127 protein-coding genes, 1 tRNA gene and 1 other RNA gene (2 of these 129 cut by a window edge) are annotated in these 110,731 nt (G+C 54.9%); 74 read left to right on the top strand and 55 right to left on the bottom strand.

What is annotated here, in order from left to right; genetic code table 11:
* A protein-coding gene (grpE, locus tag ACUVOF_RS16605; protein WP_447045400.1) for a nucleotide exchange factor GrpE crosses the window boundary here: on the bottom strand, positions 1-117 show its 5' end (the start). It extends 525 nt beyond the left edge of the window; only the first 117 of its 642 coding nucleotides appear in the window; its start codon is at positions 115-117; the stop codon falls past the left edge of the window.
* Positions 118-331: 214 nt separating this feature from the next.
* Here grpE and recN point away from each other — a divergent pair, with 214 nt between their 5' ends.
* Positions 332-2,005, top strand: a complete 1,674-nt coding sequence (gene recN / locus ACUVOF_RS16600; protein ID WP_447045399.1) for a DNA repair protein RecN — start codon at positions 332-334, stop codon at positions 2,003-2,005.
* A gap of 189 nt (positions 2,006-2,194) precedes the next feature.
* Here recN and fur read toward each other — a convergent pair whose 3' ends face one another.
* Complete coding sequence (gene fur / locus ACUVOF_RS16595; RefSeq protein WP_096276274.1) at positions 2,195-2,647, bottom strand: ferric iron uptake transcriptional regulator; 453 nt, start codon at positions 2,645-2,647, stop codon at positions 2,195-2,197.
* Positions 2,648-2,719: 72 nt separating this feature from the next.
* On the opposite strand from fur, the gene ACUVOF_RS16590 reads away from it, so the two are divergent.
* Positions 2,720-3,178, top strand: a complete 459-nt coding sequence (locus tag ACUVOF_RS16590; protein ID WP_447045398.1) for an outer membrane protein assembly factor BamE — start codon at positions 2,720-2,722, stop codon at positions 3,176-3,178.
* A gap of 7 nt (positions 3,179-3,185) precedes the next feature.
* Here the strand turns inward: ACUVOF_RS16590 and ACUVOF_RS16585 are convergent, their stop codons facing one another.
* Complete coding sequence (locus tag ACUVOF_RS16585; RefSeq protein WP_447045397.1) at positions 3,186-3,503, bottom strand: RnfH family protein; 318 nt, start codon at positions 3,501-3,503, stop codon at positions 3,186-3,188.
* Complete coding sequence (locus ACUVOF_RS16580; protein ID WP_447045396.1) at positions 3,493-3,927, bottom strand: type II toxin-antitoxin system RatA family toxin; 435 nt, start codon at positions 3,925-3,927, stop codon at positions 3,493-3,495. Before ACUVOF_RS16580 ends, ACUVOF_RS16585 begins: the two co-directional genes overlap by 11 nt.
* A 126-nt stretch (positions 3,928-4,053) precedes the next feature.
* Here ACUVOF_RS16580 and smpB point away from each other — a divergent pair, with 126 nt between their 5' ends.
* The 3 genes from smpB to ACUVOF_RS16565 all read left to right on the top strand — a co-directional run bounded on the left by smpB (position 4,054) and on the right by ACUVOF_RS16565 (position 6,113).
* Positions 4,054-4,545, top strand: coding sequence for an SsrA-binding protein SmpB (gene smpB, locus ACUVOF_RS16575; protein ID WP_447045395.1), 492 nt, complete (start codon positions 4,054-4,056; stop codon positions 4,543-4,545).
* 45 nt (positions 4,546-4,590) lie between these two features.
* Positions 4,591-4,970, top strand: a transfer-messenger RNA (tmRNA) gene (gene ssrA / locus ACUVOF_RS16570).
* A gap of 411 nt (positions 4,971-5,381) precedes the next feature.
* On the top strand, positions 5,382-6,113 hold the full coding sequence (locus tag ACUVOF_RS16565) for a hypothetical protein (RefSeq protein ID WP_447045394.1): 732 nt from the start codon (positions 5,382-5,384) through the stop codon (positions 6,111-6,113).
* A gap of 182 nt (positions 6,114-6,295) precedes the next feature.
* Here ACUVOF_RS16565 and ACUVOF_RS16560 read toward each other — a convergent pair whose 3' ends face one another.
* The gene (locus tag ACUVOF_RS16560; RefSeq protein WP_447045393.1) at positions 6,296-7,183 is read right to left on the bottom strand and encodes a carbon-nitrogen hydrolase family protein; all 888 of its coding nucleotides are present in this window, start codon (positions 7,181-7,183) and stop codon (positions 6,296-6,298) included.
* A 13-nt stretch (positions 7,184-7,196) separates the two neighbouring features.
* On the bottom strand, positions 7,197-8,573 hold the full coding sequence (locus ACUVOF_RS16555; RefSeq protein WP_447045392.1) for an APC family permease: 1,377 nt from the start codon (positions 8,571-8,573) through the stop codon (positions 7,197-7,199).
* 260 nt (positions 8,574-8,833) lie between these two features.
* On the opposite strand from ACUVOF_RS16555, the gene ACUVOF_RS16550 reads away from it, so the two are divergent.
* Complete coding sequence (locus ACUVOF_RS16550) at positions 8,834-9,640, top strand: helix-turn-helix domain-containing protein (protein WP_447045391.1); 807 nt, start codon at positions 8,834-8,836, stop codon at positions 9,638-9,640.
* Positions 9,641-9,747: 107 nt separating this feature from the next.
* Here the strand turns inward: ACUVOF_RS16550 and ACUVOF_RS16545 are convergent, their stop codons facing one another.
* The 3 genes from ACUVOF_RS16545 to ACUVOF_RS16535 all read right to left on the bottom strand — a co-directional run bounded on the left by ACUVOF_RS16545 (position 9,748) and on the right by ACUVOF_RS16535 (position 11,489).
* A complete protein-coding gene (locus ACUVOF_RS16545; RefSeq protein WP_447045389.1) occupies positions 9,748-10,146 on the bottom strand; it encodes a lysozyme inhibitor LprI family protein in 399 nt (132 codons plus the stop codon).
* A 152-nt stretch (positions 10,147-10,298) separates the two neighbouring features.
* Positions 10,299-11,018, bottom strand: a complete 720-nt coding sequence (locus ACUVOF_RS16540; RefSeq protein ID WP_447045388.1) for a metal-binding protein ZinT — start codon at positions 11,016-11,018, stop codon at positions 10,299-10,301.
* Between the two features lie 264 nt (positions 11,019-11,282).
* Positions 11,283-11,489 carry a cold-shock protein gene (locus ACUVOF_RS16535; RefSeq protein WP_007111857.1) on the bottom strand — a complete coding sequence of 69 codons (207 nt, stop codon included), beginning with the start codon at positions 11,487-11,489 and terminating at the stop codon, positions 11,283-11,285.
* Between the two features lie 369 nt (positions 11,490-11,858).
* Between ACUVOF_RS16535 and ACUVOF_RS16530 the strand changes: the two genes are divergently transcribed.
* Both ACUVOF_RS16530 and ACUVOF_RS16525 read left to right on the top strand, forming a co-directional pair.
* Positions 11,859-12,815 carry a calcium/sodium antiporter gene (locus ACUVOF_RS16530; RefSeq protein WP_447045387.1) on the top strand — a complete coding sequence of 319 codons (957 nt, stop codon included), beginning with the start codon at positions 11,859-11,861 and terminating at the stop codon, positions 12,813-12,815.
* Positions 12,816-12,899: 84 nt separating this feature from the next.
* Positions 12,900-13,469, top strand: a complete 570-nt coding sequence (locus tag ACUVOF_RS16525; RefSeq protein ID WP_447045385.1) for a hypothetical protein — start codon at positions 12,900-12,902, stop codon at positions 13,467-13,469.
* On the opposite strand, the gene ACUVOF_RS16520 is transcribed toward ACUVOF_RS16525, so the two are convergent.
* Both ACUVOF_RS16520 and ACUVOF_RS16515 read right to left on the bottom strand, forming a co-directional pair.
* Complete coding sequence (locus tag ACUVOF_RS16520; RefSeq protein WP_447045384.1) at positions 13,466-15,265, bottom strand: TRAP transporter permease; 1,800 nt, start codon at positions 15,263-15,265, stop codon at positions 13,466-13,468. The two genes, ACUVOF_RS16525 and ACUVOF_RS16520, sit on opposite strands and share 4 nt — an antisense overlap.
* A gap of 94 nt (positions 15,266-15,359) precedes the next feature.
* Positions 15,360-16,337, bottom strand: coding sequence for a TAXI family TRAP transporter solute-binding subunit (locus ACUVOF_RS16515; protein ID WP_447045382.1), 978 nt, complete (start codon positions 16,335-16,337; stop codon positions 15,360-15,362).
* Positions 16,338-16,781: 444 nt separating this feature from the next.
* On the opposite strand from ACUVOF_RS16515, the gene nhaD reads away from it, so the two are divergent.
* Positions 16,782-18,260, top strand: coding sequence for a sodium:proton antiporter NhaD (gene nhaD / locus ACUVOF_RS16510; RefSeq protein WP_447045381.1), 1,479 nt, complete (start codon positions 16,782-16,784; stop codon positions 18,258-18,260).
* Positions 18,261-18,332: 72 nt separating this feature from the next.
* On the opposite strand, the gene ACUVOF_RS16505 is transcribed toward nhaD, so the two are convergent.
* From ACUVOF_RS16505 to ACUVOF_RS16485, 5 genes are all read right to left on the bottom strand, one after another.
* Complete coding sequence (locus tag ACUVOF_RS16505; RefSeq protein WP_447045380.1) at positions 18,333-20,276, bottom strand: putative bifunctional diguanylate cyclase/phosphodiesterase; 1,944 nt, start codon at positions 20,274-20,276, stop codon at positions 18,333-18,335.
* Positions 20,277-20,387: 111 nt separating this feature from the next.
* Positions 20,388-21,059 (bottom strand): glutathione S-transferase, encoded by a 672-nt coding sequence (locus ACUVOF_RS16500; RefSeq protein WP_447045379.1) that lies wholly within the window; start codon positions 21,057-21,059, stop codon positions 20,388-20,390.
* 169 nt (positions 21,060-21,228) lie between these two features.
* Positions 21,229-21,810, bottom strand: a complete 582-nt coding sequence (locus ACUVOF_RS16495) for an antibiotic biosynthesis monooxygenase (protein WP_447045378.1) — start codon at positions 21,808-21,810, stop codon at positions 21,229-21,231.
* A gap of 151 nt (positions 21,811-21,961) precedes the next feature.
* Entirely contained in the window at positions 21,962-22,345 is a 384-nt protein-coding gene (locus ACUVOF_RS16490) for a hypothetical protein (protein ID WP_447045377.1), read from the bottom strand.
* Between the two features lie 7 nt (positions 22,346-22,352).
* Positions 22,353-22,580, bottom strand: coding sequence for a DUF2835 family protein (locus tag ACUVOF_RS16485; protein WP_447045376.1), 228 nt, complete (start codon positions 22,578-22,580; stop codon positions 22,353-22,355).
* 135 nt (positions 22,581-22,715) lie between these two features.
* Here ACUVOF_RS16485 and ACUVOF_RS16480 point away from each other — a divergent pair, with 135 nt between their 5' ends.
* The gene (locus tag ACUVOF_RS16480; RefSeq protein WP_447045375.1) at positions 22,716-23,372 is read left to right on the top strand and encodes a putative metalloprotease CJM1_0395 family protein; all 657 of its coding nucleotides are present in this window, start codon (positions 22,716-22,718) and stop codon (positions 23,370-23,372) included.
* On the opposite strand, the gene ACUVOF_RS16475 is transcribed toward ACUVOF_RS16480, so the two are convergent.
* From ACUVOF_RS16475 to ACUVOF_RS16425, 11 genes are all read right to left on the bottom strand, one after another.
* Positions 23,369-25,174 carry a putative bifunctional diguanylate cyclase/phosphodiesterase gene (locus ACUVOF_RS16475; protein ID WP_447045374.1) on the bottom strand — a complete coding sequence of 602 codons (1,806 nt, stop codon included), beginning with the start codon at positions 25,172-25,174 and terminating at the stop codon, positions 23,369-23,371. The genes ACUVOF_RS16480 and ACUVOF_RS16475 overlap by 4 nt on opposite strands.
* Positions 25,175-25,409: 235 nt before the next feature.
* Positions 25,410-26,039 (bottom strand): histidine phosphatase family protein, encoded by a 630-nt coding sequence (locus ACUVOF_RS16470; protein ID WP_447045373.1) that lies wholly within the window; start codon positions 26,037-26,039, stop codon positions 25,410-25,412.
* 26 nt (positions 26,040-26,065) lie between these two features.
* Positions 26,066-26,881: a phosphonate ABC transporter, permease protein PhnE gene (gene phnE / locus ACUVOF_RS16465; protein WP_447045372.1), complete on the bottom strand. Its 816-nt coding sequence runs from the start codon at positions 26,879-26,881 to the stop codon at positions 26,066-26,068.
* A 61-nt stretch (positions 26,882-26,942) separates the two neighbouring features.
* Complete coding sequence (gene phnE, locus ACUVOF_RS16460; protein WP_447045371.1) at positions 26,943-27,803, bottom strand: phosphonate ABC transporter, permease protein PhnE; 861 nt, start codon at positions 27,801-27,803, stop codon at positions 26,943-26,945.
* Positions 27,800-28,645, bottom strand: coding sequence for a phosphonate ABC transporter ATP-binding protein (gene phnC / locus ACUVOF_RS16455; protein WP_447045370.1), 846 nt, complete (start codon positions 28,643-28,645; stop codon positions 27,800-27,802). The genes phnE (ACUVOF_RS16460) and phnC (ACUVOF_RS16455) overlap by 4 nt, the downstream gene beginning before the upstream one ends.
* A 77-nt stretch (positions 28,646-28,722) precedes the next feature.
* The gene (phnD, locus tag ACUVOF_RS16450; RefSeq protein WP_447045369.1) at positions 28,723-29,688 is read right to left on the bottom strand and encodes a phosphate/phosphite/phosphonate ABC transporter substrate-binding protein; all 966 of its coding nucleotides are present in this window, start codon (positions 29,686-29,688) and stop codon (positions 28,723-28,725) included.
* Positions 29,689-29,780: 92 nt separating this feature from the next.
* A complete protein-coding gene (locus ACUVOF_RS16445) occupies positions 29,781-31,592 on the bottom strand; it encodes a bifunctional diguanylate cyclase/phosphodiesterase (protein WP_447045368.1) in 1,812 nt (603 codons plus the stop codon).
* A 192-nt stretch (positions 31,593-31,784) separates the two neighbouring features.
* Complete coding sequence (locus tag ACUVOF_RS16440) at positions 31,785-33,704, bottom strand: alkaline phosphatase D family protein (protein WP_447045367.1); 1,920 nt, start codon at positions 33,702-33,704, stop codon at positions 31,785-31,787.
* Between the two features lie 15 nt (positions 33,705-33,719).
* Entirely contained in the window at positions 33,720-35,099 is a 1,380-nt protein-coding gene (locus ACUVOF_RS16435) for a sensor histidine kinase (RefSeq protein WP_447045366.1), read from the bottom strand.
* Positions 35,096-35,770 (bottom strand): response regulator transcription factor, encoded by a 675-nt coding sequence (locus tag ACUVOF_RS16430; protein ID WP_447045365.1) that lies wholly within the window; start codon positions 35,768-35,770, stop codon positions 35,096-35,098. Before ACUVOF_RS16430 ends, ACUVOF_RS16435 begins: the two co-directional genes overlap by 4 nt.
* A gap of 84 nt (positions 35,771-35,854) precedes the next feature.
* Complete coding sequence (locus ACUVOF_RS16425) at positions 35,855-36,265, bottom strand: PepSY domain-containing protein (RefSeq protein ID WP_447045364.1); 411 nt, start codon at positions 36,263-36,265, stop codon at positions 35,855-35,857.
* Between the two features lie 146 nt (positions 36,266-36,411).
* On the opposite strand from ACUVOF_RS16425, the gene ACUVOF_RS16420 reads away from it, so the two are divergent.
* Positions 36,412-36,888 carry a PepSY domain-containing protein gene (locus ACUVOF_RS16420; protein ID WP_447045363.1) on the top strand — a complete coding sequence of 159 codons (477 nt, stop codon included), beginning with the start codon at positions 36,412-36,414 and terminating at the stop codon, positions 36,886-36,888.
* A gap of 57 nt (positions 36,889-36,945) precedes the next feature.
* Here ACUVOF_RS16420 and ACUVOF_RS16415 read toward each other — a convergent pair whose 3' ends face one another.
* Positions 36,946-38,316: a Glu/Leu/Phe/Val family dehydrogenase gene (locus tag ACUVOF_RS16415; protein WP_447045362.1), complete on the bottom strand. Its 1,371-nt coding sequence runs from the start codon at positions 38,314-38,316 to the stop codon at positions 36,946-36,948.
* A 124-nt stretch (positions 38,317-38,440) separates the two neighbouring features.
* On the opposite strand from ACUVOF_RS16415, the gene ACUVOF_RS16410 reads away from it, so the two are divergent.
* Positions 38,441-39,448, top strand: a complete 1,008-nt coding sequence (locus tag ACUVOF_RS16410) for a DUF1853 family protein (protein WP_447045361.1) — start codon at positions 38,441-38,443, stop codon at positions 39,446-39,448.
* A 26-nt stretch (positions 39,449-39,474) separates the two neighbouring features.
* Here ACUVOF_RS16410 and proB read toward each other — a convergent pair whose 3' ends face one another.
* The 4 genes from proB to rplU all read right to left on the bottom strand — a co-directional run bounded on the left by proB (position 39,475) and on the right by rplU (position 42,636).
* Complete coding sequence (gene proB, locus ACUVOF_RS16405) at positions 39,475-40,614, bottom strand: glutamate 5-kinase (protein ID WP_447045360.1); 1,140 nt, start codon at positions 40,612-40,614, stop codon at positions 39,475-39,477.
* Between the two features lie 28 nt (positions 40,615-40,642).
* Positions 40,643-41,830 (bottom strand): Obg family GTPase CgtA, encoded by a 1,188-nt coding sequence (cgtA, locus tag ACUVOF_RS16400; protein ID WP_447045359.1) that lies wholly within the window; start codon positions 41,828-41,830, stop codon positions 40,643-40,645.
* Positions 41,831-42,037: 207 nt separating this feature from the next.
* On the bottom strand, positions 42,038-42,295 hold the full coding sequence (gene rpmA, locus ACUVOF_RS16395) for a 50S ribosomal protein L27 (RefSeq protein ID WP_008957069.1): 258 nt from the start codon (positions 42,293-42,295) through the stop codon (positions 42,038-42,040).
* 29 nt (positions 42,296-42,324) lie between these two features.
* Positions 42,325-42,636 (bottom strand): 50S ribosomal protein L21, encoded by a 312-nt coding sequence (rplU, locus tag ACUVOF_RS16390; RefSeq protein WP_113269788.1) that lies wholly within the window; start codon positions 42,634-42,636, stop codon positions 42,325-42,327.
* Between the two features lie 328 nt (positions 42,637-42,964).
* Between rplU and ispB the strand changes: the two genes are divergently transcribed.
* The 3 genes from ispB to ACUVOF_RS16375 all read left to right on the top strand — a co-directional run bounded on the left by ispB (position 42,965) and on the right by ACUVOF_RS16375 (position 44,527).
* A complete protein-coding gene (ispB, locus tag ACUVOF_RS16385; RefSeq protein WP_447045358.1) occupies positions 42,965-43,969 on the top strand; it encodes an octaprenyl diphosphate synthase in 1,005 nt (334 codons plus the stop codon).
* Positions 43,970-44,069: 100 nt separating this feature from the next.
* Positions 44,070-44,146, top strand: a tRNA-Pro gene (locus tag ACUVOF_RS16380).
* A gap of 114 nt (positions 44,147-44,260) precedes the next feature.
* Positions 44,261-44,527: a hypothetical protein gene (locus ACUVOF_RS16375; RefSeq protein WP_447045357.1), complete on the top strand. Its 267-nt coding sequence runs from the start codon at positions 44,261-44,263 to the stop codon at positions 44,525-44,527.
* Positions 44,528-44,908: 381 nt separating this feature from the next.
* Here ACUVOF_RS16375 and ACUVOF_RS16370 read toward each other — a convergent pair whose 3' ends face one another.
* Together ACUVOF_RS16370 and ACUVOF_RS16365 are read right to left on the bottom strand one after the other, a co-directional pair.
* Positions 44,909-45,973: a phage portal protein gene (locus ACUVOF_RS16370; RefSeq protein ID WP_447045356.1), complete on the bottom strand. Its 1,065-nt coding sequence runs from the start codon at positions 45,971-45,973 to the stop codon at positions 44,909-44,911.
* Positions 45,970-47,754: a terminase large subunit domain-containing protein gene (locus tag ACUVOF_RS16365; RefSeq protein WP_447045355.1), complete on the bottom strand. Its 1,785-nt coding sequence runs from the start codon at positions 47,752-47,754 to the stop codon at positions 45,970-45,972. The genes ACUVOF_RS16370 and ACUVOF_RS16365 overlap by 4 nt, the downstream gene beginning before the upstream one ends.
* Positions 47,755-47,908: 154 nt before the next feature.
* Between ACUVOF_RS16365 and ACUVOF_RS16360 the strand changes: the two genes are divergently transcribed.
* The 32 genes from ACUVOF_RS16360 to ACUVOF_RS16205 all read left to right on the top strand — a co-directional run bounded on the left by ACUVOF_RS16360 (position 47,909) and on the right by ACUVOF_RS16205 (position 68,245).
* Positions 47,909-48,718, top strand: coding sequence for a GPO family capsid scaffolding protein (locus tag ACUVOF_RS16360; RefSeq protein WP_447045353.1), 810 nt, complete (start codon positions 47,909-47,911; stop codon positions 48,716-48,718).
* Between the two features lie 54 nt (positions 48,719-48,772).
* A complete protein-coding gene (locus tag ACUVOF_RS16355) occupies positions 48,773-49,774 on the top strand; it encodes a phage major capsid protein, P2 family (protein ID WP_447045352.1) in 1,002 nt (333 codons plus the stop codon).
* Positions 49,775-49,785: 11 nt separating this feature from the next.
* Entirely contained in the window at positions 49,786-50,466 is a 681-nt protein-coding gene (gene gpM, locus ACUVOF_RS16350) for a phage terminase small subunit (RefSeq protein ID WP_447045351.1), read from the top strand.
* A gap of 98 nt (positions 50,467-50,564) precedes the next feature.
* A complete protein-coding gene (locus tag ACUVOF_RS16345) occupies positions 50,565-51,026 on the top strand; it encodes a head completion/stabilization protein (RefSeq protein ID WP_447045350.1) in 462 nt (153 codons plus the stop codon).
* On the top strand, positions 51,023-51,238 hold the full coding sequence (locus ACUVOF_RS16340; protein WP_447045349.1) for a tail protein X: 216 nt from the start codon (positions 51,023-51,025) through the stop codon (positions 51,236-51,238). Before ACUVOF_RS16345 ends, ACUVOF_RS16340 begins: the two co-directional genes overlap by 4 nt.
* 22 nt (positions 51,239-51,260) lie before the next feature.
* Positions 51,261-51,602, top strand: a complete 342-nt coding sequence (locus ACUVOF_RS16335) for a putative holin (protein ID WP_447045348.1) — start codon at positions 51,261-51,263, stop codon at positions 51,600-51,602.
* Positions 51,584-51,874 carry a phage holin family protein gene (locus tag ACUVOF_RS16330; protein WP_447045347.1) on the top strand — a complete coding sequence of 97 codons (291 nt, stop codon included), beginning with the start codon at positions 51,584-51,586 and terminating at the stop codon, positions 51,872-51,874. Before ACUVOF_RS16335 ends, ACUVOF_RS16330 begins: the two co-directional genes overlap by 19 nt.
* Positions 51,874-52,437 (top strand): N-acetylmuramoyl-L-alanine amidase, encoded by a 564-nt coding sequence (locus ACUVOF_RS16325; RefSeq protein ID WP_447045346.1) that lies wholly within the window; start codon positions 51,874-51,876, stop codon positions 52,435-52,437. Before ACUVOF_RS16330 ends, ACUVOF_RS16325 begins: the two co-directional genes overlap by 1 nt.
* Complete coding sequence (locus ACUVOF_RS16320) at positions 52,434-52,694, top strand: hypothetical protein (protein ID WP_447045345.1); 261 nt, start codon at positions 52,434-52,436, stop codon at positions 52,692-52,694. Before ACUVOF_RS16325 ends, ACUVOF_RS16320 begins: the two co-directional genes overlap by 4 nt.
* Positions 52,691-53,041 (top strand): hypothetical protein, encoded by a 351-nt coding sequence (locus ACUVOF_RS16315; RefSeq protein ID WP_447045344.1) that lies wholly within the window; start codon positions 52,691-52,693, stop codon positions 53,039-53,041. Before ACUVOF_RS16320 ends, ACUVOF_RS16315 begins: the two co-directional genes overlap by 4 nt.
* Positions 53,022-53,171 (top strand): hypothetical protein, encoded by a 150-nt coding sequence (locus ACUVOF_RS16310; RefSeq protein WP_447045343.1) that lies wholly within the window; start codon positions 53,022-53,024, stop codon positions 53,169-53,171. The genes ACUVOF_RS16315 and ACUVOF_RS16310 overlap by 20 nt, the downstream gene beginning before the upstream one ends.
* Positions 53,168-53,479 carry a hypothetical protein gene (locus ACUVOF_RS16305; RefSeq protein ID WP_447045342.1) on the top strand — a complete coding sequence of 104 codons (312 nt, stop codon included), beginning with the start codon at positions 53,168-53,170 and terminating at the stop codon, positions 53,477-53,479. Before ACUVOF_RS16310 ends, ACUVOF_RS16305 begins: the two co-directional genes overlap by 4 nt.
* Positions 53,479-54,318, top strand: a complete 840-nt coding sequence (locus tag ACUVOF_RS16300) for a hypothetical protein (RefSeq protein WP_447045341.1) — start codon at positions 53,479-53,481, stop codon at positions 54,316-54,318. The genes ACUVOF_RS16305 and ACUVOF_RS16300 overlap by 1 nt, the downstream gene beginning before the upstream one ends.
* Complete coding sequence (locus ACUVOF_RS16295) at positions 54,315-54,710, top strand: hypothetical protein (RefSeq protein ID WP_447045340.1); 396 nt, start codon at positions 54,315-54,317, stop codon at positions 54,708-54,710. Before ACUVOF_RS16300 ends, ACUVOF_RS16295 begins: the two co-directional genes overlap by 4 nt.
* Positions 54,710-55,195, top strand: coding sequence for a phage tail protein (locus ACUVOF_RS16290; RefSeq protein WP_447045339.1), 486 nt, complete (start codon positions 54,710-54,712; stop codon positions 55,193-55,195). Before ACUVOF_RS16295 ends, ACUVOF_RS16290 begins: the two co-directional genes overlap by 1 nt.
* Positions 55,192-55,647 (top strand): phage virion morphogenesis protein, encoded by a 456-nt coding sequence (locus ACUVOF_RS16285; protein ID WP_447045338.1) that lies wholly within the window; start codon positions 55,192-55,194, stop codon positions 55,645-55,647. Before ACUVOF_RS16290 ends, ACUVOF_RS16285 begins: the two co-directional genes overlap by 4 nt.
* Positions 55,648-55,725: 78 nt before the next feature.
* On the top strand, positions 55,726-56,280 hold the full coding sequence (locus ACUVOF_RS16280) for a phage baseplate assembly protein V (protein ID WP_447045337.1): 555 nt from the start codon (positions 55,726-55,728) through the stop codon (positions 56,278-56,280).
* Between the two features lie 8 nt (positions 56,281-56,288).
* Positions 56,289-56,618: a GPW/gp25 family protein gene (locus tag ACUVOF_RS16275; RefSeq protein WP_447045336.1), complete on the top strand. Its 330-nt coding sequence runs from the start codon at positions 56,289-56,291 to the stop codon at positions 56,616-56,618.
* A complete protein-coding gene (locus ACUVOF_RS16270; RefSeq protein WP_447045335.1) occupies positions 56,615-57,526 on the top strand; it encodes a baseplate J/gp47 family protein in 912 nt (303 codons plus the stop codon). Before ACUVOF_RS16275 ends, ACUVOF_RS16270 begins: the two co-directional genes overlap by 4 nt.
* Complete coding sequence (locus ACUVOF_RS16265; protein WP_447045334.1) at positions 57,519-58,145, top strand: phage tail protein I; 627 nt, start codon at positions 57,519-57,521, stop codon at positions 58,143-58,145. The genes ACUVOF_RS16270 and ACUVOF_RS16265 overlap by 8 nt, the downstream gene beginning before the upstream one ends.
* A gap of 12 nt (positions 58,146-58,157) precedes the next feature.
* Entirely contained in the window at positions 58,158-59,138 is a 981-nt protein-coding gene (locus ACUVOF_RS16260) for a phage tail protein (protein WP_447045333.1), read from the top strand.
* Positions 59,139-59,283: 145 nt separating this feature from the next.
* On the top strand, positions 59,284-59,712 hold the full coding sequence (locus ACUVOF_RS16255; RefSeq protein WP_447045332.1) for a DUF4376 domain-containing protein: 429 nt from the start codon (positions 59,284-59,286) through the stop codon (positions 59,710-59,712).
* On the top strand, positions 59,709-60,014 hold the full coding sequence (locus ACUVOF_RS16250) for a hypothetical protein (protein ID WP_447045331.1): 306 nt from the start codon (positions 59,709-59,711) through the stop codon (positions 60,012-60,014). Before ACUVOF_RS16255 ends, ACUVOF_RS16250 begins: the two co-directional genes overlap by 4 nt.
* Before the next feature lie 176 nt (positions 60,015-60,190).
* Complete coding sequence (locus ACUVOF_RS16245; protein WP_447045330.1) at positions 60,191-61,696, top strand: phage tail sheath protein; 1,506 nt, start codon at positions 60,191-60,193, stop codon at positions 61,694-61,696.
* Positions 61,697-61,739: 43 nt separating this feature from the next.
* Positions 61,740-62,249 (top strand): phage major tail tube protein, encoded by a 510-nt coding sequence (locus ACUVOF_RS16240; protein WP_447045329.1) that lies wholly within the window; start codon positions 61,740-61,742, stop codon positions 62,247-62,249.
* A gap of 66 nt (positions 62,250-62,315) precedes the next feature.
* Positions 62,316-62,666, top strand: a complete 351-nt coding sequence (locus tag ACUVOF_RS16235) for a phage tail assembly protein (protein WP_447045328.1) — start codon at positions 62,316-62,318, stop codon at positions 62,664-62,666.
* 26 nt (positions 62,667-62,692) lie between these two features.
* Positions 62,693-62,833, top strand: a complete 141-nt coding sequence (locus tag ACUVOF_RS16230) for a GpE family phage tail protein (RefSeq protein ID WP_447045327.1) — start codon at positions 62,693-62,695, stop codon at positions 62,831-62,833.
* 19 nt (positions 62,834-62,852) lie between these two features.
* The gene (locus ACUVOF_RS16225; protein ID WP_447045326.1) at positions 62,853-65,753 is read left to right on the top strand and encodes a phage tail tape measure protein; all 2,901 of its coding nucleotides are present in this window, start codon (positions 62,853-62,855) and stop codon (positions 65,751-65,753) included.
* 11 nt (positions 65,754-65,764) lie between these two features.
* Complete coding sequence (locus ACUVOF_RS16220; RefSeq protein ID WP_447045325.1) at positions 65,765-66,208, top strand: phage tail protein; 444 nt, start codon at positions 65,765-65,767, stop codon at positions 66,206-66,208.
* On the top strand, positions 66,205-67,206 hold the full coding sequence (locus ACUVOF_RS16215; protein ID WP_447045324.1) for a phage late control D family protein: 1,002 nt from the start codon (positions 66,205-66,207) through the stop codon (positions 67,204-67,206). Before ACUVOF_RS16220 ends, ACUVOF_RS16215 begins: the two co-directional genes overlap by 4 nt.
* Positions 67,207-67,348: 142 nt before the next feature.
* Positions 67,349-67,810, top strand: a complete 462-nt coding sequence (locus tag ACUVOF_RS16210; protein ID WP_447045323.1) for a Panacea domain-containing protein — start codon at positions 67,349-67,351, stop codon at positions 67,808-67,810.
* A gap of 30 nt (positions 67,811-67,840) precedes the next feature.
* On the top strand, positions 67,841-68,245 hold the full coding sequence (locus ACUVOF_RS16205; RefSeq protein ID WP_447045322.1) for a hypothetical protein: 405 nt from the start codon (positions 67,841-67,843) through the stop codon (positions 68,243-68,245).
* A gap of 34 nt (positions 68,246-68,279) precedes the next feature.
* Here ACUVOF_RS16205 and ACUVOF_RS16200 read toward each other — a convergent pair whose 3' ends face one another.
* The 4 genes from ACUVOF_RS16200 to ACUVOF_RS16185 all read right to left on the bottom strand — a co-directional run bounded on the left by ACUVOF_RS16200 (position 68,280) and on the right by ACUVOF_RS16185 (position 69,886).
* Positions 68,280-68,405, bottom strand: coding sequence for a hypothetical protein (locus tag ACUVOF_RS16200; protein ID WP_447045321.1), 126 nt, complete (start codon positions 68,403-68,405; stop codon positions 68,280-68,282).
* Positions 68,402-68,761: a hypothetical protein gene (locus tag ACUVOF_RS16195; RefSeq protein WP_447045320.1), complete on the bottom strand. Its 360-nt coding sequence runs from the start codon at positions 68,759-68,761 to the stop codon at positions 68,402-68,404. The genes ACUVOF_RS16200 and ACUVOF_RS16195 overlap by 4 nt, the downstream gene beginning before the upstream one ends.
* A gap of 11 nt (positions 68,762-68,772) precedes the next feature.
* Positions 68,773-69,063, bottom strand: coding sequence for a hypothetical protein (locus ACUVOF_RS16190; RefSeq protein ID WP_447045319.1), 291 nt, complete (start codon positions 69,061-69,063; stop codon positions 68,773-68,775).
* Between the two features lie 118 nt (positions 69,064-69,181).
* Positions 69,182-69,886, bottom strand: a complete 705-nt coding sequence (locus ACUVOF_RS16185; RefSeq protein ID WP_447045318.1) for a LexA family transcriptional regulator — start codon at positions 69,884-69,886, stop codon at positions 69,182-69,184.
* Positions 69,887-69,996: 110 nt separating this feature from the next.
* Between ACUVOF_RS16185 and ACUVOF_RS16180 the strand changes: the two genes are divergently transcribed.
* From ACUVOF_RS16180 to ACUVOF_RS16115, 14 genes are all read left to right on the top strand, one after another.
* Positions 69,997-70,203 carry a hypothetical protein gene (locus tag ACUVOF_RS16180; protein ID WP_447045317.1) on the top strand — a complete coding sequence of 69 codons (207 nt, stop codon included), beginning with the start codon at positions 69,997-69,999 and terminating at the stop codon, positions 70,201-70,203.
* A gap of 33 nt (positions 70,204-70,236) precedes the next feature.
* Positions 70,237-70,437 carry a ribbon-helix-helix protein, CopG family gene (locus tag ACUVOF_RS16175; protein WP_125746381.1) on the top strand — a complete coding sequence of 67 codons (201 nt, stop codon included), beginning with the start codon at positions 70,237-70,239 and terminating at the stop codon, positions 70,435-70,437.
* 272 nt (positions 70,438-70,709) lie between these two features.
* Positions 70,710-71,009 (top strand): ogr/Delta-like zinc finger family protein, encoded by a 300-nt coding sequence (locus ACUVOF_RS16170; protein WP_447045439.1) that lies wholly within the window; start codon positions 70,710-70,712, stop codon positions 71,007-71,009.
* Positions 71,006-71,383: a hypothetical protein gene (locus ACUVOF_RS16165; protein ID WP_447045316.1), complete on the top strand. Its 378-nt coding sequence runs from the start codon at positions 71,006-71,008 to the stop codon at positions 71,381-71,383. Before ACUVOF_RS16170 ends, ACUVOF_RS16165 begins: the two co-directional genes overlap by 4 nt.
* A gap of 23 nt (positions 71,384-71,406) precedes the next feature.
* Complete coding sequence (locus ACUVOF_RS16160) at positions 71,407-71,817, top strand: hypothetical protein (RefSeq protein WP_447045315.1); 411 nt, start codon at positions 71,407-71,409, stop codon at positions 71,815-71,817.
* Positions 71,814-72,089: a hypothetical protein gene (locus ACUVOF_RS16155; protein WP_447045314.1), complete on the top strand. Its 276-nt coding sequence runs from the start codon at positions 71,814-71,816 to the stop codon at positions 72,087-72,089. The genes ACUVOF_RS16160 and ACUVOF_RS16155 overlap by 4 nt, the downstream gene beginning before the upstream one ends.
* Positions 72,089-72,376: a hypothetical protein gene (locus ACUVOF_RS16150; RefSeq protein ID WP_447045313.1), complete on the top strand. Its 288-nt coding sequence runs from the start codon at positions 72,089-72,091 to the stop codon at positions 72,374-72,376. The genes ACUVOF_RS16155 and ACUVOF_RS16150 overlap by 1 nt, the downstream gene beginning before the upstream one ends.
* Positions 72,373-74,640 carry a replication endonuclease gene (locus tag ACUVOF_RS16145; RefSeq protein ID WP_447045312.1) on the top strand — a complete coding sequence of 756 codons (2,268 nt, stop codon included), beginning with the start codon at positions 72,373-72,375 and terminating at the stop codon, positions 74,638-74,640. Before ACUVOF_RS16150 ends, ACUVOF_RS16145 begins: the two co-directional genes overlap by 4 nt.
* Positions 74,641-74,700: 60 nt before the next feature.
* Entirely contained in the window at positions 74,701-75,000 is a 300-nt protein-coding gene (locus ACUVOF_RS16140) for a hypothetical protein (RefSeq protein WP_447045311.1), read from the top strand.
* Positions 74,993-75,118: a hypothetical protein gene (locus ACUVOF_RS16135; RefSeq protein WP_447045310.1), complete on the top strand. Its 126-nt coding sequence runs from the start codon at positions 74,993-74,995 to the stop codon at positions 75,116-75,118. The genes ACUVOF_RS16140 and ACUVOF_RS16135 overlap by 8 nt, the downstream gene beginning before the upstream one ends.
* A complete protein-coding gene (locus tag ACUVOF_RS16130; RefSeq protein ID WP_447045309.1) occupies positions 75,108-75,539 on the top strand; it encodes a hypothetical protein in 432 nt (143 codons plus the stop codon). The genes ACUVOF_RS16135 and ACUVOF_RS16130 overlap by 11 nt, the downstream gene beginning before the upstream one ends.
* Positions 75,539-76,168: a hypothetical protein gene (locus tag ACUVOF_RS16125; protein ID WP_447045308.1), complete on the top strand. Its 630-nt coding sequence runs from the start codon at positions 75,539-75,541 to the stop codon at positions 76,166-76,168. Before ACUVOF_RS16130 ends, ACUVOF_RS16125 begins: the two co-directional genes overlap by 1 nt.
* The gene (locus tag ACUVOF_RS16120) at positions 76,165-76,500 is read left to right on the top strand and encodes a hypothetical protein (RefSeq protein ID WP_447045307.1); all 336 of its coding nucleotides are present in this window, start codon (positions 76,165-76,167) and stop codon (positions 76,498-76,500) included. Before ACUVOF_RS16125 ends, ACUVOF_RS16120 begins: the two co-directional genes overlap by 4 nt.
* Positions 76,497-76,814 (top strand): hypothetical protein, encoded by a 318-nt coding sequence (locus ACUVOF_RS16115; protein WP_447045306.1) that lies wholly within the window; start codon positions 76,497-76,499, stop codon positions 76,812-76,814. The genes ACUVOF_RS16120 and ACUVOF_RS16115 overlap by 4 nt, the downstream gene beginning before the upstream one ends.
* Here the strand turns inward: ACUVOF_RS16115 and ACUVOF_RS16110 are convergent.
* Positions 76,809-78,158, bottom strand: coding sequence for a tyrosine-type recombinase/integrase (locus ACUVOF_RS16110; protein WP_447045305.1), 1,350 nt, complete (start codon positions 78,156-78,158; stop codon positions 76,809-76,811). The genes ACUVOF_RS16115 and ACUVOF_RS16110 overlap by 6 nt on opposite strands.
* Before the next feature lie 369 nt (positions 78,159-78,527).
* Between ACUVOF_RS16110 and ACUVOF_RS16105 the strand changes: the two genes are divergently transcribed.
* Positions 78,528-79,751 carry an MFS transporter gene (locus tag ACUVOF_RS16105; protein ID WP_447045438.1) on the top strand — a complete coding sequence of 408 codons (1,224 nt, stop codon included), beginning with the start codon at positions 78,528-78,530 and terminating at the stop codon, positions 79,749-79,751.
* 10 nt (positions 79,752-79,761) lie between these two features.
* Here the strand turns inward: ACUVOF_RS16105 and ACUVOF_RS16100 are convergent, their stop codons facing one another.
* The 14 genes from ACUVOF_RS16100 to ACUVOF_RS16035 all read right to left on the bottom strand — a co-directional run bounded on the left by ACUVOF_RS16100 (position 79,762) and on the right by ACUVOF_RS16035 (position 98,848).
* The gene (locus ACUVOF_RS16100) at positions 79,762-80,544 is read right to left on the bottom strand and encodes a TSUP family transporter (protein WP_447045304.1); all 783 of its coding nucleotides are present in this window, start codon (positions 80,542-80,544) and stop codon (positions 79,762-79,764) included.
* Positions 80,545-80,563: 19 nt separating this feature from the next.
* The gene (locus ACUVOF_RS16095; protein WP_447045303.1) at positions 80,564-82,858 is read right to left on the bottom strand and encodes an ATP-dependent DNA helicase; all 2,295 of its coding nucleotides are present in this window, start codon (positions 82,856-82,858) and stop codon (positions 80,564-80,566) included.
* Positions 82,855-84,546: a VRR-NUC domain-containing protein gene (locus tag ACUVOF_RS16090; RefSeq protein WP_447045302.1), complete on the bottom strand. Its 1,692-nt coding sequence runs from the start codon at positions 84,544-84,546 to the stop codon at positions 82,855-82,857. Before ACUVOF_RS16090 ends, ACUVOF_RS16095 begins: the two co-directional genes overlap by 4 nt.
* A 41-nt stretch (positions 84,547-84,587) precedes the next feature.
* On the bottom strand, positions 84,588-86,375 hold the full coding sequence (locus ACUVOF_RS16085) for a peptidase M14 (protein WP_447045301.1): 1,788 nt from the start codon (positions 86,373-86,375) through the stop codon (positions 84,588-84,590).
* Complete coding sequence (locus tag ACUVOF_RS16080; protein ID WP_447045300.1) at positions 86,372-87,226, bottom strand: ABC transporter permease; 855 nt, start codon at positions 87,224-87,226, stop codon at positions 86,372-86,374. The genes ACUVOF_RS16085 and ACUVOF_RS16080 overlap by 4 nt, the downstream gene beginning before the upstream one ends.
* 2 nt (positions 87,227-87,228) lie before the next feature.
* Positions 87,229-88,152: an ABC transporter permease gene (locus ACUVOF_RS16075; protein ID WP_009287871.1), complete on the bottom strand. Its 924-nt coding sequence runs from the start codon at positions 88,150-88,152 to the stop codon at positions 87,229-87,231.
* A 94-nt stretch (positions 88,153-88,246) separates the two neighbouring features.
* A complete protein-coding gene (locus ACUVOF_RS16070) occupies positions 88,247-89,776 on the bottom strand; it encodes an ABC transporter substrate-binding protein (protein ID WP_447045299.1) in 1,530 nt (509 codons plus the stop codon).
* A 50-nt stretch (positions 89,777-89,826) separates the two neighbouring features.
* The gene (locus tag ACUVOF_RS16065) at positions 89,827-91,683 is read right to left on the bottom strand and encodes an ABC transporter ATP-binding protein (RefSeq protein WP_447045298.1); all 1,857 of its coding nucleotides are present in this window, start codon (positions 91,681-91,683) and stop codon (positions 89,827-89,829) included.
* 264 nt (positions 91,684-91,947) lie between these two features.
* Positions 91,948-92,298, bottom strand: coding sequence for a hypothetical protein (locus ACUVOF_RS16060; protein WP_447045297.1), 351 nt, complete (start codon positions 92,296-92,298; stop codon positions 91,948-91,950).
* A gap of 63 nt (positions 92,299-92,361) precedes the next feature.
* Entirely contained in the window at positions 92,362-93,435 is a 1,074-nt protein-coding gene (locus tag ACUVOF_RS16055; protein ID WP_447045296.1) for a histone deacetylase family protein, read from the bottom strand.
* 42 nt (positions 93,436-93,477) lie between these two features.
* On the bottom strand, positions 93,478-93,777 hold the full coding sequence (locus ACUVOF_RS16050) for a GIY-YIG nuclease family protein (protein WP_447045295.1): 300 nt from the start codon (positions 93,775-93,777) through the stop codon (positions 93,478-93,480).
* Positions 93,774-97,262 carry an EAL domain-containing protein gene (locus ACUVOF_RS16045; RefSeq protein ID WP_447045294.1) on the bottom strand — a complete coding sequence of 1,163 codons (3,489 nt, stop codon included), beginning with the start codon at positions 97,260-97,262 and terminating at the stop codon, positions 93,774-93,776. Before ACUVOF_RS16045 ends, ACUVOF_RS16050 begins: the two co-directional genes overlap by 4 nt.
* Before the next feature lie 35 nt (positions 97,263-97,297).
* A complete protein-coding gene (locus tag ACUVOF_RS16040; RefSeq protein WP_447045293.1) occupies positions 97,298-98,275 on the bottom strand; it encodes a tripartite tricarboxylate transporter substrate binding protein in 978 nt (325 codons plus the stop codon).
* 99 nt (positions 98,276-98,374) lie between these two features.
* Complete coding sequence (locus ACUVOF_RS16035) at positions 98,375-98,848, bottom strand: YchJ family protein (RefSeq protein ID WP_447045292.1); 474 nt, start codon at positions 98,846-98,848, stop codon at positions 98,375-98,377.
* A gap of 186 nt (positions 98,849-99,034) precedes the next feature.
* Here ACUVOF_RS16035 and ACUVOF_RS16030 point away from each other — a divergent pair, with 186 nt between their 5' ends.
* Positions 99,035-99,346: a hypothetical protein gene (locus ACUVOF_RS16030; RefSeq protein WP_064235036.1), complete on the top strand. Its 312-nt coding sequence runs from the start codon at positions 99,035-99,037 to the stop codon at positions 99,344-99,346.
* Between the two features lie 77 nt (positions 99,347-99,423).
* On the opposite strand, the gene argE is transcribed toward ACUVOF_RS16030, so the two are convergent.
* Positions 99,424-100,587 (bottom strand): acetylornithine deacetylase, encoded by a 1,164-nt coding sequence (gene argE, locus ACUVOF_RS16025; RefSeq protein WP_447045291.1) that lies wholly within the window; start codon positions 100,585-100,587, stop codon positions 99,424-99,426.
* Between the two features lie 204 nt (positions 100,588-100,791).
* On the opposite strand from argE, the gene ugpB reads away from it, so the two are divergent.
* From ugpB to ACUVOF_RS15985, 8 genes are all read left to right on the top strand, one after another.
* On the top strand, positions 100,792-102,117 hold the full coding sequence (gene ugpB, locus ACUVOF_RS16020) for a sn-glycerol-3-phosphate ABC transporter substrate-binding protein UgpB (RefSeq protein ID WP_447045290.1): 1,326 nt from the start codon (positions 100,792-100,794) through the stop codon (positions 102,115-102,117).
* Between the two features lie 91 nt (positions 102,118-102,208).
* On the top strand, positions 102,209-103,093 hold the full coding sequence (gene ugpA / locus ACUVOF_RS16015) for a sn-glycerol-3-phosphate ABC transporter permease UgpA (protein ID WP_447045289.1): 885 nt from the start codon (positions 102,209-102,211) through the stop codon (positions 103,091-103,093).
* A 51-nt stretch (positions 103,094-103,144) separates the two neighbouring features.
* The gene (gene ugpE, locus ACUVOF_RS16010) at positions 103,145-103,987 is read left to right on the top strand and encodes a sn-glycerol-3-phosphate ABC transporter permease UgpE (RefSeq protein WP_447045288.1); all 843 of its coding nucleotides are present in this window, start codon (positions 103,145-103,147) and stop codon (positions 103,985-103,987) included.
* A gap of 1 nt (position 103,988) precedes the next feature.
* On the top strand, positions 103,989-105,044 hold the full coding sequence (locus tag ACUVOF_RS16005; protein WP_447045287.1) for a sn-glycerol-3-phosphate import ATP-binding protein UgpC: 1,056 nt from the start codon (positions 103,989-103,991) through the stop codon (positions 105,042-105,044).
* A 128-nt stretch (positions 105,045-105,172) separates the two neighbouring features.
* Entirely contained in the window at positions 105,173-106,402 is a 1,230-nt protein-coding gene (locus ACUVOF_RS16000) for an RNA polymerase sigma factor (protein WP_447045286.1), read from the top strand.
* An 82-nt stretch (positions 106,403-106,484) separates the two neighbouring features.
* Positions 106,485-107,330 (top strand): YciI family protein, encoded by an 846-nt coding sequence (locus ACUVOF_RS15995; RefSeq protein WP_447045285.1) that lies wholly within the window; start codon positions 106,485-106,487, stop codon positions 107,328-107,330.
* Positions 107,327-107,716, top strand: a complete 390-nt coding sequence (locus ACUVOF_RS15990) for a YciI family protein (RefSeq protein ID WP_447045284.1) — start codon at positions 107,327-107,329, stop codon at positions 107,714-107,716. Before ACUVOF_RS15995 ends, ACUVOF_RS15990 begins: the two co-directional genes overlap by 4 nt.
* Positions 107,713-108,081 carry a DUF1428 domain-containing protein gene (locus ACUVOF_RS15985; RefSeq protein ID WP_447045283.1) on the top strand — a complete coding sequence of 123 codons (369 nt, stop codon included), beginning with the start codon at positions 107,713-107,715 and terminating at the stop codon, positions 108,079-108,081. Before ACUVOF_RS15990 ends, ACUVOF_RS15985 begins: the two co-directional genes overlap by 4 nt.
* Positions 108,082-108,142: 61 nt before the next feature.
* On the opposite strand, the gene ACUVOF_RS15980 is transcribed toward ACUVOF_RS15985, so the two are convergent.
* Positions 108,143-108,592, bottom strand: a complete 450-nt coding sequence (locus tag ACUVOF_RS15980; RefSeq protein WP_447045282.1) for a DUF305 domain-containing protein — start codon at positions 108,590-108,592, stop codon at positions 108,143-108,145.
* A 222-nt stretch (positions 108,593-108,814) separates the two neighbouring features.
* Between ACUVOF_RS15980 and phnD (ACUVOF_RS15975) the strand changes: the two genes are divergently transcribed.
* From phnD (ACUVOF_RS15975) to phnE (ACUVOF_RS15965), 3 genes are all read left to right on the top strand, one after another.
* Positions 108,815-109,723, top strand: coding sequence for a phosphate/phosphite/phosphonate ABC transporter substrate-binding protein (gene phnD / locus ACUVOF_RS15975; RefSeq protein ID WP_447045281.1), 909 nt, complete (start codon positions 108,815-108,817; stop codon positions 109,721-109,723).
* A 112-nt stretch (positions 109,724-109,835) separates the two neighbouring features.
* Positions 109,836-110,639 carry a phosphonate ABC transporter ATP-binding protein gene (gene phnC, locus ACUVOF_RS15970; protein WP_447045280.1) on the top strand — a complete coding sequence of 268 codons (804 nt, stop codon included), beginning with the start codon at positions 109,836-109,838 and terminating at the stop codon, positions 110,637-110,639.
* A gap of 16 nt (positions 110,640-110,655) precedes the next feature.
* A protein-coding gene (phnE, locus tag ACUVOF_RS15965) for a phosphonate ABC transporter, permease protein PhnE (RefSeq protein ID WP_447045279.1) crosses the window boundary here: on the top strand, positions 110,656-110,731 show its 5' end (the start). Its footprint extends 722 nt past the window's final position; only the first 76 of its 798 coding nucleotides appear in the window; the start codon lies at positions 110,656-110,658; its stop codon lies off the right edge, out of view.

Genomic DNA, 110,731 nt, shown 5'->3' with positions numbered 1-110,731 from the left:
CTCGCCTTCCATCAAGCGCTCTTCGGCCACTTTCTCAGCCGCTTGTTCGGCGCCCTCGGCTTCTTGCTCGTGGCGGGCCAACTCATCATCCATTGGTGTTTGCGGTTCTTTCGCCATGTTGTGCTCCTAAATAACAAGTAGTGCGCTACCACGCGGGCTGCGCGCAAAGAAGTAAGCCGTTAGCTACTCGCTTTAATTGATCATGCACGCTATATGGGGGCCATAAATTCCATCTCAAGAGGTGCATTGAAGTGAGTTATTAACTACTGTATAAATCAACAACTATTGGATAAGTACCCAGCTCCTATGCTGTTCCGCCTTGGGAGGCGCCATGCTTACTCAGCTTGCTATTCAAGATTTCGCTATTGTTGATCATTTAGAACTCGATTTATCCGGCGGCATGACGGCCATTACCGGGGAGACCGGAGCAGGCAAATCCATCCTGCTAGGCGCCCTCGGGTTATGCCTGGGTGAGCGCGCCGATGCGGGTAGCGTCCGTCATGGGCGAGAGCGCACGGACCTCTCTGCACGTTTCGACATCCAGCACCTGCCCGCTGCCGTCGAGTGGCTAACATCCCGCGAGCTCCCGTCTGAGGAGTGCTTGCTGCGCCGTGTCGTTACTGCCAATGGTCGCTCCAAAGCATGGATTAATGGCCACCCTGCGACTATCTCGGATCTCAAATCTCTCGGCGAGCAGCTGATTCAAATTCATGGCCAGCATGCCCACCACGCCTTAATGCGCGAAGAGACCCATCTTGCGCTGTTGGATGATTACGCAGGCCTGAACGATGCCACTACCCAACTAGCTGAAACGTTCCGCGAGTGGCGTAATGCCCGTCGTCAGCTGAAGAAGCTAAGCGAAGAAGGCAGCGAAGTTGAGGCCAAACGCCAACTGCTTCGCTACCAGGTTGAAGAGCTGGATCAACTCGGCTTAGCAGAAGGCGAATTAGCCACACTAGAGGAAGAGCAACACACGCTCGCCCATGCGGAAGAGACCTTACGCGAGACTCAGTTTGCCGCTGACTGCTGCGCCAGCGATGAAGGGGGTGCATTGTCATTACTGAATCAGGCCTTCACTCACTTAAGCGCACTGCCGGGCAGTGACAAAGGCACCTTGGCGAATACACTGGCTATGCTGAGCGATGCTCGCATTCAAGTGGAAGAGGCCGCCAGCGAACTCAACCGCCTCGCCAGCACGACCGAATTAGACCCTGAAAGGCTAGCGTGGGTTGAAGAGAGAATGGCCGATGTACATCGAATTGCTCGCAAACATCATATTGCCCCTGAAGAGCTATGCGCCCTACATGCCAATTTGCAACGGGAAGTTGCGCAGTTAGAAGAAGGTGGCAATGATCTGGAGGCTCTCAGTGCACGGGTCGTTGAGCTACGCGAAAGCTACCGCCAAGAGGCGAAAAAGCTTAGCGAGGGCCGCCAAAAAGCCGCGCTTCGCTTGGGCAAAGAGGTACAGCAACAGTTGGGCTTTTTAGCCATGGGTAAAGCGCGCTTTGAAGTGGAGGTCACCGCGAAAGAGGCGCCGAGCCCTGAAGGGCTTGATCGTGTGCAGTTCTTAATTAGCGCCAACCCCGGCCAGCCGGCCCGACCGCTAACCAAAGTCGCTTCCGGCGGCGAGTTGTCGCGGATCAGCCTAGCGATTCAAGTCGTCGCAGCAACCCATTCGACGGTACCCAGCTTGGTATTTGACGAAGTGGATGTGGGTATATCCGGCGCCACTGCCGAAATTGTAGGTCAATTGCTACGTAAGCTAGGTGAAAACGGTCAGGTGATGACCGTGACCCACCTACCCCAAGTAGCAGCACAGGCGCATCAGCACCTGCATATTGAGAAACAGGCCAAACGCGATACAACACTGACCCAAATGGCGCTACTCGACGAACAGGGCCGCATCAGCGAACTGGCACGTATGCTGGGGGGTGTGACGCTGTCTGACCAAACCCTCGCCCACGCACGCGAAATGCTGCACGCTAGCCAACGCCCGCCACATTGATAAGCGAGAACTGCGATATCGCAGTTACAACAGCCCAACTATATCCAGCACAATTATATCCAGCACAATTATATCCAGCACAACAAAACGCCCCTGCCTACTTGGCGAATTCCATTAATAGCGAATTTGCCAAGTAGACTAGGAGCGCTTATACGTCTTATCCACGGCTACTGTGTCGACCCACGAACATTATTTTCTATTCGTCGGCCCGCTGTCTTGGCGTGTCACATCTGATCCACGTGGACGCACATAAAGCACCAGTGCATGATCAACTAATTCATAGCCGTGCTCTTCAGCGATCTCCTGCTGACGACGCTCGATGATTTCATCAACAAACTCAATGATCTCACCGCTTTCAAGGCACACCATGTGATCATGGTGATCCTCTTGGGTCATCTCAAAAACTGCATGGCCACCGTCAAAATTATGACGAATAACCAAACCCGCTGACTCAAACTGAGTCAATACGCGGTATACAGTCGCCAGGCCAACATCTTCGCCCGCATCAATCAGTGTTTTGTACACTTCTTCCGCGCTAAGGTGGTGCTGACCCGAAACATTTTCGAGAATCTGAAGTATCTTGACGCGCGGCAGGGTCACTTTTAGACCGGCTTTGCGCAATTCATGGTTCTGATCGGCCATGGTCGCTCTTCGCAGTAACAGGTTAGGTCGGGTATGATCAACCGAAACCACGATAGTGAAGAATAGGCCCAAATGCAAAAATTGACTCGAATCATCACGCTCTCCCTTGCCCTGACCGTTGTTAGTGGCTGCAGTTACGTTGGCGTGTACAAGCGCGATATTCCCCAAGGCAACCTAGTGACACAGGAGATGGTCAGCCAACTTCAGCCTGGCATGACTCGGGAGCAGGTCACTTATGTGATGGGTAGGCCGCTGCTAGAAGCCCCTTTTGATGCCAACCAGTGGGACTATGTATTTCGTTTAGACAAAGCGTACGGCGGTGTAGAGCAACGCCGCGTCACGCTCACCTTCGACCCTCAGGGCCGTTTGGCAAACATTGAGCAAGAAGGTGATTTATCCGAAGAGTTGCCGCTTGAGGGTGAGAGCAGCATGGGGCCAGCAACGGAAGGCGTTGATCCCATGGATGCACTACCAGAAGAGAGCACCCAGACGCCGATTCCACCAAGTGCGCAGCCCGTGTCACAGCCTTAAATCACGCTTACCGCCCTGGGTCGTTCGCTTGCCGCTTTGCGCGTTCTAAACGAGCGACCTTTGGGTCGATGGCCAGCGGCCGGTAGACTTCTACGCGATCCCCTGCACACAACAGATAAGTGTCAGGGTCGCGTAGTGCTTTACCGAAGACCCCTAGAGGTGCCCGAGAGAATGTAGTATCAGGCAGCTCAGGGAATAGTGCCGGTAGATCGGCTAAGGCAACAGCTTGGCGTGCGGTGGTGCCCTCCGGCACGCGCAGAGCCACTATGCGCTGCTTAAACGGCAAAGCAAAAGCCACTTCAACCGCTAGCGCCTCAGCGGCCATACAGCTCGTTAGCGCGCTTGGTGAAGGCATCGACCAGCTGCCCCGCTATTTGCTGAAAAAGCTTTCCGAAGGCCATGCCGAGCAGCCGATTAGCGAATTCAAACTCCATTTCTAAACTGACCTTGCAGGCACCCTCTCCCATGGGGATAAACAGCCAGCGACCTTTTAGGCGTTTGAACGGTCCTTTTACCAACGAAAGCTCAATACGTTCGGGCGCAAAAAGGTCGTTGCGAGTGGTGATGGTTTGCTCGACGCCGGCGCGACCCAGGGTCATTTCGCCGATCAGGTGCGCTTCGTCATGCTCAATCAAGCGCGCATGACGACAACCAGGCAAAAACTCCGGGTAGCGCTCGAAGTCGTTGACCAAGTCGAACATCTTTTGGGGGGTGTGCCGCACCAAGGCGGAACGATTGACGGTTGGCATTGACCTCTCCGCTGACTTCACAGTGCTCAAAGCGTATCATGGGAAACATTATTTCAGACCTTAAATGGTATCACGCCTCCCCAAATAACGAAGGGGATGCCACTGACAGATTAATTATGAGGTTCCATGGCCACTAAGAAAGGTAATAGTAAGGGCCCCGGTAACAGCGTTATCGCCCAAAACAAGAAGGCACGGTTTGAGTATCATATCGATGAGACCTTCGAGGCAGGATTATCGCTGGCTGGCTGGGAAGTAAAAAGCCTGCGTGCTGGCAAAGCTCAGCTTACCGACACCTATATTTTGGTACGCAATGGCGAGGCTTTTCTGCTAGGTAGCCACATTATGCCGCTCAACACGGCAAGCACCCATGAAATTGCCGACCCTACCCGCACGCGTAAATTGCTGCTGCACCGAAAAGAAATCGCCAAGATCTTTTCGATCACTCAGGACAAAGGCCACACCTGTGTGCCCCTGAAACTTTACTGGAAGCGCAATAAGGTAAAGTGCGAGCTGGCGCTGGTCACCGGTAAGCAGTTGCATGACAAGCGCGCCACCGAAAAAGATCGCGACTGGAGTCGCCAAAAAGGTCGAATTATGCGGGAACATAACAAGGCATAACTGGTCAATTAGCTGTGAGCACGTTAGAATGCTCATCTGTAATCAGGGGGCGACATGGTTTCGACGCCGGTGACAACCCTTGCGGTGCATGCCGAGAGCGTGATGTATCTCGTAAATCCCACATCACGAAAAATAGTCGCAAATGACGAAAACTACGCTCAAGGCGCGCTAGCAGCTTAAACACTGTTAGCTTCTTGTCTGGCCCCAAGGTGATGTGCCTATTCATCACTGCGGGGATATGAGCTAAAGCTGATAGGACTGCGGTTGGTGGTGTCTTCTCGCCAACCGTTAAACTTTAGAAGGCTCGCGTGGCTGAATCCTGATCGTCGGAGTCAGTCGCGTTAAATCAAATGACGAAATCTAAGCATGTAGAGCCAATAGGCGCGTGCTGGCGGACGCGGGTTCAATTCCCGCCGCCTCCACCAGACACCCCTACAAATCAAGCACCTACGGGTGCTTTTTTTGTTTTCTTATCCTAAATACCCACTCATGCTAAAAATCGCTTGATATTGTTATGATGGGCGATGAATGACTGGCTTTTTTCAATACTTAATACTTTTTCAGCATCTTGAGTCCAAAACCATGGTAGAGGAATAACTCAGCATTCCAAAAGCACCCCGTCAGCCCGCTATTCTCAGCACATCAGCAGCCTCTTAACACCAGCCACTCGGACGCACCAACGCACCAGTAGGGTGTCGTTATCCTTATGACATTTTGGGTAGGTGGGCTACTGGGAATAGTCCAGGAAACGCGCTGAAGCCACTGCTTTCTTCAAATTAGGTTCAAAGCGTCTTACGCTTAAAGCCAATGAACCTAGCAACGGGCATTTCAGCACCATGAGTGTAAAAACAACATTAAAAGAATTTGTCAGCATCCTGGACAAAGCCTGGGAAGGTAAGCGAGCTGCTCAAATGGTTCAGTTCGTTCTCTATCTTGATCTGGCAATGATTCTTGCTGGTCTAATGGGTCTAACAGAATGGGATAGTAGGAACACTCCCATCCTCAGTAATTTAAACTTTGTGATCATCGTGCTCGCTTCATTCACGGTCTGGGCAGCGTTCTTAACGCCTATGGCAAGCATAGTTTTTAGAGCTTTCATTCTTGAGATTCCGGGCCTCTTTCGCTTGACCCCCTCTTCAAGCCAAGAGCAGCCAAAGGGTTATGTGCACATTGCTTATTATAGAAAAATTGCCTACAGGCGGAATGACCCGCACATGATTGACTACTACCTAATGCGCCAAAAACGGGCGCGCGATTCAGAGGCAGAGCAAAGACGGTCGGGCAACATCCTGTTCGGTACCGCCTTAATCATTCTGTTCAACTCTTTTCCGAACATTATCGGCATTGAAACGACGTCTACTTTGCTACAGGAAGTAATGGCGTTTATAGGTCTCGAAGTCTATGTAGCATTAAGTCTTCTACTAATTCTATTCTTTTGGCGGGCAACGACGGCAGCATGGTTTGGCGTGCCACTTACGTACATTGAACAGCCAGAACTCTATCGACAGCAACAAGAAGAGGCTCAAGCAGAAAGCAAAGATAAGCCTCCCTATCCACGCGACTATTAACCTTATGCCCAACAGCCGATCCCGACGCAAGCTTGGGAAGAATCAGCTTTTACCGCTGGTTGGATTAGCTGATCAGCTATCGGAACAAGCAACTTATCGCAGGCAATAGCCATCACATGGGTGATGGCATAATTGCACGGAGTGGATATAACTCGGAGTTGGAGAGAATAGAGGGAGACTGCTTAACGCTTTTCCCTCCACTTACGCGGATCAATGCGGCCTTCGTACATCGGTAATTCCAGCACCGGATCGCCCTCTCGGAACTGTGACCACATGCGGTTCAAGCCCGCCGTGCCGAAGGTACGCACCCGCTCGACCTCATCCAGGTTGAGTACATCGGTCAGAATGCCAGATGTAGCGCCAGGCATCCTCGCGCGGATGCGGCCTTCGGGGTCGACGATCAGACTCTGTCCTTCTCCCGCAGGTGCGGCCGAGTTGGCGCTCACCATATACACCTGGTTGAAAATCGCATTGGCCTGCACAAGGATTTGCTCCTGGGCGCGGTCGCAGGTGGTGGTGGCCACTTGGTTGATGATCACTTCCGCCCCCAGCCACGCTAGCTGACGCACCGTCTCGGGAAACCAGATGTCGTAGCAGATGGCCAGGCCGACCCGGCCTATGCCCGGCACCTCGAACACCTCAAAGCGATCACCAGGCTGATAGGGCTCGTAAGGCCGCCAGGGGAAACACTTACGGTAGGCAGCCACCCGCTCACCTTCGGGCGAATACACCGGCGCGGTGTTGTACAGTTGCCCGTCCTCTCCCCGCTCGCATATCGTGCCGGGTAGCAGCCATACCCCCAGGTTGCGGGCGATACGTGACAAATGCTGGTCACGGGGGCCATCGATCGGTTCAGCCGCGGCTTCCAGTTGCTCCCTGCGCTGCTCAGGCGTACCCGTGGCACCGCATAGATGGAGCTCTGGATAAACCACCATCCTTGGCTTTTCAAAATCGGCACCGAAGTCGCTCAGGTGTACCGCCAGCTCGGCCTCAAAGTCCAGCAGTTCGGTGTCAGTGCCGTGCGGCCGTGAAGCTTCCTGCACCGCAAGGACAGGCAAATTTCTGGACATAATAAATCTCCGTTTAAAAGGTCGCTTGTTCCGAGGCGGGCGCTGACTCGGGCTCTGAGTCATCAAAGGCCACTTCCGGCGGCTCGCGGCGGAAGAATCGGGTCAGGTAAGCCAGCTGGGCGAGACCAATGGAGAGCCAGATCAGCCCAAGAATAAAGGCGTTGATATCCAGCTTACTCATCAGCCACAAGTTAATCAGGGCACCGATGAGTGGCACCAACATCCCTCTAATCACACCATACTGGCGCTTTGCATCGGCGTCTTTGCTCACCAGAAAGATCACTGACAGATTAACCATCGTGAAAGCGATAAAGGCACCGAAATTGATGAATGAGGCGGCCGATAATACATCGAGGAACAAGGCGATAATGCCAATGGCGCCCGTTAACACGATATTGAATACCGGCGTATGAAAGCGCGAGTGCAACGCACCGAACAGCTTAGGCGGCAGTACCGCGTCTCTCCCCATGGCAAACAGCAGCCGAGAGGCACTGGCTTGGGCGGCTAGGCCAGATGTGAACTGGGCGAGCACCATACCGGCCAGAAAGATAGCCCCGAAGAGATCCGCACCGATGGTCGTGGCAATCTCGAAGGCAGCGGAATCGGCGTTTACGAAGCTGCCACCTGGGTGAACCAATTGGGTGGTGTAACCTACTAGCACGTAGATACCGCCGCCGATCAGTGCGGTCAGCATGATGGCTTTGGGGATATTGCGCTTTGGGTCGATGGTCTCCTCGGTCAGTGTGGTAACGGCATCAAAGCCAAGGAAAGAGTAAGCGGCCACCGCTGCGCCCGCGGCAATCGCGGTGAAACCGGCATCTTCACCCAAAAACGGCCCCAGGCTAAAAAGCGAATCAGTGACACCGGTCGCAAATACGTGACGAATTGAAAGCAGTACGAAGAAGGCGATCACCAGTATTTGGAAAACCATCAGCAACGAGTTCACTTTGGACGCGAGCTTGATGCCGTAGATATTCAAAAAGGTGGTGATACCGATGAAGCCGAGCAGGAATATCCAACTCGGTACTTCAGGAAAGCGTGCGTTCAAATAAGCAGCGCCGATCAACCAAATCACCATCGGCAGGAAGAAATAATCCAGCAGCACGCTCCATCCCACCATAAAGCCAACGCGCGAGTCGATGGCTCTGCGTGCGTAAGTATAGGCAGATCCGGCTACCGGATAAGTACGCGCCATAATGCCGTAGCTATATGCCGTGAATAGCATGGCAACGGTCGTGATGAGATAAGCAGTGGGTACGGCGCCATTGCTCGTGCTGGCAATTACCCCGAAGGTGCCCAGCACGATCAATGGCGTCATGTAGGCTAGGCCAAACAACACCACGGCTTTTAGGGATAGCGTTCTTTCCAGTTTGATATTGTTATCCGTCATGATCCATCTCCAGGAAACGTTGGAACCGACAGCGGGCAATCACTGAGTCGGCACAAAACGAAGAGGTGGTTGATCAAGCCAGCCGCCGAGGCTAGACCAGCTTGCTACCGTTAAGGACCGGCTAATAACCCTCAGTTGCTGGCGTTACAGCTATCCAGCTAGACTGAGATGCTTAGTAGCCAACCCCTTTAGAACAGTATTGGTAGCTCATCGGATCGTATATAACCCCAGCGTGGTATGGGCCTGCGGATGTGGAATTGGTGACTCATAGCGAAATTGACGAAGTACTGGCCAATACTCTCATGGCGCTGGCGACCCCCGCGTTGCCTCAACATTTTTCCACCTTGGTGAAACGGTTAGCGGCCTTCGATAACCTGATCATCATCGCTTATCACGGCGAACACCGGCCGGCAGTGCTCTATCGGGAATACACCGACCCTGTCGTTTATTTACCCATGGATAGCCAATATCTAGGGGGAGATTACCTGCTGGATCCGTTTTACCGCGAGCATCTGAGAGGCGATGTTCAGGGCATACGTCGATTGAGGGACGTCGCGCCTGACCACTTTCGACGCACACATTACTATAAGAATTACTACCAGCAGACCACACTACTGGACGAGGTAGCGGTTTTCGCCAGCATCACCGAGAGTGATACGATAACCGCTTGTTTTGGCAGGGATCGCTCTAGTGGTAAACCCTTCAATAGGCGCGAGCTTGAGATTCTGCAACAGTACGAACTGACCCTCAGCTCTCTGCTGAAAAAACACTGGCAAGACTACCGCGTTGAAGGTGTGGGCAAATCACCGCCAGCGCCTCTAGAGGAACGCCTAAGAGAGGCCTTGAATCAGCAACACAGCATTCGCCTGAGCCCACGCCAAGCCGAAGTGGCCTTGTTTATTTTAAGAGGCCACTCCTCCCTATCCATCAGTCTCCACCTTGAAGTCAGCCTGCAGACAGTTAAAGTCTTCCGCCGCCAGCTCTATGCCAAGTGCTGCATTTCGTCCCAGGCGGAACTCTTCGCGCTACTTATGCCGCTGTTCGCTCGACTAGCCGAGCACCAATGACGCCTAGCCTTATCAAGATTTAAGAACTAAAAAGCTTGTAAAGTTATATAGTGAGAGATGATTAAATTAATGACTTATCCTGCTTATCGCCAAGCCGACGAACACCATTATCGCGGGCAACTTAGATCACCTTCTTCACAGCTAGCATGCTCACGCAGCGCTTCGGTCCGTGCTTCTGTTAGCCTTTCAAGGCAGCCGTTACGCACCATAGGCTGTGCACTGCCGCCTTCAACAGCGCTACTTTCAAACGCACACTCCGCATCGCGAAAACCGATCCAAGCCCGCTGGGCGGCTCTCAGCTTTTCCAGTGACGCGACGTTGTTACTTAGCTGGTCTACAAGCACTTGGTAGGCTTCATTTAGCGCATCGTCAGCTGTTTGATAGGCCTGCGCCGAGCATTCGGTGAGCTCAGCCTGGGTAGTTGCGTTATCACATCTATCGCCCGCATAGGCAAAGCTACTTGAGACCAACAACCCAATAACAATAAAAAGTGAAGACAAGCGCATAATGAATGGCCTTATGACAATTGGTAAAACAATACGGAAGGTGTGCCGTCGATCTGTCCTGAATCCTATTTTAACAGTGCCAATAACAACAAAGCGCTGGCATGATAGCCAGCACTTTTTCAATCATTAACGTATCGTATGCTTAATATAGCTTAATGGGCCAGCATCTCTTCAACAATCTCTTCGCCACTTAGCTCTGAGGCGTAATAGGTTGGCCAGTTAGTCACTTCCTCTAACAGTGCTTCACGATCATCGCCCCAGTAAAGGTGGTAGTGGTCTGCGTCAGTGGGGTAAATGCTGTGGTCGCTGAACTGAATATACTGGGGAAGATCGTCAGCCCCTTCGCCTTCAAGCTCGAATATAAAGCGAACGCCCCGGTTGCCCGCCTCGTAATTTAAAATCTCGTAGCCATCGTACTGATAGTCACCCGACATCTCTTCGCCGTTCGCAAAGAAGGTGACATTGCTGCCGTCGATAACGATACGATCTACATCCGTTTCATACCCTATCTCGTAATAAGCTTTGTACTCTTCGGCGGTTTTATCGCCACTCTCTGCCTTATTCGCAAACACTTCATCTAGCGTGCCATCTTGTAGGTACGGGTAGACGGATTGCCAATCACCTTCCCAGTCTGAAAGTGAGCGATCTTTAATCTGATCGTCCTCAAAATAGCCTGCATAAATATCGCTATCGTGGTCGTGGTCGTGGTCGTGGTCATGGTCATGGTCATGATGAGCATGATCGTGATCATGGCTGTGGTCATGGCCATGCTCATCAGCACTGGCATAGTGAGCACTCGCCAGTAACAACGTACTGAATGCTAAGACACTCACACCCTTGAATGGCGATACCATCATTTTATTATCTAGCATTTTGCTGACGCCCATCTTGCTTTCTCCCTTGTGAAATAACAGCAGCCAAAAAGATACAATATAACATATCATATAATCAAGCTGGTTTATAAAGGAGTGATAGGGATTGCGTGAAAAGATCTAATAGACAGGTAGTAACGACTGGCAGCAGGTACATCGATGATGACAGTGGTGACTTTTAAAGGCACAAACGCATCGAGCCCCGCTTACGCGGGGCTCGATCATCGAATCTAAACGATCCGAGAACTTAAATAATCGCTGGGATTAAGAAAGCAGCTTGATGTTTGATGCTTGAAGGCCTTTCTGACCTTGGGTAACGTCAAAAGAAACGTTAGCGCCTTCAGGCAGAGTTTTGAAGCCATCAGACTGAATTTCAGAAAAATGAGCAAAAACGTCGTCGCTGCCGTCAGACGGTGCGATGAAGCCAAAACCTTTAGAATCGTTGAACCACTTAACTGTGCCAGTTGCCATGATATAAATCCTTCTCGCTAATCGCGAATTGTAAAATTCCTGGTATTACCCAGATAAATAGTGAGTAGAACAAGGAATACAATTACAGACTACCGAAAGAATTCGAATGTTTCTGGAACCATGCTTGCTTGCTAACTTACTAACTGCGCACACCTTGCCACGTCTGTACAAACAGGTCAAAGCTTTTGTATTTTTTAATTTGCCGACCAGCCTTTTATATACGTTTATAAACAGCGCAAATTACTAAAAAAAGCAGTAATCTTGGCAGTGAGCTGGGCACCATTAATCCGACCGCCTAGCGCGCTCTACTAGCCAAGCAAACCCCGCATTAAAAACGGCTTGGCGAGTACTCTGGATGAGGTTTTGGAAATGCTATATGGACTCAGTTTATTAGCAGGTATCGCGCTGTTAACCCTTGGGGGAGAGTCGCTTATTCGCGGCGCGGTGGCTGGCGCACGAAGAGTGGGGGTTTCGCCACTGCTCACAGGGCTTGTAGTGGTTGGTTTTGGCACCTCAGCCCCCGAACTTGTCGTCTCGGTTGATGCCGCTATTAATCAACAACCGGATATTGCTGTGGGTAATATTGTTGGCAGCAATATTGGCAATATCTTATTGATTTTGGGTATGTGTGCCGTTATTTGCCCCATGGTGGTTCAACCATTAGCGCTGCGCCGGGATGGCCTAGTGGTGGTACTGGCCAGCCTGCTGTTTATTGGCCTCTCATTCGGCGGCGCGTTGGGACGCATTGATGCGGGAATTTTTTTAGCGGGACTCGTCGGTTACCTTGTATGGGCATACATTAGCGAAAGCCATCAACACGTTCCTGCCGCTGAGATGCACGCTTCAGAAGCCGAAGAGATGACCAAGCTCCCCACCACAGGCTGGATGATTGCTATCGCGCTAGTAGTCGGTTTGGGCATGCTAATTGGCGGTTCACAGTTGCTGCTGTTTGGCGCCATTGGTTTGGCCCAAGCCATGGGCATTTCCGAGGCGGTGATCGGCCTGACGATTGTTGCCGTCGGTACATCGCTACCTGAAATGGCCGTATCGGTGATTGCTGCATTGCGCCGTCATGCCGATGTTGCCGTGGGTAATATCCTTGGCAGTAATATTTTCAACCTGCTGGGCATCCTGGGCATTTCAGCATTTTTGCAGCCGCTGCCCCTCGCCCCCCGGGTAGCTCTGTTTGACCAATGGGTGATGTTAGGTGCCGCTGGCATATTGGTGCTGTTCTTGTATACCGGCATGCGCCTATCTCGTTGGGAAGGGGCCGCATTACTCGTCGGTTATGCGGCCTATATAGCACTCAGCTTTACGGTTTTTTGAGCGCCGCGACTATTTAATAACGATGAGCCAAAGGCCCCAGCGCTTTTGGCTCATTAGTTTCACGCTTGAGAGATAGGGATCACCGTGCACATTGCGACTTTAGGACCTAGCGGGAATAACCATGAGCTGATTGCTTGGCGCTACCTAAATAGGCGCTTTTCCGGCACAGGTAGCGTGACGCTCTTCGGTCAGTTTGAAGAAGCCTTTCAGGCACTGGTGGCAGGAAAGATTAGCCATGTTTTGCAATGCACGGCTCACTCGGCGCACAGTGCGTGCGTGGGCCGCTATATGCATCGTGCTTACCCTGTGGATACGTTTATCGCTGGTAGCAAGCCGCTGGCGCTGATTGCGCAACGCGCCATTGCTAAGCCTGCCCACGTGGCACTGCAACCAGCCACGCGCTATTACACTGATTTAACGAGTTATACCGAAATTATCGAGACGCCCACTACGGTGGCAGTGGCCGAAGGGTTGCTGGCGGGTCGTTTTGAGGCGGGCATTTGCGCCGAAGAAGTGCTGGCACAAGCCCCCGACCAGTTGCGTTTAGTAATGTCGCTGGGGCCTGCGCTGGATACCTGGGTGTTATTCGCCACAACGCCCCTGCCGGTGTCTTCACCGCTTAGGCTGGACGCTAGCCCTGACTCACAGGGTTAAACAACGAAGATCAGCACAACACCTGCGACAACAAGGGCGATGCGTAGCCAAAACACTTTGCGGGCAATCACACCAAACGAAATCGCCCCTAAGCCAATCGCCACTTTTACCCCATCAAACAGAGCGTCAAACGGATTAAACGCCAAACGGATTATTTCTGGGTTGGCGACCATCGCCAAGGGAATGATATATAGTCCGATCCCTAACGCCATGGCCTTGAAGGCGACTTTGAGCCAGTTCTCGCCCACCATGCCCGCGGCGATGAACACACCTCCACACACTGGCGGCGTAATCGTTGAGAGCAGCGCATACCAAAAGACGAACAGGTGCGCCAAGAGCGGCTCTAAACCCAGCGATGTTAACGCAGGGCCGGCGACTGAGACACAGATCACATAGGCGGCGGTTGTCGGCACTTCCATGCCTAAAATCAAACAGGCGAGTGCCGTGAGTAGCAGCGCTGGCCATAGCATGTCATTGGAAAGCGATAAAATAGCTGAGGTAATTTTAACGCCCAACCCGGTCAGCGATAACACGCCTACTACCAACGAAGCACAGAGAATGATCGCGCCTATCACGGCAATCTGACGTCCAGCCGTTACCGCTGCTTCTGATAAACGCTTCGTAAAACCCGGTAATGAAAAACGCAGCGTCACGTTGAAGAATAGCAGCGCCATGCCTGCAAAAATCGCAATGCTAGCCGCGTACTGCGGGGTATAACCGCCATTAAAGATGCGCTCTAACAGCAGCACGAACGGGATCGCGAAAAACAGCGAAGTAATGGCCACCTCTTTCGCGCCGGGGCGTTCGCTTTCAGCCACAGGCTGTAAGTCATGCCGGGTCGCATAGGCGTTAATACCGACCCAAACGGTTAAAAAATAGAGCACTGCCGGCAGCATAGCTGCAGCCATAATCTGGGTGTAGGGTGTGCCCGTCAGTTCCACCATCACGAACGCACCTGCACCCATCAGCGGTGGCATGATTTGTCCGCCAGAGGAGGCAACCGCCTCGACAGCGCCAGCGAGTGAGCGTGGGTACCGCAGGCGCACCATGGAAGGAATGGTAATCGCCCCGGTGGACGCCACGTTAGCCGACGCCGAGCCCGAAATAGAGCCCATTAGCGCAGAGGAAATCACCGCCACCTTGGCCGCTCCCCCGGTCAACCGTCCTGCCACTGCGCTTGCTAGGTTCATAAAGCCTTGGCCCGCCTCGCCGGCATTCAGCACTGCGCCAAAAATCACAAAAATGGCGACGACGCTGACACTGACGCCGGTAAGCGATCCCCATAGCCCGCCTTCGGCAATGGTTAACGTGCCCACCATACTGGGCAGCGGCAGTCCAGGGTGGCCAAACGCACCCGGTATATATTGGCCAAAAGCGCCATATATCAAGGCCAACAACGCTACCAGCGGCAATGGCCAGCCGATCGCCCGGCGTGCCGCCTCGAGCGCCAGAGCAATTAAAAACAGTCCAATCGCCATCTGTAAGTGGGTATCAATAAAACCGTACTGGTTGGCTAACGCAGCCTCGTTAATCGCAATATAGCCACATGCGACAATACCCAGCACTGTCAGCAACCAACCACTCATTCGCTGCGCCGGAGTGTTGGCCATATAGACCAGCACCCAGGGTAATAACAGCGCCATGTGTAGCGGGCGACTAACGAGTGCAGGCGTTAAACCATAAAAAATCAACCCAAGATGGAACACCACACTGGCCGCGCCTAGCATCATCCAACCAGGCGCTATTGCGTCATCACCGGCGGGGGCCGCCGTTTGCGACGAGGTAAGAACACGCATGCCAAATTGCCTATCAATACTGCATTAATACAGGACTGCCACAGCGTAAGCGCCGTGGCGGTGGGAAATAAGCATAAAGAGTTACTGCAAAATGCTAACGCAGGGTATCAGGCACATCGAACCCCGCTTCTTCGTAATAACGCAGCGCACCTGAGTGTAACGTGCCGCTCATGTTTTCCAGCATGCCGGGGGTAATACTGCCCCACCAGGCGGCCTCTTCGGCCATGGCATCGCGGCGCTCCCAAAACGTTTTGGTTAGCGTATAAGCGGTGTCATCATCCATCGCCGTCGTAGTATAGGCAATCACCGGCAGCGATGTGGTCTCGACATCTTTATCGATACCGGGGTAGGTGCCGCCGGGGATCGTTTGGCGCGCTGCGCCGGTTTGTTCAATTTGCTCGCCGCTCAGGCTGATCAATGAGACTGGCATGCTGGCGGCCGTCTCAATCACATTAGGAGACGGGAAAGAACTGGCGGTCACAAAGCCGTCAATCTGACCATTTTTGAGCGCATCGGGACCGCTGCCAATGGCAGCATCGGCAATTTGGACACTTTCTTCCAGACCAAACAGTTCCAGATAACGAGACGCTTCGCGGGCGCCAAAAGTGCCTCGGCCTATTAATAAATGCTTGTCTGCCAATGCGGACACATCGGTGACACCTTCGTCACCTGCCAGTACAAAATGCATGGTTATCGAGGGAATCGGAAATAACCCGCGTATCTCTTGAAAGCGGGGATTCTGACGTTCTGCAAACGCCCCTTCCCCAGCCATCGCCTGAGCGACTAATGCAGGCGGGGTAGTGAACACATAGTTACCTTGGCGCGCCATCACTTCCATTACGTTTTGAACCGAGCCTTGACTCTCTTCCAGGGTCAGCACAATAGCGTCATCCGTACCCTGGCGAATTGCCTCTGAAAGCTCTACGCCCATCTGGTAATAGGCAGTGCCAGCAGAAGCCGACTTATAGGTCACGCGGATTTCAGCATGGGCAGAGAAAGCGGCACTCGCCAGCGCGAGCGTAGCAGCCGACACGCTAAGCGTACGGCGAAGGGAGCGAAATGGATTGCGCATCGTTGTTTCCTTAGCGTATTCAGTGTCCGTTTTCTAACGGGCCTCATTTTTATCTTACCAAGCCGCCAGCTTGGCGGTATTCAACATAGCACGATGTGTCTAAGCGAGCACTCTCCCCCATCGTCATCTTCACGAGTACATCGGTGAAAGCCTGAGACTGCTTAAGCAAGGCTGTATTACTGATAATATTTATAAAACTTAAACTTATTCAATAATACTATTCGGCGTTAGTATAATAATCATCAATTTGTTAACTCTTTTGTAAAACTAATACTGCTAAAGTTACCATTACCTAAAAGATTAATTTATTAAAAAAAGATGCCATTACCCTAAGAAGAACTGTTTTCGTTCGTTTTTATAAGGTATTGCATCACAATATAGGCTGATAAACTAATTCCGTTTTCAAACCACTCCTGACAACTTAACCATGAGGAAGAAAGTCACATGCCTACGTTGTGCCAACCCTCTCGCCAGCCTCGATTGTATCGTCGCTGGCTTTTTTTGTTAGCGGCCTTACTATTTTCCGTGAGTCCTTCTGCTTTTGCAGTCACCGGTGAGTTAGATCTAACTGCTTCTTTCGTGGGCTTTTTCGCATTAGCTATTTTCGTTCTGGCATACGCACTTGTCATGGCGGAAGAAAAGATTCATATGCGTAAGTCTAAGCCCGTGTTGGTTGCCGCTGGCATTATCTGGGGGCTCATCGGCTGGGTGTATGTTCAAAATGGTATGTCGGAAGCATCCGAGTACGCCTTTCGCGTAACGCTTTTGGAATTCACCGAGCTGATGTTGTTCCTGCTGGTGGCCATGACGTATATCAACGCCATGGAAGAACGCCGGGTCTTTGACGCCTTGCGTTCCTGGATGCTGCGCAAGGGCTTCAACTATCGCACACTGTTTTGGCTGACCGGCGGTCTCGCCTTTGTGTTATCCCCGATTGCCGATAACCTCACTACCGCGCTGTTGATGTGTGCGGTGGTGACGAAGGTCGCCGAAGGTGATCGGCGGTTTATTAACCTGGCCTGTATCAATATCGTAGTGGCCGCCAACGCGGGGGGGGCGTTTAGTCCGTTTGGCGATATTACCACCCTGATGGTATGGCAAGCAGGCATGGTTGAGTTCCAGGAATTCTTCATTCTGTTCTTCCCCTCCTTGGTCAACTTCCTAATTCCTGCAGCCATCATGAGCTTCTTCATCAAGGATGAGAAACCTGCCAGCGTTTATGAAGATGTGTGGATGAAGCGCGGCGCGCGGCGCATTGTGCTGCTATTTTTATTGACGATCGTGACCGCCGTACTGTGTCACGTTGTGCTCCACCTGCCGCCAGTGTTGGGCATGATGACCGGCTTGGGCTACTTGCAGTTCTTTGGCTACTACCTGCGTCGCAGCCTACCCCGCTCGCTGGAGCGTAAACGCGAACGCTATAGCCGACGTGGTGATGACCGTAAGTTGGCGCAGCTGGGCAGCGTGGTTCCCTTCGATGTGTTTAACCGCGTGGCGCGCGCAGAGTGGGATACCTTGCTGTTTTTCTACGGGGTGGTTATGTGCGTCGGCGGGCTTGGCTTTATGGGCTATCTCGGCTTGCTGTCGGAAGCGCTCTATACCGGCTGGAACGCCACCGCAGCCAATATTACGTTAGGCGTTGTCTCGGCGGTCATCGACAACATTCCAGTGATGTTTGCGGTACTAACGATGGAGCCCGATATGTCCCATGGCCAATGGCTGCTGATTACCTTAACCGCAGGTGTCGGGGGTAGTTTACTGTCGATTGGTTCAGCTGCCGGCGTGGCGGTCATGGGCCAGGCAAGAGGGTCATATACGTTTATGGGCCATTTGCGCTGGTCGCCGGTTATTTTACTCGGTTATGTTGCCAGCATTCTGGTACACATGTGGCTCAACGCTGAGAGCTTTGCGCTTTTTAGCTAAGATGGGCACCTTATACTGAACTGTCCTTTTACCCCCCTTTCAGCTTGTTTGAAAGGGGGGTTATATAACCGCTCAATAGCTCTCAAAAAGGTACTCAATCGGTGTCGGGCGCCCAAATAGGTAACCTTGATAGCGGTAACAGCCATGGCCTCTGAGCCAATCAAGCTGCTCTTTTTTCTCTACCCCTTCCGCAACCACCGTTAAACCTAAGCTCACTGCGAGCAGAATCGTGGTATCAACAATTGCTGCATCCGTTTTATCGGTAAGCAGTTCATGAATAAACGATTGGTCAATCTTCAACTCATCTAACGGCAGTCGCTTGAGATAACTTAGCGACGAATAGCCGGTTCCAAAATCATCAAGCGCAAAGCGGACCCCCTTAGCCCGGAGTCTCAACATCGTATTTCGCACTCGCGTTGGCTCATGCATCAACAGGCTCTCGGTTACTTCTAGCACCAAACGGCTCGGCGGTGCCTGCGTTTCTGCTAGCAACGCCTCAACGTCACGCACGAACTCCGGCTGTTGGAACTGCACTGAACTCACATTGACGGAAATACTTAAGGGCGCATAGGCCGTTTGATGCGACCACTTCGCTAATTGCTCACAAGCTGATCGCAGCACCCAGTAACCGATCGGCAAAATCAGTCGGTTCTCCTCCGCCAAAGGAATAAACGTCGCGGGGGAAACCCAGCCCCGCAGAGGATGATACCAACGCAACAACGCTTCCACACCCGTCGTAACGCCCTGATGGTCGACTTGCACTTGGTAATGCAGCGCCAGCTCGTTGCGCTCAAGCGCCTTATGCAGATCAGCTTCTAAACTGGCCCTTTCCAACACGCTGGTCTGCATGTCAGTGTTAAAAAAGCACAGCGTATTTCCCCCAGCGCGCTTTGCCTGCTGCAAGGCCATATCAGCCTGTTGCAACACGCTATCCATGCTGTGCTCGCCACCAGTAAACAGCGAAATGCCAATGCTGGCACTGATAGGTAACGAGTGGCCGCTTCTTAACTGGGCAATGGTTTCCAACAGTTGGCGCGCCACACGCTCGGCTTTAAGAGCAGCATCCGTCTGCTGCTCGCCTAGGTTATTGACCAGTACTACAAATTCATCGCTACTAAAGCGTGCCAAGGTAGCTTCTTCTCCAAGCCGCTGACGTAGCTGCTCAGCAACATTAATCAGCAACTGATCACCGCTGTTATGGCCCTGAATATCGTTCACCAACCGAAAATTATCCAGGTCTATCACCAGCACTGCGCTATATGACGCGGCCCACTCATCATCATCAATAGCAGCCGTTAGTGAGTCCAGCAGTAACCTGCGGTTGGGCAGCCCTGTGAGCGAGTCATAAAAGGCTAGGTAATGCGTGTGCGACTGCATTTCGAGATAATCGGTGAGTTCGGTCGAAATACCACATAGGGAAGGAGACGCCCCAGGGGACATCGACAGCGGCATTTTAATTGACAAGAAGGTTCTTACCCGGCTCTCGCCTTGCAAGACGTTACTCTCCTCTACCGTCACTTTTTTACCAGAAAGTAATACATTGCGATCAACCTGATCGATTTCGGCGGCGCTGCCAGCATCAAAAAATGCCTCATCACGCTTACCGATAATCTTGTCTGCAGGCAGCCCAAATAGATCGCTAATACGACGATTAACGTACTGATACTCTAACGTTGGAGATTTGATATAAATAAAGGCGTCTACACTGTCCAGTATCGTCGCCAGCATCTCTTTATTGGTTTGTAGCAAAGCCCGGTTATGCTTTATACGGCGCTTCATTAATACATTGCCAATAAGTGCCAACAACAGCAAAACAAGCAGTAACACAATGCCCCAACGCCCCAAATAATCGTCAACTCGGCGCAGCACATCGACTGGAAGTGTCGCAGCAGACGCGAATAAGGCAGCGCTGGCGACAACCTCAGCATTCTCCCCACTCAGCGGTGCTCGCCCAAGAAAATCTGCTGGTTGGGCATTTTTCGCGTAACTCTGTGGCGCGTATAAAAAAGTCCACAAAAGAAATACCGCCCCGGCTCCTCTGAACAGACCAGCCATCCGCTGGATGACGGAATTTATAAACGATTGGCGGCTATTAATAGCAGCTATCGAATAGCGCATGGCAATGATTTACTGGCCAGGAATGGTAAGCGGACCTGCCCGCTCTACCACTCGTTGCCATGCAGCATCTTGCTCGACTTGTGAAACAAAAGCGGCAATGGCAGGGTATTTTTCCAGCGACTGGACGGCGGCCACCGCCTGTAGCGGGAAGCTCATTTGAATATCGGCGCCGCTAGGCCATGGCCCAGCAAAACTGCCGTTTGCTGACAGATGTTGGTTAATAAAAGTGAGATGCTGTTTAAGCTGCGGTGCTAGAAAGCGCTTACTAACCGTATCACTAATGCCTTTTGCCAGTGGCTTTATCAACCAGGGTGACTGTTTGGGAAGTTGGCCAAACACAAGCTGCATCACCAATAGCGGCATCAATGAGCCTTCTGCATAGTGCAGCCAGTAGCGATAATCCACCCAAGCGCGACTATCATCGGAGGAAGGCTGGCATCGCCCCTGCCCATAGCGCTGTAACAAGTAGTCAATGATCGCTCCTGACTCAGCTACAGTGAGATCACCATCGGTAATCACCGGCGATTTACCCAGCGGGTGGATTTTTTTCAGCGAAGCTGGCGCTTGCTGTGTTTTGCCATCGCGTTGGTAAACCACTAGCTCATAATCCAGTTCAAGGACTTCTAAAAGCCATAAGATACGATGCGAACGAGACTTTTCCAGATGGTGAACGTGGATCATAAACACTCCATGGGGCTGGGTTTTACGCCAGCATCAAACTGGCGTCAGTTATCCTTTTCTGCAGGCACATTCAGCTTAGTATCATAAAGACCATCATCAAAGGACCAGTATACTAAGATTAGCACCAACACAGCATCGAACCCATGGAAGCGCAGAACTAAAGACAAACTCACGATGAACGCTGGGTGTGCCGCCAACGCGCGACTAGATCCAAAGGTGACCATTTACCTTGCAACCAGGGAGCTAACAGGCGCATAGAGAGGGGAATAAATACAAACACCATCACCGGTGTCAACATCAGGGTGCTAACCACCACGCGTGGCACCAGTGCCCAATCGGCGAGCACACCACCAAATGTCCACTGAAATAGCAACGAGATAGGAAAGAAGGCCAACCAGACGGCCACTGCTTGCTTCCAGCGCGGCGGAGCACTGCTGCCACTGGTTTGAAACCACGTATCTAGTCCGGTAGCACGGTGCTCATGAGGCGCTTCATACAGCCCTTTGCCGCGCGCCAACCATGCATGGCGCGAGGCCGAGTGTTCCCAGGCGGCTAACGTTTCGCTGCTGCTAAAGCGAAATATGATTTGATATTCATCGTCATCAGCGGGGGGTGCCAATACGCCGGAGCCAAGGTAGCCGGCAAAATCGGCCGCTAGCTCGCGCCCTTCATTAAGCCAACAATTAAAATCAAAGTAGCGGCCGTGCTCAACGCGACGCGCCACCATCAATGTGACAGGTGAGGCAGACATGGTATATCTCCTAATGTGTCGACAGCCAACGCCGGGTAGGCAGGCTGTTTGCTTTCAAGCGGGTAAGCCTGAAAGTCCAATCGCCACATTATACAAGCAATGTTGATGCCATGCTGTGACTGTTTGCGCTATGAAAGTTTGCCTGGGCGATTTAGCGCTCAGGTGCGGGATGAGGACGCTCACCGCGTTGGAAAGCACAGACGTGTTGATAGATATCTATAGCACTGCGTATGGCATCTGCCTCGTGGTGGTCGGCTTCTACTACCGGCCCTTGGTGCTCACCTTCACTGCGTAATATGGCATCTACCTCGGGCCGATAGCTGTTCAGCAGGTGCTCTAAATTAATCCTAATCCGGTGGACTTCCAACCCAAACGCCTGACGCTGTTCAGTGCGTTTAAGTATATCCAAAGGGGTTGTAGCCGCTTCAATTAAACTATCTAGCGTAGAGAAAACTAACTTTTCAGCACTATTTAAATTGGGGATAACGGCATAAATGAGGTCATTCAAGGTAATTGATGTTTCATGGCGGTGCATAAGCGGATCAACGTCTGGTTAAGGGAACAATGCTAATAAATCGGCCCTGCTCAGAAAAACTTAATCGGTAAATACCATGCACGCCGTCACGACTCACTACTCGGCGAATCGCCTCGGCGGGAAATATCACCCAGCGGCCATCCACACTGCGGGTACGCACGTTGGCAATGCGGCCCTCGTAATGAGCCAGGCATTCGTCGTAGTTGAGATGGATGACCACATCAATGGTTTGCATAGCGCGGGGATAGGATTGGCATGGGCTGGCATCGTGTCAGAAAAGGGTTGGCATTGTACCGCGCAAACTTGCGCTGTCGGCTTTGCTCGCTAATACTTCATGATATCCCAACTCTTACTTCGTCGGTAATGACCTATGGCCGTTTCTTCCGTTAGTACCACTTCCATCGCTATCTGGGCATACCCCGCAGCAAATGCTGCGTCACCACGTGTTGAGCAAGTCGCAAAAGGCCGTGCTACTCAAGAGGACGAGGACTCTACAAAAGATACAAGCTTGACTCGTGCCAACAGTAGTGAAGAAAGTAACACTGCTGGCCCCAAAAAGGCTGATGGCACGCCCATGGCACCGGAAGAGATTCAGCAGTTAGAACAGCTTAAACAAACCGACCGCGAAGTACGCCAGCACGAGATGGCCCACCAAATAGCGGGAGGCGCCTATACGGGCGGTGCCAGTTACGACTATGAAGCTGGCCCCGATGGCAAACGCTACGCGGTAGCGGGCGAAGTGCCCATTGATTATGGCCCGGTGCCCAACGACCCTCAGGCTACTATCGAAAAAATGCAGACCGTTATCGCCGCCGCCATGGCACCTGCAGACCCTTCGCCAAAAGATTACCAAGTAGCCGCCCAAGCGCGTCAATATCTATTGGAGGCCAAGCTAGAAGCAGCCATGCTGCGCAGTGAAATGGAGCAAGCTCGTAGTGCAGGCGCGGCGACTAATTCATCAACTGCTGAGTCACCAACTTCTTTACCATCAACCTCGGTGTCATCGACTGACGAGCAGGCCGCTTAATTATTCGACTGCGCCAGTGAATTCCAATCCTTACGTGTAGGCCAGCGCGCCAGCCAAGCAGGCAATTCCTTGGCAGGCATTGGGCGTGCAATGCCATAGCCCTGCGCTAATTCGCAACCAAGCGCCATCAAGGCCTTAGCGTGCTCAAGTGTTTCTACGCCTTCAGCCAGCATCGGCCGCTTAAAGCGATTAGCCATGTAAATAACGCTCTCCACAATCGCCATATCATCTTGATCGCTGAGCATATCGCGCACAAAGCTTTGGTCAATTTTAATCAGGTTAACCGGCAACTGACGCAAATGGGTTAACGACGAAAACCCTGTGCCAAAGTCATCAATGGCGAAGCTCACACCCAATTCTTGACAGCATGACATATTTTGCAACGCGGCTTGGATATCATGCATCGCAGCACTTTCCAGCACTTCGAGCTTTAGCATCGATGGCGGTACATCAGGGTGGCGCGCCAATAGCTCACCCAGCCGTTGGCTAAAATTACTCATTAACAAATGCGTAGGACTAATATTCACATTGATCGGCAGGGTGATGCCTTGGGCATGCCATTCAGTCAACTGACGCAGTGCCTGCTCAATGACCCACTCGCCAAGCTCTGCTTCTAACGGCGTGGTATCGATGATAGGTAAAAACTGCCCAGGCGCAAGCAGGCCCTCATCAGGATGCTGCCAGCGAATCAGGGCTTCAACGCCGACCACATTACCACTGCGCATATCGATCTGAGGTTGATAGTAAAGACACAGCTCATTGTGGTTGAGCGCATCAACGAAACGCTGACGCTGCTCATGGCGAACTTGTAGTAAGCGGTCATGGTGGGGATCAAAAAAATGATAGGTATCACGGCCACGCTGTTTAGCGCGATACATTGCCTGATTGGCATGACGCAGCAGCACATCACCCTGTACATGGTCATTGGGGTAGAGCGTCACCCCTAGGCTTGCCGTTAAATGAATGCTCTGCCCATCTATCATTAGCGGTTGGCGAATGGAGGCTAACAATTTCTCAAAAAAATCGTCGTCGACACCGTGGTGGAGTAACAGCACAAACTCATCGCCACCCACCCGTGCAAGGACATCATCCCCAAATAGCAGATGGCTTATCCGCTGGGAAAATGAAGCAAGCAGCGAATCGCCCACGCATGCGCCTAGTCGGTCATTAATATTCTTGAAGAAATCGATATCCAGTGAGCATACCGCCAACGGCAGCTGTTTGGCTTCTGCATGCTGAATAGATTCTTGGATCAATTGCGTCAGCAACTGCAGGTTGGGCAGCCCCGTCAGGGCGTCAAAGTAGACTTCACGATTGAGGTGACGAGCATGCGCGGGAATCGCCGAAAGGTCCGCAAGCACAATGACATGGTGGTCAATCTCACCGTGCTCATTGCGCACGCGATTAATCGACATCATTCCTGGGTAAAACTGGCCATCGTGGCTGCGATAGCTCACTTGGCTCTTGCTACGATCGCGCAATTGCAGCTCTTCGCGCATTAAGCGCGTGGTGCGGCTATCATCCAGCGGTAAAATACTGAAAGTTTCAGGTGTTTTGCCTTGCACATCGCCCTGCATAATGCCTGTTAACTCACAAAAAGCAGGGTTCACTTGCACCACTCGATTTTCCGCATCGGTAATAATGATCGCTTCATTGGCGAAGCAAAATACGGATTCCGTGGGGGACGTTATATCGCTAACAGAGGCAATTGGCATTACATCCGAGCGGGGCAGTGAAGGAGTTGACTGGGCGGGCAGTGGAGACAAAGACTGTTCCTTCGATAAATTCAAGGATCCATGCATACGTCTTTGCGCTCCTCGTCGTTGTTATAGACCGTTATAGATCGTTATTGATCGTCGCGTTAGGCTCGTGTGATGTAGGTTTTATCGTGGCTGACCGTAGTAAGGCCTGCCCCGTTATTCCTCCCTCGTACACATATCAGTACGTCGGCATATTAGCACTGAATGACGTACAAGGTACTTTGTACTGCAAAGTACCTTATCGACTGTCAAGATAATAAGTTTAATCCAGCGTACGTTAGCGGCCTATCCACTCAATAAACGTGGTCTCACCAAGCGCATGGCGCTCATGGCGTACCCGGCTCATCGCCGCGTAAGGTAAATCCATCGCCATTATCCGCGAGAGTGGCTGCTCGATAACCTGTCGCAGCAGGCTATTACAGACAAACAAATGCGAAACTATCAATACATGCTTACCAGGCGGATTGATTAAAAGCTGCTGCCATACGTCAGCGAGGCGCGCGTCAAAGGCTTGAATGGTTTCACCACCGGGGGGAGAAACTTTAGCCGGATCATGCCAAAACGCCCTCATTCGCTCGGTGCCCTCTTCAGCAAATACCTGCGCATAGGTTTTGCCTTCCCATTGCCCCAGCTGCAGCTCGGCAAGATCGTCCTCCACCTGAACGGGCAGATCAAACTCTTCCCCTAGCCACAGGGCGAATTCACGACAGCGCATTAAGGGCGACGTTACAATCGCATCGTAGGGTAAATGCCCGTTGACCGTATGCTGCATGACTGCATCGGTCACTTGCTGCCAGCCGGCTTCACTCAGCGGATGATCCGTGGAGCCACGCAGCATGCGCCCTCCCACCGGTTCACCATGGCGCAACAAATCAATAGTGATGATTTCCGCATCTGGAAAACGCATACTCCACTCCTGGACGGTTAACGCGTTTAAATAATCGCGTGACGAACCCGCGCGGAGATCCATTCGGATACCAACACAGTAGCGAAAATCATGATAAAAATGACGCTGACTTGATCCCAGGCGAGGCTGTTAATCGAAGCGTTCAACTGCAAACCAATACCCCCTGCGCCCACCAAACCCAACACCGTCGATTCACGGATATTAATGTCCCAACGATAAACGCTAATACCGGCGAAGGCAGGCATCACCTGGGGCAACACGCCATAGTTCATCACCTGCATGCGACTCGCGCCGGTAGCACTGATCGCTTCCACCGGCGTAGGGTGAATCTCTTCAATGGCTTCGTAGAGCAACTTGCCCACAAAGCCGATCGAGCGCAGTGCAATAGCGATAATTCCCGCCAGCACGCCAGGGCCGAGAATGGTCACCAATAGCATCGCCCAAATCAGCGAGTTGATTGATCGTGATGAGACAATCACCATCAGCGCCACACTGCGTACCAGCGGATGAGGCGTGGTGTTACGGGCAGCGAGAAAGGCGACGGGGAACGCCATGACAATACCTAGCGCAGTGCCCAAAGTGGCGATGTTCAGCGTGTCCCACATGGGTTTCCACAGCACATTGGCATAGCGCCACTCTGGCGGCGTCATGCGACTAATCAGGTCGGCCCCTTGACGCCCTGCGTCTTCGACAAACACCCACATGGTGTTATCGGAAATCATCTTCCAGCAGAGCAGAAATAGGCTGATACCCGCCAGCCAGGCTACATATTCTAGCCATTGAGCGCGTGTCGTACGCCGTCGCCATACCGGCAGCCCCTTCGGTGTAAATGAAACAGGCATTTAACTTCTCCACACATTACGGGCGCAGCGGTGGCCGGCCCAAAAAATATTGATCCAGCAATTACTGGGTCCAGCGGCGGACATGGCTTGAGCTGTACTCGCACAGCAACACGATGGCGATGATGATCAGCAAAATGGCTGCGGAGGTGTCGTATTCATAGCGGCTCAGCGAGGTGTTCAAGGTGGCGCCGATACCGCCCGCGCCGACAATGCCAATCACCGAGGATTCGCGGAAGTTAATATCCAGGCGGTACATGGAAAGCCCGATCAAACGTGGCATCACTTGGGGCTGCACTGCTGTATTCATGGTCTGCCACCAGCTGGCTCCGGTGGCACGCACCGCCTCTACCTGGCGCCAATCCAGGTCTTCAATATCTTCCGCCAGCAACTTGGCCATAAAACCAATCGTGGCGAATGCCAAGGTAATCATGCCCGCAAATGGGCCAAAGCCGAACATCACCACAAATAGAATTGCGATGATGATCTCCTGGAACGTACGTGAAACGGCAATAATGGCACGGCAGGCAATGTAAATCGGAAGGGGTGAAATATTACGCGCGGCCCCTAAGCCTACGGGTATCGCCAGCAATACCCCCAACACCGTGGAAGTCAGGGTCATGGTCAAACTTTCCATCAGGCCAGCCACGATGTCGTCGTAGCGACTGACAAAGTCGGGCTGCATAAAGGCACCCAAAAAATTAACCGCCCGACCCGCACCTTCCGCCACCCGCGCCCAGTTCACCTCTACCGATGCGAGCGCCAAGGCTAGATAGACCACTGCGCCAATCACCAGACCCCAGCGCAGTCGCGGGTTATCAATCAGCGGCAGGCGCCGCCAATGGCCCTGTCTGGCAGCTTGTTGGCGCGCCCGCCCTTCTGCCTGCACTTCTGCTGTTAGCGGTGCATCAGCCAGTTTACTCATCGAGCACTCCCCGCCGCCATCGCCGGCATGTTAGCCGGGTAAGAAGACGTTTCTGGTCTATCATCAACAGTTTCATCGTCTATCGGCTCGGGTGTGGTGTCCCAATCCTCTTCACCGTAAATAGTGGTGAGCATCTCGCTGGTAAGTTCGCTGGGCTGACCGTCAAAAACGATTTCTCCTGTGCGCAGGCCGACAATCCGATCCGCAAACTGCTGGGCCAGTGCCACGTCATGAATATTGATAATCGCCGCCAAATCGCGCTCAGCACACAATTCGCGAATCAAGCGCATGATTTGGCGAGAGGTTTTCGGGTCAAGGCTGGCGGTGGGTTCGTCAACCAGCAGTAGCTTGGGGCTCTGTAATAGCGCCCGGGCGATACCGACGCGCTGGCGCTGCCCGCCTGAAAGAGCATCAGCGCGCTTATCTATTGCATGGGAAAGCCCTACCCGCTCCAGTAACCGAAAGGCTTCGGTAACGGCTTCCTGAGGGTAGCGTCGCAAAAAACTGCTCCAAAAGCCGACATAACCAAGCTGGCCCGATAGCACGTTCTCCATCACGGTGAGCCGGTCTACCAACGCATACTCTTGGAAAATCATTCCCATGGAGCGGCGGGCGTGGCGCAGTTTATGCCCAGAGAGCTTGGTAAGCTCCGTGCCTTCCAGGCGAATGCTGCCCTGGGTAGGCTCAACCAGGCGGTTCACACAGCGAATTAGTGTGCTTTTACCCGCGCCAGAAGGCCCAATCAATGCCATTACCTGGCCTTTCGGCAAGGTGAGTTCAATATCCGTCAGCGCTCGGTCCCCGGTGGGGTAGCGCTTGCCTACGCCGCTTAGTGTCAACATTTTTCCCACCTCGTATGTATAGCGAAACGGCCAGAAAGGCGTGCCTTCCTGGCCGAGCAGGGATACCGTATAAACGATCAATCGCAGTCGTAAGTCACACCGTTGGCATCCGCAATGGTGCGAATAACAGACCAATTGTCCTGGTAGGTAATCGGAATAAACTGCGCTTCTCCCGAGTTGGCAAATTCCGACTCAAGCGCAGTGCCTTCCCAGTCGTAGCTGAAGAACGCGTCCTGAATCTTCTCGGCGAGTTCCGGGTTCAGGTTGTTCGCCAGACCGTAAGCGGTGGTGGGGAACGTTTCTGAGGTGTAAATAATGTCGTAATCACCCTCGTTAACCACGCCACGAGAAATCATCCGCTTACCCACTGAGTTAGCAATGGCCGCCGCATCATAGTCTTCGTTAACCACGCCGAGGATGGAGTTGTCGTGGGAGCCAGAGAAAGCGGTTTCAAAATCTTCGCCCGCTTCCATGCCGTACTCGGAGCGTAGCAGTGCAGAAGGCGCGCGGAAGCCGGAGTTAGAGGTCTCGGAGGTAAACGCGAGTTGGCGGCCCTCAAGGTCTTCTACCGATTCAATACCGCTGCCAGGGTAGGTGATGATCTCCATCTCGTAGCCGAAACTACCATCTTCTGCCGCCATCATGGCAAACGGCCTGAAACCACCGCAGTTAACCGCTACCGGTACGCCGCCGGTATTAAAACCAGCAACGTGCAAACGGCCAGCGCGCAGCGCTTCCTGCTGAGCTGCATTGGATTGCACGGGGAAAAATTGAACCTCTTTGCCCGTTGCTTCGCTCAGGTGCTCAAGAAAGTCGGACCACACATCGGCGTAAACAGCAGGATCTTCAACTGGTGTGTAGGCAAATACGAGCGTATCTGGGTCGGCCCACTGAGCTTCATCGCTGGGCGCATCGGCAACCATATCGCCATCGTTATCGACATAACGCGATGAAAGATCCGCGGAGGCATTCACCGCAACCACGGCGAAAGCACTGGCAACAGCAGTGCTGATGAATGTGCGGGATAGAGATAAAGTCTGCATGGGACACCTAAAGCGTTGTTAGAAGATGGCCACAATCCTGACCACTTCACATGACAACGGCAGGTCACTCCCATGACCAGTTGGTGACAACTTTATGAATGCTCAGTGACTGTACCCACCACAGTGCTCACCACTTTGGCCTGAACCGGGTCCTGAACCGGTTCAGAGCAGTGACCACGGCGCTCAACGAACAGGCTGTTACCCGCCATCTTTTTGGCTTGGTGCTTCAGCTCGGAAAGCTCGCCAGCGATAGCTAACGATTGGCAGAGAGAGGTATCAGTAATGGGCTTCACCGCAATAGAGACGCTAACAAAAGGGTAAAATGTCACCATGTTCTGTCGATTTTCAATATGAAGACCGCCCTGAAGGCGATCAGCTTCTTCGTAAAAGCCCGGCGCCATTACTTCGAATGAGCGCAGTATCTGCTGACAAACATTCTCCCAATGACCGAGCGGTAACAGCATCATAAAGTCGTCACCACCAATATGGCCGATAAAGCCGCCGGCGCTCTCCACTTGTGCCTGCAATAGCCGCGATAGCGAAATAATCACATGGTCGCCCCGGGCGTAGCCGTAAGCATCGTTAAACGCTTTAAAATTATCCAAGTCGACATAAGCAGCGGCAAAACCCTGCTCAGCGGCTAAATAGGTAGCCAGGGTTTCGTTAATCAGAATATTACCTGGCAAACCGGTCAGTGGGTTAGCGTGGCGCGCTTGCCGCACTTGTATCGCGGTGATCTCGCGTAGAAGATCCACAATATTGCCCATGCCCAGGTAGTCCCCCTCAGGGCTGACGATCACAAAATCCTCTTGCTCAATATCGCGGCTGTCGGTCAATTCCTGGCTCAACATCTCAAGCGGCGTATCCGCCTCTGCCACTAGCATGCGGGCATCAGCAACATCCAGCACGCAACGCTTGGCATACAGCGCGTGGCTAAAAGGATTGGTAAACAGGGTCAGAAATGCGTTGCGGCGTACCACCGCCACAGGCTTCCTGTCTTCTACCACCGCCAAACAGCGCAAGCTGGGGTGTTGGCGAAACCGCTCGGAGACTAGCGGCACCGAGCAATCAGCCGTGATAGCGTCGATTGTGCGCAAGATAGAGCGTGCGGTGCGGCCCGCGGGGCTTTTTAATTGAGTAGTAGCAGGCAGCAGCAGGCTTAACTGTAAAGGTGGCTGCTGGCTGGGCCGAGCAAAATAGAAGCCTTGCAGCAGCGTTAGCCCGCGGTCGAGTTCCCAAAGGCAGAGATGTTCTGCGGCGGTCTCCACGCCTTCAGCGATCAGTTGGCAATCCAGGCTACGCGCCACATCAAGAATCGAGCGTAAGAATTCTCGCTTGGCAGGCTCTTGATCGATTCCAGAGATAAAGTGACGGTCCAGTTTGACAAAGTCCGGACGTAGTTCCGACCAGTGACGCAAGCTTGAGTGCCCTGCTCCCAAGTCATCGAGTGCAACCTGAAAGCCCATATCGCGATAATGAGCCACCGCTTGGCGCATTAGGTCATAGTCATGAATCGGCACATGCTCAGTGAGTTCAATCACCACACGCTCAGGGGGTAAGCCGCTTTCGTGAATAAAGCCCAGCGTTAATCCTTCGCGAAAATCACGCTCTACAATGGTCAACGGCATGACGTTAAGAAACAGCAAGCCGGGTAGTGCCAACTCTGCAAATCGATGGATGGCCAAACGACGGCAGAGTAGGTCCAACTCCACCAGCAGCCCCGCTTGGGTCGCCACATCAAATAGCCGTAACGGCGAGTGCAGTGGTGATGATTTAGGTCCACGAATCAGGGCTTCGTAGCCATAAATCGCCTGTTGGCTGGCATCCACGATGGGCTGAAATAGCACATGCAACTCTTCTGTCGCAATAATCTGGTTAAGCCACTGCGCTTCTTGTGCGGTCATTTACTTGCTGTCCTCTTCATCAGCCCTATCAAACAGCGACGTGGATACTGATGTGCAACCTTCCCTGGAGGTTATTGAGAAACTGCAAGCGTGCGTCACTTTTGTGACGCTATCATGACAATCAACTATAGATTCAGTCAGTTAACGTAGTAACAGCCTTTCAGTACCGGCTCTGCTTAGGAGTAGAACTCTTTATAAAAGAGGCTTCTCGGGCGGCGGGAAAACGACATCACGGCCATCCGCGTCAAGCTGACGAATATCGCTTGGGTGACCTTTCTCATCCAGCGTCACCAAACCAATGCCGCTAGCGTTCCAGAGCCGTTCGCCAGCGCTGGCGCGGTCAGGATCACGCGGATGAACACTCAGCTTGCGGCGCTTGGTGAACCAGTTCAGCGGCGACCACGGCGCATAAAGCCAGCGGTTCAGGCGATCAAAGGTATTGAGCAGGGTTGTCGGAAAGGTGTTTTTGATTCCACTGGAGGTAATTTGCCACAGCCGGGGCGAGCGTCGTTGCTGGCGAACCACGATGTCGTAGACAAAGGAGTAATGCACATCGCCTGACAAGATCACGTAGTTGCCGGGGGTTTTGGAGTGTTGCCATATTTGCAGCAACGTATTGGCCGCCCCGCGATGAGCCATCCAGTTCTCCGCATCCACGACCAGCGGCTTACCCACGGCGGTGAAAACTTTCTGAATACTCTCAATTAACTTAACGCCAAACATGGGCGCGGGCGAGATAATCACTGCACTTTTGGCGCCCATCAGCGCTTGCTGCATCTCCATCAGCGCCTCCCAATCCATCAAGCCAGAGGGATGATTTAGTTTGCCCTCGCTGCGCCAACGCCGGGTTCGGGTATCCAGCACTATCAATTTAGGCGTACCCGACACCTGAAACTCCCAGCCTTGAAAACGCAGTAGCCGATCGATGAAGCCATCTTGTTCCGCACACACCAGCGGTTGACTGCCGTCATGCAGCAGTGTCGAGGCGTGATGGATGAGTGGGTTGAGCTTATCCGGATCATTACCCCAGGCCTGGCAGAGCAGGTACGCCACTAGGGCGTTACCGATAATGCGCTTCGAGAATGGGTGGCCGTAGGCGGCGAGCTCCCAGTCAGCGGAAAGGTTCCAATCGTCGGTCACATCGTGGTCATCGAAGATCATCAGGCTGGGCAAGTGCGCCATCAGCCGCGCGCAATGAGGCAAACCGGCAACGAAGGTATCGATCACCGCCTGTTCCTGGCGATAGAGCTCGGCGTTTTTTTCATCTAAAGTAGGCGCGTCAAAAGTAATCACTTGCCAGGGCACGGGGGACCATACCAGGCAATACATGGCGAGCATTTCAGCCAGTGTCATTAAATGGTTCTGCGCATTCGCCGATGTAAAGACCGGCTTCTTGACGCCGCTAAAAAAACGTTGGCGTAGCGCCACATTGCTGGTCACATCAGGCAGCAAATCTGCGCGCCGATAGTAACTATCGGGTGAATTATAGAGGGCTTGGCTGTCTTCCACCGTGGCACCTTCCAGCCACTCATCCACCAACCCTAGCCGTTCGATGAGCGCATGCACAGCGCGTAACATGGGACCGGCAACATCGTCAGCGTAAATTTGATCACCGGTCATCAGCAGCCAAGCGGGCCATTCGTTGGGCGCTGCCTGCTGCTCGGCGAGCCAGCTATCGGCGCGCACCAAGCCATCGGCACTATCATGATGAGGTTTACGGCAAGAGCCATGCATGAGCCGATGATGCCGCGATGCAATCACAAAGGCGGGATAAGCGGCGCCGTCATAACATAACCAGGGCGCCCACTCGGGCAATGAGCGCCAATCGCCGTTTAGCGTTTCAACTTGCAGGTCATACTCGATGCGCTCGTCGCAGGGCAGCGGCGAATCCAGCTCAACATCAATAAGATACATAAAGGCGCGCTGACCGATAGCGATACACTGCCGGTGGTGTACCAGATCGATTGATTCGGCCTCGCTCTGCCCTGGTCGCAGCACCAGAGCCATATTCAGTCGCCGAGTGGCGACCATCCAGAATACCAGCCGGGTAGGGCTGATACGCCTTAATAAGGGGCCAACTAAAATATCAGGCAGCGTATCAGTGCTATTCATCCAATGAAGTCTCCGTTATCCATGCGCCACCACGGGCAGTTCGACGACCACCTCTAACCCGCCGGTGCTGGCGCGAGTAAGCTGCATTTGGCCGTTATACAGGGCGACAAGATCAGTGACGATAGCGAGCCCAAGACCACTGCCCGAGCGCTGTTCGTCCAACCGTCTACCACGCTGAACTGCCTGCTGGCATTCCACCTCCGACATGCCAGGGCCATTATCGCTAATGGTGAAGGTCAACTGCTGCTCGTTAACCTTTACGTTGAGCTGTATCTCGCTGTGTGCCCAGCGCAGCGCATTATCCATTAAGTTACCCACCAGCTCTTGGATATCTTGCTCATCCATATGCACTCTGATTTTCTGATCCCAGGCTTGGCGCAACACAATGCCGCGCCGCTGGGCAAGCCTGGCCAGCCCATTAATCAGCGGTGTAAGCGTAGTGTGTAGATCAATAGGTGCAAAACGCACGCCTTCGCCCGCCGCAGAGGCACGCGCCAAATGGTGGCGTACTGCGCCATCCACACGTGCCAACTCAACCTCCCAATCGCGACGATTCGCTTCGGGCAACTGGCGCAATTGAAGACGCATGACACTCAGCGGCGTTTTTAGTGCATGGGCGAGATTGCCCGCGGTATGGCGGCCGCGTTCAATTAAACGCTGATCACGTGCCAGCACTGCATTCATCGAGGCGGCCAGTGTCGCCAGCTCTTCCGGCAAGCGGGTATCCAACTGTTCGGCACGCCCCTGCTCTACGTCATGAAGGTTAGCGTGCATACGGCGTAGCGGTGCTAATCCCCAGCGTACTTGCAGCGCTAATACGCCGAGTAGCACTACGCCCAACCCTGTTAAACCGCCCCACAGCAGATGGCGGAATTTCCGGATATCACGGACTAACGTATCGTCCTGGGCAGCCACGCTAATATGTAGCGGCGCGTCTAATGGCGCCAGAATGATATCGCGCTCCACTACGCGAAGCGATTGACCCCGCGGGCCGTCTAGCGAGCGCGCATTAAGATTTTCATTATCAATCACTGGTAGACGTTGGTCCCACAGCGAGCGCGAAGCCAAGGTATGTTGATCACCATCGGTAATTTGCCAGTACCAGCCGGAGTAGACACTCTCAAAACGCGGGTCGCCCAGCGCTCGATCGTGGACGAGCTGCTGCGTTAAACGATCATACGTAACACTGGCGATGATGACATTAAGTGTGGCTGCCAAACGTTCGTCAAAAGCTTGGGTGGCCGATGCATGGTAGTGATGAGAAAGCAGTGTGCCTGCAAGCGGCAAGGCCACTCCTATCATGGCGAGCGCGGCCAGCAATAGCCGCATACTAATCGAGCGCCTTGCCCAGCGCCTTATCCATTGTTTACGCCACGCCGGCTTGGTTTGACTCATTCGGTGGCGGGCTCTTCTTCTAATAATCGGTAGCCTTGGCCACGCTGGGTGGCAATTCGCCAACTGCCCAACTTGCGACGTAGACGGCTAACCTGAACATCAATCACATTCGAGTCTGGCTCGTGGTCGCGGTCGTAAACGTGCTCTGAAAGCTCGGTACGACTCACCACCCGCGGTGCGGCATGCATCAAGTAACCCAGTAGCCGTGTCTCTTGGGCAGTTAACCCAACCGGACGCCCTGCCAACGTCACGTGCTGGGTATGGGTATCTAAACTCAATTCACCCACTTTCAGTACCGGGTGAGCGTGACCGTGGCTGCGGCGAACAAGCGCACGCAGGCGAAACAGCACTTCCGCTGGCTCGAACGGCTTAGTGACATAGTCATCTGCGCCGGCGGAAAATCCCGCGGCTTTATCGGCCCAGCGCTCGCGAGCGGTAAGGATCAGAACCGGAACATCGATGCCATCTTCCCGCCACGCTGCAAGCCAGCGAGTACCGTCACCATCGGGCAGCCCGACATCCAAAATCAGCGTGTCATAAGCTTCGGTGCGGACTAAAAAATCAGCGTCTTGTCCGGTCGCCGCATGCTCGACCAGCCAGTCACCGTCGCGAAGCGCCTGGCTCAATTCGCGCGCTAGCGCTTGGTCGTCCTCTACCAGCAAACACTTCATTGGCTAACTACCCTTTTCTTAACGATTAACGTCTGGCGCTTCTTGCTACTGGCATATTGGCATCCTGGCGATTGGCGCAGCGCCTTAACGCTGCATGTCGTTAATACGGACACCTTCAATGGACATCAGCTGGCCGTTTTGGCCATCAAACTCGAACTCAACGACTTGCCCCTGGGGGCCGAGCAATTTGATTTCATACTCTACATAGCCTCCTTCACGCTCAACCTCAACCTCCAGCACGTCACCTATATAGTGGGTTTCCAGCCAATCTAAAATAGTCTCGAGTGGGACGACTTCGCCACGGCGAACTTCGCCGTGCAACGACTCCCAAGGCTGGTCACCCACAGCGCTACCCGCCAGCAACATTATTGCCAGCAACATTGTTAGCAACGTTGTCAGCAACCCTACCCGTGCTAATCCCGCCGCGTTGCGGCGCCGCGAACGTCGTAGAGCGCTAAGCAGTGACTTTTTAAAGTAATGAGGGATTTTACGCATAATCTCAGCATGCCAAAGGCAACATGAACATTAGATGAACAGCTTTGTCAGCTTAAGGAAAGTATCACGGTGATATAAATTCCCTGTCGCATTCGCTGAATGCCAGTCACTCATTCACGTTTAAATACGTAAAGAAGGAATTTGCTATGAATGCCATGAAAAAAATGCTGCTGATCCCGACGTCTGCGCTACTGCTGGCCGCGGCGGCGGGCAGTGCCCAAGCCGATTCGCTGCCGATGGACCGCATCGATGACGTATTAACCCACGCCAATGACTACGGCTTCACGCATTACGAAGAACTTAGCATCAAAGGCCGTGGCCGGGCAGAGGTTGAGGGCTGGTTAGACGATGAGTGGTACGCCGATGTAGATTTCTCTTTAGATAACGGTGAAACGCTGGAAGAAAAACGCGAGCGCCTGATTACCGGCGCCTGGGGCATGAGCGAAGACGATATCCGCCAAGCCCTGGACGTTGCCAGTCAAGAAGGTATGACTGAGTTTGAAGACCTGGAAATCGACAAGAGCGGTATTATCGACATTGAAGGCCGCGATGAAAACGGCCGTGAGCTGGAAATTAGCCTGCGCCAAGGCTCCTACGAAGTTACCCAAATCGACCGTGATTAATTTTCTTTAACCTTGCAGCGGGTTCCCTATAGGGAGCCCGCTGCGTTTGCAAGAAAATCAACGACGGTCCTGGCAGTTCCCGCGCGCCATGATAGCATCGGCAATACGCTCAACGCCTTGGCGATAAGCTGCCTGTCGGTAAGTAATGCTCTCCTTTTCTGCTCGGATGATTACCTTCCTGGCCTCTTCACTTAACAGCGCGTCCAAGCGATCATTCACCTGCGCTTCACTCCATATTTCGCCAGCCCGATTTTGCAGCCACTCGAAATAACTGACGATCACACCGCCTGTATTGGCAAGCACATCCGGGAGTATCGGCACATCGCGCTGCGCAAGGGATTGGTCAGCATCGCTGGTCAAAGGTCCGTTGGCGATTTCTAAGATAGCCCCTGCTTTCACCTCATTCACGTTGTCGCAATGAATTTGATTCTCCAATGCCGCCAATGCCAATACATCCACGTCGAGCGCGAGCAGTTCAGCACCCGCCATCGATTTACCCGCTTTACTGTCAGCCACCTTACCGCTTTTCGACTTAGCCTGTTTAACGGCTTCAATATCCAAGCCATCAGCGTTATAGCAGGCACCGCTTGAATCAGATACCGCCACGATGCGGTAACCACGTTCGCTGGCCAAACGGGCAAAATGATAAGCCGCATTGCCGAAACCCTGCACCGCCACAGTGGTCTCTTCGGCCTTGCGTTCTTCGCGCCCGGCCCACAAATCGAGTACTTTTAGTGCGCCTCGCCCTGTGGCGGCCACGCGTCCGGGTGAGCCGCCTAATGGCAATGGTTTTCCGGTAATCGCCGCGGGCACTTTAGCCCTTACAATTTGCTCATACTCATCAATCATCCAGCCCATGACCGTGGCATCGGTATTCACATCGGGCGCAGGAATATCCCGGTCTGGTCCCATAATATCGGCAATGGCGCGAATATAACCACGCGCTAAACGTTCTCGTTCCAGTGATGAGAGCGCTTTGGCATCGACCTGCACGCCGCCTTTCCCACCGCCATAAGGCAAGCCAACAACAGCGCACTTAACAGCCATCCAGAAGCTCAATGTGGTGACTTCGTGCTGATTGACCTTGGGGTGAAAACGCACACCGCCTTTAGCAGGCCCCAGGCTGGTATCGTAGTGTACCCGCCAAGCAGGAAAGGCTTTTAAGCTGCCATCGTCCATACGCACGGGAATGCTCACCTGCAGCGAGAGGCTGGGCTGCATCAGTCGCGCCTGCGCATCAGGGTGAATGTCGAGCACCTTGAATACATCTTCAAGGCGTGAACGGGCATCCTCGAACAGTGCCGCGCCAATTTCTGGGGTTAGCGCTTGAGGAGCCGTTTTTTCGGCTTGTGGTTGGGGCACCTGGCTGGCCGTCGCTTTGGACTTGTGGTTTTTTGACTTCGCCTTTTTCGTCTTAGCATTACCCATTCAATACGCTCCTTTCCATAGCCAGAGTAGGACTTCAAGCGATGATCGTTATAACGTGTCTACAGCGTAGCAGTTGGCGGCCAAGTCATAGCGTCAACCTTATCAATGTGCTGAGGGGTATCGCGTGTTTAATGAAGGCGTTTATGGTGCGTTGGATGCTGAAGAGTTCGACACAACGGGGCGAGGTGATTCAGTATTGCGCGATTTAGCGTGGCTGGCCGCCACGCCGGACCTGGTGGAGCTGCCGCCGCCGATTCCCTGCTCAGGACGCCCTACACTGAAAGAGCTGGGATTAGAGGGAACGCTATTGCCATGGCTGCATCAGCTTGGCCGACCGACATTAGCGGCCTTGAACGGTCAGCGTGTTTCACGTATGGGGCACTATCACGAACGCCTATGGCACATGCTATTAGATCACGCGCCGAATATGCGGCTATTAGCCCGGAATGTGCGCATTACCCGACAACGCACGACCCTGGGCGAACTGGATATGCTTTATCGCACCCGCGATAACCCGGCGCCAGTGCATTTAGAAGTCGCTATTAAATTTTACTTGGGCCTACCGGAAGGGCCTGGAGCGCCTACTAGTCAAAGCCGCTGGATTGGCCCCGGTGGGTTAGACAGCCTTGCGATTAAATGCGCCCATCTACGCCGCCATCAACTACCGCTTTCTACTACCGCGCCAGCGCTGGAAACGCTTGCGCATTGGCTAGCCCCCAGGGACCTTGGCGTTTCTGAGCTTGATTTAACCACCCAGCTAACCCAGCGGCTGGCGATGCCAGGTGTGCTTTACTACCCCTGGCACGCCTCATTGCCCGCACCGGAAGGAGCGACGCCAAATCATCATCGAGGGGTATGGTGTTATTGTCGTGACTGGCCTGCGCTGGCGGCTTGTTTAACCGAAATGCCTAAGATGGCATGGCTGGAAAAACCGCACTGGATGGCGCCACCTCTACTCAGCGCCTTTCGCCCGGCGGGGGTGTTGCTGCCCGCTATTATTGAAAAGATGCACGCCTGGCGCTCCCCCCAACAATTGATGCTGTATTACCCGGAGCAACAGCACTATGAGCGGTTTTTTTTAGTACCCGACGACTGGCCGCGTCAGGTGCCTCTACCGCCAGTGGAGGGCTAACTCATACGCTGATAAATATATAACGTTTATACAACAACTAAGTTATCGCGGTGTATCAGCTCATGGGCTTCTACATAGCCGAGAATCGCTTCAATCTGATGGCTGGGCTGGCCCGCCAACTGTCGCGCTTCATCGGCGCCGTAGTTAACCAGACCTTTGGCCACTGACGCGCCTTGCTCATCTACGCATACCACCATATCGCCACGTTTAAAGCCGCCCTGCACATCACGCACACCGACCGCCAATAAGCTAGAGCCTTTATCACGTAGCACTTTGACAGCCCCCGCATCCAGCACCAGCGTACCGCGCACCTGCAATTGACCCGCCAGCCAGCGTTTGCGCGCCGCCATGGGCACTTGGTCAGGACGCAGCAGCGTGCCCAGCGCCTCACCCGCCATTATCCGGCTGATAACGTCAGGCTGGCGACCACTGGCTATTACCGTGACCGCCCCAGAGCGCGCCGCCAACTGCGCCGCGCGCACCTTGGTGCTCATGCCGCCACGCCCCAACGCTCCTCCACTGCCGGCCACGGCGGCTAACCGCGGGTCGTCGGCGCGTCCTTCAGCAATCATCTGAGCGTTAGGGTTATGGCGGGGATCGGCGTCAAACAGGCCTTCCTGGTCGGTCAACAGCAGTAGCGCATCGGCTTCCAGCAAATTAGCGACCAATGCACCTAGCGTGTCGTTATCGCCAAAGCGAATCTCGTCGGTAACAACAGTGTCGTTTTCATTGATCACCGGCACTACGCGCATCTCTACCAGTGTGCGCAATGCTGAAAGGGCGTTGAGGTAGCGCTTGCGATTGGAAAGGTCGTCGTGGGTGAGCAGAATTTGTGCGGTGAGCATGCCATGGCGGGCAAAGTGCTGCTCATAGCACTGGGTCAGGCCGTTTTGGCCAACGGCAGCGGCGGCTTGAAGTTCATGCACGGCGCTAGGGCGCACCTGCCAGCCAAGGCGCACCATACCGGCAGCAACGGCACCGGATGAGACCAGCACTACTTCAATGCCTTGTTGATGCAAGGCAGCAATTTGGTCGACCCAACCGCCAATGGCGGCTTCGTCCAGGCCGCGGCCATCATTGGTGAGGAGCGCACTGCCGATCTTCACCACGACCCGCCGCGCACAGCTGAGCGCACTGCGCCCTAGTCTTTGCTCGTTACTTTCCATGCCACCCCACCTTCATCAGGCACTGATACTAAGGCGCATACTCGACTTCAACATCGTAATCATCGTCGTCGAAATCTTCATCATCCTCATCGTCACGCTTACGGCGACGACCCAAGCGTGCTTCGGTACGCGCAACCGACTCTTCTTCCATGCGGCGGCGCATCTCTTGCTCACGAGCCAATGCCTCTTCGTCTTCGTTCTCAAGACGACGCTGTTCAGTCAACCAGCGGTAGGCCGCCTGTACCAGCTTATCAGTACCGTCACTGCTGATCGCCGAAATGCGGAACACCGGGCTTTCCCAGTTGAGCGCCTGGATAATTTCTTGAGCACGTGCTTCACGCTCATCTTCTGGCAGCAGATCAAACTTGTTCAACACCAACCAGCGCGGGCGCTCGGAAAGTGCAGGCGAGAACTGCCCCAACTCATGGACAATCGCCTTGGCGGCCTCGACCGGGTCGGACTCATCAAACGGCGCGACATCGACCACATGAAACAGCAGCCGCGTGCGCGTCAGATGCTTCAAGAAACGCAGCCCTAACCCCGCACCATCAGACGCCCCTTCGATCAAGCCCGGCACGTCGGCCATCACGAAGTGCTCATGCATCCCCAGTTTTACGACGCCCAAGTTAGGCACCAACGTAGTGAACGGGTAGTTGGCGACCTTGGGCTTGGCGGCTGACACCGAGCGAATCAGCGTGGATTTACCCGCGTTGGGCATGCCCAGCAGACCCACATCGGCCATGACTTTCATTTCCAGGCGCAGGTTGCGGCGATCGCCTTCAGTGCCCGGCGTCGTGCGGCGCGGTGCACGATTGGTCGAGGACTTGAAGTGGATATTCCCCAGTCCACGTCGGCCGCCTTCGCCTACCAGCACTACCTGACCGATCTCGGTGACATCCGCGATCACTTCAAGGGTGTCTTCATCAATCACGGTGGTTCCCACCGGTACTTTGACGTGTAGGTCTTCCCCTGCCTTGCCGCTCATTTGACGGCCCATGCCACCCTGGCCGTTTTGGGCTTTATAAAAGCGCTGGTATTTAAAATCGATCAGGGTATTAAGGGCATCGTCACCAATTAGGTAGACGCTACCTCCATGACCGCCATCACCCCCATCGGGGCCGCCCCTGGGCACATATTTTTCGCGGCGAAAGCTCAGACAGCCATTGCCGCCTTTGCCCGCCTCAACAATAATCGAGGCTTCATCGACGAACTGCATTGGATTCTCCCGGCCGCTTCCGCCGCCCTAATATGCACAACTTTTTTTCCAACCTTTTTTCCCAACCCTTTGTTCCCACCAGCATGCTGGTCAAGAACCGTGGTCAAGTGTATTGGAAAAGAGATTTAACCGACAAAAAAGCCCCGCCATAGCGGGGCCTTTTTTACTCGCAACTATTTCCACAATTACGAGCGCAACGCGAGCCGTTTAGGCAGAAACGATGCTAACAAACTTACGGTTTTTGGGACCTTTGGTCTCAAACTTCACAAAACCGTCGCTCAGGGCGAACAGTGTGTGGTCACGACCTAGGCCTACGCCTGTGCCCGCGTGGAAACGCGTGCCGCGCTGACGCACGATGATGTTACCCGCAGTTGCCGCTTGGCCACCGAAGAGTTTTACACCTAAGCGTTTGGACTCGGAATCGCGACCGTTACGCGTGGAGCCAGCTGCCTTTTTATGTGCCATTGCAAAATCCTCCTAGGGGAATTGACCGCTTACGCAGAAATTCCGGTAATTTTGACTTCAGTGAACCACTGGCGGTGGCCCTGACGCTTCATGCTGTGCTTACGACGACGGAACTTGATGATCGTCACCTTGTCACCGCGGCCATGAGAAACGATTTCCGCGGACACCTTGGCACCACTGATCATCGGAGCGCCGATGTTGAAGTCGTCGCCGTCTGCGACCATCAGCACTTCGTCAAACTCGATCGTTTCGCCGGTGGCGACTTCGATTTTCTCGAGCTTGAGCGTTTGACCTTCTTGAACGCGGTACTGCTTGCCACCGCTTTTAATAATTGCGTACATGTCGCTCTCCGGACTTGTCGTTAATGCCGCTTTCGGCAGCGCTCATCGCCTTACGCTCTTATCGACCTGCTGCGAGTGGCGCCCCTTTTGGCAGCCATCTGACAGGGAGCATGATGAGTGGGTCGCGGATTATAACGACTATCGATGCATACCACAAGACCACAGGCATTTGCCAATTGTCGCCAACTTCCGCTACCACGCTGTAACCATAGCGCGTATCTTGACGCCCAACAGGCAGCCCCATAGCATGACATCAACACATGACCCCAACTACACCACAAATAGGGGCGGCTCTTACCGCCTCCATCTGCCGCGATGAACGGATCCCATGACTGCCAACGTCTCCTCAGCCCAGCCTGACAGCCCAACGCCTTCACCGCTGCACGCCGTAGTGGCCGATGACTTCGCAGCCGTCAACCGGACGATTGTCAAGCAGCTCAATTCCAAAGTACCGCTGGTAGAAACCATCGGTCAGTACATTACCGAAAGCGGCGGCAAACGGTTGCGCCCTTTACTGGCGCTACTCGCCGCCCGCTCTCTCAACTACACCGGTGATAAACATATACCGCTGGCCACGCTGATTGAGTTCATGCACACCTCCACGCTACTGCATGACGATGTGGTGGATGAATCACATATGCGCCGAGGCAAGAAAACCGCCAATGACGCTTGGGGCAATGCTCCTTCCGTCCTGGTGGGTGACTTCCTGTACGCCCGCTCGTTTCAAATGATGGTCGATGTCGGCTCAATGCGGATCATGGCGATTCTTTCCGGTGCCACCTGCATTATCGCGGAAGGCGAAGTGCTGCAGCTGACCAATATCGGCAACCCCAGCATCTCTGAGGATGATTATTTCGAGACCATTTTGGGCAAAACCGCCATGCTGTTTGAAGCGGCTTCCCATAGCGGTGCGGTGCTGGCGGAAGCAACGCCGGAGCAAGAGCAGGCCCTCCAGTATTATGGCCGCTACCTGGGCCTCGCCTTCCAGCTTATTGATGACCTGCTGGATTACCAAGGCGACGCCGATGCCATGGGCAAAAACGTGGGCGACGACCTCGCCGAAGGCAAACCGACACTACCGCTGATCCACGCCATGGAACAAGGCACGCCGGAGCAAGCCAAGCTAATCCGTCAGGTGATTCGTGATGGTGGGCTTGAGCAGCTCGATGCCGTGCTCGAAATTGTTCACGCCACCGGTGCGCTCGACTACACCCGCCAGCGGGCCGAAGAAATGGCCGACAAAGCCCTGCAACAACTAGACGCCTTGCCGCCCAGCGCCTACCGCGACAGCATGGCCCAGCTGGCTCGTTTAGCGGTCGATCGCCAAGCATAAAAATTGCTAGGTCACACCGCCGAAGACTTGAAAAAACACGTCTGGCTAAGTATGATCCACCTCCGTTGTTGAACGCAGATAAGCACTGCTCAGCAACCTTCGGAATATAGCTCAGCTTGGTAGAGCGCTGCCTTCGGGAGGCAGAGGTCGTAGGTTCGAATCCTGCTATTCCGACCAAGAATTCTATGAAAAACGGCCACTTAGCTAAACCAGCAAGTGGCCGTTTTTTGTTAAAAGCGATTCTAGGTAGCAAATAGGTAGCAACGTAAAATATTGAAGGGGCCGTGGATAGTGACAAGATCACCCCAAAAGCTAACCCGCTTCACCTACTCACTACGTCAACACCCTGGCGATGGATCCTACCTTCAGTTTGATATTCGCCTGCAAAACCAGAGCGCAAAGATCGGCCTAACCCCTGCTGATACCATCGAGCTATGGATTACCTACGCAGAAATGCCCACCGTCGTCGCCGATCTCGTCGACGAACGAACCTGGGAAGGCCACCGCAAAACCATCCTGTCAATGCTTGCCGACCACTACCTCACGCCTTTTCACTGAGCACCGCGAAAACTGCAAATTTGCGCATGAAAACGCATAAAAATAACACCCCTTATAACTGCCCTTCCGCCCAGCAGTGGCGAGGCTTGAGCACCTGCCGCAATGGTGCATAAAAACCACTACATTTAGCGCGCGGGCGGGGCGGGGTGACGATAGCGCGGCGCGGGTCGCCACCGTGGGTGGGTAGGCGGGCCGCACAGCTCGCACAAGGCGCGTTCTAGTCTTGCGAGTGGTCGGGATAGGGACAGAATAAGAGCGCTTAAAACGAATCGTAAGGCTAATAAAAGGACTAATGCGTATCATTTAAAAAATTCCTTCATGTGTGCGCGCACAAAAAAGCCGCCCAGGTGGGCGGCATCGTTAACCGGTCGGGTCGGTCTATTAATCCTCGGCGTCAGGATCTACCAAACGGTAGGGGTCAAACTTCACCACCTCTTCGCCAACGTGCTCGTTGATCTCGCGCATCGTCGCTTGAAGTGGTTCCAGCTCGTTGGCAACGAATACCCGCGCGGCCTTTTCGATGTCACCAAAGCCCCCGGTATTTTGGGGAATGATGCCCATTAGCTGGGGTGGTATCCGATGCCCCGCGAGCTGATCGTCGCGCGTGATGTTCTTAATGGAAGTAAACTCATCCTTTGCTGCCACCTCCGACACCGGAATGATCTGAACGCCATCTTTCTTACCCCTGGGGGAGTAGAGGAACAGGTTTCGGAAGTTTCCCGGCCCCTTGCTGTCTTTAAGCGCTTTGCGCATATCGTCAATGTCTTTCTGATCGTGGGCAGCATCGTTCACGTACATGATAAAACCAGCGTGCGAGCCGTTGAGGTAGTACCGGCGGCGAAACAGAGTCGCGCTCTCGTTTAACCAGGCGCTTTGTAGTGAGCCGATATAGTCCGGCACCCCGTATATGCTTTGATCGATATCGGGCTCCAAGAGGTGAATAATTCGACCCTCGGGCATTTCTACCCGCTCCATATAGTTGGGTATCCACCAATAGCGGTCGTTATCACCCCGGCGCATGTACTTGCTTAAACGGTGCTCCAATTTAAGTCGACGCCCCAGGCGCCCGCGAATCTCCTCAAGGTAGCCATTGCCAAACGTCAGGTAATCCAAAGCCACACCGCTAAAGTCGCGCCGGGATAGCATTGGATGGGGGATAAACGTCTTGAGCAATATATTCCGCTTAACCTGAAGCGCACTGCCATGGTGCGGCGTTGCCCGATAGCTTTTAGACAGCACGCTCAGCGGGATCGGCGGCTCGTACCACTCATCCGGCGTAAGCCAAACCCCCTCATACCAAACGTCACGCATTGAAGTAACCGGCTCGGGGTCACCAAACGTAAACGCTTCCATTCGCCCGCTGTCGGTGGCCACCGCTGGGGCGGCCTTGTCAGTCTCATAGGCATACACGCGGTGGCGCGGCTTTGCCGCAGCGGTCGTTGTCATTCGTACATCTCCATTAGTGATTTACCGGTGCCCTCTTCGACAGGACCGTCGACAGGTTCAAATTTGAGTGCATGCATCGTCGCCCACGCCAAGTCCGCGTGGCCGGTGGTTTTATTGCGGCCGCTCGTATAGGTGAATTGCATTCCGCTCTTGGTGAGTTCTTTTTTGATCGACATAAACGCCGCGGCGAGATCCGACCAGCCCGCATCAAATTCAAGACGCCCTTTGCTGACGATCTGCTGAGCCTGCAACACCATTTGGGTTTTCAGGTCGACGCTATAGCTATATCGGGTAACCGTGGGGAACCACTTCTCGACATACTCAGCCACCGCCCCGCCAATGCTGGTGGTATCTATGCCGATATGCCCAATGTTGTATTTGTGGCGGAAGGATTCGATAAACGCCGCTTGGTCTTCGTAGTCCTGCCCTTTGAGTCGGTGACGCTCCAATACCCGATGCTTTTCCTCCCGGGTGCGCGCGGGCAGAACCACCACAAGCCCCGCACCGTCGCCATCTTCACCGCGGCCGGTTGGGTCGTAGCCAATCCACACTTCCCGATCACCCACCGGGCGCGGGGCGAATGGCCGGTAATCGTCCCAAACCTCCCAGCTATCAACCATGCAAGACTTCATCACGGCGAGCGGGAAGGCGCTTTGGCTATCATCGACAAAGCCACACATCAGCAAGTTGTCGAACTCATCCGCCGAGTACTCGAGTCGCAGTTGGTCCAGGTCGAAAAGGTCACAACCGCCCGCGATAGCATCCATGACCGTGACGATCTGCCGCCAATGGCCATCCGGGCATAGTTTCCCGTCTTTCAGCGCTTCGTGACTGACATCAAACTCGACCCGCTCCGACTTCTTCCGCCGCTTATTGAACAGCTCCCCGTTCCAGAATGGATACCCTTCATGGCCAACACTCGACGGCGTCGAAAAATACGTCTGCCGCCACTTCTTGTGCATGGCCATGCCAGACGTAACTTTGCGGAACTCAGCAAAGCGATGAATCCAGAAATACTCATCGAGATAAACGTCACCGTGATAACCCTGGGCGGTTTTGGAGTTGGTACCCAAGAAATGCAGCTCGGCGCCATTATCCAAAACAATCGGGTCACCTTTCAGCTCGACGTCACACACCTCTTTGACGAACTGAATAATGTAATTGCGGAAGATATGCGCCTGGGCGCGTGATGCAGAAAGGAAAATCTTATTCCGCCCATGCTTGAACGCATCGACGATAGCCTCGCGGGCAAAGTACCACGTCGCCCCGATCTGGCGGCTTTTCAGAATGTTGCGAATGCGGTGCTTTTGCCCCGCCTCATGCCATCCCATCTGATATTCAAACAACGAATCTAAGAACGCCTCTTCCAGCGCCTCGACCCGCTCTTCGTCTAAAAAGTTACGCTTCGCCTTCTTCTTCGGCGCAGCGTTGCGCGCCTCGATGTTCGGGTTTAAATCGGCCTCGTTGCCGGATTCGTCATACTTACGGATTCTGGCCTGACGCTCTAATTGCCGCCCAAGAAGGTCAATTTCTTTCAGGTCGCCAGGTTCTTTTTTGTCCTTGGCGATAAGTTGGACCATACGCGCTTCAAGCGTGTACTCGATCCGGTCTGCTGGGGATTTATCCTCCCAGCGGTCGCGCGCCTTCCAGCTATGCACCGTCGCCGGTTTCTCGCCAATTTCCTCAGCAATGCGCGCAACTCGCCACCCCTGCCAATACAGGTGGCGGGCAGTCATGCGCGGAGATTGGAGCGCGGTAAGAATCGGGTCGGGTGCTGTCATCGTCATGCCGCCAGCGTACCCGTCGCGCGCGATGCTCACGCCTGCCCTGACTTGTCCTAAACCCCCCGCACAACGCGCAACCGTTGAGCCAAACGCCCTACGCGCGGAACCTGAGCGCTATCTTGATCTTCCACAACCCCGACGAGGCTTAACCATGCCCTGGCACCGTATCGCAACCGAAGGCGCGACCACCGATGGCCGCAACATTGACGCCGACTGGCTAACCAAAATGGCCGCTAATTTTAATCCAGCAAAATACGGCTGCCGGATCAGCTTAGAGCACATTAAAGGAATCCTACCGGACAGCCCTTTTAAGGCGTATGGCGATGTCACCGCGCTAAAAACTGAAAAAGGGGATGAAGGAAAGGTCGAGCTATTCGCCGAAATCGACCCCACCGATGAACTCAAGGCTATGGTGAAAAATCGCCAAAAGATTTACACCTCAATGGAAGTTGACCCCGACTTCTCCGACACCGGCGAACCGCGTCTAGTGGGGCTTGCAGTCACCGATACCCCAGCGTCGCTGGGTACCACAATGCTCCAGTTCAGTGCTGGCCAAGGTAAAGAATCCCCGTTCACCAATCGCAAGCAGCGCCCAGAAAACCTATTCACGGCAGCAACGGTCGCTGACCTCGACTTCACCGAAGAAGAAACGCCCAAGCCCGGCATCAGCGACTTCGTAAAAAGCCTATTCAGCCGCCAAGACGCCAAAACCAACAAGGGCTTTGAAGCCTTCGGCGCCGATATCCAAAGCGCGTTCGAAGAGTTCGCCAAGCGTCACGACGCCATGAATACCGAGCTAGAAAGCCGCCCCACTGCCGAGGCATTCAGCCAGCTGAAAAAAGATCACGACGCCCTGAAAAAGAGCTTCGATGAGCTCTACACCCAGCTAGACAAAACGCCCGACACCTCATACCGCGCCCCCGCCACTGGCGGCGACGCAGTTCAAGAAACCGACTGCTAAGCGCTGGCCAGCCAAAACGTCAGCCACCGCCAATAAATTCAAGGGACAAAATCAATGCGCAACGATACGCGATTCGCCTTAAACAAATTCCGCGCCAAACTAGCCAAGCTCAACGGCGTTGAGAACACCAGCGAGCAATTCAACGTCGCGCCCAGTATCCAGCAAACCCTAGAAACCCGCATGCAGGAAAGCTCCGAGTTTCTAAGCCAAATCAACATGGTCGGCGTGGATGAGATTAAAGGGCAGAAAGTAGGCCTCGGCGTCTCCGGGCCGATTGCCAGCCGCACCAATACCGACCAAAACGAGCGCGCGACCCGCGACGTTTCCGAGCTAACCGATAACAACTATGAAGCTGTCAGCACTGAGTTTGACACCCATATCCGATGGTCACAGCTCGATGCATGGTCGCGCTTCCCTGATTTTCAGGCCCGCATCCGCAACGCCATCATCCGTCGCCAAGCGCTCGATCGCATCATGATTGGCTTCAACGGCACCAGTGCAGCGACTGAAACCGACCGCACCGCCAACCCGCTACTGCAGGACGTCAACATCGGCTGGCTGCAAAAATACCGCACCCACGCACCCGCCCGCGTCCTATCCGGCGTCACCGTCGGGGCCGGTGGCACCTACGCAAACCTGGATGCACTGGTGTTTGATGCGGTTAACGAAATGATCGACCCCTGGTACCGCGAAGGCACCGACCTCGTGGCAATCATGGGCCGTAAAATGCTGGCCGATAAATATTTTCCACTGATTCAGCAAAACGCCGAAACGCCCACCGAAGCCCGCGCGCTTGACCTCATCATCAGCCAAAAGCGTGTGGGTGGCCTGCAAGCGGTGCGCGCCCCATTCGTGCCAGATGGCAGCGTACTAATCACCTCACTGGCCAACCTGTCGCTTTACTGGCAGCTAGGCAGCCGCCGCCGCTACGTGCTCGATAACCCCAAGCGCAACCGCATAGAGAACTACGAATCCAGCAACGACGCCTACGTCATTGAAGACTACGGCCTGGGCTGTTTGGTGGAAGGTATCACCGAAGCCGAGCCGGCCGCATAAAAGGGGAAGTCATGAAAAGCCCAGCCCGTAAACACTTCGAGCAAGTATCCGCCGCGAAAGCGGCGGGCACCGCCACCCCAGGCGAGCAGCAACAAGGCGAGCAATACGAACTTCACAACCGCGCGCTTTATGAAGCAACTCGCACCTTAAGAGACATCAAGTCGATTCAGGCCAAGGTCGAGAAAAAGCGCGAGCTATTGCCCGACTTCATGCCCTACGTCAACGGCGTGTTGGCCGAAGGAAAGGGCGCAAAAGACGATGTCTTAATGACGCTCATGATCTGGTGCATTGATATCGGCGATTACGAAAAAGCCCTCGAAATTGGAGCCTATGCAGTGAAGCACAAGCTCGACACGCCAGACCGTTACGCACGCGACACTGTCAGCGTGCTGGCCGAAGAGATCGCCGAAGGCGTCAAGGTGCAGCTAGCAAAAGAAGACGCAGACGCTGACGCCCTCGCCAACGTAATGGCTCGCGCCGTGGCCATCGTCGGTGATGCCGATATGCACGATGAGATCAAAGCCAAAGTGCACAAAAGCTATGGCTATGCACTTCGAGCCGCCGAAGACAACGAAGGCGCCCTCGAACAGCTCAAGCGCGCCTTAGAGATAAACGACAAAATTGGCGTAAAGCAGGATATCCAGCGCCTGGAAAGCCTCATCAAAAAACAGGGCGAACAGGCTCCCGCCTGACGCCACCCGAGTCGCACCCCGACGGCAAGGGGGCACCGCTAAGCAAGGCTTTTAGCCAGCGCGAAGCGGTCCACCCCCTTCTTTAACAGGTCGCCCACATGCTAGGTCACGGCACCAACCCGCCAAGCCCAACGCTGGAACCGATTGCCAACAACGGCTTTTGGCCAGAGATCAACCCCAACGAATTTCGCGAAGAAGAGCGCGTACACAACATCACGCCGCCTCGCCTACGCCAAGCCCTGCGCGCCGCCATCGCCGACATCAACCGGCAATTATCAGGCTACCAAGCCGAGCAACAGGAAAGCGGCCGCGCCACGATAGACGAAGTACCGGTCGAAAACTGGCAAACGCCCGGCGACCTGCACTTGCTCTACAACCGCGCCGTCTACGCCCAGGCCCAAGCAGATCTATTAGAGCGCTACCGCGACGCCTCAGCCACAAACGAAGGCGACGAACGCGGCGAAGCCAAAGACCTAGCAGCGGATGATTACCGCGCCGATGCCCGCTGGGCAATCGCCGAACTCACCGGCCGCAACCACACCACGGTCGAGCTGATATGAAACGGGTAGTGCGCGCCCACCAGGGCGAAACGCTCGACGCCCTGCTCTACCGCGTCTACGGCAAAACCGCCGCGATTACCGAACAAACGCTCACGCTAAACCCGCACCTCGCCGACCAAGGCCCGGTGCTCAAAGAAGGGACACCGGTCACGCTAACGCCGCCACCGGAAACCCGCGAAACCAAAAAACCAAAAATTCAGCTTTGGAGCTGAGCTAGATACAAAAGGGGATCACATGGCAGAACCAAGCACCATGGCAGCAGCCGGAACCGCCAGCATCGCCGCCGTGGTGATTGGCATGCTGCCCGGCATCGACGCAAACGCAGTAGTAGGCGCCTTTTGCGGCGCCACGCTATTCGTCATCAGCGCGAAAGACCTCGGCATCATCGAGCGTCTCGTTTACCTGTTTATTTCATTCTGCATCGGCTACCTCGGCGGCCCCGCTACCCTCGGCGGCATGTTAGAGCACACCGCCGTGGCCGCCTTCATTGCTTCAGCCGTATCAGTAACGGCGGGGCTCCGAGCGATTGAGGGAGTAAAAACGCTCGACCTTAAAAAATGGCTAGGGGGTCGCTAATGAGCATCACCTACATGATCACCATCGCCGCGGCGCTCGTTGTCATTGCCCGGCTGCTCACATTCCGCCGCCGCGCCGGTCGCTACCGCCCCGGCGTCGCATTAACAGCATGGCTAATCATCGTGGCCACAACATGCGCCGTCATTTTTGGCCCACCCGACACCGCCAACGGCAGGCTGATTATCGCCGCCGCCATGGTCGTACTCGCCATCGCCCTCAACCGCACCGGCGGCAACGTCGCCCACCTAATGCGCCCGCTACGGAGGCAATAATGTCAAAGCTAAAATACGCAGCGCTGCAAACCCAAACGCTGTTTATCTCCGCTGGCCACAGCGACAAAGACCCCGGCGCCGTTGCCAATGGCTACACCGAAGCCAACGTTGTGCTGGATTTTCGAGACCGGCTAGCAACCTATCTTAGCGATAAAGTGTTTTTTTCCCAGGATGGCAAGCGCGGACAAAACCTGCCGCTCACCGTCGCCGCGAATGAAGCCTTAATGCATGACATCGCCGTCGAATTCCACTGCAACGCCTTTGCCAAGCCGACGGCCACCGGCGTGGAAACACTCAGCGCAAAACAGCACTACCCGCTGGGCAATGCGCTGTGCATCGCCCTATCAACCGCGCTCGGCATCCCCAATCGTGGCGCCAAAGGAGAAGGTTCCGGCCAGCACAGCCGCCTCGCGTTCATCCGCCGCGGCAACGGTGTCATTGTCGAACTGTTTTTTCTCACCAACCCCAACGACCTGAAACGCTATATCGAAAACATCGATGCCTGCGTCGAAGCCTTCGGCAATGCTCTGGTTGAAGCGGTCTGCCAGAGGATCGCCGCATGATTAAAAAATACCTTTTGTTCCTACTAGATTTTACGATCCCGCGTTTTATCGAAGAGGATGTCGCTTTCTTCGTTGATGAGTGCGGAAACATGGTCCCAATGTTTAAGGCCGATCAAGCTCATGAAAGCGACCATCTTTTTATTGATTACGTCGGTCGTGTTAAGTCGTTTCAAGTGATGGGTGTTGCGTTAAGAGGTCGTTTGGTCGGGGAGTACCAACGGTTTGAAGAATGGGCGCGGCATCGGGGCGAGAAATGAACAAACTCACCCTACTAGCCCGCGCCGCCGCCATAGCCGCCACCTTCGCAGCAGGCTACCAAGTAGCCGATTGGCAAAACGACAGCCACGCCCTCACCGCCGAGCGCGCCGCCCAACAAGCCATCGACGCCGCCATGCAACGCGAATCAAAAATCGCCGCCCACGTCGAAGAGCGCCTCGGCGAGCTAACGGCAAACGAACGGGTAATCGATAGGGGAATCATCCGTGAAATTCAAAAGCCGATTTATCAGCGCGTTTGCCTTGGCCCTGACGCTATCCGCCTGCTCAACCACGCCGCCGCCGGGACCGACCCCAACGCAGCAGAACATGATGAAGCGTTGCCCTGAAACGCTGCCCCCGCTCGGTGACGGCACCGGCGGCGATGTCACCCTAACGATGGGCACCTGGGCCAGCCAGTACCACGACTGCGCAACCAGGCATAACGGACTAATTGAAACCCTGGAAGACCCACAATGAAGCTATTCAGCAACCAACAAACCAACGGCGCGAGCAGCGAATACCGCCACCCCGGCAAAACGCTCAACATCTACGTCGCGGGCAACCTCGGCGGCGGCACGGTCATTGTTGAGGCCCAGCTACCCGACAAAAGCGGCTGGCTACCCATCAGCGGTGGCGTGTTAGAAAGCCCCGGCCTACACGTACTCAACGCCGCCCCGCTCACCGTCCGCGTCAGCCTCAGCGGTGCCGCATCACCAAACCTCAACGTCTGGGCAGAAAGCGACGACACCACCACTTACCGCCGCGTATTCCGTAAGGCCGAATAATGATTACACCCGCCATCACCCAGCCGATCACCCCAGTCATCCGGTCACCGTTCGGTCGCGTGGTGGCCACCATCGCCCCGCCACTGCCGGAATCAGCGGTTGATCCACTGCTCGCGTTTTTCAGCGCGGGAGATAGCGGTTTAATTGCTGATCCATCGATCGACTCGCGGCGATTTATTACGACAGAGGAAATAACGAGAGCAGCCGCGGGAGATCCTGTAGGCCGTGTGGTGGATGCGTTGAGTGGCGGCCCTGGAATATCACAATCAGTAGCGGCTAATCGTCCGATATACAGCGCTGAGCGGGGCATGTTGATTTATGACGGCAATGAAGATTTTATGGATACAGGTGTAGAAAGGATTGGTAAAACAGGCCTTTTTGCATCGCCATCAGAGCAGTTTTGTGTAGCTATTGCCTTTATCGTATCCCCTTCGTATGAAGCCAATGACTCAATTATATCGAGAGCACAAGGCGCGCTTTCAGAACGTGCCTTTTTGCTTTATCTAAGATCAACGGGGCGTGCCCGCGTCATTTGTCGCGGGGCAAGTACAGGCGACGCGGATTTGCCTTTGCTTAACACCGGCGAAGACTTGAACGTTATTGCGATCAACTGGGACGGTTCGACGCTGACATACCGAAATGAGCGGGGAGATGTGAGAACAATTGGAGTAGGCACAGCGCCGGAGCAATCAGGCTCGCGTATTGTTTTTGGAGCCAATCACAACGGCACCGATTTCCACTTCACTGGCCGACAGGGAGCGGGATTTATAATTGATCGTTCAATGAGTGAGGCTGAGCAAGTCAGTCTGATCAGCGAGCTAATGAGTAGGCACATATGACCCAATATACCCACACAATCACCATCGCCGTGCCCGCCGCCCACATCGCTGACGCCAACCAGCTCGCCCTGGTGCTCGGCGAAACCGCCGCCGACGACCAAACCTTCGGCGCACTCAACTACCAAGACGAAGCCGGAAACCGCTACAGCGTTTGCAGCACCGTTGCCAAGCCCATATTTACAGAGAACGCAGGCAAGCCACTGGTCGCGCCAGAGTTCGCCCCGGCCGCCGATCTCGCCGCCGCCACCCGCGCCCAAGCGCTGCTCAGTATTAACGACCAACCCGCCGCGCATGATCGCATCGCCGCCCGCGTCGGCACGCGCCACGAAACCGCCCAACAGCACATCGCCGCCCTAGGCCTAACCCCGCTCCCCAGCGAAGAAGAAGTCTAATGCTAAAACTCCAATCCCTACGCGCCCACCTGCTCGCCTCAGTGCCCGAGCTAGCAAGAAACCCCGAAGCACTCCACACCTTCGTCAACGACGGCAAGGTCAAGTTTTCGCGCGGTACCAACCTGAGCCACCAGTACACGGTCGATGCTCAAATCATCATCACCGACTACACCGGCTCGCTCGATACCGTCATGATTCCCTTGCTGCAATGGCTCAACAGCTACGAACCGGGTTTAGTCGAAGACGAAGCCGTCCAGGTAGAAGCCGAAATTCTCAACAACACCCATTGGGATCTAGCATTAACCGTGCGCCTAACCGAGCGCGTCGTCGCCCTGGTCAACTGCGAAACCGGCGACATCGACACCGAGCACCGCATGCTCGAATACCCAGCCGATGCCTGCCCCGCCAAGTCATGGCAGCTCAACATAAAACACCCCGGCGATGCCGAATATACCCAGGAAGCGGCATGGGATAGCCCAGAATGAGTGACGAGCTCAAGCAGCTAGAAGGCTGGATCACCCCTCTAATCGAAAAGCTCTCACCCAAAGAGCGCCGAGTGCTGGCCCGCGAAGTCGCCCGCGACCTGCGCATCGCCAACCGCGAACGCATCAAAGCCCAGCAAAACCCCGACGGCACACCTTACGAGCCACGCAACCAACTACGTGGCCGAAGCGGAGCCATCCGCCGCAAGGCTATGTTTACCAAACTGCGCACCGCCAAATACCTCAAAATCAAAACCAGCTCTGACGAAGCCGCCGTCGCGTTCCTCGGTCGCGTCGCCCGCATCGCCCGCGAACACCACTACGGTCTCCGCGCCCGCGTCGAAAAAGGCGGCCCAATGCACAAATACGCCCGCCGAGAACTCGTCGGCTTCAACAATGCCGACCGTGAACGCATCCGCGACAGCCTCATCAACCACCTAACCCCGCCCAACTAAACGCCGTCACTTGTCCTAAACGGCTGGCACAACGCACGCCGCTACCCACACGCGCGTAAGCCCCGCAGCATTGGCGGCATGAACAACGTCGCCGAACTACTCCGCCTGATTGAAAACGTCATTCGCCTGGGGGCCATCGCCCAGGTCGATCACGACGCCGCCCGCGTGCGCGTCAAATCCGGCGCGCTATTAACCGCCTGGGTACCGTGGATCACCGCCCGCGCGGGCACTACCCGCGATTGGAACCCGCCCACCGTCGGCGAACAGTGCGTATTGTTCTCACCCGGCGGCGACACCGCCAACGCCTTCGCCATGCCCAGCCTATTTCAGTTATCAGCGCCGCCCCCGAGCAACGACCCCGGCGTCATCAGCCGCCTGTTTCCCGATAGCGCCCTGTTTGAATACGACCACGCCAACAGCGTGCTACGCATCAACCTGCCGGGCTCCATCGAAATCAACGCCCCCGGCGGCACCCAATGGGTCGGCAACATCAACCACCAGGGCGACATGCAGCGCGAAGGCAGCGACATCCAAACCGGCGGTAGCAAATCCCACAACGGCAAAAACGTCGGCAGCACCCATAACCACGGCGGCATTTCACGCGGTGGCAGCAATACGGATGGGCCCAACTAATGACAGGCATGAACGTCAACACCGGAAAACCGCTCGACGGCATCGAGCACATCCGCCAATCCATCGCCGACATCATCACCACCCCGATTGGCTCCCGCGTCATGCGCCGCGAATACGGCAGCCTCGTCCCCGAGCTGCTCGATATGCCCATCAGCGACGCGCTCTTAATGCAGGTCTACGCCGCCACCGTCATCGCCGTCACCCAATGGGAGCCCCGAATCAGCATCACCGGCACTCGCAGCATCGTCAGCACCGCCGCCCCCGGCCAAGTGCTGATTGAGCTCTACGGCAAAACCAACGACGGCGAGACCATCACCGCGGGAGTCCCCATCGCATGAGTACCACCATTGACCTCTCCCAGCTCCCCGCGCCCAACGTCATCGAGCCGCTAGATTTTGAAACCGTCTTCGAAGAGCGCAAAGCCGCGCTACTCGAACTCGTAAGCACCGAGCAGCGCGCCCAGGTCGAGCAAACCCTGCAGCTCGAAAGCGAACCGCTCACCAAGCTGCTACAAGAGAACGCCTACCGCGAACTGGTATGGCGTCAGCGCGTCAACGAAGCCGCCCGCGCCGTCATGCTCCCCTTTGCCAACGATGAAGACCTAGACAACCTCGTCGCTAACTTCGAAGTCGAACGCCTAATGATTAGCCCCGGCGACCCCAACGCCACACCGCCGGTACCGCCCACCTATGAAAACAACACCAACCTACGCCTACGCGCCCAGCGCGCCTGGGAAGGCCTGAGCGTTGCAGGCCCACGCGGCGCCTATAAATTCCACGCCCTCAGCGCCGACGGCCGCGTCGCCGATGCCGCCGCCATTAGCCCAAGCCCGGCAGCTGCAACCGTTACCGTGCTTTCCACCGAAGGCGACGGCGAAGCAAGCCAGGCGCTACTCGACATCGTCGAAACCGCGCTCTCCGCCGAAGACATCCGCCCCGTAGGCGACCGGCTCACCGTGCAATCGGCGGAAATCATCGACTACCTGATCGCCGCCACGCTCTACCTTTACCCAGGGCCGGAACAGGAACCCATTCTCGAAGCCGCCACCCAATCGCTAAACCGCTACATCAGCACCCAACGCCGCATCGGTCGCGATATTCGTATCTCTGCTATTCACGCCGCGCTACACGTCGAAGGCGTCCAGCGGGTAGAACTCAGCGAGCCCCCCGCCGATGTCGTCCTCGACGACACCCAGGCCGCCCACTGCACCCAAACGCAAGTCGAGATAGGCGGTAGCGATGAGTAACCAACGCCGCCCCCTGCTCCCCGGCAACGCCAGCCGCTTAGAGCGCGCCGCCGCCGAAGCCCTCGCCGATATTCAGCGCGTCCCGGTCCCGCTTCGCCAGCTTTGGAACCCCTACACCTGCCCCGAGCGATTACTCCCCTACCTCGCCTGGGCGTTTTCCGTAGACCGCTGGGACCCAGCATGGAGCACCGCCGCCAAGCGCGAGGTAATCGCCACCTCGTTCTACGTGCACCGCAAAAAAGGCACCATCGCCGCGCTGCGTCGCGTCGTGGAGCCATTGGGCTATTTGCTGGAAGTCGACGAATGGTGGCAAACCGCCCCAGAAGGCGAGCCCGGCACGTTTGCCTTGAGAATCGGCGTACTCGAAACCGGCATCACCGATGAAATGTACGACGAACTCACCCGATTAATCGACGACGCCAAGCCGCTCACCCGCCACATCACCGGCCTGGACCTACTCGGCGAAACGCGCGGCGCGATACACCTCGGCTGCACCGTCTACGACGGCCACGAAACCACCGTCTATCCCTATGTCGCTCAGGAAACCCAAACCACCGGGGCCATCTATATCGGCGGCGCGCTCCACAGCATCGACACCACCACCGTCTACCCCCAATAAGAGGCCACGCACATGCCGCAGTTCTACACCGTGCCCACGGCAATCGGCGAAGCGAAAATCGCCAACGCCATCGCCCTGGGCGACACGATCAACATTACCCAGCTCGCCATCGGCGACGGTGGCGGCACCCTGCCCACGCCCGACAGCGACCGAACCGCCCTGGTCAACGAAGTACGCCGCGGGGCCATCAACACGAGCCACGTCGACGACGACAACCCCAATTGGATCGTCGTCGAGCAGGTGCTACCGCCCGACGTCGGCGGCTGGACGATCCGCGAGGTCGGCATTTTTGATGAAGATGACGACCTAATCGCCTACGGCAACTACCCCGAAACCTACAAGCCGGTACTCAGCGAAGGCAGCGGCCGCACGCAAACCATCCGCTTTGTCATGCAAGTCAGCAGCACCGCCGCCATCACTCTAAAGGTCGACCCCTCGGTCGTACTCGCCACCCGCGCCTATGTTGATGATCAACGTGCAGAGCACGAAGAAAGCCGTAATCACCCCGCAGCAAATGAAACCGAGCAGGGAATGGCCCGCCTCGCCAGTCAGCTTGAAACTGATGGGGGTGAAAACGACAGTGCATTCATCTCCCCTTTAAAGCTACAAGGAAAAACAGCATCAGCAGCAGAGGCTCAAGCGCTTGCCAGTTTGTCGAGATTGTTGACACCTGGTCGACTTAACGATGCGTTAAAAGGAGAGAATCAAGCTCTAAGCTTTAAGGGGTATCAAGTGCTGCCGGGTGGGCTTGTGCTGCAATGGGCTACGGAATCCGCTAAAACTGCCGGAGATATAATCTCGTTTCCTATTGAGTTTCCTGCCGCATGTTTAACGGTAGTAACCGGAGGACGAATGGCCGCGACGACGTCAACAAGAACGATTGGCGTTAATCCAAATACAATATCTAAAAATAGCTTTGAAGTTGAAATAAGAGATGAAAACGGAGCACGGAGTGGAAACGGAAACTTTTATTACATAGCCATAGGTTATTGATATGTTATTCAGCCCTTCAAAAAATACATTTTATCCTGAGCAATTGCGGCCTCGTTATGAAAAATCGGGGTCGTGGCCATCTGATGCTATTCAGCTCACTGCTGCTGAATGGAAAACATACGGACAAGGCGAACCACCCGAAGGCATGCAACGCGGCGCAGACGAAAACGGCCGCCTGGCATGGGTGCCTATTCCGTCGCTTGATCTCGAAACCATAGCGGCTCGCAAAAGCCGCGAGATCGAAACCGCCCGCGACGCCGCCATCAACGAAGGGTTTAAGTACACCTTCGGCGAAACAAGCGACGTGGTGCAAACCCGCGAGCGTGACCGCGAAAACCTCACCGGCTTGGCGGTATCGGCTCAACGCCACCCGGATAAAACGTTCCACTTCCGCGCGGAATCAAACAACACCTACGAGCTATCAAGTAGCGAAATCCTCGCCCTGGCCGATGCCGCCCAAGCCCACGTCAGCGAGCAGTACGCCAAAAGCTGGCAACTCAAAGCAATGGTCACCGCTGCGTTTGATGATGAGGATCGCGTTGCTCTGGAAAATATCAGCTGGAATAACCAATGAATAAAAGCCAACTCGAACACGCACTGATTGCATTAGCCATTCAGGCGCTCGCCTCGCTACTGATAGGCCCATGGTGGGCAGGCTCGCTTGCCGTAACACTGTTTATCGGTCGTGAGATTGCACAGAACGAATACCGCATAGCACATCACCGTGGTTGGCAGTGGGGTGAAAAGCTGCCAGTGAAATGGCACGAAGGGATATGGAAAGGCTGGACGCGTGATTCCGTGCTTGATGTACTAGCGCCGTTGGTAGCCTGCTTACTCTTCGCAGCACTGACACGCTCCTGGCCACTGCTGAGCTAACACCACCAACCAAGCCCGCCACTCGGCGGGCTTTTCCCTTCATAACTACCCGCATTCTGTCCAGCCCACCCCGCACAACGCCCGCCGCTACCCTCCCGCGCGCAAGCCCCACACCATGGGCATCACTCAGCAAGTCAAACCAGAACCCCGCTTGAACCTGCGCAGGAGCCAAGCACATGGCAGACCAATACCATCACGGCGCACGTGTTGTCGAAATCAACGAAGGCACGCGCCCCATTCGCACTATCAGCACCGCCGTTATCGGCCTAGCCGCCACGGCACCTAATGCCAGCCCCGGCGAAAAAGCCACCGCCACCATTAACGGTATCGAGCCTGACTCCGGCATCGTGTTCACCGCCGCCAATGTCGGTATTCCCGGTAACAACATCCGTATTACCTTTGAAGACCCCGGCGAACCCTCCGCCGCGATTAACGTCACCGTCGACGAAAAGCGCATCACAGTGTCACTCGCCACCGACGCCGAGGGCGAAATCCTCAGCACCGCCGCCGAAGTCGTCGATGCCGTCAACGCCGAAGCCGCCGCCGTGGTCACCGCTGCAGTGGAAAGCACCGGCCAAGACGTCGTCACCACCGCCGAGCGCGTCGCGTTAACCGGCGGCGTGGATGAACCCTTCCCGCTTAACGAACCGGTACTGATCACCAACATCTACACCGCCATTGGCAACGCAGGCGCGGGCGGCACGCTGCGCCGGGCGCTAACGGCCATCGTCGACGAAACCAAAGCCGTGGTAGTGGTAGTGCGTGTTGAAAAGGGCGAAGACGCAGACGCCACCACCGCCAACGTTATCGGCGGAGTCGATCAAGAAACAGGCAAGAAAACCGGCATCCAAGCCTTCACCGCGGCGGAAACCAAGTTCGGCGTGAAGCCCCGCATCTTCGGCGCACCCGACCTAGACACCCAGGCGGTAACCGCCGCCCTCGCAGGCATCGCCCAGCAATTGCGCGGATTTGTGTATGCGTTCGCTCACGGCTGCGAAACCAAAGAACAAGCCCGCATGTACCGCGAAAATTTTGGCCAGCGCGAAGTCATGATCATCTGGCCAAACTGGCAAGCATTCGACGTCGACGCCGAAGAAACCCTGCCACTCCCCGCCGTCGCCAAGGCGCTAGGCCACCGCGCGCGCCTCGATAACGAAATCGGCTGGCATAAAACCCTGTCCAACATGCCGGTTAACGGCGTCACCGGCATCACCAAAGAGCTGTCCTGGGATCTGCAAGACCCCAATACCGATGCGGGCTACCTCAACGAAGCCGATGTAACAACGCTCATTCGCAAAGAAGGCTTCCGCTTCTGGGGCTCCCGCACCTGTTCGGCAGATCCCCTCTTCGCGTTCGAGTCTTACACACGCACCGCCCAGGTGCTCGCCGACACCATCGCCGAAGCGCACTTTTGGGCCATCGACAAACCGATGCACCCATCACTGGTGCGCGACATCATCGAAGGCGTCAACGCAAAGTTCCGCGAGCTGACCCGCAAGGGGTACATCATCGGCGGGTCCGCGTGGTTCGATGCCGAGCTAAACAGCCCCGAAGTCTTGAAGAGCGGCAAGCTCTACATCGACTACGACTACACCCCGGTGCCGCCTCTGGAAGATTTAACGTTCCAGCAGCGCATCACCGACCGTTATTTGGTCGATTTTGCCGACCGCATCAGCGAATAAGCCGCCGCCCAGCAGCAATAGGCACTAACAGGAGCAAGCCACAATGGCACTACCTCACATTCTCAAAGACTTTAACTTGTTCGGCGACGGCAACAACTGGCAGGGCCAGATTCCAGAATTGACGCTACCCGAACTCGCCCGCCGCATGGTCGAGTACGAAGGCGGCGGCATGGACGGCCCCATCGAAGTCGACCACGGTAACGAACTGCAAACGTTCGAATGGACGGCCGGCGGGATGATCGTCGACATCTTCGACACCTACGGCAGCGCGATTCACGACGCCACAATGCTTCGCTTTACCGGCTCTTACGAATCCGACGAAGACGGCGGCATTATCCCGGTCGAGATCGTCATGCGCGGCCGCCACAAAACCATCGGCATGGGCGACGCCAGTAAGGGCGACAACAACACCAAGAGCATCACCACCACTCTCAGCTACTTCAAACTCACGGTAGACGGCGAAGACATCATCGAGCGCGACGTCCCCGGCTTCGTCTTCATCGTTCGCGGCACCGACCGCCTAGCCGAACGCCGCCGCGCCCTCGGTTTATAAAAGCCAACCCGACTCACTCACCACGGCCGCCCCGGCGGCCACACCCAATCAAAGGAACGCATCACCATGACTGACAAGAACGAAACCCAAGCAGCAGAAACCACCGACACCCAGCCAGCCACCGCTTCAGGCGTACCCACTGAGGTAGTCGAGCTGGAAACCCCGCTGCAGCGTGGCAAAACGCTGGTGAAAGAAATCACCGTGCGCAAGCCCATGTCCGGCGGTATGCGTGGCGTCTCCCTGGTCGACATCATGAACCTGGACGTGACCGCCCTTACCAAAGTCATGCCCCGCATTACATCCCCGGCACTCACCGAAGCCGAATTGAAAACCATGGACATCGTCGACCTCGTCCAGCTAGGCACGGCGCTGAACGGTTTTTTAACCCCAAAAAAGTACAAGGAAGTGGAAGCCTAACGCTTCCCGAGTTCGTCGAAGACGCCATGGCCGACTTGGCCATGGTGTTTCACTGGGAGCCCCAAGCCATGGACGGCATGGAGTTAGAAGAACTCATGGAATGGCGCGAACGCGCCCGCAAACGCCACGAAGGCAGCAAGCCCAAAGGCAAGCAAGGCGGCAAATAAGTAACCAGAAGGTAAACCGATGGCACGCGATCTACGACTGCAAGTGATGCTCAACGCCGTGGACCGTGTCACCGGCCCACTAAAGCGCATGCGCGAAGGCGCCGGAAAAACCGGCCAAGCGATGCGCGAAACCCGCGACCAGCTCAAAGAGCTGCAACGACAGCAAAGCGACCTCACCAGCTACCGCAAAGCCAACGCCGCGCTACGCACCAACTCCCGCGCGATGCGCGACGCCCAAAACCGCAACCGCGAATACACCCAGGCACTGGAACGCCAGCGCGAAGCCCACGTCGGCATAAAATCCGGCCTCACCGTCGCACGCCGCGAATACGACCGGCTGGCTAAAGAGTTACTCAACACCAAGCAACCCACCGACCAGCTAAGCGCCTCATTAGAACGCGCCCGCGTCCGCCTGCACGGCCAGCAAACCGAGTTCGATCGCTCCGCCCGATCGATGAAGGAATACCGCAACCGAACCCGCAACGCAGGCGAAGAGGTAAAACGGCTAACCCAAAACCACGCCACCCAAACCGAGCGCATCAGGGGGCTAAAAACACGGCTCGACGAAGCGGGCATCAGCACCGACAACCTTGGCCGCAGCGCTCGCGAGCTACGCACCAAAGAGGATCGGCTAAACACCTCGCTGCAAGAGCAAAAACGCCACCTTGCCGAAGTCGCCGAACGGCAAAAGCGATTAACCCGCGCCCGAGACCAGTATCAAAACAGCATGGGCAACGTCGCCCGCGCCCAAGGCGTGGGCATGGGCATGCTCGGCACCGGCATGGCGTCAGGTTATGCAGCCTCGCGCCTGTTAACCCCCGGCGTTGCCTGGGCGGAACAGATGAGCACCCTGCAAGCCGTGGGCCGCTTCGGTGCCGAAGATGAACGCTACCAAGGCCTACGCCAGCAATCCCGCGACCTCGGCGGCTCTACGGCATTCAGTGCCACCGAAGTCGGCGGCGGGCAAGAATTCCTATTGCGCGCGGGCATGAGTGCCGAAGCGATTCAATCGTCTATGCGTGATGTCCTGAATCTAGCGCTGGCCAACAATACTGAGCTAGCCCGGGCGGCGGACATCGCCTCCAATATCGCTGGTACCTTCAAGATCGATATGGAAGTTGAGGGGGCGATGGGCCGCGTGGGAGACATTCTCTCCGGTACCGCCAGCCGCGCGAACGTCAGTCTCGAAATGCTCGGCGACACCATGAAGTACCTGGGCGGCGCCGAAGATTTAGACCTCACCATGCAGCAAGCCGCCGCAATGGCAGGCCTAATGGGGAATATCGGTATCCAGGGCAGTATGGCCGGTACTGCCATGCGAGCGATGAGCAACCGCTTAACCAAGCCCGCCAAGGAAGGTCGCGATGCCATGGAAGCCCTTAATCTCTCGGTGGCAGACGCCAGCGGAAACATGCGCGACATGCCCGATATTCTCCGCGACCTCAACAACGCGACACGCGATTTAGGCAACGTCGAGCGACGCGCTATGCTCTCCGCTATCTTCGGCGCTGAAGCCGGGTCGGGAATGACCGAGCTAGTCAACGGCATGGCCGATGGCCAGCTTGATGAATTGATCAATGCGCTTCAAAACAACGCCGGTGAAAACGCCGAAATGTCCAGAGTCATGGCTGATAACATCGGCGGCGATTTAAAGAACCTGCGCAGCGCCTGGGAAGAGGTCGGCATCAGTATTACCGACACCAACGACGGCCCGCTACGCCAACTAGTCCAGAACATTACCGAGATCACGCGCGGCGTCGGCGATTGGATCAAAGCCAACCCTGAACTAACCGGCACTATCGCCAAGGTGGCAGCGGGCATGATCGCCCTGGCCACCGTCGGCGGTGCTGTCACGATGATGATGGCCAGCATTCTAGGCCCGCTACTGTTCACCAAGTTCGCCATGACCACCTTGGGTATCAAAGCAGGTGGCCTGGGTAAAACGTTGGGATGGATCGCCAAAACTGCCATCCCTTGGGTAGCCGGTGCGCTCAAAGGTTTGTTAATCGCAATAGGCCCCATCGGATGGGGTATTGCCGCCATCGCGGGTGCCGCCTTCCTGATTTACAAATACTGGGAACCCATCAAAACGTTTTTCGTTGGCCTTTGGCAGCAAGTCAAAGCCGCATTCGATGAAGGTGTGGGCGGAGTCGCTCGGCTGCTCGTCAACTGGTCACCGTTCGGCCTGATTTATAACGCCATTATCAGCACCGTTGAGCGGCTAGGCATTACCGTGCCGGAAAAATTTAGCGACTTCGGTAGCATGATTGTCGATGGCATCATCGGCGGTATCACCAGCAAGGTCGGCGAGCTGCGCAACTACGTAACCGGATTGGCCAGCGACATAGCAGGCTGGATGGGCGATACCGTGAGCGGTGCGGTCGATGTCGGAAAAGATATTTCCAAGGGTCTGGGCGATGGTATTGAAAGTGCAACCGGGTGGGCGAGAGGGGCCATAAACCGGCTAACAGGTGGGGCAGAAGACGAAGCCCGCGAACGCCTGGACACTCACTCCCCTAGTCGCGTGTTTCGTAGCATCGGTATCGACGTGGCCAAAGGGTTGGCCAACGGTATCGAGGGCGATTCCGATGGCCCGTTGAAGCAAGTCCGCGCCCTGGCCAACAACCTACGCAACGCCGCCGGCGGTTTAATACTCAGCGCGGGGCTCTCCACCGGCGCCGCCGCCAGCGTCGACACCAGCAGCATTCAAATCGACGCCCGCCCACCACTGCAAAGTCATACCAGCGGCGACGCGGGTAGCGTCACGATCAACCTGGGCGGTTTCACTGTGAATGCAGCGCCGGGCATGGATGAGCAAGCCCTGGCCCGGTTGGTAGGCGTAGAGGTGCAGCGCGCCCTACGCGAAGCCGAAAGTAAGCTCGCCGCCGCGCAACGCCGCAACTTCCACGATAACGATTAGGAGCCATTCAAATGATGATGAGTTACGGCATGTTCGTGTTTGGACTCAATACCGCCGCCTATCAAGAGCTACAACGCCAAACCACCTGGCGCCACGCCAGCCAAAGCCGCGTCAACGCGCGGCCTACCCATCAATTCCTTGGTCCCGGCGACGACACCATCAACCTCACCGGCCAGCTACTACCCATGTTCACCGGTGGCCAACAAAACCTCGACATGCTGCGCGCCCTCGCCGACCAGGGCCGCGCGTGGCCATTGATCGAAGGCACCGGCACGTATTACGGCATGTTTGCTATCGAAAGCCTCCAGGAGCGCAAAAGCGAGTTTTTCCGCGACGGTGCCGCCAAGCAAATCGAATTCGACCTAAAGCTAACCCGCATTGACGAAGGCCGAACCGAGCTGCTCGGCGTACTCGAAAACCGCGCCCTACGTGCCATCACCGGGGCGCTCGCATGAGCATCCAGCCCGACTACCGCATCACGCTACAAGGCCAAACCATCAGCCCAGAGTTTCGCGCCCGCCTCGCCTCGCTCACGCTTCATGACCGGCGCGGTATGCAAGCCGACCAGCTCGATATGGTGTTAACCGATGACGATGGCACGCTCGATATACCGCCCACCGGCGCGGAGATCACCCTGGCCATCGGTTGGAAAGGCCAAGCCCTTAGCGAACGCGGCACATTCACAGTGGACGAAGTCGAACATACCGGCGCCCCCGACACACTCAGCATCCGCGCCTCAAGTGCCGATATGCGCCAAGGCCTGCCCGGCAAACGTACCCAGAGTTGGGATGAAGTCACCGTCCGCGACATCATTACCACCATCGCCAAACGCCACGACCTCACCCCCAGCGTCGGCGCCACGCTGGCGGGCGCTCGCGTTGTCCATATTGATCAAACCGATGAAAGCGACCTGCACTTTTTAACCCGCCTTGCCGAGCGATTCGACGCCGTGGCCACCGTCAAAAGCGGCAATCTAATATTCGTGCCCATGGGCCAAGCCACCACCGCCAGCGGGTTAGAGATCCCCCCGTTCATACTGCGCCGCCAAAGCGGCGACCAACACCGCTACCTAATGGCCGAGCGCGACGCCTACACCGGCGTCACCGCCCTATGGAATAACACCGCCCACGCCACCCGCGAAGCGGTGACAGTAGGCGAGCCACAAAACGCCCAGCAGCTACGCCACACCTACGCCAGTGAAGCCGAAGCACTCGACGCCGCCCAAGCAGAATGGCAACGCATCCAACGCGGGACCGCCTATTTCAGCATCACCCAGGCAGTAGGCGACCCCGAGGTATTCCCAGAAACCCCGGTCTGGTGCATCGGCTGGAAACCGCAAATAGACGCCACGCCCTGGATCATCACCGAAGTCACCCACAACCTAACCGAATCCAGCTACACCACCGCCCTACAGCTCGAAACCCGCAACGGCGAACACACCGCCCCCAACTAGGTAAAAATAACAACATGGGAATTAAACAGAACAGTAGTGAACGTTGTCCTATAATGTACTGTAAGGTAATCTACCGATCCCAACGCAGCGCGTAACTTACAAAACCCTAGAAATAAGCGCTGTTGGTAAGAAGGAGGCCATCATGACTTATCAATTAAACACGATTGCGAACGCGTTTATTCGCAAGGCTCGTGACTCGGGGAACAATGATCTGACCCCGATGAAATTGCTCAAATTGGTCTATATCGCTCACGGTTGGAGCCTGGGCATTAATAACCGCCCGCTTTTCCTGGAAGAGGTGCAGGCTTGGAAATACGGTCCGGTCATCCCTGAACTCTACGAACAAGTGAAGCAGTATCGGAGCAGTCCGATACAAAGCGAACTTGAAGAACCCTCATTCAATAGCCATATAGATGAGGGTGATCAGGCACTGATTGATCAAGTATGGAATACCTATGGCAAGCACGACGGTATTCGACTGTCGTCAATTACCCATAAGCCAGGCACCCCATGGGACAAAACATGGGATAACAGAGGTCTTCAGGGACTCATTATCCCAACGCCATTGATCAGAGATCATTATCAGCAACTAGCGCGAGCGTAATGCTCGCGTTTTTTGTTTGTAGAGGTGCATGTGCCGGATATAGATGAACAGCGAAGTGATCGGCTTGGGAAAATCGGTAATGACCTGGAAGGGAATGGCAAAGAAGATAAGGCCGCTCAAGAGGAAAACCGTGAATTCCAAAGCGGTAATCTAAGAAGAGCAACGGATAAATCACTGTTAGAAGCCAACGACCACCGAAACGAAACCACGCGAGACGTCTTTCATAAATTATTTATCATTGGGTTACGAGTAGTAGGTACAAGCCTGATATTGATTTTTTTAGTCAGAGTGGTCCACATCATAATGCCAGAGCAATTGCACTGGCTTTCGAGTAAAAACATTCAAGAAATAGACAGAATGTTTTTCAGTGGCGCGATAGGCGGGGTTATCATCAAATACCTAGAGCCGATACTGAACGGTAAATCCAAAAAATAAGCCCCGCACTAAGCAGGGCTTTTTATTAAGTGCCTCAGGTGATCGCCCAAATAATCAGGCGGAGAAGGGCCGCGAGTAGCACCGCTGTCATCAAGCCAGCGATAAAATTACCCAACCAGGGGCGCCGCTCGACAAAGCGTATCAGTCGAACATTAATCATAACGCCTCATCCAACTGACACCGCGCCTGATGCACCACCACGCCGCGCACCATCCGCGCCGTGGCCATCAAACCGGTACCGCCATTAGGTGGCAGCAAGCGAAAGCGTGGGCCGATGCGAAAGGTCTTATACAGCAATAACGAATCATCCATTTCCACCACCACATAATCATCGTGACCCAGGCCGCGCGCCTCATCCACCAGCAGCACATCGCCCTCGATTACCGCCCCATGCACGCCCGCCTCGGTCGTCACCTCCACCGCAAAACAGCTCGGCGAATAACCCGCGCAATCAACGCCATCAAGCGCGGGGTGCTCAATGCCCATCGCCATCGGGCCAAGGTAAGTTAAGCGCATTGCGTGCCTCGCTACTCATCAAGTGCTAGCTCGGCATCGTCGACAAATTTTTCGACGTCTTCACAGCTTGAAACGGCATCTGGAATGCATGAAAGGCAGCGGCGTAAATCAATAGAGGCAAGCTCCATGTTGTTCTGAAAGGTGCTGTATGGCAGTTCAGTAACACGGCTGCGAAGTTCGTTAGATTTGTGTTGGTGCTCATCCATCATATTCATGCACTGAACAACATCATCAGTGTTAGAAGATGAGCTGTATTCAGCCATATCAAAGCCGATAGAGACCAGCTCTAGCGCTTCATCCATTAGTTCTCCTTTAGTGCTGGCAGAAGCTGATAATGAAAGACATGAGATCAATAAAGCCGTTGTTAATTGAGTAGTTAGTTTAAGCATTCAATTCCCCTTTATAGTTCTACACACTTATTTAAAGTACTTGGCCTAGATTAACAAGGCATCTTCCCAACACTTCTACAAACTGTTTCTTATCCGGTGCGATTAACTCTTTTTCATAACGATTGTTATCACTGATCAGTAGCCATCCGCCGCCCGCCACGCGCTGCATGCGCTTAATGCGGCGCTCGCCATCACTAAGAATCAGGTACACGCCTTCCCGCGTAGGGTCGCGCTGTGTGAAGTCCACAAACACATAATCGCCGTCGTCTATCGTGCCGACCATGCTATCGCCGCGCGCCCGCACCCAAGCGCCGGATTCCGCCGGTAGTTTCAGCTCCGCCAAAACAGCGCGATCCATATGGAAATAACCCAGTACTTTCTCTTCTGTGAAGTCCCGCCCGCTGCCCGCCGCGCACTCAACGTCATACATAGGTATCGACGCCACGTTGGGATTATTTAGCCGTTCATCTAAATAAAGCGCCTGTTGCTCCGCTATGCCGGGGCCGTCTTCAGAATCAGGGCCAATACCCTTACCAGCAAGCAACCAATCTAGGGATACGCCAGTATTTTTAGCGGCCTCTATGCATTCAGAAGTTGGGATATTTCCGTTTTTCGACCAGTTATGGATTGTCGAAGGTGCCCGCCCAATAACTTTTGAAAGCTGCTGATCATTCTTAACGCCGTAGGCAATTCTAAGCCTTTCAAGTATTTGCGCGCCTAGATGATCTGTTTGCATTTTAATATTCCATAACATGAATACTTTTCATTCGATTATTGGGATATTTTGTCCCAGAATTCGAACAAGCCAGTAAAGTACATGACTGTAATTGAATGGAAGCCTAAACCATGAAAGCTCCAAACGCTATTAGCCACATCCCAAAAGTGGGTGAAAACCGGTGCACTGAGCAGTTCAGCGTCAACGTCACACCCAACGAAAAAATGCTGATTGAACAAATAGCCTCCACTGAAATCCGCTCGCGCTCAGCCGCTACGCGAATGCTGATCCTTCGAGGCCTTAGCCAGTATCAGCAAGAAACCCTCATCGCCGATTAACCCTTGCTCACACACTGCATAAGGAAAGCCCTCATGTATCAGGACACTAAGCGCCTCCGCACCAAGAAAAGCGTTTACCTGGATGAGTACGAAGACGCCGTGATTACGGCTCACGCAAACCTTCAAGGCATTAGCAAAGCTGCGCTCATGCGGGAAATGATCATGAGACAAGCCCGCGAGCTGGTAGGCCTTGGCGACCTGCACGAAAAAAGTATGGGCGACCGTGCGGGGTAATGCCGCCCCTTCTTCAACCCCTGTTCCACCCCCGAAAAGGTGACGCATGCCCACCAGAGATAGGCGAACAGACATCACGATGGATCCTGAGATTGAAGCCGCGCTCAGGCAGGTTCGCGAAAGCCACGGGCTTGAATCCGACGAAGCCGCCATGGAGTTCCTGCTATCGCGGAGCATCCGGGTCAATGGCAACCGGATGACCGGGCGGGGTCGAGCCCTTTACGAAGTGAAGAGAGGGCCAAGTGACTGAGCCAAACGAAGATGAAAGCGCAATGCAAGAGGTCAGTCGGCTCCGGTTCGACTGCCCTCATTGCGGTAGCTACATGAAAGTGCGGACTTCGAAGACGCATTTACCTGAGTACCGCGAGCTCTACCTGCATTGCACCAACGAATTCAAATGCGGGTATCGCTGCAAGGCCGCGTTGAGCATTTCAGAGACGCTAGCCCCGAGCTACCGCCCAAATCTAGCGGTGAATATCAAGCTCTCCCCCTGGCTAAAGCAAAAGGTGGGGCTAGAAAACCAAGGCCAAATCCGCCTGATCGATGAACCCAAGAAGGAATCGAAACCATGAACGTCACACCGATTAAAGCCGCGAAAGCCCCGTTCGACCTCGCCACCGAGCTGCTATGGCAAAACCGTTGGGATAGCCGCGTCGAAGCGCTGCGCATCACCATTGGCACGATGGTCAACGACTACGGCATCAGCGAGAACACCGCCGAAGTCGCCGCCATCCAGGCCTTCGCCGATCTGGATAGCGTCAACCTCTCCGCGCGCATTGACGTAGATGCCACCACGTCACATTGCGTCATCTTCCGCGTCGCCAGCGGCAAGCCGGTCATGCTCACCGCGCGCGACCTCGACCGCATCATCAAACAAGCCCGCGATGCAGGCATGGCCCAAGTGGTCGATGCCGATACCCGACGCCCTGTCGTTCTTGAGCACTGAGCTGAATTTTTTGGAGAGACATCATGGCTAACGTCACCCCACTACCCGCCCGCCAAGCCCCACCCCGCGTTCAAACCGACCGCGCGGGCTTTGGCGAACTCCGCGCCGAGCTGCACAAACGCTCGGATGATCTCGACCTCGTCGAGCTATGGGCTGAACTGCCCCATAAAGAGCGCCGCTTACTGCTCAAATCCGCCGACCTGCTGCAGGATTCAACGCTGCAAATCGGCCAGCTCAACAAGCCCGAACGCGAATCCCTGCGCGGTGCCATCCACCGCATGAGCGACTACGCCAACCGCTTGAAAGGTCGCCTCCACGGCGAACGCCAACACCCCAGCCGCGAGCTGGCCAGCCACGCCCGCCAAGCCCTGGCGGAAAACAACACCAAAGCCGCGCTGCATTGGCTAAACCTGATCGAAAAAGGGGTCGCGTGAATATTCAAACCACAATGCAAGGCCTTTACGTCACCAAGGCCCGCTTCGACTACCTCGCTCAGCAGCTAGATAAACAGGGCTGCAAGATGGCCGCCGCTGAGCTGCTACGCGAAGCGGATAAGTTCGGCTGCCAGCTAACGCAAATTGAAAGCGTGTTGGCTGATTACCAAATCGACATCGCCACCGTTCAGCACCAAGAGCAACCGCGCTGGGTCGGTGTGGATCGCGCCGCCGGAAGTCTCGCCAACCGCTTTAACGAGGTGGATCAGTGATGGATCTTATCAAGGCAGCATACAAAGGCAGTTACAAGTTGGCTATCGACGAAAACGCAGACCAAAAGCGACAAGCGGTCAGTGTTATCGAAGAAATGATGAGCAAGGTGGGCAGTGAAGAGACGCGTATCAATGCACTGCTTACAGCTAATACGAGAGCCCTAATCGATACAGAAGAGCGTGTTTATTTAGAGCTGCGCTTGATGGCTATAGAAAAATTAGTGACTCGGCTAGCTAACGCGAAAGCTGAGGTGTCAGGCATTTTTGATATCGAGAACGAGCAATGAAGCCGCTTGATAAAGCCTTTGCATACAGCTCGGGCACGAAAGATTGCTACCTGTTTCTACAGGAGAGGTTCGCGCCCTTGCCTTCGCTTGCTGACCAGTTGGCCGACGGCTATGTCTACGTATCCAGGCAGCATGGCCACGCAGCGGCTAACCGCTGGTTACGCCGTAACGCTCAAGGGCTGGTAGAGCCGTCGTTTATTCTCGGTCGTTTCCTTCCTATTCGTGCAGCACTAACGCGGGCTATGAACGCGATTATCAAACGTGGCACCACCACCATTGAAGGCTTGCACGCTGCTAGCGAGTGGTTAAAGACTATTGAAAAGCGCTTAGTCATTTGCGGCTTGAACGCCACCCACGATGACGACGCCCTGGTCAATTACGCCCAGGCCCAAGCGGCGGCGATCGATAAAAACGCGAGTCTCTTGATAGGCGATATTGCCAAGGCCAACCGGCTGCAGCGGCTAGGCATTTTCCCGCCGCCGAAGCCGAAGATGGTGGCCGTTAAAGGCGTGCCATTGTCGGAGCAGTTCCGCGCCTACCAAGACGCTTGCGCCCGCGCCCGTAACCAGTTCACTAAACCGCCCTTTATCGGCAATTTCCGCTTTCAGCAATGGCACTATCTGCGCCCGCTTTGCATTTCCGTGGTGCGCGTCGCTGCTATTGAGCAGGGCCGCCACCGCTGTGCAATGCATGGGATCGCCCCGCCCAGCGAAAAGCTACCGGCTAAAACTCAGTTGGCCAAGCTGAGTTGCCCTAGCGTGTGGCGTCGTAAATTGCGCCGTCTATGTGGGCGCACCGTAGAGCAAGTGATGCGCGAGGCTCACCGCGTGCATATGCGCGCGGGTATCTACTGCAGTGACTTTACCGTCGAGCGCCGCCGCTCTCAGATATTCCGCAATAACGCGTTGCTGGAAACGTTAGAGGCTATCAACCAGGAAGGCCAAACCTACACGCTCGCCGAGCTGGCAGAACTGGGCTTGGCCAATCCCGATCACCGCCGGGCCGAGCTAATGCTGCGCATTAACGACACCGAAGCCGAAGCCCGCCGCCTCGGTCACGTGGGCATGTTCTACACCATGACCGCGCCGTCAAAGTATCACCCGGTGGTCGCTAGTAACTGCTTTCGTAACCCGAAGTATCAAGGCGCCACGCCCCGCGAGACTCAGCAGTATTTGCAAGGCTTGTGGGCGAAGATCCGCGCCAAGCTGGCCCGCGATGACATCGGTATTTACGGCATTCGTGTCGTCGAGCCCCACCACGATGGCACGCCCCACTGGCACCTACTTGTTTGGATGAAGCCCGAAGATGAGGACGCGGTAACCGGCACCCTTCGCGAGTACGCCGAAGAGGCGAACCCAGAAGAGCTATTCAACCGCTGGGGCAAGACCACCGCCCGCTTTGATGCCAAGCGCATCGACTATGAGAAGGGAACAGCCGCCGGGTACGTGGCCAAGTACATCTCGAAAAACATTAATGGCGAACAGTTCATGGAAATGGACAAGTACGGCCGTGAAATGAAAACCAGCGCCCCACGCATCGAGGCGTGGGCGAGCGTGTGGGGCATCCGCCAATTTCAGTTCCTCGGCCTGCCCAGCGTCACGGTCTGGCGTGAAGTGCGCCGCCTCACCGAGAAGCAAGACCAGATGCTGAAAGATTGGGAGGCCGCCACACACCCGCACCCCTGCGCAGCGATGCGCTTTGCCCAAATCCGCAAGGCCGCCAACGCGGGCCAGTGGGACCAGTTCTTACGGCTCATGGGTGGCCCGATGACCAAGCGCAAAGACCAGCCGGTCAAGCCTTGGATCGAAACCAAAATGAACATGGGCGAAAACATCGAGACGTTTAGCCACGCCACCGGCGAGTACTACGGCAGCGAAGCCATGGTCGCAAAAGGTCGCTACGGCGAAGAACAAAAGGTGACGTTCGGTCTAGTGGCCACCGGCCGCCCTGGCTTTTCCAGCGAGTACATGACCCGCGTCTACAAGTGGCAAGTGCGCGCGAAAGGCGCCGGGGTGGGGGTGGATTTTCAGGCTGTAGGCGAAGCCGAAAGCCCTTGGACTCGTGTCACTAACTGTACGCAGGGGCCAGATATTCAGCCCCGAGAGCCATCACCAGCGGAGCTAAAAGCCCAGCTCGAACGCTTCAAAGCGTGGCAGAGCTCCGATTTTTATAGAGCCGACCGCGAAGCAGAGTACCAAGACGCAATAAACGCCCGCGAGGCAGCCCGAAAACTCTTCGCCCCGCCCCCCCCCATCACCGTATAGCGAGCAGGAAGAATACTTCCCGCCCGAGCTTTGCTAGCCGAAACCCAAAAGGAGCAACCCATGCAGTGCAAATGCAGCGATACCGTCAAAGAAAAGCTAATGGAACGCATCATCGAGCAGCTTCCGGAAGGCTACGAAGGGCTTGAAGTGACCGTTGGCCACTACGTTTTTCCCTTCACAGAAAATGGCATCGACCACCGTTACGCGGTGCCGGTCGAGATCGAATATCAGGCACCCAAAAAGCGCGGCGGCGGTATGGCCACCAAGAAAGAAAAAACCCAGGTGCTTTCGACTTACTGCCCCCATTGCGGTGAGCGGGCTGTACCGGAAGAGCCAACGGAGGCGGAAGCCAATGGCTAGTTACATCTTCGCCCTGGTGGCCCTGGCCACCCTATGCGCCGTCATCGCCATCGGCATCGTGCGCGGCGGCAAATTCCCCGAAGAGTTTGAAAAGGAGTACCTCGACGATGGCAATTGATATCGAGTGGGTGCGCGAAAACCCCGTGGAAGCCGCCAAGCAAATCGACCTGCTGAGTGAGCAACGCGACGACTACCGCGTAGCAGAAGAGCATCAGATAAAGCTACGGCAGAAGATGCAGGCGCGTTTTGAAGGGCTGGAAGCGCATGTTGAGCGGATAAAACGACATACTGAATACTTAGGCTTGCGCGCTGGGGAAAGTAAGCTGGCTGATATTCTGGCTAGTGGACCAACAGCCACCAGCCTCGACCGCCGTGATCTGTTCAAACAGATAGAGGCAATGGATAGATTGGCGGATAGAAAAAGCCAAGAGTCAGAAACCGGCGACGACGCCAGTTTAAAAAGTAAACAGGCCTATGCGGCTGTATGTGCAGCTAATGAAAGCAATAGGCTACGCCGACAAGCCGAAGGGGGTGCGTGATGGTAAGCCAGGTAGCAGCCCTGTTTTGTAGGCGCGATAGTAATTACAAAGAGTTTGATGCTGTTGACGTATGGGACGCCGAGCGCGACGCCAGGCGCTGGCCCGGCGGCTGCCCGGTGATTGCACATCCACCCTGCCGGGCGCGGGGCCAACTTAGGGCAATGGCCAAAGCTGCACCAGGTGAAAAGGAACTGGCATTACTGGCGGTTAAATGGGTTAGAAAATTTGGAGGAGTACTTGAACACCCTAAAAAATCATCTCTTTGGCCGGCGGCAGGGCTTCCCGAGCCAGGCAGTCGCGATGCATTTGGCGGGTGGACGCTTCCGATAAACCAACACTGGTGGGGGCATCGAGCAGAAAAGGCAACTCGGCTTTACATCGTCGGTTGCGAGCCGTGCGATATTCCAGAAATACCGATCATTCTTGGTGATGCGCCTTGCCTAGTAGGTACCAGCGGCCGGCGCAAAGACGGTAAAAGGCTTCAAAGGGGTGATTACGGTTGGCGGCCAGAGATTACCAAAGCAGAGCGAGAACATACCCCGCCTTTGCTGGCTGAATGGCTGGTTAGTTTAGCTAGAAAGTGCCAGGCGAATAATAAGCATGGATATAAAAGTGAGGTGGTCGCATGAAGGAATTTAGAGAAAATCACGCCCCGCCGGCGAGAACGCCGCCGCCGCCCAAAGGCGGCGCCTACGCCCAACAGGCCGCGATGCTTTGCCAAGATAAAGCGTTCCAGCTCTACCTAGATCGCCGCCGCCGGTACAAAAACCAGCTAACCGAAAGCCAGTTACCCGACGGCACCCACACCGCTACCGATGCCCGCGACTGGCTTGTCGCCGCTTGCAAAATCACCAGCCGCGCCGAGCTGGATAGCAACCCCCAGGCGTGCCAAACGTTTCGCATGATTCGCAACCGCTTCAACCGCTGGCGGGCGCGTCAAAAGGGAGAGAAGAGCCAATGAGCACTACAGAAATGCGTGATATTGATAAAGAGTTAACTGATGCCTTGGCCCGCGCAAAAGCAGGCGTAGACCTGGCCATGATTGAGCTGCCCGACGTGGTGGTATTTCCTCGACTCATTCCCGCCATGCCAGCGACGGCGCGAAAGGCGCGCAGCACTGGCCAGCTACTCGGTAGGCCTGGGCCTAAATTCGTGAAGCGTGGCCACCATGTGCGCTATCGGCTGTCCGATGTTTACGCATGGCTGGAAGCGAGCGACAGCTATTCGAGCACCGCCGAGGCATCAATGCACCGCGGTTCGTCCATCGCCTTATAATGGCTTGCTTATGACCTCTTCCCCCTGCCCGATCTGAGCGAACAACTGAACCGCGTTTCGCTTATGGTCGGGCTGGAGGTGGGCATAATATTTGATAGTGGTCTGAATATCGGTGTGAGCCATCAGTTTGCTAACGGTAAGAAGATCTACGCCCACCATCACCAATTGACTCGCAAAGTTATGGCGCAGTGTATAAAGCACCATCCCCTCATGTAGTCCCGCCAGTTCTCTAACGCGCTTCCATGGCCCCCGCATGGCATCTTTGCCTAGCCGCTTGCCGGTCACCGGCGAAGGAAAAACAAACCCGCTGCTGGGTTTGCCGTGCTGTAACCACCAGCTTTCCAAAACCTGAAAGGCTTGATCCGAAAGCGGGAACGTTTGCGGCTCAGGCGATTGGTGCGCGGTTTTTTCGATGATCTTTCGAATACTCTTAAACTCAAAATTAATTTGTGGCCAGCGCAGCCCAAACAAATCACCAGGGCGAAAGCCGGTGTAGTACATGAGCAATAGCCACGGTACCGCGTGGTCAACATAAGCCACCGAATCGAGGTCGGGTAAATACCGTCTGCCGTGGGCGCGGCTGCTCCGGCGTTGGGCGCGCTTCTCTTCCTGATAGGCATTCAGGCCCATAAAAAAGGATTCGCGCTCGCTGTTTTCGAGGTAACGGCGGCCTTCGTCGGCGTCAAGTTGATCACTGGTAAGCGCTGGCTTTTGCAGCTTGATATCTTTTAGCGGGTTCTGGGTGATAACACCGCGCTTAGCCGCGTGGTTAAGCAGTGTTTGTAGTGCGCCGTAGGAACGTTTCAGGGTTTGATAAGCCTGGGGCTTTATCGGTGGCAAGGAATCCGGGGCTCCAGCTTCCTTTTGGGATTGCCAGCGCTCAACATCGCCCAGGCTGAGAGTGTCCATGGGCTTATCTAGCCAGTCGCCAAAACTATTTTCGATACGCTTTAGCGTGGCGGCTCCATCCTTGCGTCGCTTCTGGTGCTCCGCATAATCAGTCTGAAGGTAATTTCTAAGCGTTTGTTGCTGCTGGTGTGTCGCTTCGGCTTTCGATTCTTCAATCACCGCGCGGGGATCGCCGCCTTGGGCAACTACGGCCAAGGCCTCGCGCGCGGTTTCGCGAGCCTGGGCAGCAGTGTAAACACCGTACTTGCCAATGGTTAGCATGCGCTGGGCGCCGGACTTGGTCCGATAATACAGGCGGAAAGTCAGCCCACGCGGGCGATGACGAACGTGATAACCTGCTAGCTCGGTATCGAAAACATCATTTCCAGGCGGCAACTTGCTAAGCTCTGACAAAAAACGCGCAGTCAGCTTAGCCTTATCGGTGCTCTTGCCCACGAATACTCCAAAAGGTAAAAAAACTGGGTAGCAAATAGGTAGCAAGATGAGGATAAAGGGGGCGATAGCCAGCAACAAGTAGAATAGATGTTTAACTCATAAGCTATTGATTGTTATTGGCCTAACTTATCCACACCAATATGGGGATATATAGAGTTATCTTATCCACAAGCCTTCGGGAGGCAGAGGTCGTAGGTTCGAATCCTGCTATTCCGACCAAGAACACTATGAAAAACGGCCACTTAGCTAACACAGCAAGTGGCCGTTTTTTGTTGCCTAAAAATTAGGCGTCAAATAGGTGATACTCGCTGCTACTTGATATTAAAGCGCTGCTCAAAAATAAAATAGCCTGCTAACAGCTATGCTAAGATTGGTGGTTGCTTTGAACCCTTTCCTTTCCTTTTTAAGTGGGCCAAGACCATTCGCCAGTTAACGCATATAAAGGCTGTACTGCTATTCGCCAGCACCATGACCGTGATGTCGGGGGCGATTATCGCACCTGCGCTGCCGGGGATCAGCCGCCACTTTCCTGACCAGCCGCAGGTGTTGATTCAGTTGATCCTGACTATTCCTGCGCTGATGATTACCCTGTTCAGCCCACTGATGGGGTATCTGGCTGACCGGTTTGGGCGCAAGAAACTACTGCTGGCGATGCTATTCATTTATGGCTTTGCCGGTGTTTCGGGCTTTTTTATTGATCGCGTGGATCTGCTATTGAGTTCCCGGGCGCTAATGGGGATTGCGGTGGCTGGCATTCTTAGCATTAGCACCACACTGGTAGGCGATTATTTTGATAGTGCCGAACGCGCCCGTTTTCTGGGGCTGCAGAGTAGCTGCATGGCGTTGGGCGGGGTGATCTTTATTAATCTGGGCGGGCTGCTCTCCGACTGGAGTTGGCGCGGCCCGTTCTTGCTTTATCTGACCGGCGTGCTTTTACTGCCTTATGCTTGGGCAATTCTGCAAGAACCCAAATCCAGTGACGACAACAGCCATGATTCTAGCAATGCGCCGGTCAAAGTAGATGTCGGGCGCACCGGCCTTGCCTATCTGATCGCCATGATCAGCATGGCGATGTTTTATATGTTTCCTGCCCAGTTGCCCTTTCTGCTTTCTCAACAGGGCCAGATTAGCGGCATGGCCATTGGCGTGGCGCTCTCCATGTCAGCGCTAACGGCCAGCATCGTGGCGTTTTGCTATGGCTACTACAAGCCATTCCTGTCGGTAATGACGATCTATGTGCTCGGTTTTTTCCTGGCGGCCGCCGGTTTTTTAGTGGTGGGCTTCACCCAAAGTTACGCCATGGCCATTGTGGGCGCGGCGATCTCCGGGTTTGGCCTGGGGGCTTTCATGCCGAATACCACCACGTGGCTGATGCGGATCACGCCTCAGCGCGTGCGCGGCCGGGTATTTGGCGGTTTTACCTCGACCTTCTTTTTCGGCCAGTTCGCCTCCCCGGTGGTGGTCGCTCCGGCAGTCATCTGGCTGGAGTCGCTGCGTAATGTGTTTACCGGCATGGCGGTGGTGTGCGGGCTGCTGGCCGTCGTGCTGATCATATTGAGTAAGACGACGCTAAAGGCAGACAGCCAACTTTAAGCATCAGTGCTTACGCGGGTGGATGAATTAATCCCACAACGCTGACCAAAATCAGCACGGCCCCCAGCACACGGAAAAAAAGCCCGGTGTCCGCTTTTAGCATATAGCGATGGGCTTTCTCGCCCACCAGGTGACCAATAAACGCACAGGGCAGCAGCCACAGCTGGTGGATGAGCTGAAGGTCTACACCTGCAATCAGGAACGAGACCATCTTGATGACCACCAGAATAAACCACAGCACGAACATGGTATCCCGCAACTGCGCTTTGGCCACATGCGTCGCGAACACCGCCACGATTAGCGGTGCACCAATCAGCGACGTACCACTGACATAGCCACCCAGCGCCAGCAGCACGTAATCCACGTACTTATTCTTGCTCTTGAACGGCTTGTTTAGCACATAACCAATGGCATAGATGAATACGATGCCGAAAATGATGCTGGTCATCACGTTAGCGGGTAGTGTCAGCAGCCCCACTACCCCAACCAGCTTGGGAATGATCATGATCTTTAGAGCTTTGAACAGGTAGCCCCAATCGATATTGCTTTCCGGTGAGGCGTCTCCCGCCCCCGCTTTCTGCAGTTGGCGATGCCCGCTCCAGGCAATCCAACTGGAGAAAATCAGCAGATGAATGGCAATAATCGGCAGGAACACCAGCGGTTCGTTGACCACTAGGAGTAGGAAAGGTAGCGCCAGTACAGCGCCGCCAAACCCTAGGCTGGTTCGCACAAAACCGCTCCAGGCAAAGATGAGCCCGATCAGTAGATACTGGTACCAGAGTAGATCCGTCATTGCGCGTGCAGGGTCCTTATTAAGATGAGTGACTGCCCAGTTGCCACCAGCTTGGCAGCAGCGCGCGTACTTTAGGCTGGGCAAAACGATCATCCATTAATACCACAACCCCTTCATCTTCTGGACTGCGAATCACCCGCCCGGCCGCCTGCACCACCTTGATCATGCCGGGAATTTGGTAGGTGTAGTCATCGCCCTGGCCAAACCGTGCGCTCAAACGCGCCTTGAGCGCTTCGTTGAACGCGTTAAACGGCGGCAAGCCCAGCGTAGCGATAAACGCGCCTATCAAGCGGTCACCGGGCAAGTCGATCCCCTCGGCGAAGGCACCGCCCAGCACGGCGAAGCCGATACCTCTCCCACCGGGCGAAAAGCGGGTTAAAAAGGCATCGCGCTGCGCCTCCGGCATGCCCCGGGTTTGGCTGAAGACCGGCACATCAGGATGCGCCTCACGAAAACGCGCCAACGCGGCCTCCAGGTAGGCAAAGCTGCTGAAGAAAGCCAGGTAGTGGCCGGGCCTGCGCTGATACTGCTGCGCCATGGCGGCCACTAGCGGCTCGATGGAGGCATCGCGGTCGCGAAAGCGCGTCGAGATATGGCGGTGAATACGCACCTCCAACTGACGCGCGGCAAAGGGAGAGGCCACTTCGCGCCAGGCAGTCGTCGTTGGCAGTCCTAGCAGATCCCGGTAGTAATGCGCAGGGTTCAGGGTGGCGGAAAACAGCACCACCGCGTGCGCAGCATTGAACCGCCCGGCCAGAAAGTCGGCGGGTATCAAGTTGCGCAACCCTAGCACCGCCCGGCCGCGCCCATGGCGGGTAAGATCACACAGCGAGTGTTCGCCAAAGTGCTCTGCCAAACGGCAGAACGCCAAGGCTTCGAACAGTAGCTCTTGCAGTTCAAGGCTGGCCTGATCCGGGTGCTCACCGAGGTAATCGGTGATCGCGGCCCCCACTTGCTGGACAGCACCCACCAGCTTATCGGGAAGCGTCTCGAGTAGCGCATAGCCCGGCGGCCCTTTATCGCCCGCCGCCTCAAGCCCTTCCGCTTTGATCACCGCCTGCCACTGGCGAGCCAAACGCCCTAACGGGCCCGCGATGGGACTGGGCGCGACACGGCGTAGTCGATTGAGGCGCTGCTGATCGAGTTCAGCGCTATACATCCCGCGTGCACGCTCCACCAGATTATGCGCTTCATCCACCAGCACCCCGGCCCGCCACTCGTTGGCCTGCGCCAAACCGTGGAGCAGGGCGTGGCTGTCAAACCAGTGATTGACGTCGCCGACGATCACATCCGCCCAGCGCGCCAGCTCCTGACCGAGGTAATAGGGGCACACATCATGGGCCAACGCCACCTCGCGCAGCGCTTGGCGATCGAGCCACCCCTGCTCGACGGCTGCCTGGCGGGCGGCAGGCAAGCGGTCATAAAAGCCGGTGGCCAGCGGGCAGGACTCGCCATGGCAAGCGCGGTCGGGGTATTCGCAGGCCTTTTCCCGCGCCACTAATTCCAGCACACGCAGCGGCAGGATTTCGTCTTCATCACGCATAACCAGGGTGGCCATGGCATCTAGCGCCAACCGGCGACCCGGGGTTTTCATGGTGAGAAAGGCGATACGATCGAGCTGCTGGCGCGGCATCGCCGAGAGCATCGGAAACAGCGTAGCCAGCGTTTTGCCAATCCCGGTGGGCGCCTGGGCGAGCAGGCAACGCCCGGTGCTGGCCGCCTTATAAACATCCTCGGCGAGTTCACGCTGGCCGGGGCGAAACGTGGCGTGGGGAAAACGCAAGCGGCAAAGGGCACCGTCACGGCGCTGGCGGTGGTCGGCCTCCTGCTGCGCCCAGGCGAGAAAGCGTTGGCACTGTTCAATAAAGAACACCTGGAGTTCGTCGGCAGTGGCATCTTGCGTGAGTAGGGCCTCCTTGCCGCTGGCGATGTCCAGATACACCAGCGTCATGGTGATACTTTCCAGGCCGCGCTCGGCACACAGCAGCGCGCCGTACACTTTTACCTGCGCCCAATGGAGCGCACGCTGGTTATCCGCCATGCGTTCCAGACTGCCACGGTGGGTTTTCACCTCCTCCAGGCGGTTGGTCACCGGGTCATAACCATCGGCACGCCCGGTAACGGTCAACCCTTCAAAAGCACCGGAGAGTGGCAGTTCAGCGAGGTAGTCTTCCCCGCGTCGACTAGCGACGAGGGCATGCCCTTGCATACCTTCCCGGGCACTGGGAGCAGGCGTAAAACGGTGATCAAGATCCCCCTCGCGGGCGGTGAAATCGCATAGTGCGCGCACCGCCACCCGGTAGTTCGCGCTCATACGGCAGGCTCGCCGTTGTCTGTCCAGCGTACGTAACACACCGCAACAGGCATCGCGTGGCGATGGAAAAACGTTAGCCAGCGGCGCTGATTATCCTGTAAGCGATCGCCTGGGCCTTTGACTTCGATCATCCGGTAGCGCGGCTCGCCTGCGGGCGCGTTGGGCAGGAACTGAATCAGGTCCGGCAGGCCAGCCCGGTTGGCTTTTAGATCCTCCAGCAGCCGCTCGAAGCAGCGCCGCAGATGCTCGACGGGAATACACGCCAGCGCCAGCTCCACCAACGCCTCATCGACGATTGCCCAGTGCACAAAGGGGGACGCCAGGCCAAACTTCTCCCGCCAGGTTGCCCGAATGACCTCACAGTAGCTGCCGTTATCCAAGTGCGCTAAGCAGGCGTTAAAAGCCTCTCGTCGCCGGGCCACGAAATCATCGCGGTATAAATCCGCCGGGCCATTGTGGAAGGGGTGGAAGAAGGCACCCGGCAGTGGGGCGAAAATAGCTGACCAGCAAAGCAAGCCAAACAGCCCGGACAGCAGGCTATTCTCCACGTAGCAGACCGGTGCTTGGGGCTCGCGGAGAGCTTCGACCACCGCGCGTTCGACGCCTTGTGGGCCAGGTAATACTAAATCCCAACGCTCATGGGCGGGCTCTAGCTCACTCTGTACAACAGGCAGTTTAAGCCGTCGTCGCAAGCGGGGCAGCAGCCGCGCCAGGGCTTGGTGTTCGGTTTCGTTAGGGGTGCTATTGAGCGCCTGGGTCGCCAGGTCAAACGCCGCCTGATGATCGCCCTGGCGTTCCAGCAGTCGCAGTTGCCGGATACGCGCCTCGCTGCTGCCCGCCTCTGCATAGAGCGTCAGTGCCAACGTTGGCTCACCACGTCGCTCGGCGTCTCGACCCAGTTGGAGGAGCAACCGCGCACGGCGCGTATCCAGCCAGCGGTTATCAGAGCGCGGAGGGACCTCTCTACAGAGTTCAGTAGGTAGCTCGCCAGCATCCAGGCGTTCGCGCAGCCGATGCAGGGCCAGATAGGCGTCCACTTCGTTGCGCGTTTGAAAAGCACGGGAATGCCTCGTGAAAGGCACCGTCTCAAAACGCTGCAGCCCCAGCGCCGTGAGCACGAACTCGGCCCAGTCCTGGCGTAGATTGCCAAAGAACATCAGCCGCAAACGATCACAGGTTTCCATCCTTTGAAGACGCATTATTGGATCAGTAGCGTCAGGCCACCATTGGCATAGCGGCTTGGGGGCGATGGGCTGGCTTGCTAACGTCTCGAAAAGCACGGCTTTAGCGCTGGACGCACTCAGCCCGGCGGTACTTATCTCTTCCGCTAAGACCTGACGCAGCTCAGCCAAGCGCAACTGGTTAAAAAGCTCATCAATACTGATCACCGGGTCGCTATCCACCCAACCTAGCGCGATCAGCGGCGCCATTGCGTGGGCGCTGTCACCGATTTCAGCATAGCGAAGCTTACTGAGCCGAAACAGCTCGCCTTTACGCATCACCATGCGCACTAACAGCGCTTGCGATTCGCGGGGCAAGCTATCGAATTGGTCAATGAAGTCGCGCTCATCGACTGAAAGCAGATCGGCGTGACGCTCCCCTACCCAAGTCAGGACGAAGCGAAAGTTCGTCAGGTAGTAGAAGGGTTCATTGAGAGAGGCGGTTGGCGTAACGAAGGCACTGTTCATTTATCCATTATAACAGTGCGATCGTTTTGTCGTCATGAAGATCAACGATTCAATGAGAGCGTTTGAAAGGCGTGATAGGCCGCCACGACTGTCTCCATTTGAGCGGTATGCGCCTGCACAAAGGGCTCGCCGGTTAGGGTTTCATCAGGGTATTCAGTGATCAGCATCAACGGTGTTAATTGATCGCCATCTTCCGAGATTAAGTAGGGGAAGCCGTTCAACACCGGGAAGGTTAACGCTCCTGCATGAGTCTCAAATAACGCAATTTGCGCGTTATTAAACTCCACCAGCCCAGGCACTTGCGCAAGCTGCTGGGTAACGGCTTCCACCAACTGCTCGGCGGCTGTTTCGTAGCCTGGCTGATGGCGCAGGATCAAAAAGAAGCCTTTAGGGATCGTCCACATCTCAAAGCCGCGGGGCACGTAACCGCTTAACGGCCGCGTCCACTCATGGGCCGGGTAGCCGTGCAGATTGATATGCAGTCCGGCATTACTGAGAGCAAATGCCTGTTCACGAATAGCATGTTCAAATGGCTGCCCAAGCGGCTGGCTCTGGAGGTCATTACCAAAGGCAGTGTAGCGCGCCGCGTGGTGCATATGACGTGGCTGAGTGGCGATGAGCCGGCCTTGCAACGCGTAACCGTCAGGGTTTTCTAGCGGAGAAATGACAAAGTGAGCCCCCGACTCCCCGCGCAGTTGTTGAGCAGCACGCAACGCCCCTACCACCCCGGAGGTTTCGTTGGCGTGCTGGCCCGCGCTGATCATCACGGCACGATCACTGCCGACGAGATAACGCGCCTCCACTGCACGGCCTGCCCGAGTGGTGGCATAGAGCGCCTGGCCACCCAACTCTGCCAATAACGCCTCTATTTGCTCATCGCCAATAGCCTGCTGAGCGCTCTCCAGTTCGACCTCGGCACGCGGCAGTTGGGAGGTATCCAGAGGCCGTAGGCTGACTTTTAAGTAGGCTCGCTCCCCTTGAGAGGAGACGTCCGGCACAATCTGACCCGGCTGAATGGAACGGTCCCCCAGCGCTAGGCCTGCACGGCGCTGAAAATATTCCAATGTGGAGAAGTAAAGTTCTTCATGCAGCGCCTCACTGAGGCTGATATGTTCATCATCCCATGCTAAGCGGCGGTCGCTACAGGGCAATTGCACCGTAAAGTTGAGCTCTTCAAAGTAAGGCGAAGCTGCCTGCCACTGGGTTGAGAATAACGTCGCCATCGCCGCTTGAAACAGTGCCTCAAAATCCGTCTCAACAATCGACTCGTTCACCTCGCCATTGGGAGAGGTAAGCCGCAGCCAGCCACAGGGCGAGCACTGAGCCTCATCTACATGATCTAGATGTTGGCGATTAGGCGCTTCAACCCAATATGTTTCCAGCTCCCCAGTGCTACGCTCCACACGAACGCGATAATGAAGAGGTGTAGAGATAGTGGTTGAAATAGTGGCAGGCGTGGCATCAGCTTCCTCCCAGCGTAGCGATACACCTGGCGGAAGTAGCGCCGCCAGCGGGTAGGCTTCCAGCAGAAATCGGCGCGGCGCATGTGCTAACACCGGGTACTCAATTACCAACGACTGCAGTGCCGCCCACGAGAACTCCTCTAAAAAGAAGTGCACCAGGGGCTTATAGGCACTGCGCAGGCGCGCACTAATACCAACAGCCTTGAAGGCCGTTTCTGTGGCTTGGCGTTCGCTTTCATCGTCGAAGACCCACGCCTCCAACTGATAACCTTGATAGGCAGGCGTGGCGTACTCATCAAGCAAAGATCGTGTAGTGCGTGGAAACGAGCGCTCTAACAAGATCTCGATACGGGGATCGTTGGTCATAAGGAGGTGCGTCCAGTGGGATCCAGGGCATCCCGAAGCCAGTCACCCAGCAGGTTCAGCCCCAGCACGGTTAACAGAATAGCCAAGCCGGGGAACACGCTAACCCACCACGCCGTTTGCAGGTAAGTGCGCCCTTCAGCCAGCATGCCGCCCCAGCTCGGAATCACCGGATCCACGCCCAAGCCTAAAAAGGTCAGGCTGCTTTCCAGCAAAATATTATTGGCCACATTAAGGGTCATCAGCACGATAACCGGGCCAATCAAATTGGGCAGCAGATGCTGGAACAGAATGCGGATATCTTTCACCCCAATCGCTTTGGCCGCCAGAATAAATTCGCGGTCGCGCAGCGATAGCACCGAGCCGCGCACCAAGCGCGCGTACTGCACCCACTGAGAGATAATCAGCAGAATAATCATATTGGTTAGCCCGCCACCAATCACCGCAATAAAGGTAATCGCCAGCAGGATAAAGGGCAGCGCAAGTTGCACGTCGGCAAAGCGCATCACGATCATATCCAGGAACCCACCGTAGTAGCCGGATACCAACCCCATAATGATGCCGATCACCACTGCCCCTAGGGCTGAGTAAACCCCGACTTTTAGCGAGATTTCACCGCCGATAATCACCCGCGCGAGCACATCCCGGCCTAATGGATCCGTGCCAAGGGGAAAGCTAGGCTCCACCAGCGGCGGCGTTAAACGGTAGGCTAAGTTAAGCTCTGAACCTCCACCGGGAAACAGCCAGCCGGAGAAGATCACCGCTAAACCGATACCACCCACGAGCAGCACACCAAGGATAAACTCAAGGTTCTTAAAGCGTTTCAATTTGTCGGATTTGATAGCTGCGGTCATGGTTATTCCTTGCGCACCCTGGGGTCGACCAGGCCATAGGCGATATCAACAAGCAGGTTAATGGAAATGATCATTAACGAGAGCACGGTAATAACGCCTTGTAAGACGGGATAATCCCGGGCCGATACGGCTTCGAAAGCCAAGGTGCCTAATCCCGGCCAGTTAAAGACACGCTCGACAACCACGATACCGCCCAACAGCCCACCGAACTGCAAACCAAAATAAGTAATCAGCGGAATGGAGCAGTTACGCAGTGCATGTTTGTAGAGTACAACCGTGTTGGAAAGGCCTTTTGCCCGCGCCACCATGATGTACTGAGAGCGCAGGGTATCCAGCATAGTGGTTCGCACAAGGCGCACGTTGGTGGCGGTTAGAATGATCCCCATCGTCGCCGCAGGCATAATGAAGCTGGAGAAGCCCTCCATGCCACTGGGCGGCAGCAGGTTAAAAGTGATGGAGAGCAGTAGTACCAGCATGATGGCCAGCCAGAAGTTAGGAAAAGAGAGCCCGATCAGGGAAAAAATCCTGATCATCTGGTCGGGCCACCTTCCCCGCGATACCGCTGCCTTAATACCCAGCGGTATCGATACCACGATAGATACAAACAGCGAGGCAAAAGCCAGCGCCAAGGTGGCGGGCAGCGCGCGACCGATCAGGTCACTCACCGGGGTGCCGCCCATAAAGCTACGCCCAAAATCACCCACCACCAGCCCACGCAGGAAACCGATGTACTGGGCCAGGAAGGATTGATTCAAGCCCAAGGCTTCACGAATCCTTTCCAGATCCGCCTCGGTAATACTACCCGCCCCTTGTGCAAGCATCACCGCCGGATCACCGGTTAACCTGATCGCAAAAGAGACGATAAGCGTCACTGCGATCACCACAAAGACGGCCTGCAGTATTCGATAAAGAAGAAATTTTGCCACTATGACCCCAAGCCCGTAACGCTTACATGAAGTTTTTGTGAAGTGTCAGTGTGAAGGACCGGCCACCCTTTCAAGCGGCCGGATGGCGTTACGTTTATTCACTAACGTCCACATTGGTTAACCGCATACGGTTATCGGGAGCGGGCTCAAAATTCTCCACCCGGTCACTGACACCATAGAGGGCATTGATGCTATAGAGCGGCATTTCCAAGGCGCGATCCTGGGTATACTGCGCGATCGCCTGGAGCAGAGTTTCACGCTCTTCCTGATCAGTGATGCTGCGCTGGGCTTCGAGCATTTCATCTAACTCAGCGTCGCTGTCATAAGGATTCCAGCGTTCGCCAGTGTGGTACATCAGGTAAGCGGTATTGTCGAAGTCAAACGTCCATCCGCCCCATTTCTGCTGGAACATCTCACCAGTGCGGCCTGCCGGGATAATGTCGTTAAGGAGCACATTGGTTTCATATGGCTGGATCGACGCGGTAATCCCCACCCCTTGAAGGTAAGACGCTACCACCTGGGCCACCTCGCCAAAGGTTGCGTCGTTACCGCGCACATCTATTTGTACCGTTGCGCCTTGCTCGACGCCCGCTTCATCCAGCAATTCGCGTGCCTGCTGCGGATCATACGGCAGGGGCTCCATATCAGGGTCGTTACCGAAGGACTGAGCGCCCTGGAAGCTGGCAATCATTTCGCCCTCGCCAGCCAGGATGGAGTCGATAATCGCCTGACGATCCACGGCCATAATCATGGCTTTACGCACGCGTTCGTCGGCGGTAATACCTGATTGGGTGTTGAAGCGAATAGCTTCCACCGTCGGCGAAGGCACACTGACGATGCTGGCCCCGTCGTGGTTATTGATCGTGTCGATCATACCGATAGGAATCGTCGGCGGAATGACGATATCGACCCGCCCAGCCTGCAGTTCAGCCACAGCGGTGGAAGGCTCGGAGATAAAGCGGTAAGTCACTTCGTCAAGTTTCGGCGCGCCGCCCCAGTGATCGGCAAAGGCTTCAAGCTGAACATCTTCACGCGGATTATATTCCACTACTTTAAACGGCCCAGTGCCTACCGGATGGGTATTGAAATGGTCGTCGCCATGCTCGGCCAGGTATTCTGGAGGTACGATCATTGCGCCGTAACCCGCTAGCTTGGTGAGCAGCACTGGGTCGGGTTCATTGAGATGGAAGTCGACTGTGTACTCATCTATTACTTCTACGCTTTCAATCGCCGTATAGTTGGAGCGCTGGGGCCCCTGACCGCCCTCCTCGCCTAATAAGCGATCAAAGGTGAACTTCACCGCTTCAGCATTGAAGGGTTCGCCATTATGGAAGGTAACGCCTTCACGCAGAGTGAAACGAATGCGGGTACCATCATCCAGCTCTTCCCACTCGGTTGCCAGGCCGGGCACCAGCTCTAAATCAGGGCCTCGATAAGTCAAACCATCGAAAATATTGGTGGCAACCGAGGCCCAATTCACCAAAAAAGTGTCGATGGGATCCCAGCTGCCCGGATCTTGCGGCGAAGCAATCGTTAATGAACCAGCCTGCGCAGAGGCAGAGAAGGCAACGCTCAGAGCCATACCGGCGATGGCACCATTGGGCACGCGTTTGTTTTTCTTCATGGGATTACTCCTGTTGTTGTCTCACAGTTTTTATATCATCAGGAAACTAACTATGATGCCAAACGCTCGGCGCTGCCTACTTCCTGGGCAACGAAATGACCGCTAGCCACCTGCACTAATGGCAAATGTTCTGGCTCATCATCGACCTTACGAATGGGGCTAAGAATATCGCCCTGCAGCAATGTACGCTCCCGCCTCTGTGCGGGGTCGGCCACCGGCACAGCGCTCAACAGCTTGCGGGTATAGGAGTGCTGAGGCGAATCAAACACCGCCCGGCGCTCGCCTAACTCGACAACTTGACCAAGGTGCAATACCGCCACGCGGTGGCTCATTTTTTCCACTACAGCCATGTCATGACTAATGAACAGATAGGCCAAGCCTTCGTCTTGCTGCAACTCCATGAGCAAGTGAATGATCTGCGCCTGGATAGAAACATCGAGGGCGGATAGCGCTTCATCAGCAATGATCAACTTAGGCTTGGAAGCCAGAGCGCGGGCAATACAGATACGTTGGCGCTGGCCGCCGGAAAATTCATGGGGATAGCGTTCAGCCTGATCAGCGCTCAAACCAACGCGCTCAAGTAACTGGTTAACGCGCTGACGGATTGCTTTAGCACCATGCAACAAACCGTGCGTACGAATGGGTTCAGCTATCGAAAAGCCCACGGTTTTGCGGGGATCCAAGGAGGCAAACGGATCTTGAAAAATGTATTGCACTTCTTGGCGCAGACACATTTTTTCTGCCCGCGACATATCGGCTACGGCCTTACCACCAAAACGTATCGTACCGCTGGTGCTTTCCTGTAACTGTTGTATGGTGCGTCCGATGGTCGATTTTCCAGAGCCAGACTCACCGACCAATGCCAGGGTTTCACCGGGAAAAATGGTAAAGCTGACATTTTCCACTGCGTGTACGCGATGGCTGACCCCGCCCAAAAAGCCTTTACGGATATCAAAACGTGTAACTAGGTTTTCCACTTCCACTACAGGGACGGTATCAGTGCGGGCGGTATCCTGCTTAAGGCTTTCGCCACGCGTACGAGCAATATCCCCCTCTAATTCGACCAGCGGATCCATGCGGGGCAGGTCTTCCCCCCGCATGCTACCCAGCTTGGGTACCGCCGCTAGCAAGGCTTGTGTGTAAAGGTGCTGAGGTTGGGCAAATATCTTTTCCACCGACGCTTCCTCAACTTTTTCACCATGACGCATGACCACTACCTGGTCGGCCATTTCCGCCACCACCCCCATATCGTGAGTGATAAAGATGACGGCCATCCCTAGCTCCTGCTGCAGGTCGCGCATGATGGTAAGAATTTGCGCCTGGATAGTAACGTCCAATGCAGTGGTAGGTTCGTCTGCTACCAATACCTTGGGTCGACAGGCCAACGCCATCGCTATCATCACCCGTTGACGCATGCCGCCGGATAGCTGATGAGGGTAGCGTTTCAACATTGCTTCAGCATCGGATAAACGCACCAGCTTAAGCAGTTTTAACGCCTCAGCACGTGCTGATGTCTTGGTATGGTTTTCATGCAGCACCAGCACTTCGGTAATTTGATCACCGATGGTATAGACGGGATTTAGAGAGGTCATCGGCTCCTGAAAGATCATGGCGATATCCTTACCACGTATCTTACGCATCGCCTTATCGGAGAGTTGGGTAAGGTCTTGTGGCTGAGAACCATTGGCGTCACGGTGAAACATTATCGTACCGCTGGTAATCTCAGCGTTCATGTATTCCACCAAGCGCATAATAGCCAGTGAAGTCACAGATTTACCGGAGCCAGACTCACCGACAATGGCCGTTGTTTTGCCAGGATAAACATCAAAACTCAGGTTTCTGACAACGCGATTAGAGCCGAAATTGACGCTCAGTGAGCGAACCGATAGCGTGGGTGGTGTCGTCACAATTTGTTATACCCCTTCCCCTTGGATAGCGAACAGGCTCAGCGCTTTTCTTAAACATAAGTCGTGTATTGCAAGTCACTTCAAACTACTTACCCTGACAAACGTTTGTCAACTTATCCTTTTTAAGTATTTACTAACTACATTGTCGTTAAGAACACCTCTGCCACACTCCAGTTCTAACTAGCATTAAATTCACATGACATAAAAAAACTCCCGAGCGGGAGTTTTTGGCACTTTCACTTAATTTATATTGTCAAACTTAACTTACCCCACCCGGTGCTGCTTAAGCACAGTAAGGCTTCGCTCTTCTTCACTTAACGCTTCTTCGCTTTGCAATTGAGTGGGCGCTTGACGGGTGCCGACTAGCACGTACCACTCCGCCTCGGAAAGGAAGGTTTGGCACCAGCGGCCCAGGGCGGCGGCGCTCTCTTCGCGGCTAACTTCACCGCAGCGGTAATCGTTTGCTAAGTGGAGGAGATCTTGACGGGCGGTACGTGCACGGGCAGTGCCACCGTGTACTTTTGCCAGGGGGCAGCGTCGGTCATAGGAGGCGTTGGTTAACGCATTAAGCCAACGCTCTAGTTCATGTGCCTGAATTCCACCATACACTGCCACGCTTTAGCTCCCTGCCCCGTTGAAAGGGCATTAGCCTGCCCGATTTACGGGCTGCTGTCACGGTTAACCTTTACCCTTGTTTAGATGCAATTCCAGGCCTTTTTCTCGGGCCTGTTCAAAACCTTGTAACACGTTGACTACATTGACACCGATTGCATCCACCGCATAGCCCCCTTCCATCAAAAACACGCTAGGCAGCCCTACTTGAGCTAAGCGCTCACCTAATACGGTGAAATCTGCGCTGGTAAAGGTGAAGGCACTTATCGGGTCACCTTCAAAAATATCGACCCCTAGCGATACGATTAAACAGTCACAATCAACTGCTTTGATCTGCGCTAATGCCTGATCAAGTGTCGCTAACCAGGTAGCGACACTGGTGCCCGGCGGCAGGGGGTAATTGAAATTAAACCCCTCACCCTTGCCTTCGCCACCCTCATCAGCGTAGCCCAAATAGTAAGGAAAGGTTACATCGGGATCGCCGTGTAAAGAGATGAACAGGACATCGTCACGACCATAGAAAATCTGCTGAGTACCGTTGCCATGGTGGAAGTCGACATCAAGAACAGCCACTCTGCGCTTACCAGCATCTAAAGCGCGTTGGGCGGCAACCGCGGCGTTGTTAAAAAAGCAGTACCCGCCGAATTGATCAAACGCGGCATGGTGACCCGGGGGTCGACACAGACCAAAACTGGGTTCGCCTGTTTGCAACGTATACTCTACCGCGCCGAGTGCTGCATCTTTGCTCGCCATGGCGGCTTCAAAAGTGCCTTCTGAAATCGACGTTTCGGCCGCCAATGCGTAGTAGCCCAACTGCCCGCTGATAGAGCGCGGAATACGGTCACCCCGCATCGTTCGCGCTGGCCAAATATTGGGGATCGCTTCGCCGTTGTGCCCGGCCGCAACCCACTGCTTCCAACAGTTGGCTAAAAACGTGACGTAGTCAGCATCGTGTACCGCCATTACCGGTTCGAGTCCATAGGCTTTTGGAGCGCAAATATCACCAAGCCCGGACTGACGAAGTTGCTTGAGCACCAAATCGAGACGCTCAGGGCACTCAAACGGGGTAACCAACGCACCGTCATGCAACTCCGTACGCGCTTGGCGTAAGCGGCTCTCTTCTGAGTAGAATGTCAGCATGCTGGCTCCTTGATCTCAACCCACCGCGTTAGCGGGTAATAGTTACGTTGACTCTAATTGATAAGGCCTCTGCTTGGCCCAGCGACGTTTCTGGCTCGCTGTCTGTTGCTTTAATTGATATTCGGCCCGGCTAGCGGCGCTGCGATCTTCAAACGGTTCAGCTCCCAACAACGCGACGGGCGGGTTAGCACGGGTATAGCGCGCGCCTTTGCCCATGCAATGCGCTTGATAGCGCTTTGCGAGATTGTTTGTTATGCCCGTATACGTACCACGCTGGCACTCAAGCAAATAAACATACCAGCGGTTGGTGTTAGGCTGACTTGTGCCTTGTGTGCTATTCACTCACTCGTCTCATGGGTAGCAGCCAAGGATGCCATAAATTCTTTCAGCGCGTTAAGGGGCATGGGCTTCGCCAGACCGAAGCCCTGAAAAGTATCACATTGATAGTCCATCAGACGACGATGCTGCTCCTCCGTTTCAACCCCTTCTGCCACCACATTTAATCCAAGGTGGTGCGCCATAGAGATAATCCCCTGCACAATAGCCATATCATCGCGGCTATGCGTTATCTCATGAATAAAGCTACGGTCTATTTTCACCGTACTAATGGGCAAATCTTTTAAATAACTTAAACTTGAAAAGCCCGTGCCAAAATCATCAATAGAGACGCCTATTCGCATATCACGCAACGCTTGGAGTGTATCGATCGCCGCTTGCGTATTATTCATTAAAATACCTTCAGTCAGCTCCAACGATAGCAATTCCGGCGCCAGCCCGGTAGCCAGCAATGTTTGACGAAGGGTAGCGAGAAAACTGGCACGGTGGAACTGTAATGGCGACAGGTTCACTGCCACTCGTACTGGCTCTGGGCCTTGATGAATTAGTGATTGCATATCCAAGCAAGCACGATTAAGTACCCACTCACTTATCGGCATAATTTGGCCGGTAGTTTCCGCGAGTGAAATAAAACGGGCCGGCGAAATCCAGCCCTTGGTAGGATGATGCCAACGTATCAGCGCTTCTACACTCGCCAGTTGGCCAAAACGGTTTAACAAGGGCTGGTAATAAAGCTCAAATTCTTCACGCTCAATGGCTTCTTGTAGATCGTTACGCAACACCATGCGTTCGCTCACCGTATCGGTAAAGGCATGGGTATACCACTCGTAAGCATTACGTCCCTGCTGCTTGGCTTTGTACATCGCCATATCAGCTTGTTGAATCAGCATTTGCGCCTGCTGCGTGTCTTCTTGACTGAGCGAAATCCCGATACTGGCGGTTAAATACAGCTCTTGGGCATCAATGCAATAGGGACGTGCTAGCGATGCAAGTATTCGCTTTACTACTTCCAAAATATCCGCGCTATCAACGACAGTAGCATGCAGAATAACAAACTCATCACCCCCTAAGCGGGCCACAATATCATCTGATCTAACAGCCGCGGATAACCGTTTAGCCACGTCTTGCAATACCCGGTCACCCACGGCGTGCCCGAGATTATCATTGATAGGTTTGAAGTCATCTAAGTCCACAAACAGCACCGCTATTTGCTTTCCATGCTGCTGCGCAAGCGTAAATTGCTCTACTAGCTTGTCTTCAAAGAGCGCACGATTAGGTAGCCGGGTTAAATCATCGTGACTTGCGTGATAAGCCAATCGTGCTTCGTATGCTTTATGTTTGGAGATATCGTGTTGAACGCCAACAAAATGGGTAACGTGGCCCTCCTGGTCACGCACGGGGGAGACATAGAGGTCGTTCCAAAACGGCGTACCGTCTTTACGGTAGTTGCACAGTGTGACATGGACATCACGCTGCTCTTCAAGATGGCGATGAATTTGCGCGACGATAGCGGGATCGCTATCACGCCCCTGCAGAAAGCGGCAGTTTTTTCCGATAACATCTTCCTGCGTATAGCCAGTCATGACGCTAAACGCTCTATTGGCATACACGATTGGCATATCAGGCAGATTTGCATCAGCAATCAATACGCCGTTAACACTTGCCTCAACACTGCGTTCTAAGGTTCGTAACTGAGTTTGCTGCGCGCGGCTGGTGGTGACGTCCTGGGCAATGCCATAGATGCCTGCAACGTTGTTATTAATGTTGATAGGCAAGGCGATCAAATCTAACAGGTGCTGTTGCCCGTCACGGTCATAGATAGAGAGTTCAAAGCGTGTAATCTTGCCCTGCATAGCACTTTCAAAGTGCTGAGCCACATTCGCTAGCTCGTCGGCATTAATAAAATGTGTAAAGTGTTGTTCTAAAATTTCACTATTCGTGTAGCCGGTGATAGTAGTGCAGCTCGCATTCGCCGTAACAAAACGGCCCTGTGTATCGAGTGAAAACACCGCATCGGGATGATGGGTAAAAAGCGAACGATAACGCTGTTCACTGTCGGCGAGTGAGAGCTGCGCTGCTGATAATTCGCGGGTACGTGCAGTACCCATCCCCACCAAGCCCAAGCAAAATGCCAGCAACCAACTGAGCAACAGCCCGCCCATGGCAACGGTGACTGGCATAAAGCTCATCATGTGCCAGTTATAATGGGCGCCAGGATAGGCAAACAGAGTAAGATTGACGCCGCCCGGCAAGCCTGCACGACGCGATACTAACGCCATGTCAGGGGTTAAAACAGAATCAGCATTAAACCCAGCAGGATGTAGTACAAGTAACGGTTTCTCCCCACGATTCACACTCACTTGAAAGGGCCCTAACGCCATTCTCAGTTCATTATTGAGTAATTCAGCAATATCAAACGTTGCTAGCAACTGTTGGCCGCTGCTGAGCGTTGGGATCGTAAGCAACACCCGCTGGGGTTGTTCCTCCTCAGGCACCATCAAGCGCGGGCGGCCAAGCGGGAACTCCAACCATTCGCTTACGCGCGGCTTGGTTATTTGTTGTTGAAGCCACGCCTGCTCACTCACCATGCGGGCTGTCGACCACAGAGACTGATTCGCTTCATTGATTAGCGCCACAGCCTTTAAGCTTGGCATATCACGAAGATAGTGCTGCGCATCTGTTACTAATAAAGCTGTCTCAACGTTTCCACCTGCTGCTTCCAGACGCTCAGCCATGCGCTGCATTTGATGCAGGCGAACACGCATCGCCTGCTCGGCATTAAGCTGCACATTATCGAGTAAATAAATGGCCTGCTGCTGAGTGGTCGCATGCTGCTGCATGCTCAGCAGCAGCCATACGAGACTGCTGACCGCTACGCCGCTCAAAGCCGCTACGGTTGCCCAGCGCTCTAAATTAAGACGTTGCGATGGACGACGTATACCCAATGCAATCAGGGCGCTACCCAACAGCACAGCGAAAACCAACACCGCGACAGGCGACGATGAGAAAAGCGGGTTGTCTACTTCGACCCCGCTCCATAAGCGGGCTATCACGAGACCTGCAAAGAGCCACAGGGCGACCCCAGTGGCCAACCAACTTAAGCGGCGGCGGGGAGTAGCAAACCCTATATATAAGCAGAGTGCTACCGCCATTAACATGACAGCGGCAATCGAGGTAATTCTAAGATGGCCGGTTAACCACGAACCTTCCTGCCCGCCTGCCCATTGATTGTGCACAATGGTGTAAACCAATATAACCATCAACAGGCAAGCACTAAAACGCTGCAACCATCGCCAATATTGCAGCGCTGCCAAAAGCCCCACGCCTAAAAGCAGTGTTATCAGCGCAGCGTCAGGCACCAACGTCACGGCAAACAAGGCGTACTGAGCACCGATACTAAATAAGAGCCCTTCCACACCCATAAAAAGTAGCGTGGCTGCCACCATTAACAGTAGCGTTTCCAACGCCAAATCACGGGTATTTATCGGCATGTGTAATGAAGCCCCACTTAACACGTCACTGGCGGCTAACGTTTAAACTCGACGCTTTCCGACAGAGACTGTAACAACTCGTACTGTTGATTGAGGTAGTCGGCATAGCTACTAAGCGGACGGTAATCGATCAGAGAACCATGAACATGCTCGATAGTGTGCGCCAAGGCTGGCTGAGCCAGAGCCTGCTCGAATGCATTCGCCAATATAGCCAATCTTTCCGGAGCAGTCGTCAACGGTGCAAAAACGCCCCGGTCAGTCGTATTTACCATTTCGATACCTTGCTCTTTTAAGGTGGCGACCTCGGGCAAACCGGTTAATCTGGTTTCACCAGCCACACCCAGCGGTGTGAGCGCATTGGCGGCGAACAGACTACCCGCTGAGGGCAAGTTGAGCATCGCAAAATCAATTTCATGGGCGAGTAAGGCTGCCACCTGAGACCCGGTATCCGGGTAATGCACAAGCTCTACTGCCTCTGCAGCAATACCGGTTTGATGAAAAAAATGCAGCCAAAAAAAGTGGTCAGTGGATTGAGGAATGACGCCAAACAGCAACGGTTGGATCTGCTTAGCAACCAGTTCAGGAATATCACTGGCTCGTTGAATGGGGTGGCCTGCGTAGGTTGCGGGTATGTTCACTGTTCGTGTCATTAAGGCAACGGGCGAAAAAGCATGATGCGAATAGGCAGATGCTCCTGCGAGGTAAGCTAAATCAATGGTTTGATGACTGCCCAATAGCGTATACCCATCCGCAGCGGCATCTTTAACGACTTGCGAACCACGCGTGGCAGCACTGCCTGCGATATTGACGACCTCGATAGGCGTGCCTAAATAGTTTTGTGCTTCAGCGGCTATCTCACGAAACAGCACATCCGTGGCTCCGCCTTGGCCAAACGGCACGACAAGGGTAATGTCGGTGGTTGGGAAAGATTTATCTGCCAGCGTGGTAAAGCTCCAGGCGCATAGCCAGATTCCCAACCACCCTTTAAGCGTACTCCTTGAGCCTTTTCGCAAGTTCTTATTCTCCGACTGCTTTTTTATCCTAAACCCAATCTTATGCTAATCCCAGCAGCTGGCTCATCACCTAGCCTCACTTCGCTTAGCCCTATACGCTCACTCTCCGCAACATACCTTTAATTTACGGCCACTACCACATAAGCATGGGTCATTTCGGCGCGGTTTTAAGCGGGTAAGCGTAGGGGTGCCATCAACGTACCACCAGCGCTGCTGTTCTTTAACGAAGCGAGAGATCTCTTCCAATACATGCCAACCTTTTCGCCCACGCCCACTGTCATAAAAATAGGCACGAAAATGTACCTGGCCACTATCCCCAAGCGCAGGCTCGGCGCTCATAATAACCAGTGACTTCCACTCAGTTTGAGGATCAGGCGCAAGTTCTGCAGGCCGTGTGGTGGGATGCCATGTTGCCAATAGATAATCGCAATGCCCTAACACAAACGCCGAATAGCGAGAGCGCATTAGCGCTTCAGGTGTCGGCGCCACCTCGCCCTGATGATAACGGCCACAACATTTATCAAGCGTTAATTCGCTACCGCAGGGGCAACTTACCTCAGTCGCACGGGTCATAACTTAAGCTCTTTAGCCACGTCTTTTATAGATTAACCGATACGTCTTATGCGCGTCGCCCGAGGTGTATCACTATTGTTTCGATATTCGCGCTGCGTTAGGTATATAGTGGTGGGGCAACATATTCAGACGATGGAGTACGAATCACGATTGATCATTCTTTCCAAATTTTTTGGAGGTTCTCCTATGAAGGTCTTTAAACCGGAATGGCAGTGCACGTTTAGCGTAAACGAAGGCGCGGAAGAATCAGCAACTTGGAAAGAGAAAATCGCGTGGCGGCTCAGGGGAGTTGCTGATCGGCTAGAAGGTGGCGGGCGCACGGTTAAAATTGACTACCGAGTGACGCCTGCGGTTAGCCAACACGAAGTGGATACTTGCTTAGGCAAGGGCTTCGAAGTAACTCAGCGCCTGCTAACGCAGTTAGCCCAACAGCAGGCGTGCGAAGATGTGATGCGCCATGCCAAAGCGGAGTTGTTTGAAGAACACCCTCAACACTGACTTGGTAGATCAAAAAATCCCACCCCTTTAAACCGGGTGGGATTTTTATTTATCCATAGCTCAGCCATAGTTCAGCGTTAAGCAGGCCTTTCGAGTGCCCTGCCCATTTTAGCTAGAAAATCCTGGCACGCATCGAGCTGTTCAACATCGATATACTCATTGGGTTGGTGCGCTTGGGCAATACTGCCGGGGCCAAGAATAATCGTTTGCAGCCCTTGTCCTTGGAACTGCCCTGCTTCCGTGGCATAAGCCACTGCGTGGTTACAGCAGGCGGCGGTTAAATGGTCTTTGGCTAAGCGCAGCACCTGGTCATTATCTCGGTCGGCCAGCCCCGGCACCGTGACGTTAAGGGACTCGGTGGTAATATCAACGGCCTTGCCTTTGGCCTTTAACTCTGCAGTTAACTGCTCACAGAACGCCTCATAGCGCGCGTATATTTCGTCGAAGGTATCCGTGGGCAGATGGCGAATCTCCCACTCGAACTGGCACTCTCGCGCCATGATATTGATCGCCGTACCGCCTTTGATTTTGCCGACGTGTAGGCTGGTATGCGGCACATTAAAGGCCTCATCGACCCGGCCCTCTTCAACTAACGCCGCCATGGCGTCTTCAATAAAAGTGACGAGTCTGGCCGCTACATGAATGGCAGAGGTGCCCTGGTTAACTTGGCTGCTGTGGGCTTCGCGACCAATCACCGTGGTGCGCAGATTTGTCGCCCCTTTCTGCGCCACCACCGGCTGCATGCTGGTGGGCTCGCCGACAATAACGTGAGCCGTAGTGGAGTAGTGCTCGTAGAAGCGCTTGATCAGGCTCGGCGCACCCACGCAACCAATCTCTTCGTCATAGGAGAAACCCAGATAAATCGGCTGCTGCAGAGGCGCTTTCGTCCAAGTGGGCACCATCGACAATACGCAGGCAATAAAGCCTTTCATATCGCAGGTGCCGCGACCGTATAAGCGATCATCGCCGCCATCACGCAGGGCGAAAGGGTCGCTCGACCAGGGCTGACCCGCCACCGGCACCACATCGGTATGCCCAGAGAGCATCACCCCGCCCGGCGCCGCGGGGCCAATTCTTGCGATCAGGTTGGCTTTGGTACCGCAGGGGCTCATCACCCGCTCGGCGCTGACGCCGTATTCGGCCAAATAGCCTTCCACATACTCAATCAGCGCCAGATTGGATTCACTGGATGTCGTATCAAAGGCAACTAGTTTTTCGAGCAAAGCGATAACTTGGGACATAACGCTCTCTTTCTAAAGTGTCTTACCGCTAACCCTATCACTGGCATGGCGCTACGCCTACTCAACCTGTTCAGGCTAAATTTAATTGCGAGTTCATCACGCATTCATCAAAACGTCATCTACACTTTCTATTGTTCAGTGCATCCAAAAACCTTAATAAACGCATTGCACGCCTGATCAAATTCAGGCCCACAAGGAGCTGTTATGTCTCGTTTTACACTGCATGCGCTTGCTGTTGGTGTCGCTACTGCCAGCCTGAGCTTGTCTGCCCACGCCGCCACTGACATTAGCTGGTGGCACGCCATGGGCGGCCAACTGGGTGAAATTCTTGAAGGTATCACCGACGATTTTAACCAATCCCAGGATGAATATCAGGTTACGCCCAGCTACCGCGGTACCTATGCCGAAACCATGACCGGTGCTATTGCCGCTTTCCGTGCCAATGAGCAACCGCACATTCTGCAAGTGTTTGAAGTCGGTACCGGCACCATGATGAACGCCGAAGGCGCCATCTATCCAGTATACGAGTTGATGGAAGAGCATGGTCGCGCTTTCGATAACGACGCATTTTTGCCTGCCGTTGTCGGTTATTACACCGACACCAATGGCAACATGCTGTCGTTTCCGTTTAACTCCTCCACGCCGATTATGTACTACAACCGCGACATGTTTGAGGAAGCGGGCCTAGACCCTGAGCAGCCCCCCGAAACGTGGGAAGAGCTGGCCGAGGCATCTCGCCAGATCGTCGAATCCGGTGCCGCCAGTTGCGGATTTACCTCCTCTTGGCCGAGTTGGGTGATGCTAGAAAACTTCTCCGCCATGCATAACTCCCCACTGGGCACACTGGAGAACGGCTTTGGCGGTATGGAAACCGAGCTGAATTTCAACAATGAGCTGGTCGCCCGTCACTGGGATAACCTACATGACTGGCAGGAAGAAGGTGTTTACCGCTGGGCTGGCCCCGGCACCGGGCCGGATTCCGAGCCGATGTTCTACTCGCAGGATTGCGCCGTTTTCTTTGGTTCCTCGGCCTCTCGCGCAGATGTGGCCGCCAATTCAGATTTTGAAGTCGGCTTCGGCATGCAACCCTACTATGCCGACGTAGACGGCGCACCGCAGAACTCGATTATCGGCGGCGCAACGCTGTGGGCACTTCAAGGCCATAGCGACGACGAGTATGCAGCCGTTGCGGCATTCTTCGAGTATCTTTCCCAGCCCGAAGTGCAGGCACAGTGGCACCAGCAAACCGGCTACTTGCCCATCACCCAAGCCGCTTGGGATTTAAGCAAAGAGCAGGGTTACTACGAAGAGAATCCTGGTGCGGATATTTCGTTAAAACAGATGACCCTCAACGAGCCAACCGAGAATTCGAAAGGTCTGCGCTTTGGTAACTTCGTACAGATTCGCGACATCATCTCCGAAGAGATGGAGGCCGTGATGACCGGTGGCAAAACCGGGCAGGAAGCGTCGGACGACGCGGTTGAGCGCGGTAATGCCCTACTGCGTGACTTCGAATCCGCCAATCAGTAAACAAACATTCACTTCGCCGCTTACCCTACAGGGGTAGGCGGCGCTTTCGTTTATTGATGCTTATGTTTGCCCATACTTTGCAGAGCTGCCCATGCAAACCAAACGCATGACCTTTCCGGGGCGCTGGCTGCCTTTCGCCCTGCTGGCGCCCCAGGTGATCATTACCCTGATCTTTTTTATCTGGCCGGCGGGCCAGGCGCTGTATCAGTCGTTATTACGCGAAGATGCCTTTGGGCTGCGTTCAACCTTTGTAGGCCTTGAGAACTTTGCTCGGCTATTCCGTGACGGCAGCTATCTCAATTCACTGTCGGTCACAGTCGTGTTTGCGGTGGGCACCACGCTGGTGTCAATGTCAGTGGCGCTATTGCTGGCCAGCACCGTGAACCGGATGATTCGTTCGCGCAGCACCTACACCACGCTACTGGTATGGCCCTACGCCATTGCCCCCGCCCTTGCTGGCGTATTGTGGTGGTTTATCTTCAACCCCTCCATCGGCATCGTGCCCTATATGCTGGAAATGCTGGGTTACCAGTGGAACCACCGCAATTCGGGTAGCGATGCCATGCTGCTGGTCATTCTTGCCGCCGCCTGGAAGCAGATCTCCTATAACTTTTTGTTCTTTCTGGCGGGCTTACAATCCATTCCGCAATCGCTGATTGAAGCCGCCTCCATTGATGGCGCCAGTCCTATTAAGCGTTTCTGGACGATTATTTTTCCACTGCTCTCACCGACCACGTTCTTCCTGATGGTGGTCAATGTGGTGTACGCCATGTTCGACACCTTCGGCATTATCCACACCACCACCCAAGGCGGACCGGCCCAGTCGACCAATATCCTGGTTTATAAGGTCTACGCCGATGGTTTTGTGGGGCTCAACCTGGGCTCTTCAGCAGCTCAATCGGTGATTCTTATGGTGATCGTGGTGGCACTGACAGTGATTCAATTCCGCTTTATCGAGCGGCGCGTTAATTATTAACAAGCCCATTTAACAGGCCTTGTTGTCGGGCCTTGTGGAGAGAGTGACAAAATGGTTGAAAACCGCCCCTGGGCCAATTTTTTCGCCCACGCCGTGTTGATTATTGGCGTGGTGCTGGTGATATTCCCGGTTTATATCGCCCTGGTGGCGTCGACACAGGCCCCTGATGAGCTACTGCGCGGCACGATACCGTTACTGCCCGGCAGCCACGGAATCGAAAACTATAGGCTGATGTGGCAATCCGGCGTATCGACAGCTAATTCACCACCCGCCGCCCAGATGCTCTGGAACAGTTTTATCATGGCCATGGCGATCACCGTGGGTAAGCTGTCTATTTCGCTGCTGTCCGCCTTTGCCATCGTCTACTTCCGGTTCCGCTTTCGGATGTTCTTTTTCTGGCTGATCTTTGTCACCCTAATGCTACCGGTGGAAGTGCGCATTATTCCCACCTTTCAGGTGGTCGCCGATCTCAACATGCTCAATAGCTTTGCCGGGCTGTCGATTCCGCTGATAGCTTCGGCCACCGCGACCTTTCTGTTCCGCCAGTTCTTTATGACCATTCCCGAAGAGATGCTTGAAGCCGCCCGTGTGGACGGTGCTGGGCCGATGAAATTCTTTAAAGACATCTTAATGCCGCTCTCGGTGACCAATATCGCCGCGCTGTTTGTGATCATGTTTATCTACGGTTGGAACCAGTACCTTTGGCCGCTACTGATCACCACCGACCCCGACTACACCACCATCGTCATGGGCATTCAGCGTATGACCTCAGAAGAGAACCCAAAGTGGCAACTGGTGATGGCAGCGGTGGTGATGGCAGCGCTGCCGCCGGTGTTAGTGATTCTGTTTATGCAACGCCTATTTGTGAAAGGCCTGACCGAGACGGAGAAATAAGATGGCCAGCATTACCTTGGAAGGGCTAAAGAAAACCTACAGCGGCGATGTTCACGCTGTCAAAGGCATCGATTTACAGATCGAAGATGGGGAATTCGTGGTGCTGGTGGGGCCTTCCGGCTGCGGTAAATCGACCCTGCTGCGCATGGTGGCGGGGCTTGAAACCATTACCGAAGGCACGCTCAAAATCGGCGAGCGGGTGGTGAATAATCTCGAACCCGCCGAGCGTGACATCGCCATGGTGTTCCAAAATTACGCCCTCTACCCGCACATGACGGTGTACAACAACCTCGCCTATGGGCTGAAGAACCGCGGCTTTAATAAAGAGGAGATTGAAAAACGCGTGCGCATTGCCGCAAAAATGCTTGAGATCGAAGAGTTTTTAGAGCGCAAACCGCGCAAGCTTTCCGGCGGCCAGCGGCAGCGGGTAGCCATGGGTCGCGCCTTGGTACGCGACCCCGCCGCGTTTCTGTTTGACGAGCCGCTTTCCAACCTGGATGCCAAACTGCGCGTGCAAATGCGGGTGGAGATCAAGCAGCTACAACGACGCCTTAAAACCACCAGCTTATATGTGACCCACGACCAGCTGGAAGCCATGACCCTAGGAGACCGCTTAGTGGTACTGAACGCCGGGCAGATTGAGCAGGTGGGCACGCCCATGGAGATTTACGCCCATCCGGCAACCATGTTCGTCGCCGGGTTTATCGGCTCTCCCGCCATGAATATGCTGCCGGTTGAGTACTTACATGCGCGGGGTGCTAGCGGCCTACTGGATAACCTACCAGCGAACACGGATATTGTCGGCATACGCCCGGATGACATGCTCTTAACCCCGCCGGAAGAACCACATCTCATCGTAGAGTCAACCCTGGAGCTCTTTGAAGCCGCCGGTGCCGAAAGCCACCTGTATGTACGTCTCGCCGACAGCGACCAGCCCACCGTGATTCGTGTGTCGGGCCAGCCACCGGTCGCCGAAGGCGAGACCCTGCGATTTTTTATTTCCCGCGGAGCTCTACACCCTTTCAACAGCGTCACGGGAAAACGCACAGGGGATTGAAAGCCTGACCCCCCGAAAAACAAGACAAGTAAAACAAGTCAACGGAGAAGCCATGCGCTACATTAATTGAGCATCACGCCTTTCTGTTCACTTAACTCTTTATCCGAGTAGCTTACGGATCTCCCTTGATGAGTACTGAACCTTCATATGTCGATGACCTGTATCGTGAGCACTCCCGGCGCGTGCAGGCGACGCTGATACGCCTGCTGGGGGATTTTGAACTAGCCGAAGAAGCCATGCAGGATGCCTTTGTGGCGGCTGTTCAACAGTGGCCGGTTAACGGCAAACCTGACAACCCCACGGCATGGCTAATTCGCACCGGCTACCACTGCGGTGTCGACCAAATTAGGCAACGCAGTACCGCGCGCCGACGGGCCCACTTGCTGTTACCTATAGAAGAGACGCTGGATCTTGAGCCCAGCACTATCGAAGACGATGCATTGCGGCTGCTGTTTACCTGCTGCCACCCAAGCTTGAGCATGGAAGCACGGATTGCCCTGACCCTCCGCGAAATGTGCGGATTAACCACCGAGCAGGTGGCAAGCGCGCTGTTAATGAAACCGACGACGCTGGCACAGCGTATTGTGCGTGCCAAGCGTAAGATCCGCGATGCACGCATACCCTATGCCGTCCCTTCACAGGAAGCGCTACCTGAGCGTTTACCCGATGTGCTCCAGGTCATTTATTTGGTCTTTAATGAAGGTTACTCACGCAGCACGGGCACCAGCGTGGTTGATATCAGCCTGACGCGCGAGGCGTTGCGTCTTGGCGCTGAGCTTGCACGACTGTTGCCCCAGGGCGAGGTGTTTGGGCTGATGGCTTTGATGTTACTTAATGATTCCCGTCGTGATGCACGCCAGGATAGCGACGGTGAGCTGGTAACCCTGGATGCTCAGGACAGACGCCTATGGCGCCAAGAGGATATCCAGGTCGGCATAGCGTGGCTAGAACAGGCGCTGGCGCTCACCCCCACCGGGTACTACACCCTTCAGGCGTCGATTGCCGCCGTACATGCCCAGGCTAGCCGCGCCGAGCAGACCGACTGGGGGCGTATCGTCAGGCTCTACGATGCTCTCTGCCGACGTTTTCCATCGCCCATCCTGGCGCTTAACCGTGCGGTCGCCATTGCTATGAACGGTGCGCCCGATACCGGCCTGAAGTTACTCGACGACATCGCGCATCACACGCAAATCAGCCGCTATCACCTGTTTTATGCCGCTAAAGCGGATTTACTGCGTCGCCAAGGTCAGCATGAGGCCGCGCGCAATGCTTATCACCAGGCACTGCAATTGGCTACCCTGGATCCAGAAAAGCGCTTTTTGCACAGGCGGCTGGCTGAAATAGAGCACTTTTCATAAAAAAGTGCTTAGGCTATGTCGATTCAAGAAGACGCCAAACGACTATAGAGAGTCACTACCCTGTCCTTCCAGGAGGCTCTCAATGAAATTCATGCTGATACGCCGTGCCGATGCCAACACCGAGAATGGCGTTATGCCATCCCAGGAAATGCTTGCCGCCATGGCCGCTTATAACCAGCGCATGACCCAGGCAGGCGTGTTTTTGAACGGCGATGGTTTACGCCCGACCAGCGATGGATGCCTGATCCGCTTCGACAATGGTGTTCCCACCATTATTCCTGGGCCGTTGTCTCCAGCCAGTGAACGTATTGCTGGCTATAGTGTTCTCGAAGCCCCCTCCCTGCAGGCGGCCATTGAATGGGCCCAGCAGTGGCCCACCCAGGATGCTGATGGCAACGTGACCCTTGAGCTTCGGCGCTACTTTTCGCTGGAAGATTTCGAGCCCGGCGCCGGACTTGAGCAGCACCGTACTCTCGCGCGTGTACCGGATGCCATGAACGTTCATGTCGCTTTTCCCGGTTCCTGTCGAGAAGCCATGCAGTTCTATGCCGACATAACCGGCGGGCATCTGGAATGCCTGTTGACCTACGCTGAAACGCCAGCCGCTGAACACTCACCACCGGAACTCCATGACCGCATCATCCACGCTTCGCTGAACCTGCGTGGCCGCCGCTTAATGGGCGCCGATATGGCAGCTGACTGCTATACACCACCGCAAGGGGTAGAGGTTCAGTTGGAGTATCAGGATATCGATCAGGCCGCACGCACCTTTGCCCAACTGGCAGAGGGTGGAAAGATCACCATGCCGTTTGAAGCGACCTTCTGGTCACCAGGGTTCGGCATGGCTACCGATCGCTTCGGTATTCACTGGATGGTTAACGTTTCGTCAGACAACTGCCTCTCGACAACAGAAGGAGACGCCCCATGAAGTACGTTGCGCTGGTGTATTACCAGGAACAACTCATCAACGCCATGAGTGAACAGGAATGGCAAGACCTGAATCAGGAGTGCATTGCTGGGGTAGAGCGCCTGAGCGCCAGCGGCAATTACCTAACCGGCCAGCCATTACAGCCGACCGAGACCGCAACTACTGTGCGCGTACGTGATGGCGAGACATTAATCTCCGATGGCCCCTTTGCGGAAACCAAGGAGCAACTGGCGGGTTTTTACCTGCTTGAAGCCCACGACTTGAATGAGGCGCTGCAGCTAGCTAGCCGCATCCCTCCCGCCCGGCTGGGCAGTATTGAGGTACGCCCCGTTCGAGAACTTCCCCCTAAAGCAGAATCCCAAAAAGAACCAGGAGAACAGCCATGAGTAAGCTTGCACACCCTTATGTCGATGGTTTCGTCGCTGCTGTACCCAGCGCTAATAAAGCTGAGTTTATTGAACATGCCCGTACCGCGGCCGTTGTTTTCAAGGAGCACGGTGCACTTCGCGTGGTGGAGTGCTGGGGAGACGATGTGCCCGAAGGGGAAGTGACCTCTTTTCCCATGTCGGTTAAGTGCCGAGATGACGAAACGGTTATCTTTTCCTGGATAGAGTGGCCATCGCGCGCCGTGCGCGATGAGGCAATGCCGAAGGTGATGCAGGACCCACGTCTACAGATGGACACCAACCCAATGCCCTTTGATGGCAAGCGCCTCATTTTTGGAGGCTTTAATAGTATTATCGATGAGTAGTGGCGGGATTTCGGCAATCTTGTACCATCCGCCCCACCAGGGGCGGTTTCAATCAATGTTGTTACTCACCCTCAAGATCCGAGATTAGGGCCTTCATTTCGGCGATCTCTTCCCGTTGCGTTTCGATAATCGCATCGGCGAGTTCCCGCACGCGGGGGTCCTCTATTTGGGCACGCTCACTGGTCAGAATGGCAATGGAATGATGCGGTATCATCGCCTTCATATAGGAAACGTCATCCACCGTCTGCTGGCTGCGCACCAGCCACAGCGCTCCGACAAATACCACAATGCTGCCTACCAAAATGGCCATATTCATGCCCTTTTGGGTATACATGTCCAGCATAAAACCCAGCATGACCACCGCCATCGTGGCGCCCATTACGATCGCCATATAGGTGCGTGTTTCACTGAACGTCACGTGGTCTAGCTGGTAAGTGTTCAGGTACATCAATCCCAGCATGATTATGGTGGCCGTCACGATCATGGCGCCGAAACGTACATACATTTTCATCGACTTCCTCCTTGAATCAATCATCGGCGTTACGAGTGTAGATACGGATCCGCTATCTTGCCGAATGGCAGCGCTTGAAACGCTCTATATGAAGACGGCGCGTTGGTGCTGTCATAAATCCGTGACGAGAACGTCATCTTAACTACACCTTTCCTTCATTGCCGGCTGCCACCCTGACTACCACTTCAATGTAGACGTATTTCGCCGACAGGATAATGACTAATGCATAAAGCCAATATTTGTAAATTACGTATTCGTACCACAGCTTTGAGTCTAGCTATTGCAGGAGTTGCGACATTTGCCACGCCGTCGGTGTTCGCCAATGGCGATTTGAGCAATGTGTGCCCCAACCCGATGCGTATGGCGGATACCGGCATTGAAGGTATGGGGCCGCTTGAGGATGCTTTCGGCCCCTTCGCCGAAGCGTTTGAAACAACCACAGGTCTTGAACTGGAGATGTTTAGCCTGAGCAACCGCACGGCTGCAGGTACTGCGCTGCAGTATGACGATGTTGAGCTTGTGTTTGCAGGTCCTTCTGAGTTTGTTCTGTTTGACCGCGAAAGCGATATTGAAATTTTGTTTGCCATTGAGCGCCCGCATTACGGCAGCAGCTTTTTTGTGCCTGCCGACAGCGATATCGAAACGCTTGAAGATTTGGAAGGCCGCCGCGTGGCGCTAAAAGATGTGGGCTCCACCAGCGGACATATTTTCCCCAGCCAGATGTTGGTCGACGCGGGACTGGATATTGACCGTGACCTGGAAATTATCATGGCCGGTGATGCACGCATTGCGGCATTCGTTAATGGTGACGTGGATGCCATGGGCGGCGGCAACCGGGATATCGATGAAATTCAGGCCATGGATCCAAACGGTGAGTACCGCGTGATTGCCAAAAGCGATGTACTGCCTGGCGACCCGGTGGTGATGCGTGGCTCACTTGATGATGCCTGTAAAACGGCTCTACGCGATTCGCTCAAAACTAATGCCGACACGCTGTGGAACGCGTTGATTGCCACTGATCGCAACGAAGACAAGTTCCTAAACCGCGACTCATCACTCGGCTTTGACCGCACCAATGCGGATTATGACGTGGTTCGCCGCGCCTACGAAGCGGCAGGTATCGAACTCTAAGCCTCTCCATTTTCTCGCCACATACCAGCACAAGGATGTGCTGCTTATAAGTAGGTTTGACCATGAACATTCGACGTATCCACCTCCTGTTGTTAATACAGGAGGTTTTTTTATGAAGGCCATCAATGTCCACAATCTGCATAAACACTACGGGCAACTGCACGTTCTTCGTGGCTTAACGCTGCAGATTCCCCAAGGCGAATGTGTCATTTTGCTGGGTGCAAACGGCTGCGGTAAATCGACTTTGATGCGCTGCCTTAACGGCCTGACGCCTCTCGATCAAGGCGAGATCACCATTTTGGGCGACTCCCTCAGTCACCTTTCTAAACCCAAATTGCGTCAACTACGTCGCAAAATGGGCGTGGTTTTCCAGCAGTTTAATCTCGTGCAGAACGTGAGCGTTTTTCAAAACGTGCTGTATGGCGCCATGGGGCAGCAACGTTTAGGCCTGCTCTCCTCGCTCGGTTGTTTTGCCACTCATGAACTTCGCGAGCGCGCCATGGCATCGCTTGAGCGTGTTGGGTTAGCGCATAAGGCCCACGCCGATTGTCGTGAGCTTTCCGGTGGGCAACAACAGCGGGTGGCGATTGCTCGTACGCTAATGCAAGACGCCGAGATCATTATTGCCGACGAACCAATCGCTAGCCTCGATCCGAAAGCCGGTAGAGAAATCATGGATTTGCTGCTGGACGTAGTAACGGAGCGACGTTTAACCGTGCTGTGCACGCTGCATCAGCTGGAGTTAGCCCAGCAGTACGGCGATCGTATTATCGGTATGAAAACGGGCCAAATAGTCCTTGATACGCCACGGCAGGAAGCATCGCTTACCACTATGCAGCAGCTCTATCAGGGCGACGTGCGGGTTGGCCAAACCTCCGCCCCTACTGTTGATAACGCCGCCCTCCCCACTACCTGATAATAACGAGGCACCCATGCTGAACCGCAGTACACCACCTATGCCGCCACGTTTTGCCACGCCCTCTCCGTTTACCTGGGGCGTGATGTTGG

It is taken from the genome of Vreelandella sp. H-I2 (assembly GCF_052959335.1).
The sequence above is the reverse complement of the archived record's forward strand: the minus strand, read 5'-3'. Positions and strand labels throughout refer to the sequence as shown.

Coding starts and splice junctions, on each gene's coding strand:
- recN (WP_447045399.1), top strand. CDS start 332: ATGCTTACTCAGCTTGCTATTCAAGATTTCGCTATTGTTGATCATTTA.
- fur (WP_096276274.1), bottom strand. CDS start 2,647: ATGGCCGATCAGAACCATGAATTGCGCAAAGCCGGTCTAAAAGTGACC.
- ACUVOF_RS16590 (WP_447045398.1), top strand. CDS start 2,720: ATGCAAAAATTGACTCGAATCATCACGCTCTCCCTTGCCCTGACCGTT.
- ACUVOF_RS16585 (WP_447045397.1), bottom strand. CDS start 3,503: ATGGCCGCTGAGGCGCTAGCGGTTGAAGTGGCTTTTGCTTTGCCGTTT.
- ACUVOF_RS16580 (WP_447045396.1), bottom strand. CDS start 3,927: ATGCCAACCGTCAATCGTTCCGCCTTGGTGCGGCACACCCCCCAAAAG.
- smpB (WP_447045395.1), top strand. CDS start 4,054: ATGGCCACTAAGAAAGGTAATAGTAAGGGCCCCGGTAACAGCGTTATC.
- ACUVOF_RS16565 (WP_447045394.1), top strand. CDS start 5,382: ATGAGTGTAAAAACAACATTAAAAGAATTTGTCAGCATCCTGGACAAA.
- ACUVOF_RS16560 (WP_447045393.1), bottom strand. CDS start 7,183: ATGTCCAGAAATTTGCCTGTCCTTGCGGTGCAGGAAGCTTCACGGCCG.
- ACUVOF_RS16555 (WP_447045392.1), bottom strand. CDS start 8,573: ATGACGGATAACAATATCAAACTGGAAAGAACGCTATCCCTAAAAGCC.
- ACUVOF_RS16545 (WP_447045389.1), bottom strand. CDS start 10,146: ATGCGCTTGTCTTCACTTTTTATTGTTATTGGGTTGTTGGTCTCAAGT.
- ACUVOF_RS16540 (WP_447045388.1), bottom strand. CDS start 11,018: ATGCTAGATAATAAAATGATGGTATCGCCATTCAAGGGTGTGAGTGTC.
- ACUVOF_RS16535 (WP_007111857.1), bottom strand. CDS start 11,489: ATGGCAACTGGCACAGTTAAGTGGTTCAACGATTCTAAAGGTTTTGGC.
- ACUVOF_RS16530 (WP_447045387.1), top strand. CDS start 11,859: ATGCTATATGGACTCAGTTTATTAGCAGGTATCGCGCTGTTAACCCTT.
- ACUVOF_RS16520 (WP_447045384.1), bottom strand. CDS start 15,265: ATGCGTGTTCTTACCTCGTCGCAAACGGCGGCCCCCGCCGGTGATGAC.
- ACUVOF_RS16515 (WP_447045382.1), bottom strand. CDS start 16,337: ATGCGCAATCCATTTCGCTCCCTTCGCCGTACGCTTAGCGTGTCGGCT.
- nhaD (WP_447045381.1), top strand. CDS start 16,782: ATGCCTACGTTGTGCCAACCCTCTCGCCAGCCTCGATTGTATCGTCGC.
- ACUVOF_RS16500 (WP_447045379.1), bottom strand. CDS start 21,059: ATGATCCACGTTCACCATCTGGAAAAGTCTCGTTCGCATCGTATCTTA.
- ACUVOF_RS16495 (WP_447045378.1), bottom strand. CDS start 21,810: ATGTCTGCCTCACCTGTCACATTGATGGTGGCGCGTCGCGTTGAGCAC.
- ACUVOF_RS16490 (WP_447045377.1), bottom strand. CDS start 22,345: ATGCACCGCCATGAAACATCAATTACCTTGAATGACCTCATTTATGCC.
- ACUVOF_RS16485 (WP_447045376.1), bottom strand. CDS start 22,580: ATGCAAACCATTGATGTGGTCATCCATCTCAACTACGACGAATGCCTG.
- ACUVOF_RS16480 (WP_447045375.1), top strand. CDS start 22,716: ATGGCCGTTTCTTCCGTTAGTACCACTTCCATCGCTATCTGGGCATAC.
- ACUVOF_RS16475 (WP_447045374.1), bottom strand. CDS start 25,174: ATGCATGGATCCTTGAATTTATCGAAGGAACAGTCTTTGTCTCCACTG.
- ACUVOF_RS16470 (WP_447045373.1), bottom strand. CDS start 26,039: ATGCGTTTTCCAGATGCGGAAATCATCACTATTGATTTGTTGCGCCAT.
- phnE (WP_447045372.1), bottom strand. CDS start 26,881: ATGCCTGTTTCATTTACACCGAAGGGGCTGCCGGTATGGCGACGGCGT.
- phnE (WP_447045371.1), bottom strand. CDS start 27,803: ATGAGTAAACTGGCTGATGCACCGCTAACAGCAGAAGTGCAGGCAGAA.
- phnC (WP_447045370.1), bottom strand. CDS start 28,645: ATGTTGACACTAAGCGGCGTAGGCAAGCGCTACCCCACCGGGGACCGA.
- phnD (WP_447045369.1), bottom strand. CDS start 29,688: ATGCAGACTTTATCTCTATCCCGCACATTCATCAGCACTGCTGTTGCC.
- ACUVOF_RS16445 (WP_447045368.1), bottom strand. CDS start 31,592: ATGACCGCACAAGAAGCGCAGTGGCTTAACCAGATTATTGCGACAGAA.
- ACUVOF_RS16440 (WP_447045367.1), bottom strand. CDS start 33,704: ATGAATAGCACTGATACGCTGCCTGATATTTTAGTTGGCCCCTTATTA.
- ACUVOF_RS16435 (WP_447045366.1), bottom strand. CDS start 35,099: ATGAGTCAAACCAAGCCGGCGTGGCGTAAACAATGGATAAGGCGCTGG.
- ACUVOF_RS16430 (WP_447045365.1), bottom strand. CDS start 35,770: ATGAAGTGTTTGCTGGTAGAGGACGACCAAGCGCTAGCGCGCGAATTG.
- ACUVOF_RS16425 (WP_447045364.1), bottom strand. CDS start 36,265: ATGCGTAAAATCCCTCATTACTTTAAAAAGTCACTGCTTAGCGCTCTA.
- ACUVOF_RS16420 (WP_447045363.1), top strand. CDS start 36,412: ATGAATGCCATGAAAAAAATGCTGCTGATCCCGACGTCTGCGCTACTG.
- ACUVOF_RS16415 (WP_447045362.1), bottom strand. CDS start 38,316: ATGGGTAATGCTAAGACGAAAAAGGCGAAGTCAAAAAACCACAAGTCC.
- proB (WP_447045360.1), bottom strand. CDS start 40,614: ATGGAAAGTAACGAGCAAAGACTAGGGCGCAGTGCGCTCAGCTGTGCG.
- cgtA (WP_447045359.1), bottom strand. CDS start 41,830: ATGCAGTTCGTCGATGAAGCCTCGATTATTGTTGAGGCGGGCAAAGGC.
- rpmA (WP_008957069.1), bottom strand. CDS start 42,295: ATGGCACATAAAAAGGCAGCTGGCTCCACGCGTAACGGTCGCGATTCC.
- rplU (WP_113269788.1), bottom strand. CDS start 42,636: ATGTACGCAATTATTAAAAGCGGTGGCAAGCAGTACCGCGTTCAAGAA.
- ispB (WP_447045358.1), top strand. CDS start 42,965: ATGACTGCCAACGTCTCCTCAGCCCAGCCTGACAGCCCAACGCCTTCA.
- ACUVOF_RS16370 (WP_447045356.1), bottom strand. CDS start 45,973: ATGACAACGACCGCTGCGGCAAAGCCGCGCCACCGCGTGTATGCCTAT.
- ACUVOF_RS16365 (WP_447045355.1), bottom strand. CDS start 47,754: ATGACAGCACCCGACCCGATTCTTACCGCGCTCCAATCTCCGCGCATG.
- ACUVOF_RS16360 (WP_447045353.1), top strand. CDS start 47,909: ATGCCCTGGCACCGTATCGCAACCGAAGGCGCGACCACCGATGGCCGC.
- ACUVOF_RS16355 (WP_447045352.1), top strand. CDS start 48,773: ATGCGCAACGATACGCGATTCGCCTTAAACAAATTCCGCGCCAAACTA.
- gpM (WP_447045351.1), top strand. CDS start 49,786: ATGAAAAGCCCAGCCCGTAAACACTTCGAGCAAGTATCCGCCGCGAAA.
- ACUVOF_RS16345 (WP_447045350.1), top strand. CDS start 50,565: ATGCTAGGTCACGGCACCAACCCGCCAAGCCCAACGCTGGAACCGATT.
- ACUVOF_RS16340 (WP_447045349.1), top strand. CDS start 51,023: ATGAAACGGGTAGTGCGCGCCCACCAGGGCGAAACGCTCGACGCCCTG.
- ACUVOF_RS16335 (WP_447045348.1), top strand. CDS start 51,261: ATGGCAGAACCAAGCACCATGGCAGCAGCCGGAACCGCCAGCATCGCC.
- ACUVOF_RS16330 (WP_447045347.1), top strand. CDS start 51,584: ATGGCTAGGGGGTCGCTAATGAGCATCACCTACATGATCACCATCGCC.
- ACUVOF_RS16325 (WP_447045346.1), top strand. CDS start 51,874: ATGTCAAAGCTAAAATACGCAGCGCTGCAAACCCAAACGCTGTTTATC.
- ACUVOF_RS16320 (WP_447045345.1), top strand. CDS start 52,434: ATGATTAAAAAATACCTTTTGTTCCTACTAGATTTTACGATCCCGCGT.
- ACUVOF_RS16315 (WP_447045344.1), top strand. CDS start 52,691: ATGAACAAACTCACCCTACTAGCCCGCGCCGCCGCCATAGCCGCCACC.
- ACUVOF_RS16310 (WP_447045343.1), top strand. CDS start 53,022: ATGATGAAGCGTTGCCCTGAAACGCTGCCCCCGCTCGGTGACGGCACC.
- ACUVOF_RS16305 (WP_447045342.1), top strand. CDS start 53,168: ATGAAGCTATTCAGCAACCAACAAACCAACGGCGCGAGCAGCGAATAC.
- ACUVOF_RS16300 (WP_447045341.1), top strand. CDS start 53,479: ATGATTACACCCGCCATCACCCAGCCGATCACCCCAGTCATCCGGTCA.
- ACUVOF_RS16295 (WP_447045340.1), top strand. CDS start 54,315: ATGACCCAATATACCCACACAATCACCATCGCCGTGCCCGCCGCCCAC.
- ACUVOF_RS16290 (WP_447045339.1), top strand. CDS start 54,710: ATGCTAAAACTCCAATCCCTACGCGCCCACCTGCTCGCCTCAGTGCCC.
- ACUVOF_RS16285 (WP_447045338.1), top strand. CDS start 55,192: ATGAGTGACGAGCTCAAGCAGCTAGAAGGCTGGATCACCCCTCTAATC.
- ACUVOF_RS16280 (WP_447045337.1), top strand. CDS start 55,726: ATGAACAACGTCGCCGAACTACTCCGCCTGATTGAAAACGTCATTCGC.
- ACUVOF_RS16275 (WP_447045336.1), top strand. CDS start 56,289: ATGAACGTCAACACCGGAAAACCGCTCGACGGCATCGAGCACATCCGC.
- ACUVOF_RS16270 (WP_447045335.1), top strand. CDS start 56,615: ATGAGTACCACCATTGACCTCTCCCAGCTCCCCGCGCCCAACGTCATC.
- ACUVOF_RS16265 (WP_447045334.1), top strand. CDS start 57,519: ATGAGTAACCAACGCCGCCCCCTGCTCCCCGGCAACGCCAGCCGCTTA.
- ACUVOF_RS16260 (WP_447045333.1), top strand. CDS start 58,158: ATGCCGCAGTTCTACACCGTGCCCACGGCAATCGGCGAAGCGAAAATC.
- ACUVOF_RS16255 (WP_447045332.1), top strand. CDS start 59,284: ATGCAACGCGGCGCAGACGAAAACGGCCGCCTGGCATGGGTGCCTATT.
- ACUVOF_RS16250 (WP_447045331.1), top strand. CDS start 59,709: ATGAATAAAAGCCAACTCGAACACGCACTGATTGCATTAGCCATTCAG.
- ACUVOF_RS16245 (WP_447045330.1), top strand. CDS start 60,191: ATGGCAGACCAATACCATCACGGCGCACGTGTTGTCGAAATCAACGAA.
- ACUVOF_RS16240 (WP_447045329.1), top strand. CDS start 61,740: ATGGCACTACCTCACATTCTCAAAGACTTTAACTTGTTCGGCGACGGC.
- ACUVOF_RS16235 (WP_447045328.1), top strand. CDS start 62,316: ATGACTGACAAGAACGAAACCCAAGCAGCAGAAACCACCGACACCCAG.
- ACUVOF_RS16230 (WP_447045327.1), top strand. CDS start 62,693: ATGGCCGACTTGGCCATGGTGTTTCACTGGGAGCCCCAAGCCATGGAC.
- ACUVOF_RS16225 (WP_447045326.1), top strand. CDS start 62,853: ATGGCACGCGATCTACGACTGCAAGTGATGCTCAACGCCGTGGACCGT.
- ACUVOF_RS16220 (WP_447045325.1), top strand. CDS start 65,765: ATGATGATGAGTTACGGCATGTTCGTGTTTGGACTCAATACCGCCGCC.
- ACUVOF_RS16215 (WP_447045324.1), top strand. CDS start 66,205: ATGAGCATCCAGCCCGACTACCGCATCACGCTACAAGGCCAAACCATC.
- ACUVOF_RS16210 (WP_447045323.1), top strand. CDS start 67,349: ATGACTTATCAATTAAACACGATTGCGAACGCGTTTATTCGCAAGGCT.
- ACUVOF_RS16200 (WP_447045321.1), bottom strand. CDS start 68,405: ATGATTAATGTTCGACTGATACGCTTTGTCGAGCGGCGCCCCTGGTTG.
- ACUVOF_RS16195 (WP_447045320.1), bottom strand. CDS start 68,761: ATGCGCTTAACTTACCTTGGCCCGATGGCGATGGGCATTGAGCACCCC.
- ACUVOF_RS16190 (WP_447045319.1), bottom strand. CDS start 69,063: ATGGATGAAGCGCTAGAGCTGGTCTCTATCGGCTTTGATATGGCTGAA.
- ACUVOF_RS16185 (WP_447045318.1), bottom strand. CDS start 69,886: ATGCAAACAGATCATCTAGGCGCGCAAATACTTGAAAGGCTTAGAATT.
- ACUVOF_RS16180 (WP_447045317.1), top strand. CDS start 69,997: ATGAAAGCTCCAAACGCTATTAGCCACATCCCAAAAGTGGGTGAAAAC.
- ACUVOF_RS16175 (WP_125746381.1), top strand. CDS start 70,237: ATGTATCAGGACACTAAGCGCCTCCGCACCAAGAAAAGCGTTTACCTG.
- ACUVOF_RS16170 (WP_447045439.1), top strand. CDS start 70,710: ATGCAAGAGGTCAGTCGGCTCCGGTTCGACTGCCCTCATTGCGGTAGC.
- ACUVOF_RS16165 (WP_447045316.1), top strand. CDS start 71,006: ATGAACGTCACACCGATTAAAGCCGCGAAAGCCCCGTTCGACCTCGCC.
- ACUVOF_RS16160 (WP_447045315.1), top strand. CDS start 71,407: ATGGCTAACGTCACCCCACTACCCGCCCGCCAAGCCCCACCCCGCGTT.
- ACUVOF_RS16150 (WP_447045313.1), top strand. CDS start 72,089: ATGGATCTTATCAAGGCAGCATACAAAGGCAGTTACAAGTTGGCTATC.
- ACUVOF_RS16145 (WP_447045312.1), top strand. CDS start 72,373: ATGAAGCCGCTTGATAAAGCCTTTGCATACAGCTCGGGCACGAAAGAT.
- ACUVOF_RS16140 (WP_447045311.1), top strand. CDS start 74,701: ATGCAGTGCAAATGCAGCGATACCGTCAAAGAAAAGCTAATGGAACGC.
- ACUVOF_RS16135 (WP_447045310.1), top strand. CDS start 74,993: ATGGCTAGTTACATCTTCGCCCTGGTGGCCCTGGCCACCCTATGCGCC.
- ACUVOF_RS16130 (WP_447045309.1), top strand. CDS start 75,108: ATGGCAATTGATATCGAGTGGGTGCGCGAAAACCCCGTGGAAGCCGCC.
- ACUVOF_RS16125 (WP_447045308.1), top strand. CDS start 75,539: ATGGTAAGCCAGGTAGCAGCCCTGTTTTGTAGGCGCGATAGTAATTAC.
- ACUVOF_RS16120 (WP_447045307.1), top strand. CDS start 76,165: ATGAAGGAATTTAGAGAAAATCACGCCCCGCCGGCGAGAACGCCGCCG.
- ACUVOF_RS16115 (WP_447045306.1), top strand. CDS start 76,497: ATGAGCACTACAGAAATGCGTGATATTGATAAAGAGTTAACTGATGCC.
- ACUVOF_RS16100 (WP_447045304.1), bottom strand. CDS start 80,544: ATGACGGATCTACTCTGGTACCAGTATCTACTGATCGGGCTCATCTTT.
- ACUVOF_RS16095 (WP_447045303.1), bottom strand. CDS start 82,858: ATGAGCGCGAACTACCGGGTGGCGGTGCGCGCACTATGCGATTTCACC.
- ACUVOF_RS16090 (WP_447045302.1), bottom strand. CDS start 84,546: ATGAACAGTGCCTTCGTTACGCCAACCGCCTCTCTCAATGAACCCTTC.
- ACUVOF_RS16085 (WP_447045301.1), bottom strand. CDS start 86,375: ATGACCAACGATCCCCGTATCGAGATCTTGTTAGAGCGCTCGTTTCCA.
- ACUVOF_RS16080 (WP_447045300.1), bottom strand. CDS start 87,226: ATGACCGCAGCTATCAAATCCGACAAATTGAAACGCTTTAAGAACCTT.
- ACUVOF_RS16070 (WP_447045299.1), bottom strand. CDS start 89,776: ATGAAGAAAAACAAACGCGTGCCCAATGGTGCCATCGCCGGTATGGCT.
- ACUVOF_RS16055 (WP_447045296.1), bottom strand. CDS start 93,435: ATGCTGACATTCTACTCAGAAGAGAGCCGCTTACGCCAAGCGCGTACG.
- ACUVOF_RS16045 (WP_447045294.1), bottom strand. CDS start 97,262: ATGCCGATAAATACCCGTGATTTGGCGTTGGAAACGCTACTGTTAATG.
- ACUVOF_RS16035 (WP_447045292.1), bottom strand. CDS start 98,848: ATGACCCGTGCGACTGAGGTAAGTTGCCCCTGCGGTAGCGAATTAACG.
- ACUVOF_RS16030 (WP_064235036.1), top strand. CDS start 99,035: ATGAAGGTCTTTAAACCGGAATGGCAGTGCACGTTTAGCGTAAACGAA.
- argE (WP_447045291.1), bottom strand. CDS start 100,587: ATGTCCCAAGTTATCGCTTTGCTCGAAAAACTAGTTGCCTTTGATACG.
- ugpB (WP_447045290.1), top strand. CDS start 100,792: ATGTCTCGTTTTACACTGCATGCGCTTGCTGTTGGTGTCGCTACTGCC.
- ugpA (WP_447045289.1), top strand. CDS start 102,209: ATGCAAACCAAACGCATGACCTTTCCGGGGCGCTGGCTGCCTTTCGCC.
- ugpE (WP_447045288.1), top strand. CDS start 103,145: ATGGTTGAAAACCGCCCCTGGGCCAATTTTTTCGCCCACGCCGTGTTG.
- ACUVOF_RS16005 (WP_447045287.1), top strand. CDS start 103,989: ATGGCCAGCATTACCTTGGAAGGGCTAAAGAAAACCTACAGCGGCGAT.
- ACUVOF_RS16000 (WP_447045286.1), top strand. CDS start 105,173: ATGAGTACTGAACCTTCATATGTCGATGACCTGTATCGTGAGCACTCC.
- ACUVOF_RS15995 (WP_447045285.1), top strand. CDS start 106,485: ATGAAATTCATGCTGATACGCCGTGCCGATGCCAACACCGAGAATGGC.
- ACUVOF_RS15990 (WP_447045284.1), top strand. CDS start 107,327: ATGAAGTACGTTGCGCTGGTGTATTACCAGGAACAACTCATCAACGCC.
- ACUVOF_RS15985 (WP_447045283.1), top strand. CDS start 107,713: ATGAGTAAGCTTGCACACCCTTATGTCGATGGTTTCGTCGCTGCTGTA.
- ACUVOF_RS15980 (WP_447045282.1), bottom strand. CDS start 108,592: ATGAAAATGTATGTACGTTTCGGCGCCATGATCGTGACGGCCACCATA.
- phnD (WP_447045281.1), top strand. CDS start 108,815: ATGCATAAAGCCAATATTTGTAAATTACGTATTCGTACCACAGCTTTG.
- phnC (WP_447045280.1), top strand. CDS start 109,836: ATGAAGGCCATCAATGTCCACAATCTGCATAAACACTACGGGCAACTG.